The 113,194-nt window shown below is 64.7% G+C and carries 101 protein-coding genes and 1 pseudogene (1 of these 102 cut by a window edge); 58 read left to right on the top strand and 44 right to left on the bottom strand.

The window, feature by feature from the left end; all coding sequences use genetic code 11:
* Positions 1–58: 58 nt before the first annotated feature.
* The 3 genes from FLQ03_RS13705 to FLQ03_RS13715 all read left to right on the top strand — a co-directional run bounded on the left by FLQ03_RS13705 (position 59) and on the right by FLQ03_RS13715 (position 3,090).
* Entirely contained in the window at positions 59–838 is a 780-nt protein-coding gene (locus tag FLQ03_RS13705) for a substrate-binding periplasmic protein (RefSeq protein ID WP_206210979.1), read from the top strand.
* A gap of 89 nt (positions 839–927) precedes the next feature.
* Positions 928–1,710, top strand: a complete 783-nt coding sequence (locus tag FLQ03_RS13710; RefSeq protein ID WP_206210980.1) for a substrate-binding periplasmic protein — start codon at positions 928–930, stop codon at positions 1,708–1,710.
* A gap of 54 nt (positions 1,711–1,764) precedes the next feature.
* The gene (locus FLQ03_RS13715; protein ID WP_144370738.1) at positions 1,765–3,090 is read left to right on the top strand and encodes an aminotransferase-like domain-containing protein; all 1,326 of its coding nucleotides are present in this window, start codon (positions 1,765–1,767) and stop codon (positions 3,088–3,090) included.
* 25 nt (positions 3,091–3,115) lie between these two features.
* Here FLQ03_RS13715 and ccoG read toward each other — a convergent pair whose 3' ends face one another.
* From ccoG to FLQ03_RS13740, 5 genes are all read right to left on the bottom strand, one after another.
* A complete protein-coding gene (gene ccoG, locus FLQ03_RS13720; protein WP_144370739.1) occupies positions 3,116–4,471 on the bottom strand; it encodes a cytochrome c oxidase accessory protein CcoG in 1,356 nt (451 codons plus the stop codon).
* A gap of 118 nt (positions 4,472–4,589) precedes the next feature.
* Positions 4,590–6,425, bottom strand: a complete 1,836-nt coding sequence (locus FLQ03_RS13725; protein ID WP_144370740.1) for a diguanylate cyclase — start codon at positions 6,423–6,425, stop codon at positions 4,590–4,592.
* Positions 6,426–6,772: 347 nt separating this feature from the next.
* On the bottom strand, positions 6,773–7,408 hold the full coding sequence (locus FLQ03_RS13730) for a LysE family translocator (protein ID WP_240802274.1): 636 nt from the start codon (positions 7,406–7,408) through the stop codon (positions 6,773–6,775).
* Positions 7,409–7,453: 45 nt separating this feature from the next.
* Complete coding sequence (locus tag FLQ03_RS13735) at positions 7,454–7,951, bottom strand: GNAT family N-acetyltransferase (protein ID WP_144370741.1); 498 nt, start codon at positions 7,949–7,951, stop codon at positions 7,454–7,456.
* 530 nt (positions 7,952–8,481) lie between these two features.
* A complete protein-coding gene (locus tag FLQ03_RS13740; RefSeq protein WP_144370742.1) occupies positions 8,482–10,089 on the bottom strand; it encodes a response regulator in 1,608 nt (535 codons plus the stop codon).
* A gap of 153 nt (positions 10,090–10,242) precedes the next feature.
* Here FLQ03_RS13740 and FLQ03_RS13745 point away from each other — a divergent pair, with 153 nt between their 5' ends.
* A complete protein-coding gene (locus FLQ03_RS13745) occupies positions 10,243–10,593 on the top strand; it encodes a hypothetical protein (RefSeq protein WP_240802275.1) in 351 nt (116 codons plus the stop codon).
* 13 nt (positions 10,594–10,606) lie between these two features.
* Here FLQ03_RS13745 and FLQ03_RS13750 read toward each other — a convergent pair whose 3' ends face one another.
* The gene (locus tag FLQ03_RS13750; protein WP_144370744.1) at positions 10,607–10,903 is read right to left on the bottom strand and encodes a hypothetical protein; all 297 of its coding nucleotides are present in this window, start codon (positions 10,901–10,903) and stop codon (positions 10,607–10,609) included.
* A gap of 166 nt (positions 10,904–11,069) precedes the next feature.
* Positions 11,070–11,762 (bottom strand): hypothetical protein, encoded by a 693-nt coding sequence (locus tag FLQ03_RS13755; RefSeq protein WP_144370745.1) that lies wholly within the window; start codon positions 11,760–11,762, stop codon positions 11,070–11,072.
* Positions 11,763–11,972: 210 nt separating this feature from the next.
* Here FLQ03_RS13755 and FLQ03_RS13760 point away from each other — a divergent pair, with 210 nt between their 5' ends.
* Positions 11,973–12,704, top strand: coding sequence for a response regulator (locus FLQ03_RS13760; RefSeq protein WP_144370746.1), 732 nt, complete (start codon positions 11,973–11,975; stop codon positions 12,702–12,704).
* Positions 12,701–14,035 (top strand): ATP-binding protein, encoded by a 1,335-nt coding sequence (locus FLQ03_RS13765; protein ID WP_144370747.1) that lies wholly within the window; start codon positions 12,701–12,703, stop codon positions 14,033–14,035. Before FLQ03_RS13760 ends, FLQ03_RS13765 begins: the two co-directional genes overlap by 4 nt.
* Here the strand turns inward: FLQ03_RS13765 and FLQ03_RS13770 are convergent.
* The gene (locus FLQ03_RS13770; RefSeq protein WP_144370748.1) at positions 14,011–14,874 is read right to left on the bottom strand and encodes a bifunctional transcriptional activator/DNA repair enzyme AdaA; all 864 of its coding nucleotides are present in this window, start codon (positions 14,872–14,874) and stop codon (positions 14,011–14,013) included. The two genes, FLQ03_RS13765 and FLQ03_RS13770, sit on opposite strands and share 25 nt — an antisense overlap.
* 186 nt (positions 14,875–15,060) lie before the next feature.
* Positions 15,061–15,702 (bottom strand): ribosome biogenesis GTP-binding protein YihA/YsxC, encoded by a 642-nt coding sequence (gene yihA, locus FLQ03_RS13775; protein ID WP_144370749.1) that lies wholly within the window; start codon positions 15,700–15,702, stop codon positions 15,061–15,063.
* A 91-nt stretch (positions 15,703–15,793) separates the two neighbouring features.
* On the opposite strand from yihA, the gene FLQ03_RS13780 reads away from it, so the two are divergent.
* The 3 genes from FLQ03_RS13780 (at position 15,794) to ccsB (ending at position 19,640) form a co-directional block, all read left to right on the top strand.
* Positions 15,794–16,414 carry a c-type cytochrome gene (locus tag FLQ03_RS13780; protein ID WP_144370750.1) on the top strand — a complete coding sequence of 207 codons (621 nt, stop codon included), beginning with the start codon at positions 15,794–15,796 and terminating at the stop codon, positions 16,412–16,414.
* A gap of 71 nt (positions 16,415–16,485) precedes the next feature.
* Positions 16,486–18,507 carry a cytochrome c biogenesis protein ResB gene (locus tag FLQ03_RS13785; RefSeq protein ID WP_144370751.1) on the top strand — a complete coding sequence of 674 codons (2,022 nt, stop codon included), beginning with the start codon at positions 16,486–16,488 and terminating at the stop codon, positions 18,505–18,507.
* On the top strand, positions 18,504–19,640 hold the full coding sequence (gene ccsB / locus FLQ03_RS13790) for a c-type cytochrome biogenesis protein CcsB (RefSeq protein ID WP_420855662.1): 1,137 nt from the start codon (positions 18,504–18,506) through the stop codon (positions 19,638–19,640). Before FLQ03_RS13785 ends, ccsB begins: the two co-directional genes overlap by 4 nt.
* A gap of 51 nt (positions 19,641–19,691) precedes the next feature.
* Here ccsB and FLQ03_RS13795 read toward each other — a convergent pair whose 3' ends face one another.
* The gene (locus tag FLQ03_RS13795; protein WP_170252420.1) at positions 19,692–20,060 is read right to left on the bottom strand and encodes a GrlR family regulatory protein; all 369 of its coding nucleotides are present in this window, start codon (positions 20,058–20,060) and stop codon (positions 19,692–19,694) included.
* A gap of 186 nt (positions 20,061–20,246) precedes the next feature.
* Here FLQ03_RS13795 and FLQ03_RS13800 point away from each other — a divergent pair, with 186 nt between their 5' ends.
* Positions 20,247–20,468: an HP1242/YdcH family protein gene (locus FLQ03_RS13800; RefSeq protein ID WP_144370753.1), complete on the top strand. Its 222-nt coding sequence runs from the start codon at positions 20,247–20,249 to the stop codon at positions 20,466–20,468.
* A gap of 54 nt (positions 20,469–20,522) precedes the next feature.
* On the opposite strand, the gene FLQ03_RS13805 is transcribed toward FLQ03_RS13800, so the two are convergent.
* Entirely contained in the window at positions 20,523–21,674 is a 1,152-nt protein-coding gene (locus FLQ03_RS13805) for a GGDEF domain-containing protein (RefSeq protein WP_144370754.1), read from the bottom strand.
* Between the two features lie 146 nt (positions 21,675–21,820).
* Here FLQ03_RS13805 and FLQ03_RS13810 point away from each other — a divergent pair, with 146 nt between their 5' ends.
* Positions 21,821–22,525, top strand: coding sequence for a pseudouridine synthase (locus FLQ03_RS13810; RefSeq protein ID WP_144370755.1), 705 nt, complete (start codon positions 21,821–21,823; stop codon positions 22,523–22,525).
* A gap of 48 nt (positions 22,526–22,573) precedes the next feature.
* On the opposite strand, the gene FLQ03_RS13815 is transcribed toward FLQ03_RS13810, so the two are convergent.
* The 6 genes from FLQ03_RS13815 to FLQ03_RS13840 form a co-directional block, all read right to left on the bottom strand.
* Complete coding sequence (locus FLQ03_RS13815; RefSeq protein ID WP_144370756.1) at positions 22,574–22,942, bottom strand: rhodanese-like domain-containing protein; 369 nt, start codon at positions 22,940–22,942, stop codon at positions 22,574–22,576.
* Between the two features lie 2 nt (positions 22,943–22,944).
* Entirely contained in the window at positions 22,945–24,153 is a 1,209-nt protein-coding gene (locus FLQ03_RS13820) for a heme biosynthesis HemY N-terminal domain-containing protein (RefSeq protein ID WP_144370757.1), read from the bottom strand.
* A gap of 3 nt (positions 24,154–24,156) precedes the next feature.
* Positions 24,157–25,182 (bottom strand): uroporphyrinogen-III C-methyltransferase, encoded by a 1,026-nt coding sequence (locus FLQ03_RS13825; RefSeq protein ID WP_144370758.1) that lies wholly within the window; start codon positions 25,180–25,182, stop codon positions 24,157–24,159.
* Positions 25,183–25,386: 204 nt separating this feature from the next.
* Complete coding sequence (locus FLQ03_RS13830) at positions 25,387–26,115, bottom strand: uroporphyrinogen-III synthase (protein ID WP_144370759.1); 729 nt, start codon at positions 26,113–26,115, stop codon at positions 25,387–25,389.
* A gap of 3 nt (positions 26,116–26,118) precedes the next feature.
* Positions 26,119–27,054 carry a hydroxymethylbilane synthase gene (gene hemC / locus FLQ03_RS13835; protein ID WP_144370760.1) on the bottom strand — a complete coding sequence of 312 codons (936 nt, stop codon included), beginning with the start codon at positions 27,052–27,054 and terminating at the stop codon, positions 26,119–26,121.
* 139 nt (positions 27,055–27,193) lie between these two features.
* Entirely contained in the window at positions 27,194–28,087 is an 894-nt protein-coding gene (locus tag FLQ03_RS13840) for an AEC family transporter (protein ID WP_170252421.1), read from the bottom strand.
* Between the two features lie 51 nt (positions 28,088–28,138).
* On the opposite strand from FLQ03_RS13840, the gene ppc reads away from it, so the two are divergent.
* Both ppc and FLQ03_RS13850 read left to right on the top strand, forming a co-directional pair.
* Positions 28,139–30,847, top strand: coding sequence for a phosphoenolpyruvate carboxylase (gene ppc / locus FLQ03_RS13845; protein ID WP_144370762.1), 2,709 nt, complete (start codon positions 28,139–28,141; stop codon positions 30,845–30,847).
* Positions 30,848–31,008: 161 nt separating this feature from the next.
* Positions 31,009–31,599, top strand: a complete 591-nt coding sequence (locus FLQ03_RS13850) for a DUF1003 domain-containing protein (RefSeq protein ID WP_144370763.1) — start codon at positions 31,009–31,011, stop codon at positions 31,597–31,599.
* On the opposite strand, the gene FLQ03_RS13855 is transcribed toward FLQ03_RS13850, so the two are convergent.
* Together FLQ03_RS13855 and FLQ03_RS19155 are read right to left on the bottom strand one after the other, a co-directional pair.
* A complete protein-coding gene (locus tag FLQ03_RS13855; RefSeq protein ID WP_144370764.1) occupies positions 31,596–31,931 on the bottom strand; it encodes a DOPA 4,5-dioxygenase family protein in 336 nt (111 codons plus the stop codon). The genes FLQ03_RS13850 and FLQ03_RS13855 overlap by 4 nt on opposite strands.
* 52 nt (positions 31,932–31,983) lie before the next feature.
* A complete protein-coding gene (locus FLQ03_RS19155) occupies positions 31,984–32,124 on the bottom strand; it encodes a hypothetical protein (RefSeq protein WP_170252422.1) in 141 nt (46 codons plus the stop codon).
* Between the two features lie 94 nt (positions 32,125–32,218).
* Here FLQ03_RS19155 and FLQ03_RS13860 point away from each other — a divergent pair, with 94 nt between their 5' ends.
* From FLQ03_RS13860 to FLQ03_RS13870, 3 genes are all read left to right on the top strand, one after another.
* Complete coding sequence (locus tag FLQ03_RS13860) at positions 32,219–33,121, top strand: LysR family transcriptional regulator (protein ID WP_144370765.1); 903 nt, start codon at positions 32,219–32,221, stop codon at positions 33,119–33,121.
* A gap of 83 nt (positions 33,122–33,204) precedes the next feature.
* Complete coding sequence (gene rarD / locus FLQ03_RS13865) at positions 33,205–34,125, top strand: EamA family transporter RarD (protein WP_144370766.1); 921 nt, start codon at positions 33,205–33,207, stop codon at positions 34,123–34,125.
* Positions 34,122–34,640 (top strand): DUF7482 domain-containing protein, encoded by a 519-nt coding sequence (locus tag FLQ03_RS13870; RefSeq protein ID WP_144370767.1) that lies wholly within the window; start codon positions 34,122–34,124, stop codon positions 34,638–34,640. Before rarD ends, FLQ03_RS13870 begins: the two co-directional genes overlap by 4 nt.
* A gap of 49 nt (positions 34,641–34,689) precedes the next feature.
* On the opposite strand, the gene FLQ03_RS13875 is transcribed toward FLQ03_RS13870, so the two are convergent.
* From FLQ03_RS13875 to FLQ03_RS13890, 4 genes are all read right to left on the bottom strand, one after another.
* The gene (locus FLQ03_RS13875) at positions 34,690–36,864 is read right to left on the bottom strand and encodes a TonB-dependent receptor domain-containing protein (protein WP_144370768.1); all 2,175 of its coding nucleotides are present in this window, start codon (positions 36,862–36,864) and stop codon (positions 34,690–34,692) included.
* Positions 36,865–37,026: 162 nt separating this feature from the next.
* Positions 37,027–37,230: a hypothetical protein gene (locus FLQ03_RS13880; RefSeq protein WP_144370769.1), complete on the bottom strand. Its 204-nt coding sequence runs from the start codon at positions 37,228–37,230 to the stop codon at positions 37,027–37,029.
* Positions 37,231–37,276: 46 nt separating this feature from the next.
* Positions 37,277–37,468 (bottom strand): hypothetical protein, encoded by a 192-nt coding sequence (locus FLQ03_RS13885; RefSeq protein ID WP_144370770.1) that lies wholly within the window; start codon positions 37,466–37,468, stop codon positions 37,277–37,279.
* A gap of 210 nt (positions 37,469–37,678) precedes the next feature.
* Positions 37,679–38,878 (bottom strand): winged helix-turn-helix domain-containing protein, encoded by a 1,200-nt coding sequence (locus FLQ03_RS13890; protein WP_144370771.1) that lies wholly within the window; start codon positions 38,876–38,878, stop codon positions 37,679–37,681.
* Between the two features lie 277 nt (positions 38,879–39,155).
* Between FLQ03_RS13890 and FLQ03_RS13895 the strand changes: the two genes are divergently transcribed.
* Positions 39,156–41,021, top strand: a complete 1,866-nt coding sequence (locus FLQ03_RS13895; RefSeq protein WP_144370772.1) for an ABC transporter ATP-binding protein — start codon at positions 39,156–39,158, stop codon at positions 41,019–41,021.
* Positions 41,022–41,339: 318 nt separating this feature from the next.
* Entirely contained in the window at positions 41,340–43,163 is a 1,824-nt protein-coding gene (locus FLQ03_RS13900) for a phosphoenolpyruvate carboxykinase (GTP) (RefSeq protein WP_144370773.1), read from the top strand.
* A gap of 89 nt (positions 43,164–43,252) precedes the next feature.
* Here FLQ03_RS13900 and FLQ03_RS13905 read toward each other — a convergent pair whose 3' ends face one another.
* Positions 43,253–44,227, bottom strand: a complete 975-nt coding sequence (locus FLQ03_RS13905; RefSeq protein WP_144370774.1) for a quinone oxidoreductase family protein — start codon at positions 44,225–44,227, stop codon at positions 43,253–43,255.
* Between the two features lie 149 nt (positions 44,228–44,376).
* Here FLQ03_RS13905 and FLQ03_RS13910 point away from each other — a divergent pair, with 149 nt between their 5' ends.
* Complete coding sequence (locus tag FLQ03_RS13910) at positions 44,377–44,922, top strand: heme NO-binding domain-containing protein (protein ID WP_144370775.1); 546 nt, start codon at positions 44,377–44,379, stop codon at positions 44,920–44,922.
* The gene (locus FLQ03_RS13915; RefSeq protein ID WP_144370776.1) at positions 44,919–46,286 is read left to right on the top strand and encodes an ATP-binding protein; all 1,368 of its coding nucleotides are present in this window, start codon (positions 44,919–44,921) and stop codon (positions 46,284–46,286) included. Before FLQ03_RS13910 ends, FLQ03_RS13915 begins: the two co-directional genes overlap by 4 nt.
* 5 nt (positions 46,287–46,291) lie before the next feature.
* Here the strand turns inward: FLQ03_RS13915 and FLQ03_RS13920 are convergent, their stop codons facing one another.
* Together FLQ03_RS13920 and FLQ03_RS13925 are read right to left on the bottom strand one after the other, a co-directional pair.
* Positions 46,292–46,873, bottom strand: a complete 582-nt coding sequence (locus FLQ03_RS13920; protein ID WP_144370777.1) for a YqiA/YcfP family alpha/beta fold hydrolase — start codon at positions 46,871–46,873, stop codon at positions 46,292–46,294.
* Positions 46,874–46,954: 81 nt separating this feature from the next.
* Positions 46,955–47,710, bottom strand: a complete 756-nt coding sequence (locus tag FLQ03_RS13925) for a substrate-binding periplasmic protein (protein WP_144370778.1) — start codon at positions 47,708–47,710, stop codon at positions 46,955–46,957.
* Between the two features lie 125 nt (positions 47,711–47,835).
* On the opposite strand from FLQ03_RS13925, the gene metH reads away from it, so the two are divergent.
* The 10 genes from metH (at position 47,836) to gap (ending at position 62,732) form a co-directional block, all read left to right on the top strand.
* Positions 47,836–51,564, top strand: a complete 3,729-nt coding sequence (gene metH / locus FLQ03_RS13930) for a methionine synthase (RefSeq protein ID WP_144370779.1) — start codon at positions 47,836–47,838, stop codon at positions 51,562–51,564.
* 243 nt (positions 51,565–51,807) lie between these two features.
* Positions 51,808–52,443 (top strand): RlpA-like double-psi beta-barrel domain-containing protein, encoded by a 636-nt coding sequence (locus tag FLQ03_RS13935; RefSeq protein WP_144370780.1) that lies wholly within the window; start codon positions 51,808–51,810, stop codon positions 52,441–52,443.
* Positions 52,444–52,524: 81 nt separating this feature from the next.
* Complete coding sequence (locus FLQ03_RS13940; protein ID WP_144370781.1) at positions 52,525–52,917, top strand: DUF2306 domain-containing protein; 393 nt, start codon at positions 52,525–52,527, stop codon at positions 52,915–52,917.
* Between the two features lie 75 nt (positions 52,918–52,992).
* Positions 52,993–53,874 carry a drug/metabolite exporter YedA gene (gene yedA / locus FLQ03_RS13945; protein ID WP_144370782.1) on the top strand — a complete coding sequence of 294 codons (882 nt, stop codon included), beginning with the start codon at positions 52,993–52,995 and terminating at the stop codon, positions 53,872–53,874.
* Positions 53,875–54,206: 332 nt separating this feature from the next.
* Positions 54,207–54,941 (top strand): GntR family transcriptional regulator, encoded by a 735-nt coding sequence (locus FLQ03_RS13950; RefSeq protein ID WP_144370783.1) that lies wholly within the window; start codon positions 54,207–54,209, stop codon positions 54,939–54,941.
* A gap of 26 nt (positions 54,942–54,967) precedes the next feature.
* Positions 54,968–56,059, top strand: coding sequence for an N-acetylglucosamine-6-phosphate deacetylase (gene nagA / locus FLQ03_RS13955; protein WP_144370784.1), 1,092 nt, complete (start codon positions 54,968–54,970; stop codon positions 56,057–56,059).
* The gene (locus FLQ03_RS13960; protein WP_240802276.1) at positions 56,040–57,062 is read left to right on the top strand and encodes an SIS domain-containing protein; all 1,023 of its coding nucleotides are present in this window, start codon (positions 56,040–56,042) and stop codon (positions 57,060–57,062) included. The genes nagA and FLQ03_RS13960 overlap by 20 nt, the downstream gene beginning before the upstream one ends.
* A 140-nt stretch (positions 57,063–57,202) precedes the next feature.
* Positions 57,203–59,716, top strand: a complete 2,514-nt coding sequence (gene ptsP, locus FLQ03_RS13965) for a phosphoenolpyruvate--protein phosphotransferase (protein ID WP_144370785.1) — start codon at positions 57,203–57,205, stop codon at positions 59,714–59,716.
* 63 nt (positions 59,717–59,779) lie between these two features.
* Complete coding sequence (gene nagE, locus FLQ03_RS13970) at positions 59,780–61,417, top strand: N-acetylglucosamine-specific PTS transporter subunit IIBC (RefSeq protein ID WP_144370786.1); 1,638 nt, start codon at positions 59,780–59,782, stop codon at positions 61,415–61,417.
* 304 nt (positions 61,418–61,721) lie between these two features.
* Positions 61,722–62,732: a type I glyceraldehyde-3-phosphate dehydrogenase gene (gap, locus tag FLQ03_RS13975; protein WP_144370787.1), complete on the top strand. Its 1,011-nt coding sequence runs from the start codon at positions 61,722–61,724 to the stop codon at positions 62,730–62,732.
* Between the two features lie 275 nt (positions 62,733–63,007).
* On the opposite strand, the gene FLQ03_RS13980 is transcribed toward gap, so the two are convergent.
* From FLQ03_RS13980 to FLQ03_RS13990, 3 genes are all read right to left on the bottom strand, one after another.
* Positions 63,008–63,931, bottom strand: a complete 924-nt coding sequence (locus tag FLQ03_RS13980) for an alpha/beta hydrolase (RefSeq protein WP_144370788.1) — start codon at positions 63,929–63,931, stop codon at positions 63,008–63,010.
* A 220-nt stretch (positions 63,932–64,151) separates the two neighbouring features.
* Positions 64,152–64,595 (bottom strand): Lrp/AsnC family transcriptional regulator, encoded by a 444-nt coding sequence (locus FLQ03_RS13985; protein WP_144370789.1) that lies wholly within the window; start codon positions 64,593–64,595, stop codon positions 64,152–64,154.
* Between the two features lie 319 nt (positions 64,596–64,914).
* Entirely contained in the window at positions 64,915–65,343 is a 429-nt protein-coding gene (locus FLQ03_RS13990) for an Lrp/AsnC family transcriptional regulator (RefSeq protein ID WP_144370790.1), read from the bottom strand.
* 119 nt (positions 65,344–65,462) lie between these two features.
* Here FLQ03_RS13990 and ctlX point away from each other — a divergent pair, with 119 nt between their 5' ends.
* Positions 65,463–66,425 carry a citrulline utilization hydrolase CtlX gene (gene ctlX, locus FLQ03_RS13995; RefSeq protein WP_144370791.1) on the top strand — a complete coding sequence of 321 codons (963 nt, stop codon included), beginning with the start codon at positions 65,463–65,465 and terminating at the stop codon, positions 66,423–66,425.
* Here the strand turns inward: ctlX and FLQ03_RS14000 are convergent.
* Positions 66,364–68,361 (bottom strand): BCCT family transporter, encoded by a 1,998-nt coding sequence (locus tag FLQ03_RS14000; protein WP_144370792.1) that lies wholly within the window; start codon positions 68,359–68,361, stop codon positions 66,364–66,366. The two genes, ctlX and FLQ03_RS14000, sit on opposite strands and share 62 nt — an antisense overlap.
* A gap of 431 nt (positions 68,362–68,792) precedes the next feature.
* Between FLQ03_RS14000 and phoB the strand changes: the two genes are divergently transcribed.
* The 5 genes from phoB (at position 68,793) to FLQ03_RS14025 (ending at position 73,056) form a co-directional block, all read left to right on the top strand.
* Entirely contained in the window at positions 68,793–69,482 is a 690-nt protein-coding gene (gene phoB / locus FLQ03_RS14005; RefSeq protein ID WP_144370793.1) for a phosphate regulon transcriptional regulator PhoB, read from the top strand.
* Between the two features lie 3 nt (positions 69,483–69,485).
* On the top strand, positions 69,486–70,790 hold the full coding sequence (phoR, locus tag FLQ03_RS14010) for a phosphate regulon sensor histidine kinase PhoR (protein ID WP_144370794.1): 1,305 nt from the start codon (positions 69,486–69,488) through the stop codon (positions 70,788–70,790).
* Complete coding sequence (locus FLQ03_RS14015; RefSeq protein WP_144370795.1) at positions 70,783–71,088, top strand: Dabb family protein; 306 nt, start codon at positions 70,783–70,785, stop codon at positions 71,086–71,088. The genes phoR and FLQ03_RS14015 overlap by 8 nt, the downstream gene beginning before the upstream one ends.
* 245 nt (positions 71,089–71,333) lie before the next feature.
* Complete coding sequence (gene tal, locus FLQ03_RS14020; protein WP_144370796.1) at positions 71,334–72,395, top strand: transaldolase; 1,062 nt, start codon at positions 71,334–71,336, stop codon at positions 72,393–72,395.
* 133 nt (positions 72,396–72,528) lie between these two features.
* Positions 72,529–73,056, top strand: coding sequence for a porin family protein (locus tag FLQ03_RS14025; RefSeq protein ID WP_170252424.1), 528 nt, complete (start codon positions 72,529–72,531; stop codon positions 73,054–73,056).
* A 67-nt stretch (positions 73,057–73,123) separates the two neighbouring features.
* Here FLQ03_RS14025 and FLQ03_RS14030 read toward each other — a convergent pair whose 3' ends face one another.
* Complete coding sequence (locus FLQ03_RS14030) at positions 73,124–73,846, bottom strand: SDR family oxidoreductase (protein WP_144370798.1); 723 nt, start codon at positions 73,844–73,846, stop codon at positions 73,124–73,126.
* Between the two features lie 98 nt (positions 73,847–73,944).
* Here FLQ03_RS14030 and FLQ03_RS14035 point away from each other — a divergent pair, with 98 nt between their 5' ends.
* Positions 73,945–74,775, top strand: coding sequence for a LysR family transcriptional regulator (locus tag FLQ03_RS14035; protein WP_144370799.1), 831 nt, complete (start codon positions 73,945–73,947; stop codon positions 74,773–74,775).
* On the opposite strand, the gene FLQ03_RS14040 is transcribed toward FLQ03_RS14035, so the two are convergent.
* A complete protein-coding gene (locus FLQ03_RS14040) occupies positions 74,772–75,311 on the bottom strand; it encodes a hemerythrin domain-containing protein (protein ID WP_144370800.1) in 540 nt (179 codons plus the stop codon). The two genes, FLQ03_RS14035 and FLQ03_RS14040, sit on opposite strands and share 4 nt — an antisense overlap.
* A gap of 147 nt (positions 75,312–75,458) precedes the next feature.
* Here FLQ03_RS14040 and FLQ03_RS19470 point away from each other — a divergent pair.
* The 4 genes and pseudogenes from FLQ03_RS19470 to FLQ03_RS14055 form a co-directional block, all read left to right on the top strand.
* A pseudogene (locus FLQ03_RS19470) lies at positions 75,459–75,896 on the top strand (GNAT family N-acetyltransferase); the annotation flags it as partial.
* Positions 75,897–75,935: 39 nt separating this feature from the next.
* Complete coding sequence (gene ampD / locus FLQ03_RS19475; protein WP_240802279.1) at positions 75,936–76,496, top strand: 1,6-anhydro-N-acetylmuramyl-L-alanine amidase AmpD; 561 nt, start codon at positions 75,936–75,938, stop codon at positions 76,494–76,496.
* Positions 76,497–76,584: 88 nt separating this feature from the next.
* Complete coding sequence (locus FLQ03_RS14050; RefSeq protein ID WP_144370802.1) at positions 76,585–77,496, top strand: bestrophin family protein; 912 nt, start codon at positions 76,585–76,587, stop codon at positions 77,494–77,496.
* 81 nt (positions 77,497–77,577) lie between these two features.
* Positions 77,578–78,468 (top strand): DMT family transporter, encoded by an 891-nt coding sequence (locus tag FLQ03_RS14055; protein ID WP_144370803.1) that lies wholly within the window; start codon positions 77,578–77,580, stop codon positions 78,466–78,468.
* A 46-nt stretch (positions 78,469–78,514) separates the two neighbouring features.
* Here the strand turns inward: FLQ03_RS14055 and kup are convergent, their stop codons facing one another.
* Positions 78,515–80,380, bottom strand: a complete 1,866-nt coding sequence (gene kup, locus FLQ03_RS14060; protein ID WP_144370804.1) for a low affinity potassium transporter Kup — start codon at positions 80,378–80,380, stop codon at positions 78,515–78,517.
* 376 nt (positions 80,381–80,756) lie between these two features.
* On the opposite strand from kup, the gene FLQ03_RS14065 reads away from it, so the two are divergent.
* The gene (locus FLQ03_RS14065; RefSeq protein ID WP_170252425.1) at positions 80,757–81,464 is read left to right on the top strand and encodes a substrate-binding periplasmic protein; all 708 of its coding nucleotides are present in this window, start codon (positions 80,757–80,759) and stop codon (positions 81,462–81,464) included.
* Here the strand turns inward: FLQ03_RS14065 and nagK are convergent.
* The 7 genes from nagK to FLQ03_RS14100 all read right to left on the bottom strand — a co-directional run bounded on the left by nagK (position 81,451) and on the right by FLQ03_RS14100 (position 89,436).
* Positions 81,451–82,377 (bottom strand): N-acetylglucosamine kinase, encoded by a 927-nt coding sequence (gene nagK / locus FLQ03_RS14070; protein WP_144370806.1) that lies wholly within the window; start codon positions 82,375–82,377, stop codon positions 81,451–81,453. The genes FLQ03_RS14065 and nagK overlap by 14 nt on opposite strands.
* Before the next feature lie 189 nt (positions 82,378–82,566).
* Positions 82,567–83,595, bottom strand: a complete 1,029-nt coding sequence (locus FLQ03_RS14075) for a porin (protein WP_170252426.1) — start codon at positions 83,593–83,595, stop codon at positions 82,567–82,569.
* A 123-nt stretch (positions 83,596–83,718) separates the two neighbouring features.
* Entirely contained in the window at positions 83,719–84,798 is a 1,080-nt protein-coding gene (locus FLQ03_RS14080; protein WP_144370808.1) for an ABC transporter ATP-binding protein, read from the bottom strand.
* Positions 84,799–84,818: 20 nt separating this feature from the next.
* The gene (gene nagZ, locus FLQ03_RS14085) at positions 84,819–86,303 is read right to left on the bottom strand and encodes a beta-N-acetylhexosaminidase (RefSeq protein WP_144370809.1); all 1,485 of its coding nucleotides are present in this window, start codon (positions 86,301–86,303) and stop codon (positions 84,819–84,821) included.
* Complete coding sequence (locus FLQ03_RS14090; RefSeq protein WP_144370810.1) at positions 86,300–87,166, bottom strand: carbohydrate ABC transporter permease; 867 nt, start codon at positions 87,164–87,166, stop codon at positions 86,300–86,302. Before FLQ03_RS14090 ends, nagZ begins: the two co-directional genes overlap by 4 nt.
* Before the next feature lie 8 nt (positions 87,167–87,174).
* A complete protein-coding gene (locus FLQ03_RS14095; protein WP_144370811.1) occupies positions 87,175–88,044 on the bottom strand; it encodes a carbohydrate ABC transporter permease in 870 nt (289 codons plus the stop codon).
* Positions 88,045–88,182: 138 nt separating this feature from the next.
* Complete coding sequence (locus FLQ03_RS14100; protein WP_144370812.1) at positions 88,183–89,436, bottom strand: ABC transporter substrate-binding protein; 1,254 nt, start codon at positions 89,434–89,436, stop codon at positions 88,183–88,185.
* Positions 89,437–90,028: 592 nt separating this feature from the next.
* Here FLQ03_RS14100 and FLQ03_RS14105 point away from each other — a divergent pair.
* From FLQ03_RS14105 to FLQ03_RS14115, 3 genes are all read left to right on the top strand, one after another.
* A complete protein-coding gene (locus FLQ03_RS14105; protein ID WP_144370813.1) occupies positions 90,029–92,092 on the top strand; it encodes a KAP family P-loop NTPase fold protein in 2,064 nt (687 codons plus the stop codon).
* 110 nt (positions 92,093–92,202) lie between these two features.
* Entirely contained in the window at positions 92,203–93,909 is a 1,707-nt protein-coding gene (locus tag FLQ03_RS14110; RefSeq protein WP_144370814.1) for a proline--tRNA ligase, read from the top strand.
* An 8-nt stretch (positions 93,910–93,917) separates the two neighbouring features.
* Entirely contained in the window at positions 93,918–94,559 is a 642-nt protein-coding gene (locus FLQ03_RS14115) for a lytic transglycosylase domain-containing protein (RefSeq protein WP_144370815.1), read from the top strand.
* Between the two features lie 93 nt (positions 94,560–94,652).
* On the opposite strand, the gene FLQ03_RS14120 is transcribed toward FLQ03_RS14115, so the two are convergent.
* A complete protein-coding gene (locus tag FLQ03_RS14120) occupies positions 94,653–95,168 on the bottom strand; it encodes an RDD family protein (protein ID WP_144370816.1) in 516 nt (171 codons plus the stop codon).
* Between the two features lie 213 nt (positions 95,169–95,381).
* Here FLQ03_RS14120 and ilvB point away from each other — a divergent pair, with 213 nt between their 5' ends.
* Genes ilvB through ilvC form a run of 3 tightly spaced genes read left to right on the top strand, consistent with a single transcriptional unit; the run spans position 95,382 to position 98,716 of the window.
* Positions 95,382–97,148, top strand: coding sequence for a biosynthetic-type acetolactate synthase large subunit (gene ilvB, locus FLQ03_RS14125; protein ID WP_144370817.1), 1,767 nt, complete (start codon positions 95,382–95,384; stop codon positions 97,146–97,148).
* Between the two features lie 11 nt (positions 97,149–97,159).
* Positions 97,160–97,651, top strand: a complete 492-nt coding sequence (ilvN, locus tag FLQ03_RS14130; protein WP_047968082.1) for an acetolactate synthase small subunit — start codon at positions 97,160–97,162, stop codon at positions 97,649–97,651.
* 48 nt (positions 97,652–97,699) lie between these two features.
* Positions 97,700–98,716, top strand: a complete 1,017-nt coding sequence (gene ilvC, locus FLQ03_RS14135) for a ketol-acid reductoisomerase (RefSeq protein WP_144370818.1) — start codon at positions 97,700–97,702, stop codon at positions 98,714–98,716.
* A 51-nt stretch (positions 98,717–98,767) separates the two neighbouring features.
* On the opposite strand, the gene FLQ03_RS14140 is transcribed toward ilvC, so the two are convergent.
* Positions 98,768–99,631, bottom strand: a complete 864-nt coding sequence (locus FLQ03_RS14140; RefSeq protein ID WP_144370819.1) for a DMT family transporter — start codon at positions 99,629–99,631, stop codon at positions 98,768–98,770.
* A 72-nt stretch (positions 99,632–99,703) separates the two neighbouring features.
* Positions 99,704–100,507: a helix-turn-helix transcriptional regulator gene (locus FLQ03_RS14145; RefSeq protein WP_144370820.1), complete on the bottom strand. Its 804-nt coding sequence runs from the start codon at positions 100,505–100,507 to the stop codon at positions 99,704–99,706.
* A 170-nt stretch (positions 100,508–100,677) separates the two neighbouring features.
* Between FLQ03_RS14145 and pssA the strand changes: the two genes are divergently transcribed.
* Complete coding sequence (gene pssA / locus FLQ03_RS14150; protein WP_144370821.1) at positions 100,678–101,433, top strand: CDP-diacylglycerol--serine O-phosphatidyltransferase; 756 nt, start codon at positions 100,678–100,680, stop codon at positions 101,431–101,433.
* Between the two features lie 54 nt (positions 101,434–101,487).
* On the opposite strand, the gene FLQ03_RS14155 is transcribed toward pssA, so the two are convergent.
* Positions 101,488–102,372 carry a helix-turn-helix domain-containing protein gene (locus FLQ03_RS14155; protein WP_144370822.1) on the bottom strand — a complete coding sequence of 295 codons (885 nt, stop codon included), beginning with the start codon at positions 102,370–102,372 and terminating at the stop codon, positions 101,488–101,490.
* Positions 102,373–102,511: 139 nt separating this feature from the next.
* Here FLQ03_RS14155 and FLQ03_RS14160 point away from each other — a divergent pair, with 139 nt between their 5' ends.
* The 9 genes from FLQ03_RS14160 to FLQ03_RS14200 form a co-directional block, all read left to right on the top strand.
* Entirely contained in the window at positions 102,512–103,441 is a 930-nt protein-coding gene (locus FLQ03_RS14160) for an alpha/beta hydrolase (RefSeq protein WP_144370823.1), read from the top strand.
* 50 nt (positions 103,442–103,491) lie between these two features.
* On the top strand, positions 103,492–105,516 hold the full coding sequence (locus FLQ03_RS14165; RefSeq protein ID WP_144370824.1) for a TonB-dependent receptor: 2,025 nt from the start codon (positions 103,492–103,494) through the stop codon (positions 105,514–105,516).
* An 89-nt stretch (positions 105,517–105,605) separates the two neighbouring features.
* A complete protein-coding gene (locus tag FLQ03_RS14170; RefSeq protein WP_144370825.1) occupies positions 105,606–107,090 on the top strand; it encodes an enterochelin esterase domain-containing protein in 1,485 nt (494 codons plus the stop codon).
* 233 nt (positions 107,091–107,323) lie between these two features.
* Positions 107,324–109,114 carry a 2-isopropylmalate synthase gene (locus FLQ03_RS14175; protein WP_144370826.1) on the top strand — a complete coding sequence of 597 codons (1,791 nt, stop codon included), beginning with the start codon at positions 107,324–107,326 and terminating at the stop codon, positions 109,112–109,114.
* A gap of 312 nt (positions 109,115–109,426) precedes the next feature.
* A complete protein-coding gene (locus tag FLQ03_RS14180; RefSeq protein WP_144370827.1) occupies positions 109,427–110,218 on the top strand; it encodes a DUF2242 domain-containing protein in 792 nt (263 codons plus the stop codon).
* Positions 110,219–110,334: 116 nt separating this feature from the next.
* Complete coding sequence (bioD, locus tag FLQ03_RS14185; protein ID WP_144370828.1) at positions 110,335–110,961, top strand: dethiobiotin synthase; 627 nt, start codon at positions 110,335–110,337, stop codon at positions 110,959–110,961.
* A gap of 221 nt (positions 110,962–111,182) precedes the next feature.
* Positions 111,183–111,677, top strand: a complete 495-nt coding sequence (locus FLQ03_RS14190; protein ID WP_144370829.1) for a cytochrome c oxidase assembly protein — start codon at positions 111,183–111,185, stop codon at positions 111,675–111,677.
* 152 nt (positions 111,678–111,829) lie between these two features.
* Positions 111,830–112,498 (top strand): SURF1 family cytochrome oxidase biogenesis protein, encoded by a 669-nt coding sequence (locus tag FLQ03_RS14195; RefSeq protein ID WP_144370830.1) that lies wholly within the window; start codon positions 111,830–111,832, stop codon positions 112,496–112,498.
* 108 nt (positions 112,499–112,606) lie between these two features.
* A protein-coding gene (locus tag FLQ03_RS14200) for an SCO family protein (protein ID WP_144370831.1) crosses the window boundary here: on the top strand, positions 112,607–113,194 show its 5' portion. Its footprint extends 3 nt past the window's final position; 588 of the gene's 591 nt are visible here — the first part of the coding sequence; its start codon is at positions 112,607–112,609; the stop codon falls past the right edge of the window.

Here is a 113,194-nt window from a genome sequence, read left to right on the forward strand (position 1 = left end):
AGCCACGGTCAGTGCTGTACGTGCCCCACGGCGGGCCTGGCTCTATACTGCAACGATGATGACCACTCACCCCAAGCGCCTTGCCGGCCTGCTGCTTTGCCTGTGGATGTCGCCGTTGCTGGCCGTGGCGACAGACGCGCCGCTGCGCCTGCATTTTTCCAATCAGGAATACCCGCCGTTTGCCGGTAGCCGCCTGCCCGATGGCGGCATCATGACGTCGGTGGTGACCGAGGTATTCCGCCGTGCCGGCGTGCAGGTGACCTACACCTGGTACCCGAACAACCGTGCGCTGCAGCTGGCCAGAAACGGCGATGTCGATGGCAGCCTGGGGTGGACGCCCAGCGCCGAGCGCCAGCGTGACCTGTTGTTCAGCGACGAAGTGCTGCCGTTCCGCATGGTGTTTTTCCAGCGCAAGGGCGAGCAGTACCCGTGGCGCACGCTGGCCGATCTCGCACCGTGGCGTTTTGGCGTGACCTTGGGCAATTTCTATTCGCCGGCGTTTGATCGCCTGGTGCAGCAGGGTGTGCTCAAAACCGACGAGTCGCCAGACGACGTCAGCAATATGCGCAAGCTGGCCGCCCGCAGGGTCGAGCTGGTACCGATGGAGCGTGAAAGCGGCCTGTACCTGCTACGGCAGCATTTGCCGGCCCAGGCTGCACAGCTGCAGCCGCAGGACAAAGCCTACTGGCAGGCGCCGATGGGTATCGTGATCTGGCGTCATCATCCGCAGGCGACGGGCGTGATCACCCGTTTCAACCGCGAGTTGGCCGCCATGCGTCGCAGCGGTGAGTTGGCGCGTCGGCTGGCGGACGCCCGGCAACGGGTGATGGCGCAGTAACCGCGGTTCCGGTGATTTATTCGATAAAACGCTTGGTGTATGACAGCTCCCTGCCTAGGCTGAAACCATAGGCCGGTGGAGGGACGATCATGTGGCGTCTATGGGCAGGCATGGCCGTATTGCTGCTGAGCAGTACGGGGTGGGCGGCAGAGGCGCCGCTGACGGTACGCTTTTCCAACCAGGAGTACGCGCCGTACATGGGCGAGAAGCTGCCGTTCGGCGGCATCCTCAGCCGGGTGGTGAGCGAGGTGTTCCGCCGTGGCAAGGTGACCGTCAAGTACGGCTGGTACCCGAACAATCGCACCATCCAGATGGCCCGCAACGGCGATGTGGATGGCAGCCTGGGCTGGACGCCCAATGAAGACCGCCTGCGCGACCTGCTGTTCAGCGAAGAAGTGCTGCCGTTCCGCATGGTGCTGTTCCAGCGCCTGGGCGAGAACTACAACTGGAAAACGCTGGACGACCTGGCCCCCTACCGCTTTGGCATTACGGCCGGCAATTTCTACTCCGATACCTTCACCCGCCTGCAGGAAAATGGCACCCTGAAAGTGGACGTCGCCACCGACGACGTCAGCAACCTGCGCAAGTTGGCCGCCGGCCGTATCGATCTGTTTCCGATGGAGGGCGAGGCCGGCCAGCTCACCACCCGGCTGCACCTGCCGCCGTCTATGGCCGCCCGCATCGTGCCGCAGCCGCGCGAATACTGGAGCACCCCGCTGTGTGTGGTGATCTGGCGCAAGCACCCGCAGGGCGCCGAGCTGATCCGCCGCTTCAATCGCGAGCTGAAGAAAATGAAAGATACCGGCGAGCTGGAGCTGCTGATCAACCAGACCCGCCACGCCATCTTTGCCCAGATCGACAGGTCACGCTGAAGTTTGCCCGCCCCGACGGCATAATGCCGGTTTTGATCCGGCAGGCAGGACAGCGTGAGCAAATACGGCGATCTGGCGCAAGGCATCATCGACAGCATCCATCGCGGTGATTATCGCCGTGGCGACACCCTGCCCTCGCTGCGCCAGCTGGTGCAGCAATACGGTGTGGGCCTCAATACCGCGCGGCGCACCTATTACGAGCTGGAACGGCTGGGTTATGTCGAGGCCCGGCCGCGCAGCGGCTACGTGGTGGCCGCCGCCGCCGACGGTCTGGGCGAAGCCGGCGGCGCCGCGCTGGGGGCGCCGTTCATTCAGCCAGCCCTGTACGACACCCGCCCGCTGAACCATGCCTTCATTGCTGCCATGCGCCACTACGCGCAGGCGCTGGCGGAGCCGGCACTGGCCGGCCTGCCGGCGCTGCGGCGCCAGATCGTGCAACAGGCTTACAGCGAAGGCTGGGAAGTGCACGCCGACGAAGTGCTGGTGACGTGCGGCGGTATGGAGGCGCTGTCGCTGGCCATCGCGGCGGTGACGCACGGCGTGGCGCGCCCGCAGGTAGCGGTACTACTGCCGGCCTTCCCCGGTTTGCTGGGCGGGCTGGCCGAACAAGGCGTGGCGATGCTGCCGTTGGTGTTGGCCGCCGATGGCAGTGTCGACACCCGCCGCTTGCAGCAGGCGCTGGAAAGTGGCGAGGTGCAGGCGCTGGCGCTGATGAGTGCCTTCGGTCACCCGCACGGGCGCAGTTTGCCACCGGAAACGCGGCGCCAGTTGCTGGCGCTGGCGCAACAGTACGATATCGCCGTGATCGAAGACGATGCCTACCGTTGGCTGGGGTTTGACGAGCAGACGCCGCTGCCGCTGAAGGCCGACGACCGCGATGGCCGCGTGCTGCTGTGCGGTACGTTTTCCAAATCGCTGGCGCCTGGCTACCGCGTGGGCTGGCTGCTGCCCGGCCGCTATGGCGAGCGGGCACGGCGGCTGAAGCTGGCGCAGACGCTGGCCTCGCCGCTACCCAACCAATTGGCGCTGGCCGAGATGCTGGCCGGCGGCCGGCATCAGGCCGGTCTGCGCCGGCTGCGCCAGCAACTGGCGCAGCGGGTGGGCGAGCTGGAAGCGCGGTTGCGGCCAACCTTGCCGGCCGGGGTGCAGTTGCAGCCGGCCGAAGGCGGCTATTTTGTCTGGCTTAGTGGCATTCCGGCCGATTGCGTGCAGTTGGCCGCCGACGCGCAGCGGCTGGATATCCAGTTGGCGCCCGGTACCGTGTGCCAGCCGGACGAGGCCGGGCGCCACGCCCTGCGGCTGAACGCCAGTTATTTCGATGTCAGCCAGCAGCCGGCGCTGGATTGGTTGGCACGAGCGATGCGCCGCCCGGCGGACTGATGCCCGCCAGGCGGCGTGGTGAGGCTCAGGGCATCAGGATGCGCGTGGCTTCGCGGACCTGGTCATCCGGCTGGTGGCTGTCCTGCAGCGCAATCTCGATCGGGTGGCTGCCCTTGCCCAGCACTTCCGGGTCGGCCAGCACACTGATGATGAAACTCTGGTCGCCGTCACCCGGTACCGTCAGCGCCCCCTGCTGGCGCACGCCCACCACGCCTTCCCCTGCCACGTGCAGCGTGTAGCTGCGCGCGTCGCGCCGGGTATTGAACACGCGCAGCGTGTAGGTGTTTTCGATGTAGCCGTCGTGCGTCTCGCGTGCCATCACCGCCCGGTCACGCAGGATGTCCATGCGTAACGGTTCGCGCTGCCACAGGCCGACGGCCATCAACACGAATACGGTGGCGATCAGGCTGCCGTACACCACGGCGCGCGGGCGTTGCCACAGTGGTGGCGCGAGCTGGCCCTGCTCCTGGGCGTTCTGGGTGGTGAACCGGATCAGGCCGCGTGGCGCCGCCAGCTTGTCCATCACCTCGTCGCAGGCGTCGATGCAGACGCCGCAGCCAATGCACTCGTACTGCAGGCCGTGGCGGATGTCGATACCGACCGGGCACACCTGCACGCACAGGCCGCAATCCACACAGTCGCCTTGTGGCTGCGCCCCCTGTTTGCGGCGTGCACCGCGCGGCTCGCCGCGCTGGGTGTCGTAGGACACGACCAGCGTGTCGCGATCGAGCATCACACCCTGGAAGCGGGCGTACGGGCACATGTGTTTGCACACCTGTTCGCGCAGATGGCCGGCCAGCAGCCAGGTAAAACCGCCGTAGCCCAGCGCGAAGCCGGCTTCCCAGAAACCGATCTGGCCGGCCAGCAGGTTGGCCGCCAGTTCGCGCATCGGGCTGAAGTAGCCCACCAGCGTCAGGCCGGTCCACAGCGAAAACAGCACCATGCTGGTTTGGCTGGCGCCTTTACGCAGCAGCTTGTCTGCACCCCACGGCCCGGCGTCGCGTTTGCGGCGGGCGTTGGGCGGGCCTTCGAACAGGCGCTCGATCCACACCATGATTTCGGTGTACACCGTTTGCGGACAGGAAAACCCGCACCATAGCCGGCCGGCCAGCATGGTCCACAGGAACAGGCCCAGTGCGCTGGCGATCAGTGCGCCGGCCAGGTAGATCAGGTCTTGCGGTAACAAGGTCAGGCCGAACAGGTACAGCCGCATATTGCCGAAATCGAAGCGCACGGCCTGTTGCCCCTGCCATTGCAGCCAAGGGGTCAGGAAGTACAGCAGTTGGGTGACGATGACGAAGCCGGTACGCCAGTGGCTGAAGCGACCGCGGGTGAGTTTGGGATAAACCTTGCTGGAGACGAAGTGGATGGGGATGGCCATGTGCTTGCCCTTGCTGAAACGATGCCGCAGCTTAGGCAGCAGCAGGGGGCACAGACAGGCACAGATAGGGCCGATCGGCAGGGCACAGTGCCCTGCCATGGCGTGGGTTTGATCAGGATCAGCCGGCGCGCACCTGGTTGCGGCCTTCCTGCTTGGCCAGATACAGCGACGCGTCGGCGCGGGCCATCATTGGGGTGGCGGTAGCATCGCCCGGGTACAGCTCGCTGATGCCGATGCTGACGGTGAACTGTACCGGCTCACCCCCTTGCGGGTTGGCCAGCTGCAGCTCGGCCACGGCATGGCGTACGCGTTCCATGATCTGGGTGGCGGTGTAGCGGTCGGTATCGGGTAGCAGGATGGCAAATTCCTCGCCCCCTAACCTGCCGCAGACGTCTTCGATGCGCACGCTGCTCTGGCAGCAGTTGGCGAAGGTGCGCAGTACTTCGTCGCCAAAGGCGTGACCGTAGCGGTCGTTCAACAGCTTGAAGTGGTCCAGGTCGAGCATGGCCAGCGACAGCGGTCGCTCCCAGCGTTGGCCGCGGGCGATTTCTTCGGTACAGCGCTGCATGAACTGGCGGCGGTTGTACAGGCCGGTCAGCTCGTCGGTATTGGCCAACCGGATCAGGTCGGCCTGCAGTTTTTTGGCATCGCTGACGTCGTGTTTAATCGCCACCATGCGCAGCAAGCGGCCTTCGCCGGACATCACCGGTGCTACCGAGATGGTTTCGAAATACAGCTTGCCGTCGCGGTTATGGCTGGACAGCTCGCCGCGCCAGGTATCTCCGCTCATGATGCTGTGCTGCAGCTCGCTCTTGAATTGCGGGTGCTCGCCCAGCAGCAGCTCGTCCAGCTTGCGCACGCCGCAGACTTCCTTGCTGCTGTAGCCGGTCATCTGGACAAAAGCCGGGTTCACGTATTCGATGTGGCCCTTGCCGTTGGCGATGATGATGGCCTCGGCGGCGTGATCGATGGCCACGCTGCGGGTGGCCAGCGCATCGGTCAGCTCCGCGTTGCGCAGGTAGCGGCGTACGCCGATGGCCAGCAGCAGGCTGCACAGTAGCCAGCCGCCCAGCATCAGCCAGACTTTGCTGCGCCAAGGGGCCAGCAGGGTGGACTTGTCGACACCGACGCTGACCACCAGCGGCAGGCGGTCTACCTTGCGGATCGAATGCAGGCGGGTACGGTCGTCCAGCAGCGAGGTGTACTCGTAGCTGGCCTCGCTTTCGCCGCGCTGCAGCATGGCGCGTGCGTTGGCGTCATCGATGGGCGTCAGCGGCATCGGTGACAGCAGTGGCTGGCGAGCCAGTAGTTGCAGCCGGGTGTCGGCAAACGCCATCACGTCGTAATGGCCGCCGATCAGGGTGCGGTCGATCAGTTGCTGGAAGTGGCTGGTGCGGATGACGGTGCCCAGCAGGCCGACAATGCGGCCATCCACACCGCGTACGCGCTGCGTGGCCATCACCACCAGGTCGCCGCTGGCGCCACGGAAACGTTCGCTGACAAAGCGGTCTTCTTTGCTGGGCGACAACATGGCCTTGCAGTAGCTGCGCTCACGGGCATCAAAGCCGGGTGACACCTTGAACGACAGCACCAGTTGGCAGTTGCTGTCGACCAGCACCATGTCGTAAGCCTGCGGTACGCCACGCATGGCACGCACCAGCCGGCTTTCGAGTGCGGTGCGATCACCGTTGTCCTGATGCAGCTGGAAGTCTTTTTCTTCCAGCTGCTCGGCCACCATGTTCTGCAGCAACTCTACCTCGCGGAAGTCCTGGCGCATCCATTCGGCAAACAGCAGGCTTTCCATTCTGGCCTGGGTATAGCCCTGCTGCATGGTTGTCTGGTAGGACGTCCACAGTTCGGCGATGGCGCTGAGCAGCAACAACAGGCTGATCAGGCTGCCATAGGTGATGGCTTTCAGGCGGCTGGGAGGGGTCAGGTTGGCTGCTTGGGGCATGATCCGCAAGACTATCGGGGGCAACACGCCATTCTTGCACGAAGCCGCCGCTTTTGCAGGTATCGATAAGGTTTGGCGTCTGTTGACACGAGAGCAGGCCGGCGCAGTTTGCCCATTTCCGTTGCAGGGCGAGGCGTATGGCGGGCCTGCACCAGCCTGACAACACGGCTGCGGCAAGTTGTGCGGGGCTGCGCTGCGGGGCCGGTCTTCATCAAATGTGCCTGGTGTCGGGGGCTTGGCGGCTACCCGACAAACACCATGGCACCCATCATGACGTTAACCGGCCCGGCCTGCACGCTTGCGGTACGCCACCGTCACAGAACAGGCCTTTTCCATGCGATGGTGTGTCAGCGGTCCAGCATCAGCTTCAGGCCCAGCAGGGCAAAGATGCTGCCAGCAACGCGATCCAGCAGCATGCTGCGCTGACGGGAGGTATTCAGCCAGCTACCGGCATGGCCGGCAAAGTAGCCCAGCAACCCGAATACCACAGCGGCCTGGGCGGTGAACAGCAGCCCCAGTTGTGCCGTCTGCCAGGCGACGCCGCCACGGCTGCTAACGACAAATTGCGGCAGGAACGCCAGGAAAAACAGCACCACCTTGGGGTTGATGGCATTGGCGAGCAGCCCTTTGGCAAACAGCTGGCGCAAGCCTTGTTGTGCGGATGACGCGGAGCTGGCGTCCAGCGCGCTGCCACGGCTTTGCCAGGCCTGCCAACCCAGCCAGATCAGGTAAAGCCCGCCGGCCAGCTTGAGTGCGCTGAAGGCAGCAGGAGAGGCTGCCAGCAGGGCGCTGACGCCCAGTGCGGCCAACAGCGTGTGGCTGAGACAACCCAGTGCGCACCCTAAACCGAACACCATGCCTTGCCGTCGGCCGCGGGCCATGCCCAGGCTGAGCACCATCAGGTTGTCCGGGCCGGGTGACAGTGTGATCAGCACCGCAGCGGCCATGAAGCCCAGTGTTTGTTCCAGTCCCAGTAACACCATTGTCGTTTTCCTTTGGCAGGGGGTAACGGCACGCTGCCGCCCCGTTTACAGCTTGCGGCCCAGGATGATCAGGTCGCGTGCGACGCCATCCAGTTGTGCCACTTCCGGCAAATGTGCCCAGCTGGCAAAGCCAAAGCGCTGGAACAGCTTCAGGCTGGGTACGTTGTGGCCAAAGATGAAGCCCAGCAGCGTATGGACGCCAAATTGTGGCGCCGTCTCCAGAACATATTGCAGCAGCTGGCTACCCATTCCCTGGCCGCGCACCGACTCGTCCAGATAGATGCTGACCTCTGCCGTGCCGTTGTAGGCCGGGCGACCGTAAAAGTCGGACAGGCTGATCCAGGCCACGATGCGGCCATCCTGCTCGGCAACCCAGAGCGGGCGGCGTGCTGGTTGGTGTGCATGAAACCAGGGCAGGCGGCTTTCTACGCTGACCGGTTCCAGGTCGGCGGTGACCATGCGACCGGCAATGGTGCTGTTGTAGATGGCCACAATGGCTGGCAGGTCGTCCAGCGTGGCAAGGCGCAGGGCAGGATAGGTCATGGTGACTCCGTCTTTTTGTCTTGGCGGCTCATTGTGGCGGTAATGCCGTGCTTTGCAAATGGACGGCTTTTTCTGCCTGGTTGAACAGTGCTTTTTGATGGGTGCCGCTCAGGCAAGGCTGCGGGGGCACCCTGGCGGCAACGCTGTTTTGATAAAAATATAATGAATTACATGTGTTTATTACGTAATTAATCTCTAAGCAGCCGATGGCGGGTGTTCGCTCGCCGAAAAGAGGGCTGGCCGGTAACCGCGTCGAGCAAAGCCGCAGGATGGGCTGCATGCCAGCGGGCAAGTGCCGTCATGGGTTGTGGATAAGGTTATCCACAGCCAAGGTGGCTGTGCGCTGATTTTCATTGTGTGACATTAGTTTTTGTCACGCAACGCATAAGTAATTGATTGGTATTGGTTTTGTGGTGGTGTTGCGAAGGCGGGGTGGTGCGGGAGTCGTGCGGGTAAAGGCAGACGATGGTTGGCCGCAGCAGCGAAAAACGTCGGGCCCATCCGGCCGAGGCATGCGACCGGGGGGCGAGTCAGTCTGGCAGGATCTCGTCCTGCTGGCTCATATTGCGCAGGCGATGCAGTGTGGCTTGCAGGCCGTGTACCCGCTCGTGCTCGGGTGGCAGCCATTGCAGCAGCTCCTGCGCCAGCCCGATGCTGTTGGCGTCGGCCAGCTGTAGCAGCAGCGCACAGCCGTTCATGCCCAACCGCTCGTTGAGGGTGGCTTTGGCGGTGTCGTATAGCAGTTTGGCGGCATCCTGCTTGCGCTTGTCCTTGGTGAGCGACACTGCCTCGTCGTTGATGCTCTGCAAGTAACCGTAAGCGTCGTGCACGGCGCGGATCAGGCCGATGTTTTTCTTGGCCAGCGACGACAGTTGCTCGACGTCCTGATGGGTACGCACCAGACGCAGCGATAGCTGCTTGACCCAGGTGCTGCCGCTGTAGCCATCCAGATCGTCAGGCAAGCGCGCCACCGCCTCCAGAAAGCGGACGCCACTACGCCAGCTGAGGTGGGGTTGCAGCAGCAAGGCGGCTGCCTGCTTCAGCGATTCCTGCGCATCCATCCACGCCTTGCGGCCAAGCAGGGTCATGGCGCGACAGACGTGCAGCAGAAACACATTGTGTTCGCCTTTGAGCATGCCGTTCAGTTCGTTGGCCACCTGGTCCATTTTTTCGGCGTTACCGGCCTCGCTGTGCGCCTGCAGCAAGTCGATCAGCACGTCGGGCCCGAAGCCGCTGTTGTTGCGGCCGATGCGCACGGCTTTTTCCAGGTAGATGGCCGCTTTGGCCGGGTCGCCGGCGTTGAGGGCGCTTTCGCCGGTCAGGCACAGGCGGCGGAAGTTGCGAGGGGACAGCGCGACGGCTTTTTCCAGCACCGCCAACGATTCGGCAAACTGGCCGCAGCGCGCCAGGTTGTGCGCCAGTGCATCGTAGGCGTCGGTGTAGTGCGGGGCGTCGTTGATGATCTCGTTCAGCAACTCGCTGCTTTCCGCCACTTTGTCTTGTGCCTTGAAGATGCGTGCCAGGCCCATCTTGGCCCATGGAATTACCCGCATCTCCAGGATGTCGCTATAACAGCGGCCAGCTTCGCCGTAGTTTTCCATCGCCAGATGGGTTTCCGCCAGCAGGCGCAGCACGTCCAGCTTTTGTACCGGGGTGGCAGCCTGGCTGACCAGTTCTTCCATCACGCTGATGGCCAGATCTTCACGGCCATTCATCAGGTGCTGGTGGGCGGGTTTCAGGAAACGCTTGCGCGCAAAGGCCCATTGCATGCGGTCGAACAGGGCCTGGCTGGAAAACGGCTTGAGGATGTAATCGTCCGGGGCGACTTCGGCGGCGGCCACCACGCGTTCGTAGCTACGCTCGCCAGTGATCATGATCCACACCGAGGTCAGCGGATAGCTGCCGGTGGTGCGCAGCTGCTCCAGCATTTCCTGCCCGTTCATGCTTTCGCCAAGGTTGTAATCACACAGCACCACGTCAAAGCTGCGCTTTTGCAGGCGCATCAGGCCATCAGCCGCGTTGGCAGCCGTTTCGGAGCGGGTAACGCCGACATTACTGAGCATGGCGCGCAGTGACTGGCGCACGGTCAGTGAGTCATCGATGATCAGTACGGTAGTGGTGTCGCTGAAAACGTTCACGCCGGTCGTCTCGTATCGTTGTTATCCGGTCAGGATGCCGTCAATGCCATGTTGCCACAGGGGGCATATGCCGTGATGCTACTGTGGTGCGAGGTATTTTTTAATATAGTGCACTGTGTATTGCAACTAGGGTATCTATATATAAGGCTTTGCTTGAAAGTAGCAAAAGTGCTGGCAATGAGCTTAGATAAAGAACACCTGACGATAAGGGAGACGCCCATGTTGTACGAGATCGTGGAAGCAACACACTTCATCACCCTGCGCCGTACGCCGTTTCCGCACGTGCTGATCGAGCAGACCTTGCTGGAGATGGGGGGCGGCGGGCCGGAAGGCATGGCGTTCCGCAAGAAGGTGCTGGCAGCGGCAGGTTGGCCGCATGACGGGCTGGTGCCGTTTGCCAAATACCCGGATCAGGCAGCAGAGGCATTTAATCGCGTTCGCCTGGCATTGGGGGAGGGGCCGGATGCCGACACCTTGTTGGCGCGGCTGACCAAAAAAACGTAAAAGGTTTGCGCACTCAGTCGGTCTGGGCCGGCGCTGGCGGTGCATTCAGCCGGTCTTGCTTGCGGCGCCAGCGTAACCAGTCTTTCGGCGGTGGTGCCTCGTTACCTGGTGCGCTGGCCTGTCGCTTGTGCGGCGGGTGCAGGCGGATGGCATCGTGACGACGGTAAAACTGGCGTAAGCGTCGTGCCTCTTCTTCGCTGATTTCGCCGCGCACTACCGCCTCGCGCAAGCGCAACTCACGCAGTTTGAGCGCATCCGGCCGCTCCAGTGGCGGCAGGCGCGGTGGCGGGGCATCGTCGGCAACGGCCATGTGGCTGGCTGATGCCAACAGTATGCCAAGCAGTATCGATAGCAGCGGCTTCATATCGGAATTCTATCTTGCGTCGTGCCGGCCTGCCATGGCGCCGTGGGCAGGTCAAAAAGCCCGTACCGCAGGCGGCGGTACAGGCGGTGCCGGGTGTGGCAGTAACTCGGGCTTAACGGCCGTGCCACGGTGCCAGGTCGTCCGGCCAGCTGGTGCGCGGCTGGGTGCGGTCTTTGTTGTCGATCAGCGATTTGGTCAGCTTTTGCAGTTCGCTCGTGTCGGGGCGCTTGTGCGTTTCGCGCGCGCTCTGCATCAGCTTGTCGCGTTCGGCCTTGAGGGTGGCCAGCTCCTTGTCGGTCAGCGCGCCGGAAATCACCGCGTCGCGGAAGGCTTTCATGTCAGCCGGGTTGCCCATGGCGCCGTGGCGATCGCCGCGGCCGTGTCGCTCATGCTTGCCGTTACGGCCATCCGGGCCGCAGTACTCGCCCTGCCCCATTTTGCCTTTGCCGTGCATCATGGCCAGGTCAGCCGGCATCTTGTCGCGTTTCGGGCCTTTGTCGGCATTGTCGATCAGGGTCTTGGTCTTGTCGTTCAGCGCCTGCACCAGCTTGGCGGCCTGCTCGCGGTCGGCCTGGCTGAAGTCACCATCCTCGCGCAGCTTTTTGATGGCGGCCATCGTGCTCTCGCGCTCCTGTTTCAGCGTGGCCAGCTCGGCGTCGGTCAGCGCGCCGGACAACACGGCGGCGTGGAAAGCTTTATGGTCAGGGCGCGGCAGTTTGTCGCCACCGCCGAAGGCAAACGCCGATGCGGACAGAACGGTAATCAGGGACAGTACCAGCGCGGTCGGTACGAAACGGTTTTTCATCGCAAACTCCTTTGCCGTGTGGCCTTGGTTGATGATGCAACTGTAAGCGCCGGGTATTGCCAGAGTTTGTGCCGTGCCGGGTCGAGTGTTAACGGGTGTTAAGGTTGGCCGCAACCTTAAAATCTGTTCATTGCCGGGCTGACGCCAGGTCTGCTGCGCGGTAGGCTTGCCGCAAACTGGATTGCAGGGCGTCGATGCCCGGAGGACTACATGGATAACCGCAAGATTCTGGTGGTGGATGACGACGCGCGCCTGCGCGAACTGCTGCAGCGCTACCTCACCCAGCAAGGCTTTGCCGTCGAGGCGCTGCCCGATGCCCGCGACCTGGACCGCAAGCTGGCGCGTAACCGCCCCGATCTGCTGGTGCTGGACGTGATGATGCCGGGCGAAGACGGCCTGGCCGTGGTGCGGCGCTTGCGGGCGCAGGGCGAGCCGATTCCGGTGGTGATGCTAACCGCGCGCGGCGAAGACATCGACCGCATCCTGGGCCTGGAAATGGGCGCCGACGATTATCTGGCCAAGCCGTTCAACCCGCGCGAGCTGCTGGCGCGCATCAACGCGGTGTTGCGCCGCTACGAGCACACCCCGGCGGTGACGGCCAACCATGCCGAGGCCGAGGCGCTGCACTTCGGCCGCTGCACGCTGACGCCGTCGCGACGCGAGCTGACGCGGGACGGCCAGGTGGTGCCGCTGACTACCGCCGAATACGCTGTGCTGCTGGCGTTGGCGACGCACCCGCGCCGGCCGCTGACCCGCGAGCAACTGATGGAGCTGGCGATGGGCAAGGGCGGTGGCGAATCGCAGGACCGCAGTATCGACGTGCACGTATCGCGCTTGCGCAAAGTCATCGAGGCACCGGATGGCCCGCCGCGTTTCCTGCAAACGGTGTGGGGTTACGGCTACGTCTTCGTGCCCGACGGCGGCGACAAGGACGCGCGATGAGGCTGCCGGTGCTGCGCGGCACCCTGTTCATCCGTCTGGCGGCGCTGGTGGTGATGGCGGTGCTGGCCAGCCAGGTGTTTACGCTGTGGCTGGGCGTCAAGCAGAAGAACACCCTGCTGTCGGCGCAACTGTACGCGCAGGTGGTCGATACCCTCGCCGACTATGAAGGCGCGCTGGAAAGCCAGCCGCCGGCCCTGCGCGAACGCTTCCTGTTAGCCAACAACCACGCCGGCCTGCCCAGGCTGCTGCCGCTATCGCAAGCGCAAGCTGTGGATCGCCGCGTGCCGCCGATGGGGCGCGATCTGGCGCAGCAGCTCAGCGAAGCGCTGGGCGAACCCATTCACGTGCAGTTCCTGCACGGCGATCGCCAGGAGCTGTGGCTGCGGGTGCCGGTGCTGGATAGTCATTACTGGCTGGTGGTGCCGTTGACCCGCTTCCTGCCGCCGTCGTTGCGGCCAACCCTGCAGGCGGCCGGCCTGGTGGCCCTGCTGTCAGTACTGGCCGCTTTTGCGCTGGCTTGGCGTACGACGCGGCCGCTGTCGCAGCTGGTGGCCGCGACCCGCCAGCTGGAGGCCGGCCATACCCCGCCGCCGCTCACACCAAGCGGCCCGCGCGAGGTGCGGCTGCTGATCGAGCGCTTCAATGGCATGGCGCAGGCGCTGGACAAAGCCGCCAGCGAGCGCCGGCTGATGCTGGCCGGTTTGTCGCACGACCTGCGCACGCCGCTGACACGGCTGAAGCTGGCGGTGGAAATGCTGGACCCGGGGCCGGACAGCGAAGGCATGCTGGCCGATATCGACGAGTTGTCGCACATTGTCAGCCAGTTCATCGATTTTGCCCGCAGTGAAGAGCCGCGTGCGCTGGAACCGGTGGCGCTGGGCGAACTGGTGGACAGCGTGCTGTCGCGCTTTGCCCGCAGCGGCATGGCCGTGGCGTGGCAGCGTAGCGACGTCGCGTTGCCGGGCGACGCGCTGGGCCTGCAACGCTTGTTGTCCAATCTGCTGCAAAATGCGCGTCGCTACGGTCAGGCACCGTACACGCTGACGCTGGTGCAAGACGGCGCCGAGGCGGTGCTATGCGTGCTGGACAGCGGTGACGGCATTCCTCCGGCGCAGCAGGAGGCCGCGCTGGCACCATTCGAGCGGCTGGCGGCACACCGGGGCACCGACGGTGGCAGCGGTCTGGGGCTGGCCATCGTGGCGCGCATCGTGCGTCAGCACCGCGGCCAACTGCGCTTTGTGTACCCGCCAGCGGGCGGCTTTGGGGTGGAAGTCCGTTTGCCACTGAACACGGTGGCAAGCGGTGTTCAGGCCGGGTCGTCTGCGGTTTGAGCCACGCTGCGCGCCGCCTCCCAGCCCAGTAGCGCCAGTTTGCGCGTTTCACCCCAGCGGTAGCCGCCACAGGCCCCGCCGGCGCGGATGACGCGGTGGCAGGGAATCAGCCACGCCACCGGGTTGGCACCCACGGCGTTGCCCACCGCCCGTGCCGCGCCCGGCTTGCCCAGGCGGGTGGCGAGTTGGCCGTAGCTGGCCAGGCTGCCGTAGGGCAGGCTTAGCAGCGCGCGCCAGACCTGGATCTGGAAATTGCTGCCTTGCAGGTGCAGGCTGAGTGGTTGCGCCGGGCTGAGCGGCTCGAACAGCTGCCGGCGCAGCGCCAGGTGGCCGTCGCCAGCGGCGTGCAGGCGGGCCTGCGGCCAACGTGTGTGTAGCCAGGCCAGCGCCGATGCCGCATCGGGCACGAACTGCAGCGCGCACACGCCGCGTGGCGTGGTGGCCGCCAGCAGCGGGCCGAAGCGGCTGGGGCCCCAGCTCCAGTGGATGACAAGGCCGGCGCCGCCTTGGCGGTATTCGCCCGGCGTCATCGCCTCCAGCGTCACGAACAGGTCGTGCAGGCGGCTGCTGCCGGACAGTCCCAGCTCGTAGGACAGCGTTTGCAGCGGCTGCTCGCTGCCGAGCGCGGTCTTGGCGGCCTCTACTGTTAGTTGTTGCAGAAAGCGTTTGGGGCTGACGCCGGTCCACTGCGTGAACAGCCGTTGCAGGTGGTACTCGGACAGGTGCACTGCGGCGGCTACGTCGGCCAGCCTGGGCTGGTCGGCCGCGTGTTGCAGCAGGTAGCGGATGGCGTCGGCCATGCGCTGGTAGGTGCGGTCGTGTTCGTCGAAGGGCGACATAGTGCGCTCCGGCAGCAGGAATACGCCGCAGTGTAGGCGGCGTGCCGTTTGGCGGCGACCCGATTCTTGCCAAGTTGGCCGCAGGCAAGAAAAAACCCCGGTTCGCAAACCGGGGCCAATGCCTTGGCAGGCTCCCGCTCAGGGAGGTGAAGCGGGAAGGAGCGTGCTCCTGTTTGCTTTGACGCCTCAGTCCGGGAAAGTTTCATCGAAATCGTCAAATTGCTCGGCGTCCGGCAGCGGGCAGGCGGCAAACCAGTCTTCCACAATGCGCGACACCTCCTCGGTGCCGGTCTTTTTGGAGCTGGAGAACAGCTGCAAGGTGATATGCGGGTAGTCAGCCAGCTGTTTCTTGACCGAGGACAGAACCTTTTGTTGTTCCTGGCGCGACAATTTGTCGGCTTTGGATAACAGGATGTGTACTGGCCGCCCGGTGACGGTGAAGAATTCGATCATCTTCCAGTCCAGCTCTTTCAGCGGGTGGCGCGAATCCATGATCAGCAGCAGGCCGACCAGGCTGCTGCGGGTCTGCAGGTACTGACCCAGCAGCGCTACCCAGTGGGTGCGCACCGCTTCCGGCACCTCGGCGTAGCCGTAACCGGGCAAGTCCACCAGGAAGCGCTCCTGGCCCAGGTCGAAGAAGTTGATGTGCTGGGTGCGACCCGGCGTCTTCGATACGAAGGCCAGACGGGTACGATTGCACAGGGTATTGATGGCGCTGGACTTGCCGGCGTTGGAGCGGCCAACAAAGGCCACTTCGCAGCGGGTAGGGGGCAAATCCTTGAGGTGGTTTACGGTTGTGAAAAACCGTGCATTCTGAAAGATCGACATAGTAGTAAGGGCAAAGTCAATTGATATAGAATAGCAGGTTTGAAATTGCCACCTTTACAGATATTTACGCTATCTCTCATTAGGAGCGACCATGAAACGTAACATGCTGTTGGCTATCGCTGCTGCCACTTTCGCAGCCAGTGCTATGGCCTCCACCTCGGCAGCGTCCATCAAGGGCGACCCGGTCAAGGGCAAAGCCATCGTCGACCAGGTGTGTGCTGCCTGTCACGGTGCGGACGGCAACAGCGTGGCTTCTGCCAACCCGACGCTGGCCGGTCAGCACGCCAAGTACATCGAAAACCAGCTGAAGGCATTCAAGTCCGGCGAGCGCAAGAACCCCATCATGATGGGCATGGCGGCACCGCTGACCCCGGCAGACATGGCAAACGTGGCCGCTTACTTCAGCAGCCAGAAGGTGAAGCCGCGCGAAGCCGCCGACAAGAGCCAGATGCCGCTGGGCAAGAAGATCTACACCGCCGGTAACCCGGCCAACAAGGTACCGGCCTGTATGGCTTGCCACGGCCCGGCAGGCAAAGGCTACCCCGACCAGTACCCGGCGCTGGGCAGCCAGCACGCGGCCTACATCGCCAAGCAACTGGCCGACTTCAAGGCCGGCACCGACCGCAAGAACGTTGTAATGCACGATATCGCCATGCGTCTGACCGACGCCGAAATGAAAGCGGTATCCGAGTACATCTCCGGTCTGCGTTAAGCGCAACTTTTTTGCGCCGCAACGATCCAAGGGGGGCTTTGCGCCCCCTTTGTCGCGCTTGAAACCCCAAGATGAATAGCCAAAAGAAACCCGCCACATTCGGCTACCGCCTGTACGAGCTGTTCAGCTCGATGCGGTTTGCCATCGGTCTGCTGACCATCCTGTCCATCGCATCGGTCATCGGTACCGTGCTCAAGCAGAACGAGCCTTACCCCAACTACGCGTTCGAATTCGGCCCGTTCTGGTTCAAGGCCTTCGAGTACCTGGGCCTGTACGATGTGTACCACTCCGGCTGGTTCTTGCTGATTCTGGCCTTCCTGATGCTGTCCACCACGTTGTGCATTGTCCGTAATGGCCCGGTTTTCATCCGCGACATGAAGGGGTTCCGCGAGAAAGCCAATGAAAGCGCGCTGAAGGCGATGAAGCACAGCCGCCAGCTGGACGTGACGCTGGACGAGGCGCAGGCGGTGGCACTGATCCAGCAGCAGGGCATGCGTTACAAGCGCAGCGAGCGCGACGATGGCAGCGTGGTACTGGCGGCGAAAAAAGGGGCGGGCAGCAAGCTGGGCTATTTCTTTGCCCACATTGCCCTGGTGGTGATCTGTATCGGCGGCCTGCTGGACGGCAACCTGCCGCTGAAGATCGGCGAACTCACCGGCCGCATCGTGCCGGAAACGCGCGAACTGCCGCAGGGCCAGATCCCCGAGCACAGCCGGCTGGGCGCGGCCAACCTGTCGTTCCGCGGCAGCGTGACCGTGGCCGAGAACAAGAGCGCCGACGTCATTTTCATGAATAGCGGCAACGGCTATCTGGTACAGGAGCTGCCGTTCATCGTTACGCTGAAGCAATTCCACGTCGACTACTACAGCAACGGCATGCCCAAGCTGTTTGCCAGCGACATCGTGGTGACCGACAAGGCCAGCGGCAAGGAAACCGCCGCCACGGTAAAAGTGAACCACCCGCTGATCATCGACGGCGTGGCCATCTACCAGGCCAGCTTTGGCGATGGCGGCTCGCCGCTGCAGCTGAAGGCGTGGAACCTGGCACAGCCGCAGTCGGCGCCCACCGATATCAAGGGCGTGTCGCTGAATAGCCAGCCCCTGCGCGTCAACGGCCAGGACTACCAGCTGGAGTTTGGCGACCTGCGTGTGTTCAACGTGGAGAACATGGCCAAGTCCGGCGCCGACAGCAAGACGCTGCAGCAGCGCATGCACGACGTGCGCGAAGTGAAGCAGGACACCAAGAACCTGAAGAACGTCGGCCCGTCGATCACCTACAAGCTGCGTGACGGCCACGGCCAGGCGCGCGAGTACCACCACTACATGGCGCCGATCGAACAGGAAGGCGTGTTGTACCAGATTGCCGGCGTGCGCAGCGAAGTGGCGCAGCCGTTCCAGTACCTGCGCATCCCGCTGGACGACGAGCTGAAGATCGACAGCTTCATGCGCCTGCAAGCGGCGCTGAAGAACCCGGCGCTGTACGACGAGATTGCCCGCCGCACCACGGCCAAGGCAATGCAGGGGGCGGCCATCAGCCCGGCGATGGAAAAGCAGTTTGGCGATAGCGTGAAGTGGATCCTGGCGCGTTTTGGCGAAGGCGGTTTCGTGGCGCTGGAAAAATTCCTGGACGATAAAGTACCGGCCGACAAGCGCCAGGCCATCGCGCAAACCTATATCAAGATCCTGCAAGGCGCCGTCATCGACGTGATGGCGGTGGCGCAGGAAAAAGCCGGCCTGAAGCCGTGGCCGCAGGACGAAAAGCACTACCGCTTCCTGCTGGACAGCCTGGTAACGGTCAGCGCCTTCAACGACTACGGCGCGCCGCTGTACCTGGAGCTGCAAGGTTTTGAGCAGGTGCAGTCGTCCGGCCTGCAAATGACCCGTTCGCCAGGCAAGAACCTGGTGTACCTGGGTTCGCTGATGCTGGTGATCGGCATCATCCTGATGTTCTACGTGCGTGAAGTACGCTTGTGGCTGGTGTTGCGTGCTGGCAGCGTACGGGTGGCGATGAGCTCCAACCGCCACAATCGCGACCTGGACGAAGATTTCGATAAAATCGTAGCGGTACTTGAACCGCGAGCAGGAGAGGCATGATGGAACTGCTGATGCAACAACCGTTCTACAAACGGCTTAACCTGGGCGACTGGCTGTTCGCCCTGTTCATTGCCGTGGTGACCGGCTACACCTTCAGCCTGTATGGCGCGAAGATGGATATCTACGAGGACGTGATCCTGCTGGGCAGCGGTGCCGGCATTGTGGCATTGGGCTGGTTCTGGGGCAGCTGGCGCTGGTTCTTCCCGCTGGCCGGCGCCATGTCGCTGCTGGCCATCGAGCTGTACGACCACAACCTGGCGCGGGCGACCGAAAGCTTTGGCCTGAAGTACCTGTTCTCCAGCCAGTCGTCGTTCATGTGGATGTGTACGCTGTTCTTCCTGGCCACCGCCATCTACTGGGCGGGCTTGCTGTCGCGTTCGGAATTGCTCAACCGCATCGGTAGCGGCCTCACCTGGGCGGCTTCGGCGTTTGCGCTGGCCGGTCTGTTTACCCGCTGGTACGAGAGCTACCTGATCGCGCCGGACGTTGGCCGCATCCCGGTCTCCAACCTGTACGAAGTGTTCATCCTGTTCTGTCTGATCACCGCGCTGATGTACCTGTACTACGAAGCCAAGTTTGCTGCCCGCCAGATGGGCGCCTTCGTGCTGCTGGTGATCTCCGCGGCGGTGGGTTTCATCCTGTGGTACACCTTCGATCGCCAGGCGCACACCATCCAGCCGCTGATTCCGGCGCTGCAGTCGTGGTGGATGAAAATCCACGTGCCGGCCAACTTCGTCGGTTACGGCGCCTTTGCGCTGTCGGCCATGCTGGGCGTGGCGCAGCTGCTGTCGCGCCGCGGCATCCTGACCGACAAGCTGCCCAAGCCGGAAGTGCTGGACGAAGTGATGTACAAGGCCATTTCGGTCGGCTTCCTGTTCTTCACCATCGCCACCATCCTGGGGGCGATGTGGGCGGCCGATGCCTGGGGTGGCTACTGGAGCTGGGACCCGAAAGAAACCTGGGCGCTGATCGTGTGGCTGAACTACGCTGCCTGGCTGCACGTGCGGCTGGTGAAAGGCTGGCGCGGCGAGCCGCTGGCCTGGTGGGCAGTCATCGGCCTGCTGGTCACCACCTTTGCCTTCATCGGCGTCAACATGTTCCTGACCGGCCTGCATTCCTACGGCTCGCTGTAAGCTGGCCGCCGGCACGAAAAACCGCACCGTTGCCGGTGCGGTTTTTTTACGTCAGGCCGTCAGCAGATCGCCGATACGTACGGCCATCAGGTCCAGGCAGATGCCGGGTACCGCCGGCAGTACGCCGGTCAGCTGGAAGGTATCGTGCTGCGGATCGTAGTGGCCTTGTACGTCCAGCGTGTAGCTGTTGAGGCCGGGAATCACCGACAGGATGGCCGGGTTCCATTTGTGGATATGCATCTGCATGCGTACACGGATGCGGCCATCTTCCCCGCCCGACAGGCTCTCCAGCAGCTGGCCCTGGTAGGCAAAGCCATGATCGCCACCGTTGATGAAGCCGTCCCGCAGGCTGACCACGCCGGAGCCGAAGTCCTCGCCACGGTTCTGGAAGTGCAGGCCGTATAAACCATCTCTCAACATATCAGTCCATTTATCGATAAGTACAAATGAATTATGGCGGAGCCAGGCCTCGCCTGCCAGCAACAAGACACTGCCCACGGTGGGCAAGGTTTCGTGCCTTAGATCAAAGTCTGTCGCTGACGACAGGCATAGCATGGTTCTGACGCCACCCGGTTGAGGGTGGTAACCCCACCAAGGAGATAGCCCATGTTCCCGGAATTCCGCGACCTGATCAGCAAACTGAAAACCGAAGACACCCACTTCACCCGTCTGTTCGACAAGCACAACGAGCTGGATCAGCAGATCAAGAACATCGAAAACCGTATCGAGTCCGGTTCGGCTGTCGACATCGAGAACCTGAAGAAAGAAAAGCTGAAGCTGAAGGACGAGTTGTACGTGATCCTGAAAGCCAAAGCCGCCGAAGCCTGATCACCGCCAGCACCACAAAAAGTAAAACCCGCCAGTTCGGCGGGTTTTTTGTTGTCAGCCGGCCCAGACCAGCTGGTTGCGGCCGGCCGATTTGGCACGGTACAGCCGGCTGTCGGCCAGCTCGAACAGGCTCTGCCAGTCGGCGGCACCATCAGGCACCAGGCTGGCCACGCCGATACTGGCGCTGAGCGCACTGCCGGCGTCGTGCGGGTCCAGCAGGATGGTATTGATGCGCTGGCACAGCTTGCCGGCCACTTCACGGGCGCCGTCGTCGGCCGTATCCGGCAGCAGCAAGCAGAACTCCTCGCCACCGAAGCGGCCGAAGATGTCGGCAGCGCGCACGTGCTCGGTTACCAGCTCGGCCAACGCCTTCAGCGCCATGTCGCCGCGGCTGTGGCCGTAGGTATCGTTGATGCGCTTGAAGTGGTCCAGGTCCATCACCAGCAGGGCCAGTGGCCGCTGCAGGCGGGCGTGCTGGGCACAGGTCTTGCGCGCCAGCTCCTCGACGCTGCGGCGGTTGAACACCCCGGTCAGCGGGTCCAGCGTGGCCAACTGGTGCAGTTTGGCCAGCTCCTGTTCCTTGTCGATGGCCATGAAGCACAGCGACAACAGCGGCGTGGCCACCAGGACCAGCAACAGCACCGGGGTACTGATGCCGTACAGCACCATGTTCGGGTCGCCAGCGGCGACGTACAGCACGTGCAGCAACAGATAGACGGCGGCGGCGCCACACAGGCCGCCGGCCAGTTTCAGCGGAAACGGACGTTCTGCTTGCGACAGCAGCAGCCACGCCAGGCTGGCCGCATACAGCGCGCCCAGTGCCAGCGCCAGGGCCATCTGTTCGGCGTAGGCGTGCGACGGCAGCCACTGCAGCAAGGCCAGTACCGCAATCAGGAGGAGGCTGCCATTGCCGCGCAAGGCGTGCGGCGGGATGGGGCTTTGCAGCAGGCGGGCGAAGCTGCCCAGCATCAGGCAGCCTTTGCTGATGATCAGCCCGCAGGCCAGCATGGCACTTTGGCGGGACGTCAGGTATGGCGAACACAATAGCACCAGGTACAGCAGGGCACCCGCCAGGTGTGCGCCGATCCAGCGATCGTACACGCCATTGCGGCTGAAGCGGCCGCGCAGCAGCCAGACGGCGGCACCGCAGACCAGATAGATCAGCAACAGGCAAAGCTGTAGCGTAGCCGGGTGGACGGATTCCATTGCGTTCGCGATTTGTTTAAGAAACACTTACTAATCAATACGTCAAATAGTAACACGCACTGAGGGATAAATGTTGCAGTGCGTGCATGCCATGTTATTGAATTGCAAGGAAAGTCAGCGCACAGGCGCAATGTTAAAATAGCGGCATGGAACTCTATCGTTTACTGCAACAACAAGGCTTCGGCAGCCGCAAGGAATGCCGCAAGCTGATCGAATACGGCCTGGTAGACCTGAACGGGGAAACCGAGTTCGACTGGCGGCGCGAGGTTACCCCGCAAGCGGTGCAAAGCCTCTGTGTCGATGGCGAACCGTGGCCGCTGGTGTCGGACCCGTGCTACCTGATGCTGCACAAGCCGGCCAACTACGAAACCTCGCATAAGCCCATCCACCACCCCAGCGTCTACACGCTGCTGCCGTGGCAGCTGCGCAATATCGGCGTGTCCGCCGTGGGCAGGCTGGACGTGGATACCACCGGGCTGTTGCTGTTCACTACCGACGGCCAGTTCGTGCACGCGCTGACCTCGCCGAAGAAAGACGTACCCAAGCTGTACCGCGTCACCACCAAGCACCCGGTGACGGCCGAGCTGCTGGCGCGCTTGCGTGAGGGGGTGTTGCTGCACGACGAGCAGGAAACGTTGGCCGCAGACAGCGCCGAGCAGGTGGCCGAGTGCGTGCTGGACATGGCCATTACCCAAGGCAAGTACCATCAGGTAAAACGCATGGTGGCGGCGGCCGGCAATCGTGTCGAGCAGCTGCACCGGCTGGCGATGGGCAGCGTCACGCTGGGCGAACTGGCAGAAGGGCAGTGGCGCGTGCTGCGCACCGACGAGTTGGCCGCGCTGGGGTTCTGATCATCGTTACCGCTGGCCATGAAAAAACCGCCCGGTAGGGCGGTTTTCTTATTTGACGATCGGTAGCTGGCTGCTGTGGCTGGCTTCTTCCAGCCCGCCCAGGTTTTGCAGCCGGGTATAGCCCAGCTGTTGCAGCGCTTCCAGCGCCAGCGCCGAGCGGCGACCGCTGCGGCAGTACAGGCGGATCGGCGTGTGCTTGTCTGGTACCCGGGCGGCGATCTCCTGCGCGATGCGGTCTACCGGCAGCAGCAGCGCACCTTGCAGATGGCCGCTGGCGTATTCCTCCGCCGTGCGCACGTCGATCAGTACGCCCGGCTGGCTGACGGCTGCTGCCGCCTTGACGGGCGGTGTCGCCAGCACCGGCATGGCCGCCGTCAGCAGCAGGCCCAGTGCGGCGGCGTTCAGCAGCGGTTTCATGCTCAGCAGCCCTGGCTCAGCGCGATGTCCAGCGCCAGCGCCTGGTGCTGGGCGGCCTTGTCGGCTTTATCCAGCTTGCCGAACAGCTTGGATAGCTCGGCGTGGGCGCACAGCGTGGGCTGCAGCGATACGCTGGCTTCCAGATAGCTTTGCGCCTTGCCCCACAGCTGTTCGGCCAGTGCCAGCCGGCCCAGCGCCAGCAGCAGCATGTGGTCGCGCGGGCGCGATTTCAGCCAGTTTTCGGCGTCGCGCATCAGCGCCAGGCGGCGCGGGCTGTCGATGTGCTCGGCCAGCATGCCCAGTTCGCGTGCCAGCTCCGGTGTGGCCTGTTCTTCGTCCGACAGCGCGCCGGCAATCAGCTCGGCGGCCAGCGGGTAGGTGTCCAGCGCGATCAGGTGACGCGAAATGTCCACCACCAGGTCGGGGTTCTGCTTTTCCACGCCCGGGATGCGCTTCAGCCAGTCGCGCACTTCGCGCTCGCTGCCTAGCCCTACCAGCTGCTGGCGGTAGGCGGCCAGGCGGTAGCGGCGCGCCTGTTCGGCTTCCAGGGCGTCGGCCTTCAGCAGTTTTTCGGTGAGTTGCAGCACCTGCTCCGGCTGCTTCAGCAGCAGGCGGATTTTCAGCTCCAGCCGCAGGGCGGAGGTGAGGTTGCTGCTGATGGCGCGGGCGCGTTCGATGGCGGCCAGCGCTTCCAGCGGCTGCTTGGCGTCCATGCGGATCTGCGCTTCCACCATGTGGCGCGCCAGCTGGATGCGTTCCGGCATGCTTTCCAGCCGCGACAGGTAGCCGTCGCGCTTGGCGTTGTCGCCCACGCTGGCGGCGGAGCGGGCGGCGATCATCAGCGCCAGCGCGCGGTTTTCGTCGGCGTACTCGTCGTCGATGGATTTCAGCGCCTCGCGTTCGGCACGCTGGTAGCGGCCTTCAAACATGGAAATGGCGGCCTCGCGCAGCGCATGGCGGGCGGCGCGCAGCTTTTTCTGGCGCTGGAAGGCGCGCACTTCATGCGGCAGGTTGGCCGCAATGCCCAGCAGGCGCAGTACGCCGTAAGCCAGCAGGATCAGTACCACCACGGCGATGATCAGCAGGTTGAACGACACTTCCATGCGGTACGGCGGCACGAACAGGATGGCGTAGCCGGTATTCAGCGTCGACGCCAAGCCAATCAGCACCGCCAGGGCAAACAGCCCGACAATCCAGAACACGAATCTCACGGCTTACTCCACGGTGTTGCCTTGCGCGTCGCGCACGGCTTTCAGGCTGGCAGACAGGTCGGGCAGGCTCACTTCCAGACGCGCTGCGGCCAACTCGGCCAGCGTGGCCTGCCATTTCTGCGTGGCCGGGGCGTCGCGGTCGAAGTAGCGGGCGCCGTACTGGGCGGCGGCAGCCAGGTCGGCCTGGTAGGTGGCGCCGTCGCGCTGGGTCAGCGCCAGGCGCGCATCCAGCAGGCGCAGCTTGATGTTTTCACGCAGGAAGAAGGCCTGCTCCGGCGACAGCAGCAGCGCTTCCGGTTTGTCCATGCGGCGGATGCGTACCATCTCGCCCAGGCTCTGCGTCACGTCGGCTAGCAGACGTTCCCACCACGGTGCGTCGGCCGGCAGTGCCGGGCGCGCGGTGTTGGTGGCCAGGCGGTGGTGGTCGATCACCAGCGGCAGCGTTTCGGCGCCCAGCATCAGCGTGTCCAGCTTCACGGTCAGGCCCACGGTGTCGAGGTAGGGCAGGGCTTTCAGCGTTTCCAGGTCTTTGGCGACCGCCTTTTTCACCGGAATCAGCGCCGGGTTGTCGAAGCGCGACAGGCGGTTGTCCACCATTTCCAGCGCGGTGATGGCACCGCTGACGTTACCGGCCAGCTGCAGTTGCTGGCTGGCGATGGCCAGCGTGTGCTCTACCTCGGACAGCAGCCAGTCGCTGCGGTTTTTGGTGAGCTCCTGGTACATGGCGCCCAGCGTGGCGTACTGGCCGGCCGATTCGTTGACCCGTGCTTCCAGCAGCGCCAGCTTGGCTTCGGCGGCGCGGGTTGCGGCCAGCGCCTGGTCGGCCTGGGTCTGGATGGCTTTGGCGTTGCCGCCGTTTTCGGCCAGCCGCGTGGCCAGCGCCTGTTTGGCTTCGTTCAGTTGCTGGCGGCTGTCCAGGTAGTGCCAGCCGGTCACGCCCAGCGCGATCAGGGAAACAATCAGCGCGAGGTTGACGGATTTCTTGGCAGGCAGCGCGCTGCCCTTGTCGACTGGAGTGGCTTCGCTCATGGGATGTCGTGTCACCGCAAGGTTGCCGCGCAAGGCGGCAGGGTTGCTGGAGCCGGCGTCATGCGCCGTAACTTGAAAGGCATTGTAACGTCCTGTCGATAGGGCTGCCAGCCGCTTGACGCGGCTTTTCGCCTTGTCCGGCAAGGCGAGTGCCCATACGGCATGCCCCGGCAGGGATGTCCGGGTAGACCCGGCGCAGGGAGGTCAGTTCGACAGCATGGCCGCCAGCGCGCCGGCGCTGCCGTCGCACAGCGACAGGTTGGCCACGCCGTGTTGGCGCAGGCGCAGCGCGATGCGCGGGTGCAGCGTAAAGAACGGCAGGCTGCGCAGCAGCGTAGCCTGCTCGGGGCTGGCCTGGGCAAACAGCGCGTCGGCGATGTCGCTGGAAGTCACCACCAGGCCGGCCAGGCCGCCGCTGCGCAGCAGGGCAATCAGCCGCGCCCAGTCCGGCTGCCGTGGCTCACGCCGGTAGACGTCGGCGTGGCGCGGCAGGGCACCGCGCGCGGCGAGGGTTTCCCCGAGCTGGGCGCGTCCGTCGTGGCCGCGCACAATCAGGATGCGTTGGCCGGCTACCTGCTGCATCGGCGCCAGTGCCAGCAGTGCGTCGCTGTCGTTGCCATCGTCCGGGTACAGCACGCCGCGGCCGCTGACGGCTTGCAGCTTCTGGCCACTGCCGCGGCCAACGGCTGCCAGCTTGACGCCGGGGGGTAGCTTGTCGGCCAGCACCGGCCAGGCGATGTCGATGGCCGACGGGCTGACAAAGACCAGCCAGTGGCTGACGCGCGCCAGCGCCGGCAAGGCGGCCAGGCCGTCGGCGTCGGCCACGGTGTCCAGCACGCAGAACGGCTCGGACGCCACGCCCAGCGACGCCAGCGCCGCCTGCAGGCGGGCAGCCTGGGCCGGCGGGCGCAGCAGCAGCAGGGTGCCGGCCATGGTTTAGCGGTCTGCCTGCTCGGCCACCACCGCTTCGATCAGCTCGGCGGCGTTCTGGTCCAGCAGCTTCTTGGCCACGGCGCGGCCCAGCGCGTCGGCGTATTCGCGCGGTGCGCTGGCGCTGGCGGTCAGCATTTCGGAGCCATCCGGGTGGGCAACAAAGCCGCCCAGCGTGATCAGGTTGTCGGTGATGGTGGCAAAGCCGCCGATCGGAATCTGGCAGCTGCCGCCCAGCACGCGCGAGAACGCGCGTTCGGCGGTAACGCAGGCGTGGGTGTCGGCGTCGTTCAGCGGCGCCAGCAGCGTGTACAGGTCGGCGCGGTCGGCGCGGATTTCAATGCCCAGCGCGCCCTGGCCCACGGCCGGCAGGCTTTCCGACGGTGCCAGCTCCTGGCGGATGCGCTCGCCCAGGCCCAGGCGTTTCAGGCCGGCGGCGGCCAGGATGATGGCGTCGAACTCGCCGTCGTCCAGCTTGCGCAGGCGGGTTTGCACGTTGCCGCGCAGCGGCTTGATCACCAGGTGCGGAAAGCGGGCGCGCAGTTGCGATTCGCGGCGCAGGCTGGAAGTGCCCACCACGGCGCCGTGCGGCAGCTCGTGCAGGCTGGCGTAGCGGTTGGAAACCAGCGCGTCACGCGGGTCTTCGCGTTCGCAGATGGCGGCCAGGGCGAAGCCTTCCGGCAGGTTCATCGGCACGTCCTTGATGGAGTGCACGGCGATGTCGGCGCGGCCTTCTTGCAGGGCCAGTTCCAGCTCTTTCACGAACAGGCCCTTGCCGCCGATTTTGGACAGCGTTTTGTCGAGGATCTGATCGCCCTGGGTGGTCATGCCCAGGATCTCCACCGTGAGCTGCGGGTACAGCGCCTCGAGGCGGGCTTTGATGTGTTCGGCCTGCCACATGGCGAGTTTGCTTTCGCGGCTGGCGATGACGAGCTTGTTCATGAACGGGTCCTGCACGAAGAAAAGGATGGCCGGCATTCTAGCACGCACACGGCGGCCAACCTTGATGCAGGGCAGGGTGTGTGTAGCTGCAACATTACCTTGTAGTTTAACTACACGGTACGCCGCTTTTGCGGCAGGATTACAGCAATAAAACCAGCAGTAGCGGCATGGTCAGCATGGCTGCCAGCGTCGAGGTGGTGACCACCGCGGCGGCCAGTTCGCCGTCGCCCTGCATGCGCACGGCCAGGATGTAGGCCGAGGTGGCGGTGGGCAGCATGCTCATCACCAGCGCGGCCTGGCGATAAATACCGCTGACGCCCAGCAGGCCGGTGGCCAGCACGGCGATGGCCGGCAACAGCAGCAGCTTGATGGCGTTCCAGTACAGCAAGGGGCCGGCGTGGCGGCGCAACGCGGCAAAGCGCAGCCCGGCGCCCACGGTAATCAGCCCCAGCGGCAGTGCTGCTGCGGCAAGGTGGTCGATGGCGGCAAACAGCGGCCCGGGGATGGGCAGGCCGCTGAGGTTGGCCGCCAGCCCGCTGCAGATGCCCCAGATGATGGGGTTGCGCAGCAGCTCGTACAGCATGCCGCGCTCGCTGCCGTGCGCCAGCTGGCCCACGGCCATCACGTTGACTACCGGCACCATGCTGCCGCACAGCAGCGCGATGGTGGCAATGCCCGGCTCGCCGGCCAGCGTGCCCATGACGGCAAAGCCGACGTAGGTATTGAAGCGGTAGGCGCCCTGATTACCGGCGGCAAAGCTGGGCTGCGGCAGCCGGAACAGCGGTTTGGCCGCGCTGCCCAGCACAAAGGCACAGGCGGTAAACAGCAAGCCTGCGGCCAACATCGGCAGGCTGGCGGCCAGGTCCAGCTGCGCCCGCGCCAGCGCGCGGAATAGCAGTGGCGGGAACAGTACGAAGTAAACGAATTTCTCGGCCTCGCCCCAGAACGCCGGCGCCAGCCAGCCGCTGCGCCGCAGCGCGAAGCCGAACAGGATGAGCAGGAAATCGGGAATGAGGATCAGGGCGGTGTCCATGCCGGCCATCTTCGCAGTGTTTGTCACAATAAAATATTAGGGAAATAGCGTATGAGCGATCAGGACAAGGATTTACCGCTGCGTGAAGACCTGGCACGGCTTAACCGCCTGCTGGAAGCGCTGCTGCTGGAACAGGAAGGCGCCGAGGTGGTGGACGAGATCCGCGCCATCCCCAGCGGTGCCCAGCGCCACGACGCCGCCGCCGACGCGCTGGTGGAGCGGCTGTCGCCGGCCACCACCACGGCACTGGTGCGCGCCTGTGGTTTGTACTCGCAGCTGTTCAATATTGCCGAAGACCTGCACCACGCCCGCCGCCGCCGCGCCCACCAGCGTGCCGGCAGCGCGCCGCAGCGCGGCAGCCTGTCGCGTGCGCTCACCCGCCTGCACGATAGCGGCGTGGACTTTGCCAGCCTGAACGCCGCGCTGCAGGAAGCCAGCGTCAGCGCCGTGCTCACCGCCCACCCCACCGAAGTGCAGCGCCAGAGCGTGCTGGACGGCCACCGTGCGGTGCGCAAGTTCCTGCAGCAGCTGTCGTCGTCCGACATCACCCCGGAAGAGGAAGCCGAAGTCGAGGCCAAGCTGCAGCGCGTCATCCACACGCTGTGGCAAACCACTGAAATCCGCCCGTTCAAGATGACGGTAGCCGACGAGATCGAAAACGGCGTCGCCTACCACCCGCTGTCGTTCTTCCAGGCCATTCCGGCGCTGTACGAGCGCCTGGGCCGCCAGATGCGCGAGCTGTGGGGCCAGGACGCGGCGATACCGTCCTTCCTGCGCGTCGGCAGCTGGATCGGCGGCGACCGCGACGGCAACCCCAATGTGGACGCCGGCGTGCTGCGCCACGCCATTACCCGCCAGGCCGAGGTGGCGTTCAAGCACTACTTCTACGAGCTGGCCGGCCTGTACCGCGAGCTGTCGCTGTCGTCGCGCCATATCCGCGTGTCGCCCGCTGTGGCCGCGTTGGCCGCCGCCTCGCCCGATAGCGCCATCAGCCGCCGCGAAGAGCCGTACCGCCTGGCGCTGGCCACCATCGAAGGCCGGCTGTCGGCTACTGCGGCCAACCTGGGTCTGCCGCTGCGCGGCCGCTGGACTGCCGGCGACGCCTACCCCGACACCGACGCGCTGCAGGCCGACCTGGCTGCGCTGCGCGACTCGCTGGCCGCCAACGGCAGCGCCTTGCTGGTGTACGGCCGGCTGGGCAAGCTGGCGCGCGCGGTGGACGTGTTCGGCTTCTACCTGATGCCGCTGGACCTGCGCCAGCACGCCGAAAAACACGCCGCCGTGGTGGGCGAGCTGTTCGCCCACGCCAACCTGGAGCACTACGCCGCGCTGGACGAAGCCGCCCGCGTGCGCGTGCTGCTGCGCGAGCTGGCCACGCCGCGTCTGCTGTACTCGCCGTTCCTCAGCTACAGCGCCGACAGCGAAAAAGAGCTGGCCATCTTCCGCGAGGCGGCCCGCGTACAACAGCAGTTCGGCCAGGGCGCCATCGCCCAATGCATCATTTCCAACTGCGCCAGCGTGTCCGACATCCTGGCGCTGGCGCTGCTGGCCAAGGAAAGCGGCCTGCTGCGGCTGGACGGCGGCGTGCCGGCCATCAGCCTGAACCTGGTGCCGCTGTTTGAAACCATTGCCGACCTGGACGCCGCCGCCGGCATCATGCAGCAGCTGTTTGCGCTGCCGTGGTACCAGCAGCTGCTGAAGAGCCGCAACGGCGTGCAGGAAGTGATGCTGGGCTACTCCGACAGCAACAAGGACGGCGGCTACCTCACCAGCCAATGGGAGCTGTACCAGGCCGAGCAGCGTCTGGTGCGCGTGTTCGACGCCGCCGGGGTGAAGATGCGCCTGTTCCACGGCCGGGGCGGTTCGGTTGGCCGCGGCGGTGGCCCATCGTACGAAGCGATCATGGCGCAGCCGGCCGGCACCGTGGTGGGCCGCATCCGCATTACCGAGCAGGGCGAGATCATCACCGCCAAGTTTGCCGACCCTGACAACGCCACCCGCAACCTGGAAGCACTGGTGGCCGCCACGCTGGAAGCCACCCTCAGCCAGGGCAGCCAGCAGGACACCGACGAGAGCGTGCTGGCTGAGCTGTCCGGCCACGCCTACCGTACCTATCGTGCGCTGGTGGAATCGGACGGCTTCATGCAGTACTTCATGGAAGCCACGCCGATCAGCGCCATCGCCAAACTCAACATCGGCAGCCGCCCGGCCTCGCGCAAGGCGCTGGCTAGCATCAAGGACCTGCGCGCCATTCCGTGGGTGTTCTCGTGGTCGCAATCGCGGGTGATGCTACCGGGCTGGTACGGCTTTGGCAGCGCGGTGTCGGCCTTCCTGGCCGCGCACGGTAACGACGCCGGCCTGGCCCAATTGCAGGCGCTGTACCGCCAGTCGCCGTTCTTCCAGGTGATGCTGTCCAATATGGAACAGGTACTGGCCAAGGCCGACCTGCAGATCGCGCGTCGCTACGCCGCGCTGGTGGGCGACGCGGCGCTGGCCGACCGCCTGTTCGGCGGCCTGCAGGCCGAGTTCGACAAGACGCTGGCCGCGTTCTTCGCCATCACCGGCCAGGACAAGCTGCTGCAGGGCAACCCCACGCTGGCGCGCAGCCTGGATACCCGCCTGCCCTACCTGGACGCGCTGAACCTGCTGCAGGTGAAACTGCTGCAGCGCCTGCGCCAGGAGCCGGACGACGAGGCCGCGCTGTACGCCATCCACCTCACCATCAACGGCATCTCCGCCGGCCTGCGCAACAGCGGCTAAGGTTGGCCGCAGGGCAAGAGCAAGCCGGTCCGCGTGTGCGGGCCGGCTTTTTTGTTGTGCAGGTGGCAGGCTACGGCGCGTTACACGGCGTCACATTTGGCGCCTGTTGGCGGCTGGCCGGGCTGCGGATAATCGTTGCTTACACAGTGGAGGGCGCAGCGATGAGCGATCACGGCAAGGACATCCAATACCTGGCAGAACACCTGCTGCATACCGGCGTGGACGGGCTGGCCAACCGCGAATTGCAAGCCTTGATGCGCATCTCGCGCAAGCTGCAGTCGGTGCGGCCGGAGCACGCGCTGCCCGATACCGGCCCGACGCTGGGCGAGCGGCTGGCCGACCGCGTGGCCGAGTTCGGCGGCTCGTGGACCTTCATCATGATCTTCGCCGGTTTCCTGTTCTGCTGGGCGTTCATCAACAGCGAACTGCTGGGCACCAAGGCGTTCGACCCCTACCCGTACATCTTCCTGAACCTGATGCTGTCGATGCTGGCCGCCATCCAGGCGCCGATCATCATGATGTCGCAGAACCGCCAGGCCGCGCGCGACCGCATGACGATGATCCGCGACTTCGAAGTCAACCTGAAGGCCGAGGCGGCGATCGACAGCCTGCACAAGCGCATGGATCACCTGACCTGGGAAGTGCTGTCCGACCTGGACCTGATCAAGCAGGCGCAGCGCGAGCAATTGCGCCAGGCCAATGGTGCGGTGCCGGACAGCACGCCAGACCGCCCCGACGCTGGCGCCAGTTAGGCGCCGCGCAGCGTGTGCAGCTTCAGCGGCAGCGGCTCGCCCAGCCAGCGCGCGGCGCTGGTGTGACCCACCACTTCGTTGTCCAGCTCCGGGTGCAGCAGCACCGGCAGGCCGTCGCGGTATTGTTCCAGCAAGGCGGTCACCGCCGGCAGCAGCGGCTCGGCAAAGTCGATCTCGAACATCGGCCGCGTGTGCGGGCCCACTTCGCGCTCGATCAGCCGGCCCAGCCAGCAGCCGGCGGGCAGGCGCGGCACCAGCGTGGCGTGCAGGGTGGCCGCTTGCGCGGTCTGTTCGGGCAGAAAATAAACGTGGGCGTGGTAAATGGTAGTCATTGTGTGCGTGTGATGTGAGTTTGGCGCGATGTTATCGCACCTTGGCCGGCTTTTATAGCAGTGTGCGGCGCACGCGTTCGCGCGCGTCGTCCAGCAGGCGTTGCTGGCGGCAGCCCAGGCTGTCGCCGTGGCAGCACAGCGTGCGATAGACCGGGGTAAAGCAATAGGCGAATAGGCGGCGTAGCAGTTTCATGGCATGCTCATTGTTGAGTGATTGGCGATGAAGTCAGCTTAATCAGCCACTTGCTGCCGATAAACCCGTTAACGCTCACCATATTGTCAAGCCAATGAAAACAATGCCGCTGCCGGACGACGTGCTGGTGTTCGAGGCCATTGCCCGCCTGGGTAGCCTGACGGCCGCCGCCGAGGCGCTGGGCTGTACCCGCAGCCTGGTCAGCCTGCGGCTGAAGGCACTGGAAAAACAGCTGGGCGCAGTGCTGGTATTGCGCACCACGCGGCGGCTGGCGCTGACCGAGGCCGGCCAGCAGCTGCTGCCGCACGCCCGCGCCATGCGCGAGGCGCTGGAGCGCATGCAGCACGCGGTCGATAGCGCCCAGTGTGCGGTGGAAGGCCCGCTGGCGTTGTCCACCTCGGTATCGATGGCGCCGATGCTGGCGCCGTTGCTGGCCGAGCTGGGGCGGCAACAGCCCGGCTTGCAGCTGCGGCTGGACGTGACCAACCGGGTGCAGGACCCGATCGCCGACGTGCTGGATTTCTGCCTGCGCGCGCGCAAGGTGCACGACGACTCGCTGGTGGCGCGCCCCGCAGGCTGGGTGGAGGAGGGGCTGTACGCCAGCCCGGCCTTTCTGCAGCAGCAAGGTTGGCCGCAACACCCGGACGAGTTGCTGCGCTTTGGCCTGCTGAGCCACGACGATGGCGAGCAGCTGACGCTGGTGCGTGGCGACGACACCTGGGTACTGCAACCGGGCGCGGCGCGTATCCGCTCCAGTGCCTTCATCGCTTGCCTCAGCATGTGCGTGGCCGGCTACGGTATCAGCGTGCTGCCGCATTACATGGCGGCGCCGGCCTGCCGTCGTGGCGAGCTGCTGCGGGTGTTGCCGGACTGGCGCGGCGAGCGCTGGCCGGTGTTTCTGGTCTACCCCTACCGCCAGCCGATGCCGCGCAAGTACACGGTACTGATCGACTTCCTGCTGCCGCGCATCGCCGCCGCGCTGGCCGACCAGGCCTGAACCGGCGGCGCTGATGGTGGGCGGTGGCTGGCCGCAGGCTGCCATTTGCGGCACTATCACCGGGTATTCACTCGGGATTCGATATGACCACCCCTCAGGCGCCGTCCGGGCGCGGTATTGCGCTGTCGATCAGCGCGTCGCTGCTGTTTTCGCTGTTGCCGGCTTACGTTACCCAGCTGCGGCCGCTGGATGGCCTGGGCATCTTTGCCTGGCGCATCCTGTGCACGCTGCCGGGGGTGTTGCTGATCGTGCTGCTTACCGGCAAGCGCCAGGCGTTTGCCGACAGCTGGCAGCGCATGTGGCGGCAGCCGTCGTTGCTGGCCGCGGTGGCCGGCATGGCCGCGCTGATGGGCGTGCAGCTGTGGCTGTTCCTGTGGGCGCCGCTGCACGGTCAGGTGATGGCGGTGTCGATGGGTTACTTCCTGTCGCCGCTGGTGATGGTGCTGGTGGGCCGCCTGCTGTACGGCGAACGGCTGTACCGGCTGCAGGCCATTGCCGTCGCCCTCGCCATGCTGGGGGTGCTGCACGAGCTGTGGCTGACGCGGGCCATCGCCTGGCCCACGCTGCTGGTGGTGTTGGGTTACCCGCCGTACTTCGTGCTGCGGCGCAAGAGCGGGCTGGACCCGGTGTGCGGCTTTGCGCTGGAAATGGCGCTGATGTTCCCGGTGGCGCTGGCCATGCTGTTGTGGCTGGGGCCGGCCGGCTGGGGCGTACTGGACGAGGCGCGCTTCTGGTGGCTGCTGCCTGGCCTGGGCCTGCTCAGCTCGGTGGCGCTGCTGTGCAATATTGCCGCCAGCCATCTGCTGCCGATGGGGCTGTGGGGCTTGCTGGGCTATGTGGAGCCGGCGCTGCTGTTCGTGCTGGCCATCACCGTGCTGGGCGAGCCGCTGGGCGCGGACGGGCTGCTCACCTACGGGCCGATCTGGGGCGCCATCGTACTGATCGGCATCCATACCCTGCGCCAGCAACGCAAGCTGGCGCTGTCTGCCAGGAGTGAAGTATGAAACGGATTTTGCTGGCGCTGGCCACGGTGGCCACGACGTTGGCCGCCACCGCGCAAACCACGATGTCGGTACCGGTGCGCCAGGGCTGGTTTGACGGCCAGCCGGTGTGGTACCTCACCACCGACGCTTCGCGCGCCGACGCCGCCATCGACAACGCGGCCAACCTGGTGCCCCGCTTGGCCAATGCGCTGCCCTTGAGCCGGCAGGCGCCCAACCCTCGCTCGGTGCTGGACCGCATCTACAAGTTTGCCGCCCAGCCCAGCGTGTTGCCGTCGGTGCCGCAGCCTGTGGGTGCGGCCAACCGTGACCGCGCCTATTCGCCGCTGTGGGACGTGATCATGGTGCACTGGCAGCCGGGCCGTACCGTGCGCGAGTTGCGCTCGGTAGATGAGGTGCTGGCGGCAGAGGACGCTGGCGACGTGCGGCTGCAGCCGCTGGACCTGGTGGTGAACTGCCCGGTGCTGCAGGTTGGCCGCCAGGCGCTGCCGGGGGTGACGCCGCTGCCGTTGCCATGAAAAAAGCCCGGCACAAGGCCGGGCGGGTGTTGTCGGCTGGCCGCTGCGGCTAGAAGCGGTGCCCTACGCTGAGCTTGAGGTTGCGCCCCGGTGCGTACACCGCTTCGCTCATATACGGCTGGTAGCTGCGGTTGAACACGTTGTCGATGCTGAGGTCGGCAAAGTTGTCTTTCAAAGCGCCTTGCCCCTGCCAGCGCGCAAACACGCTGTGCACGCTGTAACCCAGCGAGGTGGGCAGGGCGTAGCTGGCGACCTGGTCGTTCGGCTCGCGGTCCTGCTTGCGCACGAACTTGCCCTGCCAGCCGATGGCCAGCCCCAGCGCCGGCAGCTTGCCGCCGACGGTCAGTACCGCCTTGCGCGGGCTGACGTCGCTGACCGGCTGGTTCTGGCCCCACGGGTTGCGCACCGAGCCGGTGTGCTGGCCGCGCATCCAGCTGAGCGCGGCGCTGGCAAACAGGCTGCGGCTGTCGTAATGCAGTTCCAGCTCCAGCCCTTCGGTACGGTAGCCGGGCAGGTTGCGGTAGAACGATTGCTTGCCGGGGTTGGCGGTGCCGGGTTCGTACATGACGCCAAAGCGCTTGTGGATATTGTCGTGCACGATGTTGCGGTAGGCGGTAACGGTGCCGACCAGGCTGTCGTCACGGCTGAACAGGCCTTGTTCTTCCAGTTTCAGGCCGCCACGCAGGGCGGTCAGCCGCTCTTTGCGTAGCCCGCGGCTGCTCTTCGGCGCACTGCTGGCGGCGCTTTGCACTTCGTACTGCTCGTCGATGACCGGGGCGCGCCAGGTATGGCCGGCGTCGGCAAACAGGCTGAGGTTGCGTAGCGCTTGCAGGCTCAGCGCCAGGTGCTTGCTCCAGCCGCTGTAGCTGACGGCACGGTAATCGTGGCCGGCTTGCGGGTCGTTGTAGCGCGGTGCCAGGTTGGGCACGCCTTCGTTGTCTACCTTGTCGTAGCGCAGGCCGGGGGTGACGCTAAGCGGGCCGTACTGCAGCTGGTATTCGGCGTAACCGCCCAGTGTGTCCTGGAAGCCGGACGGCATGTAGTAGGGCTGCATCCAGCCGTAGTTGTAGCTGGCGTCGGTGCTGCGGTTGCGCAGGTACATCAGCGTGTCGCGGCGCTGGCGGTGGCTTTGCACGCCGACGGCCAGTTGCTGCGGCATCGTGTCGCTGCCCAGCTGCGCGGTATTGCTCAGCTCGAACTGCTCGTCGCGGTAGGCGGTGTGGCTCTGGTGGCCCAGGCTGGCGGCAAAGTCGCTGCTGACGCTATCGGGGCGGCGGTCGTCCTGCCGGCTGGCCGAACGGCTATAGCGCAGGTTCAGCGCCAGCCACGGCAGCTCGGCCGGCGCGTACTGCCATTGTGCCACCCGCGTTTCGTCGCGCTGCTCGCGCCACAGCACCTTGCGGCGCCAGGCTTCTTCCAGGCCGTAGCGATTGATGTCGGCCTGCGTCGGCGCCGGGATGTCGTCGCGCTTGGCGGCAAACGGCGACCATTCGGCGCTGTTGCTGTCTATCATCGACAGCGTCAGCCGGCTTTCGCCCAGCGGCAGCGCCAGCTTCAGCAGCGTGGATTCGCTGTTGGTGGCGGAAAACGGGTAGGCGGTGCCGTCGGCGCGGCGCTGGTTGTTGCCGTCGCGGCGTGTCAGCGAGGCCAGCAGCTCGACCGGCAGCGCTGCTTGGCCGCGGGCAAACACGGTAGCGCTGCCCACGTGCTGGCCGTCGTTGTTGTGGCGGCCGAACTTCAGCAGGCCGCCAACGTGTTCGCCGGGGCGCAGCAGGTCGCGTGCGTCCTTGCTCTCGACGCGGATGGTGCCGCCAAAGCCGCCGTTACCGTAGCGCACCGAGTGCGCGCCCTTGTCCACGTTGATCTGTTTGATCAGCTCCGGTTCGATGAACAGCGAGCCCTGCCGGTATTTCTCGAAGCCCTTGTTGGCGCCATCCAGCTGCACCCGTACGTCTTCGGTATCGCCAAAGCCCCAGATGTTCAGCGACTGCCCGCCGGGGCGCGAATTGCCGTTCAGGTCCACGCCGGGCAGGTTGTCCAGCAGGTGCGGCACGCTGATGGCCTGCTGGCTGTCGATTTCGTCCGGGGTGATGCTGGTTTTGCCCGGCGACAGCGGCCGCACGGCGGTAACGGTGACGGTAGGGAGTGTCGTGGTCTGGCTATCTGCCAGCGAGGAAGTGGCGTGAACTGCCAGCAGGATGGGCAGGGTGTAGCGCGTGTACATGATTTGTTGTGTTTGTTTTGCAATTGATAATCATTTTTATTATAAAAGCAAAACAATCGCTTGATCAAACCATGATGCGGCCGGCATGGGCGCCAGGCACCAGGCGCAAAAAAACCCGGCACAGGGCCGGGCGGGAAGTAGAGACGAGTTGTCTACACAGGATTACTTGGCAGCGGACGCCGCTTTTTTGGCAGCGTGCTTGTGATGTTCTTGCTTGTGGGCGGCCTTTTTGGCGTGCTCGGCGTGTTTGGCCGGGGCAGATTTGGCGGCCGGGGCGCTGGCCGGGGCTTTGGCGTCGGCGGCAAAGCCGGCAGCGGAAGTGAGGGCCAGGGCGGCGGCAACGGTGATGGCAGTCAGCTTTTTCATGGTCGGTATCCTTTGCTTGCGAAGACGGTAGCGGTATCAGGCGGGCTTACTTGGCGGCAGAAGCGGCTTTTTTGCTGCTGTGCTGCTTGTGTACGGCTTTCTTGGCGTGCTCGGCCTTTTTGGCCGGAGCCGCTTTGGCAGCCGGGGCGCTGGCCGGGGTCTTGGCGTCGGCGGCAAAGCCGGCAACGGAGGTCAGGGCCAGGGTGGCAGCGACGGCCAGGGTGGTCAGTTTTTTCATCATCCATTCCTTTGCGTGGAGAGGAAGCCACACCATGCGGCGTTTCCATGAGCTGCATGGTAGGCCCGACCGCACCGGCCGTCTGTTAGCCTGCTGTTGCGTGATGTATCGGGCTGCAAGCAGACGGATACACCCTGTTACCTGCCGCGGCGTGTTTGTCATCGATAGCGGTGATGGCGGGCGGCTGCCGCAGGAAAACCGTGTAAGTTGTTACACAAGCCAGCCGTCCGGTACCCGGCCAAAGCGCAATTGCGGCGTGCCGTGCCAGTCGGCGCACTGTTGCAAGGCCTTGCCGATGTCTTGCTGCAGGCGCTTGCCCGGCTTGATGCCCGGCTCCAGGTACAGCGCCTTCACCTCGAACACGCCCTGGGCACGGTGCGCCTTGGCGTCCAGCCGCCCCACCAGTTGGCCGCGTACCAACAGCGGCAGCACGAAGTAGCCGTACTGGCGCTTGGGCGCCGGGGTATAGCACTCGATGCGGTAGTCGAAGCCGAACAGCTGGCTGGCGCGCGCGCGGTGCCACACCACCGGGTCGAACGGCGACAGCACGCTGCAGGCGCTGGCTTTCAGCTGGCCGTCTGCGGCCAACCTTAGCGCGTCTTGCAGGCTGTGGTGCACGTAGCTGTCGCCCTTCAGCCCTTCTACCTGTACCGGCAGCAGCTCGCCGCTGTCGATCAGCGGCGCCAGCTCGGCGGCGCTGACCTTGCCGCGCAAGCGGTAGTAGTCGCCCACCCAGCCCGCTTGTACCAGGCCCAGTGCACGGCAGCTGGCGCGGATCATGTCGTGGCGGGCGGCAGCCGGCGTGGGCAGATGCTGCGCGTCGTCCCAGTGCGGCAGCACGCGCTCGGCCAGGTCGTACACGCGCTGGAAGTTTTCACGTTCACGCACCATCAGCTGGCCGCTGGTGAACAGTACCTCCAGGTGACGTTTTTCCGGTTTCCAGTCCCACCAGCCATTGCCCTTGCTGCCCTGGCGCGCAAAGTCGCGCGAGCGCACCGGGCCGTGCTGGCGGATGTGCGCCAGCATCCGTTCTATCTCGGCGTGGTGCTGCTGCATCCAGCGTACCGAGTACTTCCAGCTCATGGCCGCCGGGTCCAGCATGCGGTGGCGCAGCAGGCGGTAGTCTTCCACCGGTACGAAACAGGCTTCGTGCGCCCAGTATTCGAACAGCGCGCCGTCGGCCAGCAGGCCGTCCAGCCAGGCCGGGTCGTAGTGGCCCAGGCGGCTGTACAGCACCAGGTAAGGGCTGCGTGCCACCACGCTGATGGTGTCGATCTGCAGCAGCGCCATGCGGCGGATGGCGGCCAGTACGTCGTCGCGGGTGGCCTTGCGGCGTGGCGGGGTGAGCAGGCCCTGCGCGGCGAGGTGCAGCGCGCGGGCGTCGGCAAGCGACAGGTGGGGAATGGTCATGGCAATAAAATGACAGCGTGAACAGTGTGTACAGCATAGCCGTTCGCCAGCCGGCGCGGGCTGCGGGTAGAATGCCGGCGGCCCTGTCTTCACGGGCAGTTTCCCGCATGGCATGCTTTGTGTCATGGTGCGGATGCGGCAGCTGCGTGGCTGTCGTGTCTTTGTTCTTTAGGCGACGCGGTGCCGGCGAAGGATGTCGGCGCGTGACGCAATGTGGGCCTGTGGCCCGTAAACCTGAACCGTAGCGGCCACCCCGCAACGGCAAGGAGCGATCTTTATGTTGTTTTCCTGGTTTGAACGCCGGGTAGATGCCTACCCGGATACCCCGCCCCCGCAACCCCCGAAGGGGTTTTTCCCGTTTGTCTGGTCGGCCACCGCCGGCATGCGCGGCCTGATCCTGGCCATGGCGCTGCTGACGGCGGCGATCGGTGCCTTTGAAGCGCTGCTGTTTTCCATGCTGGGCTCCATCGTGGACTGGCTCAGTCACGTGCCGCCGGCGCAGCTGTGGGACAAGGAGCGCGACAACCTGCTGCTCTTGGGCGCCATCCTGCTGGCCAGCCCGCTGCTGATCGCGCTGCAGGCCATGGCCAAGTACCAGGGCCTGTTCGGCAACTTCCCGATGCGCCTGCGCTGGCATTTTCACCGCCACCTGCTGAACCAGAGCATGGCGTTTTATCAGGACGAGTTTGCCGGCCGCGTGTCGGCCAAGGTGATGCAGACCGCGCTGGCGGTGCGCGACACGGTGCTGATCATCACCGACATCATGGTGTTCGTGGTGATCTACTTCATCACCATGGTGGCGGTGGTGGGCAGCTTCGACGCGGTGCTGCTGTGGCCGTTCCTGGCCTGGCTGGCGCTGTACGTGCTGACGCTGCGCTTCTTCGTGCCGCGCCTGGGCAAGGCTGCCAGCGAGCAGGCCGACGCGCGCAGCCTGATGACCGGGCGTATCACCGACGCCTACACCAATATCGCCACCGTCAAACTGTTCTCGCAGGGTAACCACGAGGCACGCTTTGCCAAGGGCGCGATGCAGGAGTTCATGCACACCGCCTATCGCCAGATGCGGCTGGTGAGCGGCTTCGAGATCGTCAACCACATCCTCAGCATGGGCCTGATTGCCAGTACCGCCGGCGCCACGCTGTGGCTGTGGAGCCGCGGCGAAGTGGGCGTAGGGGCAGTCGCCGCCGCCACCGCCATGGCGCTGCGCCTGAACGGCGTGTCGCACTGGATCATGTGGGAGATGTCCAGCCTGTTCGAGAATATCGGCACCGTGCAGGACGGCATTACCACGCTGTCGCGCCCGATTGCCATCCACGACGCGCCGGACGCGCGCCCGCTGCAGGTTGGCCGCGGCGAGCTGCGTTTCGACAACGTGCGCTTCAGCTACGGCGGCGAAAAAGTGGTGATCGACGGCCTGAACCTCACCATCCGCCCTGGCGAGAAAATCGGCCTGGTTGGCCGCAGCGGCGCCGGCAAGTCCACCATCGTCAACCTGCTGCTGCGGTTTTACGAGCTGGAAAGCGGCCGCATCCTGATTGATGGTCAGGACATCCGCCAGGTGACGCAGGACAGCCTGCGCGCGCAGGTGGGCATGGTGACGCAGGACACCTCGCTGCTGCACCGCTCGGTGCGCGACAACCTGTGTTACGGCCGCATGGACGCCAGCGACGCCGACATGATCGCGGCAGCGCAGAAGGCCGAGGCGCACGAGTTCATCCTGCAGCTGACCGACCCCAAGGGCCGCACCGGCTACGACGCCCACGTCGGCGAGCGCGGCGTCAAGCTGTCCGGCGGCCAGCGCCAGCGCGTGGCCATCGCCCGCGTGATGCTGAAGGACGCGCCTATCCTGCTGCTGGACGAAGCCACCAGTGCGCTGGACTCGGAAGTAGAAGCCGCCATCCAGAGCAGCCTGTACCGGCTGATGGAAGGCAAGACCGTGGTGGCCATCGCCCACCGCCTGTCCACCATCGCTGCGATGGACCGGCTGATCGTGCTGGACAAGGGCCGGGTGGTGGAAGAGGGTAGCCACGAGCAGCTGCTGGCCAGGGGCGGCCTGTACGCCCGGCTGTGGGCGCACCAGAGCGGTGGTTTCCTGGGCGAGGAGATCGACCCCGACGAAGAGGCCGCGCTGGCGGCCGGCTAAGGTTGGCCGCAGGCTGACGACAGCCCCCTTCTACGGAAGGGGGCTTTTTCTTGCGGCGGGTGTGGCGCAATAAAGTAGTGATAGCACTACGCCTTGCTATCGATCAGCCAGCCGTTTGCGATCTTTACGCAACAAAAAGGCGTGACGCATCCCTAAATTGTGATGGTGTTTGCGTTAAAACAGACAGGGTTGTACCTCATTGACTACAGCTGCGCGATAATGCCGCAGCCCCCTCAGGGCGGCCTACCAGACCCGCCCGGCCTTCGGGAAGGGGGCGGGTTTTGTCGGCTGCTCTGCCCAACTCATGACGAGGTAGACATGACCCTGCAAGCCCCAAGCTTTGTTCGCCACCAGAAACTGATCGACTGGGTAGCCGAAGTGGCCGCCCTCACCAAACCGGCTGCCATCCACTGGGTAGACGGCTCCGAAGCGGAAAACCAGCAGCTGCTGGCCAAGATGGTGGCCGCCGGCACCCTGACCGCGCTGAACCCGGAAAAACGCCCCAACTCCTACGCCGCCTTCTCCGACCCGTCCGACGTGGCCCGGGTGGAAGACCGCACCTTTGTGTGCAGCGCCCGCCGCGAAGACGCCGGCCCCAACAACAACTGGATGGACCCGGCCGAAATGCGCAGCACGCTGCACGGCCTGTTCGACGGCTGCATGGCCGGCCGCACCCTGTACGTGATTCCGTTCAGCATGGGCCCGCTGGGCTCGCCGATTGCGCATGTGGGCATCGAGCTGACCGACTCGCCGTACGTGGTGGCCTCGATGCGCATCATGACCCGCATGGGCCGCAATGTGTACGAAGTGTTGGGCGAAGACGGCCCGTTCGTGCCCTGCGTGCACTCGGTGGGTGCACCGTTGGCCGCAGGCGAGGCCGACAAGCCGTGGCCGTGCAACCCGGACACCAAGTACATCGTGCATTACCCGGAAACCCGCGAGATCTGGTCGTATGGTTCCGGTTACGGCGGCAACGCGCTGCTGGGCAAAAAGTGCTTCGCGCTGCGCATTGCCTCCACCATGGGCCGCGACCAGGGCTGGCTGGCCGAACACATGCTGATCCTGGGTGTGGAAAGCCCGCAAGGCGACAAGCGCTACGTGGCCGCCGCCTTCCCCAGCGCCTGTGGCAAGACCAACTTCGCGATGCTGATTCCGCCGAAAACCTACGACGGCTGGAAAGTCACCACCGTGGGCGACGACATCGCCTGGATCAAGCCGGGTGCCGATGGCCAGCTGTACGCCATCAACCCGGAAAACGGCTACTTCGGCGTGGCGCCGGGGACCTCGGTGAAATCCAACCCCAACGCCATGGCGATGCTGAACGAAGGCGTGATCTTCACCAATGTGGCGCTGACCGACGATGGCGACGTGTGGTGGGAAGGCATGAGCAAGGACGTCCCGGCGCACCTGACCGACTGGCAGGGCAAGGACTGGACGCCGGAGATTGCCAAGGAAACCGGCCGCAAGGCCGCGCACCCGAACGCGCGCTTTACCGTGCCGGCGGCCAAGTGCCCGTCGCTGGACCCGGCGTGGAACGACCCGGCCGGCGTGCCGATCTCGGCCTTCATCTTCGGTGGCCGTCGCTCGTCCACCGTGCCGCTGGTGTTTGAAGCCGCCAGCTGGGAAGACGGCGTGTACATGGCTGCCACCATGGGTTCGGAAACCACCGCGGCGGCGTTTGGCGCGCAGGGCGTGGTACGCCGCGACCCGTTCGCCATGCTGCCGTTCTGCGGCTACCACATGGGCGACTACTTCCAGCACTGGCTGGGCATGGCCGACAAGGTGAGCAAGCTGCCGCGCATCTTCTGCGTCAACTGGTTCCGTACCGACGCCGACGGCAAGTTCATCTGGCCGGGTTTTGGCGACAACATGCGCGTGCTGGAATGGATTGTTGGCCGCGTACAGGGCACCGCCCAGGCCGAAGACAGCCCGCTGGGCAAGGTGCCGGCCTATGCGCACCTGAACTGGACCGGTCTGGACAGCTTTACCGAGCAGCACTTCCAGCAGCTGATGGTGCTGGACGAGGCCGCCTGGCGTCAGGAACTGGCCGCCCACGACGAGTGGTTTGCCAAACTGGCCGACGCCCTGCCGGCCAGCCTGGCCGCCCGCCGCAGCAAGCTGGCGGAGGCGCTGGGGGTGTAAACCCGGTATGTGAGTAAGACAAAGCCTGCCGCATGGCAGGCTTTTTTCATGCTGCTTGCGGCCAACCTTGCCGGCTTGGCCGCATCTTATTACGGCAGCAGGATCAGCGAGCCGGTAGTGCGGCGCGCTTCCAGGTCGCGGTGCGCTTGCGCGGCGTCGGCCAGCGCGTAGCGCGCCGACGGCTGCACCTTCACCGTGCCGTTGGTCACTTGCTCGAACACCGCGCCGGCCAGCGCTTCCAGCTCGGCGCGGGTGGCAATGTAGTCGTGCAGGCGCGGGCGGGTGAAGAACAGCGAGCCTTTCTGCGCCAGCAGCAGCGGCGAAAAGTCCGGCACCGCCCCGCTGGCGTTGCCGAAGCTGACCAGCATGCCGCGCGGCGCCAGGCTGTTCAGCGACATCTCGAAGGTATCCTTGCCGACACTGTCGTACACCACCGGCACGCCAGCGCCGCCGGTCAGTTCGCGCACGCGTGCCGGCACGTCTTCTTCGCGGTAGTTGATGACGTGGGCGCAGCCCAGTGCGCGCGCCAGCACGGCTTTGTCAGCGCTGCCAACGGTGCCGATCACCGTCACACCCAGCGCCGACAGCCATTGCACGGCAATCTGGCCCACGCCGCCGGCAGCAGCGTGCCACAGCACGGTCTGGCCCGGTTGTACACGGTAGGTATGCAGGATCAGGTAGGCCACGGTCATGCCCTGCAGCATCAGGCAGGCGGCGGTGTCGTCGCTGACGCTGTCCGGCAGTTTCACCAGGTGTTGCGCCGGTATCACGCGCTGCTGGCTGTAGGCACCCAGCGGGCCACCAGCGTAGGCGACGCGGTCGCCCACGGCTACGTGGCCGACGCCTTCGCCCACCGCCAGCACCACGCCGGCGGCTTCGCTACCCAGGCCGGATGGCAGCGGTAGCGGGTACAGGCCGCTACGATGATAGGTGTCGATGAAGTTGACGCCGATGGCAGTGTGTCGCAACAGCACCTCGCCGGAGCCCGGCTGGCCCGGTTCGACATGCTCGGTTTGCAATACGTCCGGGCCGCCGCTAATGTCAAAACGTACGCGCAGGCTCATGATCTTCCTTATCGAATGTTTTGGGTTTGAATGCTGGGCTTTCTATCAAGTTGGCCGCAGGTGGCGTGTACCAACGTGGCGATAGTGCACCAAAGCATCGTCAGGCAGGATAAACAGATTGTTCAGTGCGGCGCCTGAAAGGGGGGCATATGAAGGGTGTAGTGTTTACCGAATTTCTTGGCCTGGTGGAGCAGAAGTTTTCTGCCGACATGGTGGACGACATCATCGACGATGCCGACCTGCCGCACGGCGGGGCCTATACCGCGGTGGGGACCTATCCGTTTCCGGAGATGGTCAGCCTGATCGTAGCGCTGTCCAAGCGTAGCGGTATCGAGGTGCCGGTGCTGATCCACGCCTTCGGCCAGTACCTGTTTGGCCGCTTCTTCGTGCTGTACCCCGCTTTCATCAACGCTTGCGACAGCACTATCCAGCTGGTCAGCCACATCGAGCAGGTTATCCATACCGAAGTGCGCAAGCTGTACCCGGACGCCGAGTTGCCGTCGTTCGACGTCGAGGCGCATACCGCGCAGCGCCTGGTGGTGGTGTACCGTTCGCCGCGTTGCCTGGCCGACCTGGCGGTGGGGCTGATCGATGGCGCCATTGCGCATTATGGCGAGCAAGGGCGTGTCAGCCTGCTGCGCGAGCCACTGGACGCCGATGGCAAGGTGGTGCGTTTTGTGCTGGAAAAAACATGAGCGACGAAGACATCATCCCGCGTCTGGAAAAGCGGTTGGCGCGGGAAAAGCTGGCGCGGCAGGAAGCCGAACGCCTGCTGGAAGCCAAAAGCCTGGAACTGTATACCGCCAACTGCGAGCTGGCCGACGCGGCCAGGGTGCTGGAAGACAAGGTGGCCGAGCGTACGCTGGAGCTGAGCCAGGCGCTGGCATTGGCCGAAGCCGGCGTGCGGGCCAAGACCGAGTTTCTGGCGGTGATGAGTCACGAGCTGCGCACGCCGATGAACGGGGTGATGGGCATGGCCGAACTGTTGGCCGCCACGCCGTTGTCGGCGGCCCAGCGCGACCTGCTGCACACGCTGCAGGAAAGTGCCGAAGCGCAGATGGTGCTGATCAAGGACATTCTGGACCTGTCGGCCATCGAGAACGGCAACCTTTCCCTGCGCCACGACGAGGTGGACATGCTGGCGCTGCTGGATGGCCTGGCGGCGCAATACCGTACCCGCGCCAATGCCAAGGGGCTTAGCCTGTGGCTGGACCGGCCGGAGGCGCTGCCGTGGCTGCGTGGTGACGCCGACCGCCTCCGCCAGGTGCTGGGCAACCTGTTGTCCAACGCGCTGAAGTTCACCGAGGAAGGCCAGATCAGCGTGCTGGTGTCGTTGCAGAAACAGCCGGATGGCCGGGCGAGCTGGCAGATTGCCGTGCGCGACACCGGCATCGGCATGAGCCAGCAACAGCTTGACCGCTTGTTCAAGGCCTTCGAGATGGCTGACAGCTCGCCCACCCGTCGCCATGGCGGTACCGGCGTGGGGCTGGCCATCAGCCGGCGGCTGGCGCTGGCGATGAACGGCGACATCCTGGTGGAAAGCCAGCCCGGCGACGGCAGCTGTTTTACCTTCCGCTGGCTGGCCGAGACCGTGGCGCCGCCGGTGCAGCTGCGCAGTGGTGAGCGCGAGATCGAGCTGCCGGGGCCGGCGCGCGAGTTGCGCGTGCTGGTTGCCGAAGACAACCCCATCAACCAGAAACTGATCGTGAAGATGCTGCAACGCCTGGGTTTGAACACCATTGCCGTCGCCGACGATGGCGAACAGGCGCTAGGCGTGATGCAGCAAGGCTGCATCGACTTGGTGCTGATGGACATGCAGATGCCGAACATGAGCGGCGTGGACGCCACGCTGGCGATACGTGGCCAGGATCTGCCTGCCCAGCCCGACATCGTGGCGCTGACCGCCAACGCTTTCGAGGAAGACCGCCAGACCTGCCTGGGTGCCGGCATGGACGACTTCCTCACCAAACCGATTCGACTGGACCTGCTGGCCAGCGTGCTGTGCCACGCTGCCCGTGGCGACTACGCCGTGCAGCGCGACAGCCGGCAGCCGGCCTGAGCCATTCAGGGCCGGGCCGGAACCTGGCCTGTGATCGCCAGCAGGCCGGGCAGGCATTGCGGCCAACCTTGCAGCCGGTGATCGTCGCCGTTCAATACCGTGGTGGCCGCGCCGCGGTAGTAGCGTACCGCCTGGCGCCAGTCCAGCACTTCGTCTGCCGTTCCCAGCACCAGCCAGTAGTTGGCCGCCGTCAGCCGCGGCGGCCGCAGCGCCAGCAGTTCGTCCATGTGGTGCCAGCCCAGCGTGTAGTGCTCGCCGGTGTACGGGTTGTGCAGCGGGCCGATGAAGCGCGCCAGGTCGTCTTCCGGGCGGATGGCGGGGTTGATCAGCACCGCCGGCAGGGCAAAGCGTTCTGCCAACCAGGTGGCGTAATAGCCGCCCAGCGAGCTGCCGATCAGCACCACCGGCCGCTGGAAGCCGGTCAGATACTGCGTCATCTGCGCCATGGCCTGCGCCGGGTAGGGCGATAGCTGCGGGCTGTCGAAGGTGGCCTCTGGTGCGATGGCGTGCAGGTAGGCGCGGGTTTCCTGCGCTTTCAGCGATTGCGGGCCGGACTGGAAGCCGTGCAGGTACAGGTAGTGGGTCATGGCGATGGCCTTCAAATGAAACACGCCGTCAGCATAGCGGTGCCGGACGGCGCGTCAAGGCGGGCGGGGCGGTGGCGGGGGCTAGCGGCTTTTCCAGCGGTAGCGTTGCAGGATGCGCTGGATATCGCCCTGCTTTTCCAGCCGGGCAATGGCCTGATCGAGCGCGGCAACGCTGTATTGCCCGCCCGGCGCCACGGCGCATTGGGTCTGCAGGGTGGAGACCACCCACGGCTGCATGCGCAGTGGCTTGCCGGCTTGCGGGTTCAGCTTGACCCAGGCCGCCAGCTCCAGCTCGGAGCTGATCACCGCATCCACCATGCCCAGCCCTAATGCCTTCAGGCTGGAATCCAGATGTGGATGGTTGGCCCGCTCGGCACGGTGGCTTTGCCACAACGGCTCCAGCACCGGGTAGTGATAGCCGCGGATCACGCCCAGGCGCAGGGCGGCCAGATCGTCGCTGCTGCGGATGGTGCGCGGGTGGTTTTGCAGCGTGACCACCCGTTCGATCTGCGGGTAGAAGTCGCGGGTCCAGCCGTAACGCTGGCTGTTGGCAAACCAGGCCGGGTTGGAGTTACAGACCAGGTCCACCTTGCCGGCCTGCAAAGCCGGCTCTACCCGGTTGCGCGACAGCACCACGAATTCGGCACGGGTACCCAGCGTGCGCGCCAGCCCTTCGCCCAGCTCTTTGGACAGGCCGCTGGCCAGTTCGCGTTTGGCATTCAGTACCACGATGGGGGCGGCGTCCGATTCCGAAACGCCCACCCGTAGCACCGGCGCCGCCAGCAGCGCAGGGCTGGCCAATAGCAGCAGACAGGGAATGTATCGTGTTGTGAACATATGCAGCTCCCCGGGCAATGTTATGCCCTCTTGTTCTATAGGATGCGCCGTTGAGACCGGAAGGCGATGATAAGATGGCGTTTTGCCTTCATTGCCATTCTGTTTACAGAAAAGCCACACCCACCATGCCAATGCCGATCTCCCACCCCGTTTACGACCTGCTTGCCCGCCGCATCCTGATTCTGGATGGCGGCATGGGCACCATGATTCAGCAATACAAGCTGACCGAGGCCCAGTACCGGGGGGAGCGCTTTGCCGACTGGCCGGTAGACCTGAAAGGCAATAACGACCTGCTGGTACTGACCCAGCCGCAGATCATCCGCGAGATTCACCAAGCATACCTTGATGCTGGCGCTGACATTATCGAAACCAACAGTTTCAACGCCACGGCCATCGCCATGGCCGACTACGACATGCAGTCGCTGGTGTGGGAGCTGAACTTTGCCGCCGCCAAGCTGGTAAAAGACCTGTGCGTGGCGCAGAGCGCCGCCACCCCCGACAAACCGCGCTTCTGCGCCGGCGTGCTGGGCCCCACCAGCCGCACCTGTAGTATCAGCCCGGACGTGAACGACCCCGGCTACCGCAACGTTACCTTTGACGAGCTGGTAGACACCTACACCACCGCCATCGACGGCCTGGTGCAGGGCGGCGCCGACTTCCTGCTGGTGGAAACCATTTTCGACACCCTGAACGCCAAGGCGGCGGTGTTTGCCATCCACCAGTATTTCGACATGCGGCCAACCGTGACCCGCTTGCCGATCATGATTTCCGGCACCATCACCGACCAGTCCGGCCGCACGCTGACCGGCCAGACCACCGAAGCCTTCTACAACAGCCTGTCGCACGCCGACGCGCTGAGCTTCGGCCTGAACTGTGCGCTGGGGCCGGACCTGCTGCGCCCGTACGTGGAAGAGATGTCGCGCATCGCCAACAGCTTTGTGTCGGTACACGCCAACGCCGGCCTGCCCAACCCGCTGGCGCCCACCGGCTACGACCTGTTGCCGGAAGACATGGCGCCGCAGATCCGCGAATGGGCCGAGTCGGGCCTGGTCAACATCATCGGCGGCTGTTGCGGCACCACGCCGGGCCACATCAAGGCCATCTACGAGGCGGTGAAAGACCTGCCGCCGCGCCCGCTGCCGCAGATCGAGCCCAAGTGCCGCTTGTCCGGCCTGGAGCCTTTCAACATCGGCGACAAGGACCTGTTCGTCAACGTCGGCGAGCGTACCAACGTGACCGGCTCGCGCGCGTTTGCCAAGCTCATCCTCAATGGCGACTACGCTACGGCGCTGGACGTGGCGCGCCAGCAGGTGGAAAACGGCGCCCAGGTCATCGACATCAACATGGATGAGGGCATGCTGGACGCCAAGGCGGCCATGGTGCGCTTCCTCAACTTGATCGCCGCCGAACCCGACATCGCACGGGTGCCGATCATGATCGACAGCTCGAAGTGGGACGTGATCGAAGCCGGCCTCAAGTGCATCCAGGGCAAGGGCATCGTCAACTCCATCTCGCTGAAAGAGGGCAAGGACAAGTTTGTCGAGCAGGCGCGCCTGCTGCGACGCTACGGCGCGGCAGTGATCGTGATGGCCTTCGACGAAGCCGGCCAGGCCGACACCTTCGCCCGCAAGGTGGAAATCTGCGAGAAGAGCTACCGCGTGCTGGTAGACGAAGTGGGCTACCCGCCGGAAGACATCATTTTCGACCCCAACATCTTTGCCGTGGCCACCGGTATCGAGGAACACGCCCGCTACGGCCTGGACTTCATCGAAGCCACCGGCTGGATCAAGCAGCACCTGCCGCACGCCAAGATCTCCGGCGGCGTGTCCAACGTGTCGTTCAGCTTCCGCGGCAACAACAAGGTGCGCGAGGCCATCCACGCCGTGTTCCTGTACCACGCCATCCAGCGCGGCATGACCATGGGTATCGTCAACGCCGGCGCGCTGGAGGTGTACGACGAGGTGGACCCGGTGCTGCGCGAGCGCATCGAGGACGTGGTGCTGATGCGTGGCGACGACGCGATGGCGGCCACCGAGGCGCTGATTGCACTGGCAGAAAGCTTCCGTGGCGACGCCAAGGAAGCCAAGGGTGAAGACCTGGCCTGGCGTAGCCAACCGGTAGAAAAACGGCTGGAATACGCGCTGGTGAAGGGTATTACCACCTTCATCGTCGAAGACACCGAAGAGGTGCGCCTGAAGTGCGAGCGCCCGATCCACGTGATCGAAGGCCCGCTGATGGACGGCATGAACGTGGTGGGCGACCTGTTTGGCGCCGGCAAGATGTTCCTGCCGCAGGTGGTGAAATCTGCCCGCGTGATGAAGGCTGCGGTGGCGCACCTGGAGCCGTTCATCGAGGAAGAAAAAATCCGCATGGGCCTGCAGGACGCGCCGGCCAAGGGTGTGATCATCATGGCCACGGTGAAGGGCGACGTGCACGATATCGGCAAGAACATCGTCGGCGTGGTGCTGCGCTGTAACAACTACAAGGTGATCGACCTGGGCGTGATGGTGCCGTGCCAGACCATTCTGGACGCCGCCCGCGAACACAAGGCCGACATCATCGGCCTGTCCGGCCTGATTACCCCCAGCCTGGAAGAAATGGCGCACGTGGCGAAAGAAATGCAGCGCCAGGGCTTCGACATCCCGCTGCTGATCGGTGGCGCCACCACCAGCCGCGTGCATACCGCGGTGAAGATCGCGCCGCACTACAGCGGCCCGGTGATTTACGTGCCGGACGCCAGCCGTGCGGTAGGCGTGTGTTCCAACCTGCTGTCCGATACCCTGCGCGACGGTTTCGTGCAGGAAGTGGCCGACGACTACGCCAAGGCGCGTGCCATTTTTGAAGGCCGTGGCGACGCCAAGCTGCTGCCGCTGGCCAAGGCGCGCGAGGCGCGTCACCGCATCGATTGGGCCGGCTACGTACCGCCGGCGCCGAAGTGGCAGGGTGTGCGCCGCTTCGAGCGCTACGACCTGGCCGAAATCGCCCGCTTCATCGACTGGACGCCGTTTTTCCAGAGCTGGGAGCTGGCCGGCCGCTTCCCGGCCATTCTGGACGACGAGATTGTCGGCGAATCCGCGCGCGGCCTGTGGGCCGACGCGCAGAGCATGCTGCAGCAGATCATCGACGAAAAATGGCTGCAGGCCAACGCGGTGATCGGCCTGTTCCCGGCGCGTAGCGTGGACGTGGACGATATCGAAATCCTGTCGCCGGACAACGGCGCACCGCTGATGACCTGGGTAGGCCTGCGCCAGCAGCTGGAAAAAGCCACCAAGGACGGCTCGGCGGCCAACCCCGACTGGGCGCTGGCCGATTTCATCGCCCCGGCCGACAGCGGCGTGCAGGACTACATCGGCGCCTTTGCCGTCACCGCCGGCCTGGGCATCGACCCGCACGTGGCGCGCTTCGAGGCCGCCAACGACGACTACAGCGCCATCCTGCTCAAGGCACTGGCCGACCGCCTGGCCGAGGCTTTTGCCGAGCTGATGCACCACCGCGTACGCACCGAGTTCTGGGGCTACGCCGCCGGCGAAGACCTGGACAACGAGGCGCTGATCGACGAGAAGTACGTCGGTATCCGCCCGGCGCCGGGCTACCCCGCCTGCCCGGACCACACCGTGAAGCGCGAGCTGTTCGAGCTGTTGAACGCGCCGGCCATCGGCATGACGCTGACCGAGGGCTACGCCATGCTGCCGACGGCGGCGGTGTCCGGTTTTTACTTCAGCCACCCGGATAGCCGCTACTTCGGCGTGGGCAAAATTGCCCGCGACCAGGTAGAAAGCTACGCCACCCGCCGTGGCGTCAGCGTGGCGCAGGCCGAGCGCGACCTGGCGCCCAACCTGGGTTACAACGCGTAAAGCCTGCGGCCAACGTTGGCCGCAACCGGTAAAAATCCCCTCTGTCGCTGGCGGCAGAGGGGATTTTTACTGTCAGGCTGTTTGGGCATGCAGCATGGTTTGCATTATCGAATGTGCCGCTAGCCTGATTGGTAGGCCACGATATGCAGCAAGGTTGGCCGCCTGTGCTGTATAGAAACCTGCCCGTCGTGCCATCCCGAATACAGCAGCTCCGCCGGGGCTGCCTGTTCACGGGAGCGCATCATGGACGAATTACTGGGGGTGATTTCGGCAGAAGGCTATGTCTGCAAGATCTGGCAGGACGCCAGCGACCGCGTGTACTTCATGGCCGACGCCGATATCGATGCCGATGGCGCCAACGGCCAGCACGGGTCGCTGGCGGCCTACCGTGCCGACGATCAGGGCCTGGAGTCGCTGGCCAACGGCGGCATGCGCCGCGTCAACGGCAAAGTGATCTGCCTGCACGAGTGGGCGCGCGATATCGTGATTCTGGATAACGACAACGAACCGCGGGTGTTGCCCGACGGCACCATCCCGTCGATGACCTGGTACCGCCACCCCGGCATGGCGGCGGACGACCCGGCGGCGTATGTCGATGCCGCCACCGAGCCTTACATTGTGGTGCCGCCGCTGGTGATCCAGCGCACCAAGGGCGTGGTGCGCGGTTGTCTGGCGCGGGTAACCTGGCAGGGCAAGAGCGTGGACTGCGTGGTGGCAGACCGCGGCCCGAGCAACCGGGTGGGCGAGCTGAGCGTGGCGGCGGCGATGATGCTGGGCATTCCGGCCAGCCCGCGCCACGGCGGCCTCACCAAGCCGCAGGTGCTATACGAGCTGTGGCCGGGCATTCCGGCGCCGGGCTACGTGCTGCAACCAGCGTGAGCCCTGACCGCCAGGTCAGGCAGGGCTGCCGTTTGCCGCATGATTGCGGCATGATGGCCGGCCCGACCAAGGAGCCGACCCATGCCCGACTATACGCAGCTGGCTTACCTGCATCTGGCCACCGTGCTGCCCGCTTTCCTGATTGCCACCGCTTTGCTGTTGTCGCCGCACAAAGGATCGCTGTCGCACCGGCGCTGGGGGCGTGTGTTCATGGTACTGATGTTGCTGACCGCGCTGTTGTCGCTGGCCATGCCGGCCCAGGTGGGGCCGGCCTTGTTCGGCCATCTGGGCGGCGTGCATGTGCTCAGCCTGCTGGTACTGTACAGCGTACCGCAAGCGTGGCAGGCGGCACGGCAGGGCCGTGTCGCCGCCCATCGCGCCATCATGCGCCGTTTGTACGCAGGGGGGCTGCTGTTGGCCGGCAGCCTGGCCTTGCTACCCGGGCGCATGCTGCACGGCTGGCTGTTCGGCTGAACAGGCTTTTCTGCGACTGGCCCTTGTGTTCGTCATGCGCTGCAGGCATGTTCAGGGGCCGAACAGGAACCTGCCATGACCGACCCTTCCTACCGCTTCAAGCTGCTTGCCGCCTTTTTCGCCCTGTACGTGATCTGGGGCTCCACCTACTTTGCCATCCGTATCGGCGTCGAATACTGGCCGCCGTTCATGATGGCCGGTGTGCGCTTTCTGGCCGCCGGCAGCCTGATGTACGCCTGGCTGCGCTGGCGTGGCGAGGCCAACCCCACCTGGCAGGAGCTGCGCGGCGGCGCCATCCTCGGCGTGCTGATGCCGGCCATCGGCAACGGTTTTGTCACGCTGGCCGAAAAGGACGTGTCGTCCGGCGTGGCGGCACTGGTGGTGGCCACCGTGCCACTGTTCGCCACCCTGTTTGCCCGCTTCTTCGGCCACGTACCGCGCAAGATGGAAGTGGCCGGCATCCTGCTGGGCATTGTCGGTATGGTGGTATTGAACATGGGGGCCAACCTGCAGGCGTCGCCGGCTGGCGCCGCCGCACTGCTGTTTGCCTCAGCCGGCTGGGCGTTCGGCTCGGCGTGGAGCAAGCAGCTGGTGCAACCCAAGGGCCTGATGTCCAGCGCGGTGATGATGATTTCCGGTGGCGTGGCCTTGCTGCTGGGCAGCGCCGCCACCGGCGAACAGCTGGCGGCCAACCCGCCGCTGGCCGGCTGGCTGGCGGTGGCCTACCTGGCGTTTTTCGGTTCCATGGTGGCGTATACCGCCTACTTGTTCTTGCTGAAGAACGTCAGCGCCGCAGCCGCCACCAGCTACGCCTACGTCAACCCGGTGATCGCCGTCCTGCTGGGTGTCTGGCTGCTGGACGAGCACGTCGGCCTGCACGAAATGGGGGCGATGGCCATCATTATCCTGGCGGTAGTGCTGATCGGCTGGCGCCCGAAAGCCCGTCGCGACGGCTGATACCTGTCGCGCTTATGCCAAAGCCCGCTTGTTGCGGGCTTTTTTTGTGGCCGAATTTGCAAGCCAGATTAATACCACTTTCAGGTCATAAAAATGCCACCAACTGGCATTTGCATGGCATTTTGCACTGCAACGTGAGCGCTGTTGCGTGAAAGCACGGCATATCAAGGTGTTGCATTTCTTGCATTACACCCCGTAAAGGCTAGATTGGTATTGACGTGGTGTTTTAGTGGTATTACTTTTGCGGCTGTGCAAGGCCGTGTTCCGCATCGGCAGCAAATGGGCGGGGTTCTACAATGGCGCCTTTGAATCACCATTTGCAGGGTAGCCCTATGGATAGCCGCTGGGATGCATTGAAACCGGAAGAGACTTCCACCACCCCGCTGTACTTGCAGTTTGCACGCAAGCTGGCCGAGGCGATTCACGCCGGCTGGTGGCAGGCCGACGAGGCGCTGCCTTCGGAGCGTACCTTTTCCGAAGAGCTGGGCATTTCGCGCGTTACCGCGCGCAAGGCACTGGATGTACTGCTGGAGCAAGGCCTGATTCGCCGCCGTCATGGCTCGGGAACCTTCATTACCCCGCGCCTGGAACAGCCGCTGTCGCGCCTGACCAGTTTTACCGAAATGTTGAAGATGAAGGGCTTCGAGCCGTCATCGGTATGGCTGTCGCGCACTGTGGCGGCGCCAACGCACGAAGAAGTGATCAAGCTGGGCCTGTCGCCCAATGCGCAAGTGGCGCGCCTGAAGCGCCAGCGCCTGGCCGACGGGGTGGTGATGGCTATCGAGCAGAGTTCGCTGCCGCTGGCCTACCTGCCCGACCCGCAAGCGGTAGGCGCTTCGCTGTACGCCTACCTGGACAAGGCCGGTCACCCCATCGTGCGGGCGCTGCAACACATCCGCGCCGTGAACGCCGGGCCCGAGCTGGCCGCCATTGCCGGCATCAAGCCGGGCGAGGCGATGCTGCTGATTACCCGTATCGGCTACACGGCAGAAAACGTGGCCATCGAGCTGACCGACACCTGGTGTCGCAACGATTACTACGACTTTGTCGCTGAACTGAGACGATGAACGCAACACGAGTTTTGCAAGGCCGCATGCTGACCACCGCCGGCTGGATGGACGGTGAGCTGCAGCTGGGTGACGACGGCAGGATCGCTGCCATCAGCGGCAGGTTGGCCGCCGCCGGCGACGCCGAGCGCTACATCCTGCCGGGTTTCATCGACCTGCACGTCCACGGTGGCGGCGGTGTCGACATCATGGAGGCGGGCCGCGCGGCCCAGCACGTGGCCAGTACCCACGCCCGCTTCGGTACCACCTCGCTGCTGGCCACCACCATGACGGCCCCGCGCGAGGCGCTGGAAACGGTACTGACTGCGCTGGGCGACGCCAGCCGCAGCCGGCAGCCGGGTAGCGCACGCATTCTTGGCGTGCATCTGGAAGGCCCGTACATCAACAAGGGCAAGCTGGGTGCGCAGCCGGACAACGCGGTGGAAGCCGCGATGGCAGAAATCAACCACTACCGGTCGCTCGCCCCGATCAGCCTGGTTACCCTCGCGCCCGAAGTGGCCGGTCACATGGAAGTGATCCGCGAGTTGAGCCGGCAGGGCGTACGCGTACAGCTGGGCCATACGCTGGGCAGCTACGAAGACGGTGTGACGGCGCTGGAAAACGGCGCCAGCGGGTTTACCCATTTGTTTAACGCGATGACCGGCTTGCACCACCGCGAGCCGGGCATGGTAGGGGCGGCACTGGCACACGCCGAGTACGCCGAGCTGATACCGGACCTGCTGCATGTCCACCCGGGGGCTATCCGCGCCGCGATGCGCGCCATCCCCCGCCTGTTCTGCGTCACCGACTCCACGGCTGCGGCCGGCATGCCGGACGGCCAGTACAAGCTGGGCTCGCAGACGGTCACCAAGTGCCTGGGCGGTGTGCGCCTGGCCGACGGTACGCTGGCAGGCAGCACCCTTACCATGGATCAGGCCCTGCGCAACCTAGTGCAGATCGGTGTGCCGCTGGCCACCGCCAGCAACCGCTTGTCGCTGTACCCCGCCGATTACCTGGGCGTACACGACCGCGGCCGGCTGCAGGAAGGCGCGTGGGCTGACATCGTGGTGATGGATTCAAACCTGCAGTTGCAACGCGTATTCGTAGAAGGAGAGTGTCTTGAGCTCGTTAATGCTTGATGAAGCCCTGTTTGCCGCCCAGGCGGTGTCTGCCCAGCATATGTATGCCGATGAAGGGCTGGCCGTTCTGGCGCGCGAACTGGCGAAAGCGCCGCCGCAGTTGGCTTTGACTGTGGCGCGCGGCAGCTCGGATCATGCGGCCAACTATTTCGCCTACCTGGCGATGCAGCGCACCGGCACGCCGGTGGTATCGCTGCCGATGTCGCTGCTGACGCTGCATCAAGCACCGCTCAACGTGAAGGGGCAACTGGCCGTGGCGCTGTCGCAGTCCGGCCGCAGCCCCGACCTGATCGACACCATGGCCGCCCTGGGCCAGGCCGGCGCCCGCACCGTGGCGCTGGTCAACAAACCCGACTCCCCGCTGGCAGCTGCCTGCGAATGGTCGGTACCGCTGTGTGCCGGCGAAGAAAAAAGCGTCGCCGCCACCAAGAGCTATATCGCCACCCTGTCTGCCGTAGCACGCCTGGTGGCGCACTGGCAGAACGACACCGCCCTGCTGGGCGCGCTGAACGACCTGCCCGATCACCTCACCGACGCCACCCGTCAGGACTGGAGCAGCGCGCTGGACGTGCTGGTGCCGGCCGAGCGCATCATGGTGGTGGGCCGCGGCCTCGGCTTTGCCGTAGCGCTGGAAGCGGCACTGAAATTCAAGGAAACCTGCGTCATCCAGGCCGAAGCGTTCTCCGGCGCCGAAATCAAGCACGGCCCGATGGCGCTGGTGGACGATGGCTACCCGCTGCTGATTTTTGCCCCGCGTGGCCCGGAACAAGCCGGCCTGGTGGCACTGGCCGACGAAATGCGCGGCCGCGGTGCCAACGTGCTGCTGGCAGCGCCGGCCGACGTGGCCAGCCGTAACCTCACCCTTGCTACTGCCGGCGACGAAGCGCTGGACCCGCTGCTGGCGATCCAGAGCTTCTACCTGATGGCGGCGCGCCTGTCCGAGGCGCGCGGACTCAACCCGGACACCCCGCGTCACCTGAAAAAAGAAACCCTGACTGTCTAAGTCGACCGGCCGGCGGCCACGGCTGCCGGCAGCAGACCGACCACAAAGCGATGCCGCGGCCAAGACCGACGGCACTGAAACCAGCATGACTTGAGCGCATCGCTGCGGGGCAGCGTGCGCGCTTCAGAGAAGGAAACCCGATGTCTGCAACCGTTACCCTGCACGCGCCGCTGGCCGGCGTGGTCCTGCCGCTGAGCGCGGTGCCCGACCCGGTATTTGCCGGTGGCCTGATGGGCCAGGGCCTCGCCATCGAGCCGCTGTCTTCCACCCTGCTGGCGCCGTGCGACGGCGAGATCAGCCAGGTGTCCACCACCGGCCACGCCGTCACCGTGCGTGCGGCCAACGGTGCCGAAATCCTGCTGCACATCGGTATCGACACCGTGAAGCTGGGCGGCCACGGCTTTGCCACCCGCGTACAGAAGGGCGACCGCGTGCAGCGCGGCCAACCTTTGGTGGATATCGACATCGACAGCGTGGCGCGTCGCGCGCCGTCCCTCATTACCGTCGTGGTGGTCACCAACAGCGACGACATGGCTCTCTCCCTCGACGCGTCCGGCCTTGTGGAAGCCGGCGCGCCGGGTTTTCTGACCGTGACGGCCCAGGGTGCCATCTCCCACCCTGGCGCCGTCCACGGCGCAGAATCCTCCGCCCTCACCGCCAGTGCGGTGGTGGCACACGAAGGCGGCCTGCACGCTCGGCCGTGTGCGCTGCTGCAATCGGTGGCGCGCCGCTACCCCTGCCAGATCGACATCCACTTTGCCGGCCAGCACGCCAACGCACGTAGCGTGGTGGCGGTGATGGGCCTGGGCGTCGGTGAAGGCGATAGTGTCAGCGTGCACGCCAGCGGCGAGCAGGCCGCCGAGGCACTGGCCGCCGTGGTGGCCGCGCTGCAAACCGCCAGCCACGCCGGCCACGCTGCCGTGGCCGCACCCGCGCCGGTGCAGGCCCGTGACGACGGCAAGTTGGGCGGCGTCTGCGCCGCGCCGGGCCTGGCTGTCGGCACCCTGGTCTTGCTGGCCGAACAGGAACGCGCGGTGCCGGAACGCGGCCACGGCGTAGAGCCGGAGTTGGCCGCGCTGAACGGCGCGTTGCAAAAAGTGCGCGACCGCGTGGCGGCCGACGTGGCGCAGGCCGACAAGCGCGGCGCCCACGCCGAAAGCGAAATCTTCGGCGCCCATCTGGCGCTGCTGGAAGACCCGGAGCTGGCGCAAGCCGCCGAACGTTACATCCTGGATGGCCGCAGCGCCGCCTACGCCTACCGTAGCGCCATCCGCGCGCAGAGCGAGGTGCTGTTGGGGCTGGGCAATGCGCTGCTGGCCGAGCGTGTGGCCGACCTGAAAGACCTGGAGCGCCGCGTGCTGGACGTACTGCTGGGCGGCGAAGAAGCCGCACCGCAGCTGCCGGCGCAGGCCATTGTGGTAGCCGACGACCTGACCCCGTCGCAGCTGACCCGCCTGCCGCGCGAACAGCTGGCCGGCGTGGTGCTGGCGCGCGGCGGCGCCACCAACCACGTGGCCATCCTGTGCCGTGCGCTGGCCATCCCGGCGCTGGTGGCGTGCGGCCCGGCTGCGCTGGCGCTGGCTGCCGGCGGCGAGGCACTGCTGAACGCCGGCGAAGGCTGGCTGGATGCGCACGCCGACGCCGCCACGCTGGATGCGGCCCGCCAGGACATTGCCCAGCGCGAACAGCGCCGCCGCACGCTGCGCGAGCAGTCTGCCGGCCAGGCGCGTACCCGCGACGGCGTGGCCATCGAGGTGGCGGCCAACATCGCCAACGCAGCCGAAGCGCGTGACGCGGTGCTGAACGGCGCCGACGGCGTGGGCCTGCTGCGCACCGAATTCCTGTTTATCGACCGTCACGACGCTCCTACCGAAGACGAGCAGCGCGCCGCCTGCCAGGACGTGCTGGACGCGCTGGAAGGCCGCACCGCCATCATCCGTACGCTGGACGCCGGCGGCGACAAGGACGTGCCGTACCTGTCGCTGCCGCCGGAAGACAACCCGGCGCTGGGCCTGCGCGGCATCCGCACCGGCTTTGCCATGCCGGCGGTGCTGGACGCGCAGCTGCGCGCGTTGCTGCAGCTGAAGCCGCTGTCGCGCCTGCGCATCCTGCTGCCGATGGTGGCCGACGTGGCCGACCTGCAGCGCGTGCGCCAGCGCCTGGACGAGCTGGCCGCCGAGCTGGGCGTGAGCGAACGCCCGCAGCTGGGGGTGATGATCGAGGTACCGTCCGCCGCCTTGCTGGCCGACCAGCTGGCCGAGCACGCCGACTTCCTGTCCATCGGCACCAACGACCTCACCCAGTACACGCTGGCGATGGACCGCTGCCACCCGGCGCTGGCGGCCAACCTTGACGCGCTGCACCCGTCGCTGTTGCGCCTGATCGCGCTGACCGTGCACGGCGCCGCCAAGCACGGCAAGTGGGTAGGGGTGTGCGGCGCGCTGGCGTCCGACCCGCAGGCTACGCCGGTACTGCTGGGCCTGGGTGTTACCGAGCTGTCGGTCAGCCCGCAGCTTGTGCCGGAAATCAAGGACACCGTCCGCCGTCTGGACAGCAGTGCCTGCCAGCAACTGGCGCTGGACCTGCAGTCGCTGAATTCGGCGCAACAAGTGCGGGCGCGGTTACAAGCCGACGCCGCGGCCCTGCTGCGCTGATCTGGTCAGGCCGTCGCATCCTCCCAACTGGCGGCCTGCATTAAAACGAAGAGGAGAAACACAGTGAGTACTTCAAGCAAGTTCGCCGGCGTACAGCAGCTGGGCCGTGCCCTGATGCTGCCGATCGCCGTCCTGCCGGTGGCAGGCCTGCTGTTGCGTCTGGGCCAGCCCGACCTGATGGGCATTCCGGTGATGGCGCAAGCCGGGGATGCCATCTTCGGCAACCTGGCGCTGCTGTTCGCCATCGGCGTGGCCGTGGGGTTTGCCAAGGACAACAACGGTGCGTCCGGCCTGGCCGGCGCCATCGGTTACCTGGTGCTGACCGCAGTACTGAAAGTGATCGACGCCAAGATCAACATGGGCGTGCTGGCCGGCATTACCGCCGGCATCAGCGCCGGCCTGCTGTACAACCGCTACAAGGACATCGCGCTGCCGTCCTACCTGGCCTTCTTTGGCGGCCGCCGCTTCGTGCCGATCGCCACCGGCTTTGCCATGCTGCTGGCCGGCGTGGTGCTGGGCTACATCTGGCCGCCCATCCAGCAGGGCATCGACGCCGTTGGCCACTGGGTGATCGGCGCCGGCGAGTTCGGCCTGTTCGTGTACGGCGTGCTCAACCGCATCCTGATCGTTACCGGCCTGCACCACATCATCAATACCTTTGCCTGGTTCCAGCTGGGTGACTTCACCGACGCCGCCGGCAAGCTGGTACACGGTGACCTCAGCCGCTTCTTTGCCGGCGACAAGAGCGCGGGCATGTTCATGTCCGGCTTCTTCCCGGTGATGATGTTCGGCCTGCCGGCTGCGTGCCTGGCGATGTACCGTGCCGCGCGTCCGGAAAACAAGGCCGCGGTAGGCGGTGTGCTGCTGTCGATGGGCCTGACCGCCGCGCTGACCGGCGTCACCGAGCCGGTCGAGTTCGCCTTCATGTTCCTGGCCCCGGCGCTGTACGCCATCCACGCGGTGCTGACCGGCATCTCGATGGCGCTGATGCACGCGCTGGGCGTGAAACTGGGCTTCGGTTTCTCTGCTGGCCTGTTCGACTACCTGCTGAACTTCGGCATTGCGCAAAAGCCGCTGCTGCTGATTCCGGTGGGCCTGGCCTACTTTGCCGTGTACTACGTGCTGTTCACCTTCTTCATCAAGAAATTCAACCTGATGACCATGGGTCGCGAAGAAGTGGCCGCCGGTAGCAGCGCCGCCGCCTCGCTGGGCAGCAAGGGCAGCGACCGTGCGCGTGGCTTTATCGGCGCGCTGGGCGGTGCGGCCAACCTGAAGAGCGTGGACGCGTGCACTACCCGCCTGCGCCTGCAAGTGGCTAACAACGACGCGGTAGACGAAGCTGCCCTGAAGGCACTGGGTTCGCGCGGCATGATCAAGCCGGCGGCCGGTAGCGTGCAGGTAGTACTGGGCCCCGAGGCCGAGCTGATTGCCGACGAAATCCGCGCCGCGCTGGCCAACCCGCAAGCCGCCGCTGCCGATGGTGGCGCACTGAAAGCCGCGCTGGGCGGTAGCGACAACATCCGCGCTGTGGAAGTAGTGGCCGGTAGCCGTCTGCGCGTGGAGCTGGCCGACGCCAGCCGCATCAACGAAGGCAATCTGAAAGCACTGGGCGTGAGCGGCGTGATGGCCATGCCCGGCAATCTGGTTCACCTGGTGGTGGAAGGCGGCGACCCGTCGCAGTTTGCCAGCCAGCTGAAGTAAGCGACCGGGTGTTTGCACCCTGAGGCTTTGCTCTCCTTCGACCCCGGCGTATAGCCGGGGTCTTTTTTCGGCTATATTGGAATCGATACCACTTTGTGACCACGCGGTAACCCAAGGTTGGCCGCAAGGCAAGGCTGTTTTGCCGGCGGCGCGCGCGATGGTGGGGATGTTCGCCGGAAAGTGTTGGTAATTTGCACACTACAAAGCTGTAAGGCATTGAGTACAAGCAGGATTGGGAGAACGATGTTCCCATCGCAAGCGTGCTGCTGGCACGCAAGATTCACCCGAATAAAGGAGACACAACATGGCACTGAAACTCGCCATCAACGGGTACGGCCGCATCGGCCGCATGGTATTGCGCGCCTGGCAGGAACGTTTTGCCGACAAGGATATTGAAATCGTTGCCATCAACGATCTGGGCAAGCCGGAACTGCACGAGCACCTGACCAAGTACGACTCCATCCACGGCCCGTTCCCGGGTACCGTGGCGCTGGAAGGCGACAAACTGGTGGTTAACGGCAAGCCGATCCAGCTGCTGTCGGTGCGCAACCCGGCCGAACTGCCGTGGGGCGACATGGGCGTGGACATCGTGCTGGAATGTACCGGCATTTTCACCAAGCGTGATAAGGCGGGCCTGCACCTGCAAGCCGGTGCCAAGAAAGTGCTGATCTCCGCGCCGGCCGACGACGCCGACGCCACCATCGTGTACGGCGTGAACCACGACATCCTGCGTGCCGACATGAACATCGTGTCCAACGCCAGCTGCACCACCAACTGCCTGGCCCCGCTGGTGAAACCGCTGAACGACGCCATCGGCGTGGCGCACGGCCTGATGACCACCGTGCACTCCTACACCAACGACCAGGTGCTGCTGGACACCGAGCACAGCGACCTGCGCCGTGCCCGCTCCGCCGCGCTGTCGATGATCCCGACCAAGACCGGCGCTGCTGCTGCTGTCGGCCTGGTGCTGCCGCAACTGAAAGGCAAGCTGGATGGCTTTGCCGTGCGCGTGCCCACTGCCAACGTGTCGCTGGTTGACCTCACCTTCACCGCGCAGCGCGATACCACCGTGGCCGAAGTGAACGAGCTGGTCACCGCCGCGGCCAACGGCCCGCTGAAAGGCGTGCTGGCGGTGAACACCCTGCCGCTGGTATCGATCGACTTCATGCACAACCCGGCGTCCAGCGTGTTTGACGCCACCCTGACCCGCGTCATCGAAGGCCGCCAGGTGAAAGTGCTGTCGTGGTACGACAACGAATGGGGCTTCTCCAACCGCATGCTGGATACCGCCCAGGCCTGGATGGCCGCCAAGTAATACCCCGGTGCGCGCGCTGCCATGCTTGGCGGAGCGCATGTGCCGGTGGCTGCGGCGGGTGTGCCCGCCGTGCTGATTGCCCGGTGCCCGTGTGGAGACGGGCGCCTCGTTCTTTAGGTGTATTCTGTTGCTTCTTTGTGCATAGTTCAGGCCTGCCCATACCCGGGCAGGCCGTTTTTTTGCCCGTCAGCCAACAGGGTTGGCCGCAGTCGGGCCGTGTTGATCTGCATCAGGTAAGGCGCGGCTACATCGCGCACGGCGATGTAGCCGGCGTACTACAGCGCTGGCAGATGCCGGTTGATGAAGCGGGCCATGATGCCCAGCGCCTCGTCTGCCGCCTGCAACAGGCCGGGAGTATTGGGGAACACGTGCGGCATGCCGTCCCAGACGTGTAGCGAGACATCCACCCCGGCGTCACTGGCACGCTCGGCATAGTGCAGGCTGTCGTCCAGCAGGATCTCGTCGCGGCCAACGTGCAACTGCAGCGGTGGCAGGCCGTGCAAGTCGGCATACAGCGGCGAGGCTCCGCCATCTTGCGCGGCGGTCTGGCCCAGATACATGGCGGCGCAGGCATTCACCATGGTATTGCTCAGGTACAGCTCGGCGTCGTGGCGGCTGCGGTGGCTGTCGCCCTGATTGCTCAGATCGGTCCATGGCGACATGGCGATGGCCGCTACCGGCTGTACGATGTGACCCAGCGTGTGCAGCCGTGACAGTAGCGATAGCGTCAGGCCGCCACCGGCCGAATCGCCCATCACCAGCAGCCGTTGCCGGCCGCTTGCCTGCAGGCCTTGATAGGCTGCGACCGCATCTTCTAGTGCCGCAGGGTATGGGTGTTCCGGTGCCAGCCTATAGTCGGCCACAAACACCGCCTGGCCGCTCTGGCGGGCAAAGTGGCCGGCAAAGTGGCAGTAAGCCCGCGCCGAGCCCATGACGTAGCCCCCGCCGTGCAGGAACAAGATGGCACGGTCGGTGGCGGCCTGCGCCGGCAAACACCAGTAACCGTTGACGCCGCCAACACAGTCGGCTTGATAGTGAATGCCTGCCGGCTCGGCAACGGCGTGCATGATGTCATCGTAAGGTGCTCGGCCGTCGGGGCCGAAAACGGCGCCTTTGAAAGCGGTGGTCTGTGCCCGCAGCGCCAGCATGGTGCTGGCATCGCTGGCTGATAGCGGGTGGGTTTGGGGAATGAAGGACATGGCGGGCTCCTGGGCTTGCCACCGGTTTGGTGGTTGGCCGCAGCTTAGCCAAAGGCCTGGACAAGTAGCGCTCGTGGCTGGCCGGTCATGGTTTTATGTCATCGAATGATGGCGATGATTGGTGCGTTAAAGTTATCGAACGCGTCGTATTTCTGCGACGGGCGCCGCAGTGTCTTTGCCCGGTGCGGTGTTGCCGAACCGAGGGGCGTTGCACGACGCGCTAGTCTTCTTCCGGCAACGGCGGCAGGCGGTGGCTGATGGGGGTGTCGATCACCATCGAGGTCTTGGTATCGCCGTACTGCATCAGGCGGGCGATCAGCGCCTGCAGCGTGCCCATGCTGTCCACCGCGACACGGATCATCAGCCCGCTGCTGCCGGTGATGGAGTCGCAGTGCACGATCTCCGGCATGGCTTTGAGTAGCTCCAGTACCGTGTAGTACTCCTGGTTTTTTACCGTCAGCTCGATCAGGCATTGTATCGGGCAACCCAGCGCTTCCGGGCGGATGATTGCGCGATAACCGGCTATCACGCCCGATCGTTCCAGCTTTTCCACGCGGTCGGCAACGGCGGGCGCAGACAGGTTTACGCGGCGGGCCAGTTCGGCAAAGCTCAGGCGGCCGTTTTCGTGCAGTGCAGCGATGATCTTGCGGTCAAACTTGTCCATTTTTCGATTCGAAGGTGAAAGTGGCGTAAATACATTGTATACAAAGTTCAGGCGGCAAATAAGCTTCGAATGCCTATTAATAAGCCCTGTTAACATCCGTACAATTCGCCCCGTGTTGAAGCAGCCGGGTCCGCGCCCGACGGCTTCGACTTCTGGATCCGTTATGAGGGTGCCTGAGCAATCGGCATCTTTGGAACTGTTCTGGTGATCTCTTTGTCCCTGGTCTTAAGTGTTCTTGGCCCCCATGTGCGGCCGGGAGCCGACCCTTAGTGGCCTGTCCCCAACCGGACAGGCCTTTTTTTTGTCCGTTTTTCGGGCGTCAGGCTTTATAGGTGGACAGCAGCAGGCTGGTTTCGGTGGCGGCAATGCCGGGAATCAGCCGGATACGGCCCAGCACGCGGTCGAACTGCTCCAGCGAGTCGGCGCGCAATTCGGCCACGATGTCCCAGCGGCCGTTGGTGGAGTGCAGCGCGTACACGTGCGGCTCGCCGCGTAGCGCCTGCAGTACGGCCGGCGCCCGCGGGCCTTCCACGGCCACGCTCATCCAGGCGCGGATGCGTTGCGCCTCGGCTTCCGGTTTCAGGCGCACGGTATAGCCGACGATGATGCCGGCCTGCTCCAGCTTGTCGATATGCTTCTGCACCGTGGCGCGCGATACGCGCAGTGTGGCGGCCAGCTCGGTGACCGGGGTGCGGGCGTTGTCGCGCAGCAGGGCAATCAGCTGCCGATCGGTATCGTTGAGGTGCATATTGCTGGCCATATTTATCAATATGTACAGCATAACGATAAAAATGCCCAGTGTGCCAACTGCAAAGTGTCAGCCCCGGCCGCCACACTATCCCGGCAAACCACCCACCGGGAGAAACCATGTCCACCCTTGCCACACAGGTTTTGATGGTGCGGCCCAGCCGCTTCCTTGCCAACCCGCAGACGCTGGGCAGCAACCACTTCCAGCAGCCGGTGCCGGATGCCGGCGCCCATCACACGCTGCTGGCGCAGCAGGCGTTTGATGGCTACGTGGCCGCCTTGCGCGCGGCCGGCGTGCGGGTGCAGGTGTTTGCCCAGACGCGGCCGGATACACCGGACGCCTTGTTCCCCAATAACTGGTTTTCCACCCACGCCGACGGCACGCTGGTGCTGTACCCGATGGCGGCGGCCAACCGCCGGCTGGAGCGTCGCGACGACATCGTGGCCTGGCTGCAGCAGCAGGGGGTTGGCCGCACGCTGCTGGACCTGAGCGCGCACGAGCAGCATGGGCAGTACCTGGAAGGCACTGGCGCCATCGTGTTCGATCACGCCGCGCGCCGCGCCTGGTTGTGCCGTTCCGGCCGTAGCCAGCCTGCCTTGCTGCAGCCGCTGGCGGCGCGGCTGGGCTATCGTTGCGAGGTGTTTGACGCGGTGGATGCGGCAGGCCGTGCCATCTACCACAGCAATGTGATGATGGCGATCGGGCCGGATTTTGCGGTGGTCTGTCTGCCGGCGATTGCCGACGTGGGCGAGCGCCAGCGCGTGCGCAGCCGCCTGCGCCGCGACGGCAAGACGGTGATCAGCATCAGCCAGGCGCAGATGGCCAGCTTCTGCGGCAACATCATCGCGCTGCGTGGCGGCGACGGTGGTACGGTGATTGCCATGTCCAGCCGCGCTTGGGCGGCGTTTACCTCGGCGCAGCAAGCCACGTTGGCCGCGCACGGCCGCATTGTGCACGCGCCGCTGGACATCATCGAAGACCTGGGCGGCGGCGGCGCGCGCTGCATGGTGGCCGAGGTGTTCAGCCCGGATGCGCCGGCGCACTGCTCAGCAGCTGGCCGTGCTGTTGCCATTGCAGGCTGAGGTAGCGTTCGTACTGTTTCAGCACGTCGGCGATGATCTCGCTGCGGCGCAGGTAGCGGATGTCGTAGCCCTCGCGGCCGTCGGCAAAATCGGTTTGCGCCAGGTACTGGTATACGCCGTCGTCGGCCCGCGCCGGCAGGAACGCCGGTTGCGGCTGGCCGTGGCAGTACACGCGGTAGACGAAGTCGCGGGCGCCGGGCTGGTCGATGCGCAGCAGCACGCTGCCGTCGTCGCGGCGTTGTACGCCAGCGCTGACACCGTTGTGGCTGAGCTCGTCGGCCACGGTGCGCAGCGCCGGCTGCACTTCGGTGTCGATGAACTGCTGCACGGTGGCGGCGTCCGGGCGCTGCACCAGCTGCCGCAGGCGTTGCTGCCAGTGGTGGCCGCTCCAGAACTGTGTGGCCGGCGCCGGTTGCTGCGTCTGGTGGCAATGGTCGGACTGCAGACCGCGCCACAGGCTGTAGCACAGCAACAGCATGATGGCGGTAAACGGCAGCGCGCTGACCAGCGTCATCGCCTGCAGCGCCTTCAGGCCGCCTGCGGTGAGCAGTACGCCGGCGGTGACGCCCAGCAATACCGCCCAGAACAGGCGCTGCCACAACGGTGACGCGGTATCGCCGCCGCTGGCAATGCTGTCCAGCACCATGGCGCCAGAGTCGGCCGAGGTGACGAAGAACACCGCAATCAGCAGCATGGCCACGCTGCCGCTCAGCAGCGGGAACGGTAGGTAATCGAAGAAGCGGAACAGCAGGCTGTCCACGTTGGCCGCCGCGCTGCCTAGCGCGCCGGCGGCGACGTGCATATCCAGCCAGATGGCGCTGTTACCGAACACCGTCATCCACAGGAAGTTGAACAGTGTGGGCACCAGCAGCACGCCGACAATGAATTCACGCAGCGTGCGCCCGCGCGAGATGCGGGCAATGAACAGGCCGACAAACGGCGACCACGACACCCACCACGCCCAGTACAGCAGCGTCCAGCCGGACAGCCATTGTTGCTGCGCGTCGCTGCCGTAACTGAAGGTGCGGAAGGTGAGGTCCACCATGCCGGACAAGTAGCTGCCCAGGTTGTCGCTGAACGTCATCAGCAGGTAAACGGTAGGGCCGGCACACAGCACGAACAGCAGCAATAGCAGCGCCAGGCCGAGGTTGAGTTCGCTCAGGCGGCGCACGCCTTTGTCGAGGCCGGTGGCGGCCGACAGCCCGGCCAGCCCCATCACCACCGCGATTAGCCCCAGCTTGAAGCCATCGCTGGCGGTGTCGATACCGGCCAGTTGCTGCAGGCCGGCGGCCAACTGCATCACGCCGAAACCGAGCGTGGTGGCGATGCCGAACACGGTGGAAACCAGCGCGAACACGTCCACCGCGTGGCCCCACGGCCCGTGGATGCGCTCACCCAGAATCGGGTACAAGCCGGCGCGCAGCGTCAGTGGCAGCCGGTAACGGAAGCCGAAGTAGGCCAGTACCAGCCCCACCACGCCGTAGATGGCCCACGCGTGCAGGCCCCAGTGGTGGAAGGTGAGGTTCATCGCCTGCTGCGCGGCCGCTTGCGGGTTGGCCGCGGCCAACGGTGGCGCCAGATAATGCTGCAGCGGTTCGCCGACGCCGAAGTACATCAGGCCGATGCCCATGCCGGCGGCAAACAACATGGCCAGCCACGATGGCAGGCTGAACGCCGGCGTGGCGTCATCCGGCCCCAGTTTGATGTCGCCGTAGCGGCTGACGGCAATGCCCAGCAGCGTCAGCAGGAACACGGCGACCGCCAGGATGTAAAACCAACCGAATTGCTGGCTGACGGTGCGCTGGGCGGCGCCCAACAAGGCTTCGGCGGAAGTCGGGGCCAGCGTGGCCCAGGCCAGGATCAGGCCGATCAGCAGCAGGCCGGGCACGAATACCGGCCAGCTGAGGGTAGTGCGGAAGGAACGGACGGAGGCCATGCTTTCCCTTTCTTGGTCGTCGGGTACTGCCGTCTGACGTGTGGTCGTGCCAGCGCGCTGGCAAAGCCGCCGGCGCGGGCAGGGTCTTGGGCAGCCCTGAAGGTGGGCAGGGGTTCCGGGTTGGCCGCAGGGGAGGAGGGCGGCGTGCGTTGCGCGGTGGCGGCCAGGCCGGAACGGAAAGCCGCAGTATAACGCAAAATAGTTTTGTAGAAAAATAAAACCCGTGTGAATATGGCGCAACAAGGCTGCGCCCGCTGGCAAAATGCCGCTATTGGCGTGCATTTATGCCGATTTGGCGGGCATAAACTGTCATTGCTGCTACACTGCCGGCAAATTTTGGCAAGTGCTATCGAAAGCAGCGTGAAGTGTCATATTTCTGTAACCGCTTTTTTCTATCCTTGCCATAATCGTAGATGGAAGGATTCCGCCCCATGCCCGCCAATATTCTGCTTGTTGAAGACGAACCCGCCATCCAGGAGCTGATTGCGTTCAATCTGGTCCAGGCTGGCCACCACGTACTGCGTGCCAGTACCGCCGAGGTGGCATTGACCCTGGTCAAGAACGCGCTGCCGGACCTCATCCTGCTGGACTGGATGCTGCCCGGCGCTTCCGGCGTTGAAATCGCCCGCAAGCTGCGCGCCGACGAGCGTACCCGCCAGATCCCCATCATCATGCTGACCGCCCGCTCCGAAGAGCAGGACAAGGTACAAGGCCTGGAAGCCGGTGCCGACGACTACATCACCAAGCCGTTCTCGCCGCGCGAGCTGCTGGCGCGCATCAAGGCCGTGTTGCGCCGCCGTGCGCCGCAGATGACCGACGACGCGGTGGAAGTGAAAGGCCTGCGCCTGGACCCGGTTACGCACCGCGTACAGGGCAACGGTACCAATGTGGATCTGGGGCCGACCGAATTCCGCCTGCTGCATTTCTTCATGACCCACGCCGAACGCGTACATTCGCGCACCCAGCTGCTGGACCAGGTATGGGGCGACCACGTGTTTGTGGAAGAGCGCACCGTGGACGTGCATATCCGCCGCCTGCGCAGCGCGCTGGAACCCACCGGGCACGACAGCCTGATCCAGACCGTGCGTGGTACCGGCTACCGTTTCTCTGCCCAGGGGTAGGTTTTGGCTGAATTCTTCAAGCGCACACTGGGCTGGCTGATCGCCATGACCGTGGTGTCGCTGGCCTTCGGGCTGATTTTCGGCGACATCGTCGGCCTTGGCCTGCTGCTGGCCATGCTGCTGCTGTGGCTGTCTTTCCACCTGTATCACATCGCCCTGCTGGTACGCTGGCTGAACAACCCGGTGCCCGGCCGGGTGCCGGACGGTTTTGGCGCCTGGCACGGCATTTTCATGACGCTGTACCGCCAGGCGCGCAAACAGAAGCAAAGCAAGAAACGCCTGGCCGGTGTGCTGGACCGCTTCGTCAACGCCGGCGAAGCCATGCCGGACGGCGTGGTGGTGCTGGACGAGTACGACCACATCGAGTGGATCAACCCGATGGCGGTGGAACACCTGGGCCTGAACCGCAAGACCGACATCGGCAGCCAGATCCTGAACCTGGTGCGCCAGCCGGCCTTCCACGACTACATGGCGGCGCAAAGCTACAGCCAGCCGTTGATCCTGCACGGCGGCAACAGCAAGGAGCTGGTGTTGTCCATCCAGCTGGTGCCGTTCGACACCACGCGCAAGCTGCTGCTATCGCGCGATATCACCCAGCTGGAACGGGTGCAGACCGTACACCGCGACTTTGTGGCCAACGTCTCGCACGAGCTGCGCACGCCGCTGACCGTGGTGGGCGGCTTTCTGGAAACGCTGTCCGACATGCCGCAGGTAGAAGACGCCACCCTGCGCCAGTTCCTGCCGATGATGCTGGAGCAGTCGCGCCGCATGCAGAACCTGGTAGAAGACCTGCTGACGCTGTCGCGCATCGAGAACGGCCCGCGCACCGTGCTGCAAGACCGCGTGGACATGGCCGGGCTGATGGACACGCTGGTGGTGGAAGCCGAAGGCTTGTCGCAAGGCCGGCACCGCATCGTGGTGAAGAACGCCTGCCCGCACGACCTGTGGGGCAGCGCGCAGGAACTGCACTCGGCGTTCGGCAACCTGGTGTCCAACGCCGTGCGCTACACGCCGGAAGGCGGCAGCATCTACCTGCGCTGGACGCAGGAAGACGACGGCCGCGTGGCGTTTACCGTGGCGGATACCGGCATCGGCATTCCGCGCGAGCACCTGCCGCGCCTGACCGAGCGCTTCTATCGTGTGGACCGTGGCCGCTCGCGCGGCAACGGCGGCACCGGCCTGGGCCTCGCCATCGTCAAGCACGTGCTGGCCCGCCATCACGCCAAGCTGGACATCCAGAGCGAACCCGACAAGGGCAGCGTATTCAGCGTGATCTTCAACCCCGAACAGGTAGCCAGCCGTGATTGAGCATATCGTGTTGTTCCGCTTTGCCGGGCACGCCAGCAGCGCCGATACCGACGCTGCGCTGGCGGCTTTTGCGGCGCTGCCCGCTGCCATTGCCGAGGTGCGCGATTTCCGCGGCGGTACCGACATCAGCCCGGAAAACCTGGCCCAGGGCTATACCCACGGCTGGGTGCTGCGCTTTGACGATGCCGCCGCGCTGCGCCGCTACCTCGACCACTCGGCCCATCTGGCCTTCGTGGCGCAGGTACAGCCGCTGCTGGTGCAGGCGCTGGTGTTCGATTTTGACAGCGGCCAGGCCTGATTGACGTACATGCGGATGTGCTGTGCTGAGCGTTGCTGTCGGGCAGGCTTGTGCCATTTTTTGCCATCCGGCTACTGGCTTGTGCCATTACTTTGTTCTTGATGGGTAAATTGTGTCGCGGCTGCCCCGTTTTTGCTGGCCTGTAATGGCTTTGCTACAGACCGCGGGCAAGGTAGCATGTGACGTACTACATCAGCGGCGCACCAAGCCTGTCGCCGCCCGTCAACATAACGAGCAACACACCCATGAACCGACTACAAGCCATCCGTCCTTTCGGCCAGCGCATCTGGCTGGACAACCTGTCCCGTGAACTGCTGCAAACCGGCGAGCTGGCCCGCCTGCTGGCCGACGACGGCATTGCCGGCGTCACCTCCAACCCGGCCATTTTCCATAAAGCCATCAGCACCGACCCGCGTTACCAGGACGAGTTGGCCGCGCTGAAAACCGACGCCAGCCTCAGCGCCGAGCAGCGCTACGAAACGCTGGTGATCGCCGACATCCAGGCCGCCTGCGACCTGACCCTGCCGCAGTACCAGGCCACCGCCGGCGACGACGGCTACGTGTCGCTGGAAGTGTCGCCGGCACTGTCGCGCGACGAGGCCGGCACTCTGGCCGCCGCCCGCCGCCTGTGGGCCGCCATCGACCGCCCGAACGCCATGATCAAGATTCCGGCCACGCCGGAAGGCATTGCCGCCTTTGGCCAGCTGACCGCCGAAGGCATCAACGTCAACATCACGCTGCTGTTCTCGCTGCCGCAAGTAGAAGCGGTGTGGGACGCCTACATCGCCGGCCTCACCGCGCGTCACGCTGCTGGCCAGCCGCTGCGCCACGTGAAAGCCGTGGCCAGCTTCTTCCTGTCGCGCGTGGACAGCCTGCTGGACGCGCAGCTGCCGGCCGAGCTGCAGGGCAAGGTAGCGGTGTCGCTGTCCAAAGTGGCGTACCAGCGCTACCTGGCGCGCTTCCACGGTGAGGAATTTGCCGTGCTGAAAGCTGCCGGCGCCCGCCCGCAGTTTCTGCTGTGGGCTTCCACCGGCACCAAGAACAAGGCCTACTCCGACGTGCTGTACGTGGAAAGCCTGATCGGCGACGAAACCGTCAACACCGTACCGGACGCCACGCTGGCGCTGTTCCGCGACCACGGCAACGCCGCCGCCACGCTGAACCAGGGCGCCGACGAGGCACGTGCCGTGCTGGAAGCAGCGGCTGCCGCGGGGGTGGATTTCAACGCTGCCGGCGAACAGCTGCAGCGCGACGGTCTGGTGCTGTTCGAGAAAGCCTTTGCCGAACTGCTGGTGCTGACCGCCTGATCCGTATTACCAGCAGCAACAAGAAAGCGCCCAGCCGGGCGCTTTCTTGCTTTATTAGCCAATTCGGGTATTGATTGGCATTAAATATTTTATTAACATGCGCCGCGTTTTAAACAACAACGCTTTTTGTATAATGAAAAAGTTTGCTTTTGCAGCGCTGATTGCTTCCCTGTCTTCCATCGCTTGTGCCGCTGACGTCTACGTTGGTGCAGGTTTCAACCAGTTGAACATCGATATCGATGGCGGTCAGTCCCTGAACCCGACTGCCATCAACCTTATCGTTGGTACCGAAGTCACCCCGAACTTTGCCGTTGAAGCACGCCTGTACACCAGTCTGGCTGACGATAGCATTCGTGTGAGCAATACGACTTCTGTCGATATCGGCCTGGATCACGCCGAAGGCGTTTACGCCAAAGGTATTCTGCCGATCAACGAGCAGGTATCGGCATACGGTCTGCTGGGCTACACCAATGGGGCACTGAAGGCCAGCGTTGGCAATACCAGCGTCACTTCCGACGATGACTCGGATGTCAGCTATGGTGCCGGCATGACCTTCAAAGTGAACAAGCAGGTTGGCATCAATCTGGAATACACCCGCATGTTCACTGGCTCGGATTACCATATCGACAATATTGGTGCGTCGCTGACTTACCGCTTCTGATCGATAGCAGTGAAAGTAAAAGCGCCCAGCCGGGCGCTTTTTTGTTGTTGCGGCCAACCTTGCCTGCTCAGGCCGGCTGGTGGGTGGCGGCCAGCACGATCTCGCGGATGCACACGTTTTGCGGCGCCTCGTAGGCGTAGCGGATGGCGTCGGCCACGTCTTCGGCGCGCAGCACCGGGCCCATGGTGCGCTTCCACGCTTCGTAGCCTTCACGGATGCTGGCGCTGGTGGTGTGGCCCAGCAGCTCGGTTTCCACTGCGCCCGGGGCGATGGTGATCACCCGCACGTTGTGGCTGCTCACCTCCTCGCGCAGGTTCTCGCTGATGGCGTGCACGGCAAACTTGCTGCCGCAGTAGGCCACGTGGTCGGGGAAGGTTTTGCGGCCGGCGATGGAGCTGACGTTGATGATGGTGCCGTGGCGACGCGCCATCATGCCGGCCAGCACGGCGTGGATACCGTTGAGCACGCCACGCACGTTCACGTCCAGCATGCGTTGCCATTCGGCCGGGTCCTGCTCGTGCATGCGGCCCAGCAGCATCACACCGGCGTTGTTCACCAGCGCGTCGGCGGCGCCGTACTGCGCCTCGGCTTCCGCTACCGCGGCGTGCAGCGCGGCGGCATCGGTCACGTCTACCTGGCGGCACAAGGTATGCGGCAAGGCCAGCGCTTGCAGGCGTTCGATGCGGCGAGCCAGCAGCAGCAGCGGGTAGCCCAGGGCCGACAGCTGGCGGGCGGTGGCTTCGCCGATGCCGGAACTGGCACCGGTAATGATGATCAGCGGTTTGCGCATGACAGGTCTTTCATGTGTTTGGTCGATGGCTGGCAGTGTAAGGCGCGCTTAATCGCGTGAAAAATGATAAATTTCGCTGTCTGTCATCGGAAAGTTCTATGGATTCGCGTCAGCTGAAGGCCTTCATCGCCGTGTTCGAAGAGCGCAACATCACCCGTGCCGCTGCCCGGCTGCATCTGACCCAGCCTACGCTGTCGGTGACCATCCGCCAGCTGGAGGACGAGCTGGGCACGCCCTTGTTCGGGCGCGAGGCGCGCGGCGTCAGCGTCAGCGATGCGGCCCGCCGCTTGTACCCGCAGGCGCAGCAGTTGCTGGCGCAGATGACACAGCTGAAAGCACAGTTTGCGGCGCCGCAGGGCTGCCTGCCGTTGGCGCTGGGGGTGGAAGCCGACCTCGGTGTAGCCCAGCGCCAGGCGTTGCTGGCGCATTGTCGGCAGGCGCTGCCGCAGCTGCTGTTGCAGGTGTTGCCCGGTTGTAGCGGCGAGGTGCGGCTGGCCAGCGAGGAGCTGCGTTGCGAGGACGAGCTGTTCCTGCCGTTGTGGGAAGAGGCCTTCGTGCTGGCCCTGCCGCACGCCAGCAGCGCAGCGGCCGTGACGCCGCTGCAGGCGATGGCGCTGGACTGGGTGGTGTGTCCGTCGCACCCGTCGCACCAGCGTTTGCTGGCGTGGCTGGGCGGCGGCGGGCCGGCGCTGGCCAGCGCGCACCAAGCCGGTAGCCTGGCGCTGGCGTGCGACATGGTGCAGGCCGGGCTGGGCGTGGCCTTGTTGCCGCCGGCGTTGTTGCGGCCGGGCATGGGCTGGCAGGCGCTGGAAGGGGCGGCGCCGTCGCGCCGGGTGGGGCTGTGTTATGCGGCCAACGTGGCCAGCCAGCCGGCGGTGGCGGCCTTGCTGCACAGCCTGCACGCTTGGCCGCAAGCCGGGGCGGTTTAAGCGGCGGGCTTCAGGGTGCGGCGTGCTGCCATGCGCCGGCCGGCGTCGGCCAGCTCGCTGTCGTTGATCAGCGCGGCGGCGGTGGGGAACAGCCATTGTTCCTCGCGTTGCGCGTGTTCACGGTACAAGCGGGCAAATTCGTGCACTTCGTCGGCGCTGATGTCGTCCAGTGTGGCGGCGTTGTAGGCCAGCAGGTCATCGCGGATGGCATTCCAGCGCGAATGCAGGTAGCCGTGCTCGCCCAGCAGCTGTTCGATCTTGGGGGCGGCGTCCGGCTGGCGCGCCAGGATCAGCGGAAACAGCTCGTCTTCTTCGTCCTGATGGTGCGCCGGGCCGGCCAGGTCGAAGTAACGCACGATGCCGCTAATGGTGTTGATCACCGCCTGGTTGCGGCCGTGCTCGGCTATGTAGGCCGGCAGCGCGTCCAGCTGGTCGCAGAAGCGGCGTACCTTGTCGTGACAGGCGTACAGCATGTCCAGCGGTTCGTCGAACGAGGGGGCGGCTGCCGAGGCAGTCAGGGCGTCGAGGCTAAGCATGGCCATCTCCTGGCAAAGGTGTCGCTGCAGTATGGTGCGTGATGCTGCGTTTGCACATGACATGGCTCAAGCAGCGGTCTTTTTGCCGGCTCGCAAGGCGGGCGGGCGATGCGGTAAAGTGATGCACCCCCTGTGCCGGAGTATCCCATGCCTGAGCCGTTCCGCGTTTCCCCCCTGCCGCACGATGCGGCCAACCTGGCCGCCGCGCTGGCCTTGCACGACGCTGCCCACGCGCTGGAGGTAGCCTGGCTGGACGGTTACCGTCTGCCACGGCTGTGGCGTACGGTGGACGATATCGTCAGCAGTCCGCTGCAGATTCTGGCGGCCTGGGACGAGGCGGGGACGCTGTGCGGTTTGCTGACCCTGGGGCGCTACAAGGATGGCCGCGCCGATATCGCCCGCACGCTGGTACACCCGCAGCGGCTGGGCGAGGGCTGGGCCGGCCGCCTGCTGACGGTGGCGTTGCAGCACGAGCAAGCTGCCACGGTGATGACGGCGGCGGCCAACCGTGCGGCCGTGCGTTGCTACCAGAAAGCCGGCTTTGTCGAAAGCAAGCGCTTTGCCGCGCCGGACGGCCTGCCGCTGTTGCGGCTGGCGTGGACGCGCGACGACAGCCCGCTACCGCTGAGCCTGGGCGACGATGGCTGGGTAAACGAGGCACAGCACGTGCCGTCGCCCAACTGCGACGACTACCCGGCGCCGGCCGCCACCCCGTTGCTGGTGGTGCACAATATCAGCCTGCCGCCGTACCGTTACGGTGGCAGCGGCGTGGCCGAGCTGTTCACCAATACGCTGGACCCCGCCGCGCACCCGTTTTACGCCGAGATCGCGCACCTGCGCGTGTCCTGCCACTTTTTCATCCGCCGCGACGGTAGCCTGGTTCAGTTTGTGCCGGTGCACCGCCGCGCCTGGCACGCCGGCGCCTCGCAGTGGCAGGGGCGCGAACGCTGCAACGATTTTTCGCTGGGGGTGGAGCTGGAAGGCTGCGATTTCGAGCCGTTCGCCCACGCCCAGTACCGCACCCTCGCCGCGCTGGCGCAACTGCTGCAGGCGCAGTGCGGCGTGCAGGCCATTACCGGCCACGAGCACATCGCCCCCGGCCGCAAGACCGACCCCGGCCCGTACTTCGACTGGGCACGGTTGTCGGCCACGCTGGGGCGGCCGTTGCCGGAAAATGCAGCCTGATGCTGGCGGCCGGGCCGGCCCGCATTGCCAGTGGCGGGCGGCCTTCTTATGATGGTGGCCCTGCCCATCCCGCCTGGCTGTTTTCCCCATGATCGTTTTACCCCGCTACAACTGGCTGCGCCTGCTGTTTGTCTGGCACGGCTCGGTCCTGCCGCGCATTGTGTCGCGGCTGGCCATCGTGTTTTCGCTGTCGCTGCTGTCGGCGCTGTTGGATGGCTGGTGGCTGAGCCAGCACGCCGATTCGGCGCTGAACGTCAGCATTTTTACGCTGATGGGCGTGTCGCTGGCCATCTTCCTCGGCTTTCGCAACTCGGCCAGCTACGAGCGCTTCTGGGAAGCGCGCAAACTGTGGGGCGGTCTGCTGATCGTCAGCCGTTCGCTCACCGGCAAGCTGCAGCCTGTGGCGGCGCCGCAGGTGCGGCCGATGCTGTACGCCGTCTGTGCGCTGACCTACGCGCTGAAAGGCCAGCTGCGCGACGACGACACCCACCCGCACCTGGTGCGCCTGTTGCCGGCCGAGCTGGCTGAACAGCTGCGCAGCGGCCGCAATATCCCGGCGCGGCTGCTGGCCTGGCTGCACGCGCAGAATCACCAGCTGCTGCGCGACGGCCACCTCACCGAACAGCAGTGGCTGTCGGTAGACCGCAACCTGGACACGCTGGGCGAGGTAGTGGGCGGCTGTGAACGCATCCGCAATACGCCGATTCCGTTTACCTACCGCGTGCTGCTGAACCGTACCGTTACCGGCTATTGCCTGCTGCTGCCGCTGGGCCTGGTCACCACCATTGGCTGGCTGACACCCATCATTGCCGTATTCATCGCCTATACCTACCTGGCGCTGGACAGCCTGGGCGACGAGCTGGAAGAACCATTCGGCAAGGAAGGCAACGACCTGCCGTTGTCGGCGCTGTGCTACGGCATCGAGCAGTCGGTGCGCGACATGCTGGGCGAGCCGATGCCGGTCGAGCCGCCGCCGCGGCAAGGCATTTACCAGTTCTAAGCGCCTGCTGGCGCAACAATCGGGTTGCCGCGCCCGCGGCCAAGCCGCATGCTGGAGGTCTCGTCCACACTGGGGCCTGCCATGGCACTGCCTTCCCTTCTCCGTTTGATCCTGCTGGCTGCCATCTGGGGCAGCAGCTTCCTGTTCATGCGCGTGCTGTCGCCTGTGATGGGGGCCTTGTCGGTGGCCGCCGGCCGGGTGGCGTTTGCCAGCCTGGGCCTGTGGCTGCTGCTGCGCTGGTGGCGGCTGGCCATCCCGGGCGGCCCGCGCTGGCGGGCGGCGCTGTGGCTGGGCGTGATCAGCTCCGCTATCCCTTTCCTGATGTATTCGTTGGCCGCGCACGCCTTGCCCGCCGGCTACAGCGCCATGTTCAACGCCACCACGCCGCTGATGGCGGTGGTGGTGGGCGGGCTGGCGTTTGGCGAACGGCTGGCGCCGGCGCGGCTGGGCGGGCTGCTGCTGGGCCTGGCCGGGGTGGCCGTGCTGCTGCAAACCGGGCCGGTGGCGCTGACGCCGGCGGTGTTGCTGGGCGGTGGCATGTGCCTGCTGGCCACCACCTGTTACGCGCTGTCCGGCTATTTGACGCGGCGCTGGATAGGCGAGCAGGGCGGCATGGACAGCCGGCTGGTGGCGCTGGGCAGCCAGCTGGGGGCGACCGCCGTATTGCTGCCGCTGTGGTTGCTTAGTCTGCGGTGGCAGCCGTTGCCGTTCGGCGCACTGGACGCCGGCCACTGGCTGGCCTGGCTGGCGCTGGGCCTGCTGTGTACCGCCGCCGCCTACGTGCTGTACTTCCGGCTGATCGCTGACGAAGGCCCGCTGAAGGCGATGAGCGTCACCTTTGTCATTCCGGTGTTTGGTGTGCTGTGGGGCGTGCTGTTCCTGCACGAAGCGTTAAGCGGCGCGCACCTGGCCGGCGGCGTGCTGATTGCGCTGGCGCTATGGCTGGTGGTGCGCCAACCGGCGCCGAAATGAAAAAAGGTTGGCCGCGGCCAACCTTTTTGCTGACGCGCAGCCGGCTTTACAGCTCGACCTGGGCGCCCATTTCCACCACGCGGTTGGACGGGATTTGGAAGAAGTCGGTGGCGCGCAGCGCGTTGCGGCTCATCCACACGAACAGCTTTTCGCGCCACGGCGCCAAGCCTTCGCGTTCGGTCTGGATCAGCGTCTCGCGCGACAGGAAGAACGAGGTGTCCATCAGCTCGAACTGCATGCCCTGCGCCTCGCACAGGTCCAGCACCTCCTGCACGCTCGGCGTTTCCTTGAAGCCGTAGTAGGCCATCACGCGCCAGAAGCTGTTGGACAACTGCTGGATCTCGATGCGCTGCTCGGCTTCGATGAACGGTACTTCCTCGGTACGGATGGTCATCAGCACGATGCGCTCGTGCAGCACCTTGTTGTGCTTCAGGTTATGCAGCAGCGCGTGCGGCACGCCGTGGGTGGAGTTGGTCAGGAACACGGCGGTACCCTGCACGCGGTCGGGCGAGTAGGTTTCCATGTTCTCGATAAAACCATCCAGCGGGATGGCCATTTCGTTCAGGCGGCTCATCAGCAGCGAGCGGCCCTGCTTCCAGGTGCTCATCAGGATGAAGGCCAGTACGCCGATCAGCAGCGGCAGCCAGCCGCCGGCAAAGATTTTGACCACGTTGGCCGCAAACAGCGGAATGTCTACCGCCAGCAGCGCAACCAGCAGCGGGGCCACCAGCATCGCCGACCATTTCCACTGCTTCAGCGCCACCGTGCACGCCAGAATGGAAGTAATCACCATGGTGCCGGTCACGGCAATGCCGTAGGCGCCAGCCAGCGCGCTGGAGCTCTGGAACATCACTACCACCGCAATCACGGCAAACAGCAGCCCCCAGTTCACCAGCGGGATGTAGATCTGGCCGATTTCTTTCTCGGAGGTGTGGGTGATTTCCATACGCGGCAGGAAGCCCAGTTGTACAGCCTGGCGGGTCAGCGAGAACACGCCGGAGATCACCGCTTGCGAGGCGATAACGGTAGCGGCTGTCGACAGGATCACCATCGGCAGCAGCGCCCATTGCGGCGCCAGGTGGAAGAAGGGGTTGGCGCGGGCCGCCGGGTCGGCCAGGATTTCGGCGCCCTGGCCGAAGTAGTTCAGCATCAGCGCCGGCAGCACATAGAAAAACCAGGCCAGGCGGATCGGTTTGCGGCCGAAGTGACCCATGTCGGCGTACAGCGCCTCGGCGCCGGTCAGTGCCAGCACCACCGAACCCAGTGCCAGGAAACCGACACCGCGGTGCTCCAGCATGAAGTTCAGGCCCCAGGCCGGGTTCAGCGCGGCCAGCACCGCCGGGTTACCGATAATGCCATGAATGCCCAGCGCGGCCAGCGCACCGAACCACAGCATCATCACCGGGCCGAACAGCTTGCCCACGCTGGCAGTACCGTGCTTCTGGATGACAAACAGCCCCACCAGCACCGCGATGGCAATCGGCAGCACGTACGGTTTGAAGCTGGGGGTAATCACCTCCAGGCCTTCCAGCGCCGACAGCACCGACACGGCCGGCGTAATCACCACCTCGCCGTAGAAAAAGCCGCCGCCCATCAGCCCCAGTGCCGCCAGGATGCGGCCCTTGGGGCCCACCGCACGGCGCGCCAGCGCCATCAGCGTCAGGATGCCGCCTTCACCACGGTTGTCGGCACGCAGCACGAAGGACAGGTATTTCAGCGATACCACCAGGATCAGCCCCCACACGATCAGGGACAGGATGCCCAGCACGTTGGCCTGGTTGGCGGCCAGGCCCAGGTGCGGGCTGAAGCATTCTTTCAGGGTGTAGAGCGGGCTGGTGCCGATGTCACCGTAAACCACGCCCAAGGCCGCCAGGGTCAGGCCGGCCAGTGCTTGCTTGTTATGCGCTTGCATGATGTTTGTCTTGTTGTTCGAGGGGTTTGCATGACAGTTTTGCTGCGCTGCAAAAGGTAAACCACAGGTGAGCGCGCAGATTACTCTCCTGCCCGGTAAATGACCATGCGGCCAACCCGGTATGTGCTGCTTTATGCATAGCGTGTAGATGGTTTGCCACAAAGTGTTCCGATGTGGTTTTCCTGCCAGTTGCAGGGGGCCCGGGCGGGGGGAAAAGCGATGGTTTACTACGCATTTCTATAAATTCTTATCTGCAATTCATGCAAATTCGATAACCTGCATGCATGAATAAGCGCAGGGCAACGCTCTAATGGTCAAGACTGCCATAGTCGGCACGGTGCTGCGAGTGCGCGATGGCGCAGACGGGGAGGCTTGCATGCGTGGGTACGGCAAACGATGGGGATGGCTGGTGCTGTGGCTGGCAGGCGCGGCGCAGGCGTTGCCGGTCAGCCTGCTGACGCAGCAGCAGGTGCCGTATGCGATGCAGCAGGCAGATGGCCGGCAGGAGGGGTTGGCCGTGGCGGTGGTGCAGTGCGCGTTCACCCGGCTAGGGCTAGGCAGCCGCATCCGCTTCATTGCCTGGCGCCGTGCCCAGCAGCGGGTGGCGGCCGGCGAGGCCGACGGCTACTTCCCGGCATCGCGCAATGCGCAGCGCGACGTCACAGAGCAGTGGTTCGGCCCGGTGGCGCCGCAGCAGTGGCGCTGGTACCTGCGCCGTGACAGCCGGGTAGACCCGCAAGCCAGCGGCTTTCGCGAACATGCCCGTGTGGGTGCCTACGCCGGCTCCAATATGCTGGCCTGGCTGCAGACACAGCACTATCAGGTAACGGTGTCGCCGCCCGAGCACGACCAGATGCTGGATGTCTTGCTGGCCGGCCGCGCCGATGCGGTGCTGGCGGCCAACCTGGCGATGGACAGTCTGATCGCGCAGCGCGGCGCCGCCAGCCGGGTGCGCTCGACGCTGGCGCAAGACAAACCGCTGGGCTTGTACCTGTCTCGTGCTTATCTGGCGCGGCAGGCGCCGGGCTTTGCCTTGCAGCTGCAACAGGCGCTGCAACAGTGCCGGCCGCTCAACCCGCGCTAGCGGCTGCCACGCTCAGCGGCAGGAAGGCGGCACCGCGTACGCCGCCGGCGTCACCGTGGCGGGCTTTTTCGATACGCGGCACGCGGGCGAACTTCAGCATGTAGCGCGGCAAGCGTTTGGGCAGCTCGCGGTACAGCTCGTCAAAGTTGGACAAGCCGCCACCCAGCACGATCAGCGCCGGGTCGAGGATGGCCAGGTAGCCGGCAAAACAGCAGGCCATCAGCTCGAAAAACTGCTCGACGAACACCACGGTAGCCGGGTGGCCTTCGCGGTAGCGCTGGATGATGTCCACTGCCGCCAGCCGTTCGCTGAAACGGTGGAAAAACAACTGCTCGAACCCGCGGCCGGACAGGTAGTTGTCGATGCAGCCACGTTGGCCGCAACCGCAGGCAAACACCGGCAGGTCGCCGCCAAAGGCCTGCAGTGCGTCGATCGGCAGCCGCATGTGGCCCAGTTCGCCGGCCACGTGGTTCAGGCCGTTGTGGATCTGGCCGCGGAAGATCATGCCGGCGCCGACGCCGGTGCCCAGGATCACGCCCAGTACCGAGGCCACGCCGTGGTTGGCCGCGTCCATTGCCTCGGACAGCGCAAAGCAGTTGGCGTCGTTATCGATGAACACCGGGCGGCCCAGGCGTTCTTGCAGGTCTTCCTGCAGGCGGCGGCCGTTGGCGGCGGGGACGTTGGCCGCCAGCAGGCTGCCGCTGATGCTGTCGATGATGCCGGGAATGCCCAGGCCGATGCTGCCCTGGCAGCCCAGCTCGGCATCGGCCTGCCCGATGCAGCGGCACAGCGCATCCAGCAGGGTGGGGTAATCGTTGGGGGTGGGAAAGCGCTGCTGGCGCACGCACTGCAGCGTGGCGTCAAAGGCGCCGAATGCCACTTTGGTACCGCCGATGTCGAATCCGTAATGCATGGTGAAGTCTGTCTAGAAGGCAGGCTTGGCTGCGGTGTTTATCAAGATGTCTGCAAAAAAGTGCCGTTGCCGGTGAAGGCAACGGCCAAGCTCTGCATGACCTCTCCAGAGGTCGGCAAGGCGATGATACTACCTTGCCCTCCCTGAAAACCGGGCTGGCGCCCGGGTACTACAAAAACACCTTGCTGCTTAGAAGCCGATCCACACGCCAGTCAGGAACTGGTTGGTGTCTTTCGAACCGCTGGCTTTCGGGGCCACTTTGGTCAGGCGGGCGTACCACTCGGCGCCGCCACCGATATCGCGGCCGTACTGCACCGCGTAGCGGCTGTAGTCGTCAGCCACGCCGGTGTTGTTCTGGTTCATGTAGGCGGCCTTGATGTAGCCGGCCTTGCCCATGGTGTAGGTCAGGCCCAGCGAGGTTTCGCTGCCCTTGTTGGTTTGCTTGCCGGCTTTTTCCTGCTTGTACGACTGCACCATGGCACGCAGGGTCAGGTCGTCGGTCACGCCTACCGAAGCGGCCAGGTATTGCTGGCTGTTTTCGATATCGTTGGTGACGGTGGTGGTTTCGCTTACCACGCCGGTGGTCAGGTTAGCCTTGGTTTCCTTGGTCTTGGTGGACGGCTTGCCGCCCAGCACGCCAGCGTACAGCGTGGCTTTGCCCACGGTCAGGGTAGCGGCCAGGTCGTACACGCTGTCCTTGTTGTGTTTCTCGTTGCCCCAGCCGTGCTGCGCGCTGAAGCTGAAGTTGCCGATGGCCGGCGACTGGTAGCTCAGGGTGTTCGGCAGGTACACCTTGCTGGTGACCTTGCCGGCGCCGCCTTCGGCCACCGGCCAGAAGCCTACTTGGCCAAACGGCCAGTCCAGGGTGAGGTAGCTGTTGATGAAGGCGCGGCCGGCTTTCACGGTACCAAAGTCGCCGGACAGGGTGACGTAGGCTTCACGGCTGCCGATGCCTACCTTGTTTTCCACGGTTTCACCGGTGGCGATCTTCTGCGAGATGCGGGCGCCCAGCTTGTTGCCGCCGGCGATGTCCTTGCTGGCGTCAATGTTCAGCAGCAGCGCACGGTCCAGCTCGCTGGTGGTGGTTTTGCCGTTGTCGGTGACGATGTAGTTGGCCTCGGCCGAGCCGCTCAGTTTGAAGATGTCGGTCCAGCTATCGGCAAAGGCCGGGGTGGAAACCAGGGCGGCAATGATCATGGCCAGGGTTTTGCGTTGCATGTTGGTGTTCTCCATGTGTCGTGGTGACGGTGTCGTGGTGACGTTGCAGCTCTATGCCTATGTCATTTTGTGAGGGCGTGACACGGCACTTCTCTGGTGAGCGTGGTTTTTCGCCCGTGAAAACTAGTGGCTAAGGCGGGGTAGAGCCTGGCCGTCGCTGCCGAACAGGTGGCAGTGCGCGGTCTCGAACGCCAGGAAGGTGCGCTGGCCCGGTGCCGGGGCGCGCTGGTCGCCGGCCAGCTTCACCGCCAGGCTGTCCTGGCTGCCACCACAGCGCACGTACACGATCTGCACGTCGCCCAGGTGTTCCACCAGGTCTACCGTCACCGGCAGGCCGGCGTCGGCCAGGCGCAGGTGCTCGGCGCGAATGCCCAGCGTCAGCTCGCCTTCGGCGCGGTAGCCGTCCAGCGTGATCAGCTCGCCGTCGGCCAGGCGCAGGCTGGTGCAGTTGCCGAAGGTGGCTGCGCTGACCGGCAGGAAGTTCATTTTCGGGCTGCCCAAGAAACCGGCCACGAACAGGTTGGCCGGGTGCTGGTACAGCTCCAGCGGGGTGCCCACTTGTTCGATGCGGCCGGCGTTGAACACGGCGATGCGGTCGCCCATGGTCATCGCCTCTACCTGGTCGTGGGTGACGTAGATCATGGTGCTGCCCAGGTCCTGGTGCAGGCGGGTCAGCTCGATGCGCATCTGCACGCGCAGCGCGGCGTCCAGGTTGGACAGCGGTTCGTCGAACAGGAACACGTCCGGCTTGCGTACGATGGCGCGGCCGATGGCCACGCGCTGGCGCTGGCCGCCGGACAGCGCCTTGGGTTTGCGTTCCAGCAGGTGGCCGATTTGCAGGATGTCGGACGCGCGGGTAACGGCGTCGTGAATCTCCTGCTTGCTCTTGCCGGCCAGCTTCAGGCCGAAGGCCATGTTCTCGCGCACGGTCATGTGCGGGTACAGCGCGTAGCTCTGGAACACCATCGCCACGCCGCGGCGGGCGGGCGGCACGTCGTTGGCCAGCGTGTCGCCGATCCACACTTCGCCGGCGCTGATGTCTTCCAGCCCGGCGATCATGCGCATCATGGTGGACTTGCCACAGCCGGACGGGCCGACAAACACCATGAATTCGCCATCGCGGATGTCCAGGTCCACGCCGTGGATCACGGTGGGGCCTTCGTCGTAGGTTTTCTTGATTTGCTTCAGTTTCAGTTCAGCCATGTTTCTTTCCTTGCGACGGCTCAGGCCAGTCGGGCCGGCATGCGGCCATGGGCGTCCAGGGTGCCTTGCAGCCAGTCGCTGACGGCGTGCAGGGCGGCGTCGGCAAAGCCGTAGGTCAGCAATGCCGGGGCGTTCAGGTCGGCGGCGGCGTAGGGGTTCCACAGCGCCAGGTGCAGGTCGGGCTGCCAGCTGGCGGCCTCGCGCGCGCCGTAGCGTTCGCGGGTGGTGGAGGCCAGTACGGTGTAGCGGCCATCCTGTGGCAGCGTCGCCCAGTCCAGCGCCTCGCGGCGGGCAAAGGTGACCACGTCCAGCTCGAAGGCTTCACCCAGCACGGCGATCAGCCGTTCGGCCGACAGGCCGGCTTCCGATACGCCGTCGGACGGCGCCTGTTGTTGCACCACCAGGCGCAGCTGGCGCGAGGTTGGCCGCAACGGCTGGCCATGGGCGGTGAGGGCGCGGCGCCAGGCGTCGGCAAACAGCGCCTCGTCGGCCGCGCGTTGGCTGGCGGGGTAGTCGCGGGTGCGGCTGGGGTGACGGGCCACCAGGGCGTTGACGCGCTGCTCGGCCTCGGCCAGCCGTGCGCTGCCCAGGCTGCCGTCGCGGACGGCGTCTTCCAGCGCCTGGCGGCTGGCGAGCATTTCGTCGCGGAACTGCAGCACCAGCGACAGGTCGGCGCCGGCGCGCAGCGCCTGTGCCGTACCGGCGGCCTGGCCCCAGCGCTCGCGGATGGCTTTCATGTTCATGCCGTCGGTGATGGCCACGCCCTGGTAGCCCCATTGCTGGCGCAGCAGGGTGCCGAGGATGGCCGGCGACAGCGTGGCCGGCCACGCTTCGTCCAGCTGCGGAAACAGGATGTGCGCGCTCATCAGCGACGCGCTGTGCGGCAGCAGGGCGCGGAACGGCGCCAGCTCGTAGTCGTCCAGCGCGGCGCGCGGTTTGTCCACCACCGGCAGGTCGAGATGCGAGTCGGTATGGGTGTCGCCGTGGCCGGGGAAGTGCTTGACGCAGCAGGCGATGTTTTCCTGCTGGTGGCCCTGCATCCAGGCGGCGGCCAACCTCACCGCGCTTTCCGGGTGCTCGCCAAAGCTGCGCTCGCCGATCACCGGGTTTTGCGGGTTGTTGTTCAGGTCCAGCACCGGGCCGTAGTTGAGGTTGATGCCAAGCGACGCCAGGCCGCGCGCCAGCGCAGCGCCCACGTTGCGCGCCAGCGCCTCGTCGCCCACCGCGCCCAGCGCCATGGCCGACGGCGCTTGCGGCAGGAACAGCGTGCGCATCACGGCGCCGCCTTCCTGATCGATGCCGATCAGCACGTCGTCGCCACAGGCGGCGCGCAGCTGCTCTACCAGCGCACGGGTCTGGGCCGCGTCCTGCACGTTGCGGCGGAACAGGCAGATGGCGCGGATATGGTTGTCGCGCAGGAAGGCTTGGTCGTCGGCGTCCAGCGTGGTGCCGGGCACATCCACCATCAGGGCACGGCCGGCGAGGCGGCGCAGGTCTTGGCTCATTTCACAGCTCCGTCAAAGCCGCGCAGGAAGTAGCGCTGGGTAAACAGGAAGACGATCAGGATGGGCAGCACGGTCAGCACCGCGCCGGCGGCCACCACGCGAATCTTGAAACTGAAGGCGCCGGACAGGTACAGCACGCCCACCGACAGCGGGAACTTGTCCGGGCTGGCCATCACGATGGACGGCCAGATGTACTGGTTCCACGCCGCCACCATGGTGAGGATGGTGAGCGCTGCCAGCGCCGGGCGCGCCAGCGGCAGCATGATGTGCCAGAAGATCTGCCATTCGGTGGCGCCGTCCACGCGAGCGGCGTCTACCAGGTCGTTCGGTACCGCCTCGAAAGCCTGCTTCATCAGGAAGATGCCCACCGCGCCGGCCAGACCGGGCAGCACCACGCCGCTGTAGGTATCGCCCATGCCCAGCTTGGACACGGTGATGAAGTTCACCAGGAAGTTCACCTCCGACGGCAGGATCATGGTGGCCAGGATGGCGCCGAACACGATATTGCGGCCCGGAAACTGCATGCGCGCCAGCGGGTAGGCCGCCATGCTGCACACGATCAGCGTGCCGGCCACGGTCAGCGCCGAGATGATGATGGAGTTCTTGTAGAAGGCCAGTACGTCGATGGTGTTGAACACCTCGATGAAGTTGTCCAGGCCCGGGTTTTCCGGCCACATGCGCGGCGGGTAGGTAAACACGTCGCCGCTGGTGGACAGCGCGGTCACCAGCGTCCACCAGAACGGGTACACGGTAATCACCGCCAGCAGCACCAGCACCAGGTAGTGCAGGCTGCGGTTGGCCAGCTTGGCCACATTGAGCTGGCGACGGTGCGCCGCCAGCGGCAGGGTCAGGGTCTTTTCCACGGCGGGCCTCATTTGGAACGCGGTTGCAGGTAGCGGAAGTTCAGCCACGCCAGCGCCACGCAGAACACCGACATCACCAGGCTGGCCGCCAGCGCGCGGCCGAAGTTCAGCGACTTGATGCCGAACTCGTAGGCGTAGAACAGCGCGGTGTAGGTGGACTGCATCGGGCCGCCCTTGGTCATGATCTGCACTTCTTCAAAGCACTTCACCGCCGCCAGCATCGACATCACCGAGCACAGCAGGATGGTGGGCATCAGCAGCGGCACGGTGATCTTCCAGAAGCGCTGCCAGGCGTTGGCGCCGTCCAGTACCGCCGCTTCGTACACGTCTTGCGGCACGCTTTGCAGGCCGGCCAGGTACAGCACCATGTACCAGCCCAGGCCGCGCCAGATGGTGACGAACATCACCGCAAACAGCGCGATGCGGTCGTCGCTGAGCCAGCCGATCGGTTCGTTGATCACGTGCAGCCAGCGCAGCATGGCGTTCAGCGCGCCGTCGTCGGTGTACATGAAGTTCCAGATCACGCCGATCACCGACACCGTGGTCACCACCGGCAGGTAGTAGGCGGCGCGGAACAGCTTGATGCCCGGCAGCTGGTTGTTCACCAGCACCGCCAGCAGGATGGCCAGCACCTGGATGGCAGGCACCACCAGCAGGTACAGCGCCGAGTTCTTCAGCGACGCGATGAACAGCTCGTCGGCGAACAGCTCGCGGAAGTTATCCAGACCGACCCACACCGGGGCGTCGATCAGGTTGTATTGGGTAAACGCCAGGTAGGAACCGAAGCCCACCGGCCAGAAAGAAAACGCCATCAACAACAGCAGCGCTGGCGCCAGGAACAGCCAGGCCTGCAGTGTGTTTTTCTTGGAAGCACTCATACTCACCGCACTTTGCAAACTTGATCCGATACCCGTTGGCCGCAGGCAAAGCCTGGCCACCCCTGCCTGCGCCAGGGCACAGGCAGGGCGGGGGCGTGGTGCTGCTACCGGGGTAGCAGCCCGACGGTCACACGGGCATTACAGCTTGCTGTTCCAGAAGGCTGCGGCTTCGTCCAGCGCGGCTTTCGGGTCCTTGCGGCCGGTAACGGCTTGCTCGACAGCTGCGGCCAGCTTGTTGGACAGCACTTCCGGGTCCTTCACGCCGGACAGGAAGATGGTGCGGGTGCTATCCAGGCTGGACGCAGCCACCGCTACCGCCTGTTCCACCGCGCCGCCTGGGGCCGCTACGGTCTGGAAGTGCGGGTCTTTGGCCGCTTTGCCGCTGGTCGGCAGGGTGCCGGCCAGTTTGGAGAACGCCAGCTGGTTGGCGTCGTTGGTCAGGTAGTTGGCAAACTTGCCCACTTCCGGCAGCAGCGCCTTGTCCACGTTCTTCGCTACCGCGAAGTTGAACATCCAGCCGCCGGAGGCAATGCCGGTCGGGCCCACCGGGGCAGCCGCCACGGCGGTGGACTTGTACAGCACCGGCGCTTCGTCACGGATGCGGGTCAGCGAGGTGGGGGTGGAAACCAGCATCGCCATCTTGCCGGCGTTGTAGGCCTGCATCTGCACCTGGAAGTTGTCCTGGGCGAACAGGTTGTCTTTCAGCAGCGCGCCGGCTTTGTAGGCGTCGGCCAGCTTTTTCATCATCGCCACGTGCGCCGGGCTGTTGAATACCGCCTTGCCGCCTTTCACCACGTCCAGGCCGTTCTGGATCAGGAAGCCTTCGATCTTGGTGGGGCCCAGGGTGGGTGCAAAGCCGGCCACGCCGGTTTTGGCCTTGATGGCTTTGGAGAACGACAGCTGCTCGTCAAACGTCTTCGGCGCGGCTTTCAGGCCGGCGCGGGCGAACAGGTCCTTGTTGTAGGCAATCACGTTGGCGCCGTTGTAGTGCGGGAAGGCGTAGGTCTTGCCTTCGAAGGTCACGTCAGCCAGCGCGCCTTTCACGAACTGCGACTTGTTGATGATGGCGTCTACCGGCTGGATCAGGCCGTCCTGCTTGTAGTCGTACGCCCAAGGCACGTTCAGGTTCACCAGTGCCGGCGGTTTGCCCGCGCCCACGGCGGCGGTGAACTTGGCCTGGATCACGTCCCACGGGTAATCGGTCCACTTCACTTCCACGCCCGGGTTCTGCGCGTTGTACTTGCTCACCAGGTCCTTGAAGTAGCCGTCAAATTTGGGCGACAGGCTCATGGTCCACACTTCGATCACCGGCTTGTCGGCGGCAAAGGCACCAAAAGAGGCAGTCAGGCCAACGGCCAGCAGCGTGGCGCTGGCGATAGATTTCAGTTTCATGCTGGGACTCTCGCGTAGGTTGTGTTGTGCTGGCGTGGGCGGCCGCGGCAGGGCCGGCTTGCGCCTGTGTGCTACCGGTTGGCAGCACACGCTTTCCGTGTTTGGCCGTGGCGTTGGCGGGTTGTTGTAATGCCTTGTGACCGCGGCGAAGCCAATCTAATACCAGCGAAATACCAGAGCAATACCAATGTGAAACCTTTTGCCAATGTTGCAGTGCGACTACATCAAAAATGCAACAGAAGCTTATTGGAATCGATACCAAACTGCTAAAAATCAGCATTTTAGTAACGGGCGTTATTATTTTGCCGTTTCCGATTTTCAAGCATTATTCTGGCGTTTTTTCAGTATTTTTGCGCACGTATATGCCATAAAGGCGAATGGCTAACACGTGCTCAGCTTGTGCTGCGCTGCGAAAGAAAAAGCAGGAAATGCCCGTCAGTACTGGTCTGTATTGGTATGCCAGCTGGTGTTGCACTGGTATGGCCAGCAGGCTGGCTGACGGGCAAAGGTTGGCCGCACGGCTAGCGTGGGCAGGCGAGAGTAGAGATCACGCCCATGGCATACTGGGCGCCTGCCCGATAGGTAAAACGCCATGACCGATACTGCTACTGATTTGCCCAAGCTACTAACTGACGCGCCAGCCAAAGCCGAAGAGGACCTGCTGGGCTTCCAGCCGCACGCTGACAGGTTGGCTGATCTGATCCTGAAACAGATTCCGAACAAAGCCAGCTTTGTCATCGGCATCGAAGGCGAATGGGGCGAGGGCAAGTCCAGCTTCATTAACCTGCTGAAAGACGCCTTTCCTACTGACGATACGCGGCCAACCATCGTCGATTTCAACCCGTGGTGGTTTGAAGGCTCGGACCAGTTGCTGCGGCATTTCTTTGATGAGCTATTGGGGCAGATCGACCGCTCCGGTCGCTGGACGGCACCCGCCCGCAAGTTCATGCGCGGGCTTGCCGGCCTACTGGATGGAGGGGGTAAAGCGGCTCAACTAGTATCAGATCCTGGCGTGATAGCCGCAGGTAAGACGGCCGAAAAGGCTGGAGGACTTCTGAAGAAGTTGGGCGGTGAAAAGACCAGGTCGGCCCAAGTATTGAAAGCCAGCTCTAAGCACGTGCTGGAAGCGCAACGCTTTAAAACCGTCGTCTTCATCGATGACCTCGACCGCTTGCCAGCGAGAGAGATTGTCGAGCTGTTCCGCGTCATCAAGGCGGTGGCCGACCTGCCCAATATCGTCTACGTCATCGCCTACGACCGCGCCATCGTGGCGTCGGCGCTCGATGAGATTCATCCCGGAAGAGGTGGCGAGGCATATCTGGAGAAAATCGTGCAGCTGCCGTACCGCTTGCCGAAGCCGACCGAAGAGAAACTGGAGAGTTACAACAAAAATGCCTTGTTTGGCAGTGGTGCAGTGTCTGCTGTCGTGCCAGAGAAGCTTGAAGCTGAAATGTCGTTCCGCTACATCAGCCAAGCTTTTTTGAAGCTACCGAGAGATGTAAAGCGCTTGCAGGGTAGCCTGTGCGCGTTTGGCCTTGTTCCCGAAACCATTCGCATGGATCCGCTGGATTTCATGTTTCTGGAAGCTCTAAGGATCAAAGAGCATGTGCTGTGGCTGCAATTGACAAGTGCAATGCTGGAAGCACATTCGTATATGAACGTTGCGGAGGGTACCGAGAAGCGGGATGTTGCGCGCAAGGATTGGTTGCGGAAAAGATTGCCAGCCCTTATTGGGGCCGAAGTGCCAGTTGCGGATGCAATCAGATTTTTCACGGGATGGGTACTGGACGGTAATGCTGATATCTGTCGGGATCAGTCGGCACAAAGGCTCAGTAGGTTGAGTACTACCGTGCATCTTGTTCAAGGTTCACATGATTGGCAGGTAGAAATTGATGTGCTGCTGGATATGGTTCGTGCCTATTTACAGCAACAGCAAGATAAAAAGCAGTTTAGCAATGAAAAAATCAGACGCTACTTAATGGCAGGATCTGTATCTGAGCTTGCCATGGCCCAGCCAGGTCATCTATCAGGGCGATTCCTTTATGGGGCTGAAAACTTTCTGAATCATGGACAGCTTGCTGAGTTTGATTATGAACGCCATTTACGGGTTGTGGCGATGGCCCTGGAGCAGGAAATTCATGTCAATCACCAGATGGAGCCCAGCTATTGGCTAAGGTTGCTTTACCGTCATGTGAGTTTGACGAGACACCTACCAGAAATTCAACAATTCCAACCTTTGGCATTCATCGAAAAATTGCTTGCCGGTGGTGCTCCGTTATTGATTACGTGGCTAACCTTTAGCAGTTATACAGACTGGCATGTGTACAGGGAGCGAGTGATTGCTCATCATCTGATGCATGGATTGGCAGATTTACTGATTTTGCCAGACCCAGTGGTTGTCGCTTCTGTTCTGAAAGGCATGGGTGATACAGATCAGGAAGAGCAGCAGCTGTGGAATGCGCGATTACCTTCTTGTCTTGATGAGGATGCATCCAGCGCATTGCAGAGAATATTTGAAGTGCAGGGCAGTAGAGCCATGCTAGAGAGTTGTTGGCTGACTGCTTGCCCGCCCTTTGTTGCCTTGGTCCGCCAACTCCCACGTCCTGAAAGTGGCCCGGTGCCCTGGGACGCTTTCCTGCAAAAAGCCACCGTCTAAACTGCACCAAGGGGCGGTCGCCGGCCGCCCCGTTGCGGCCAACCTTCCCCCCGCCCGCTGCTACCCGCTACAATCAACGCCATTTCGCAGAATTTCCAAGGAACCCGCTCATGCGTGCCTCGCAGTTTTTCATCTCTACCCAGAAAGAAGCCCCCGCCGACGCGGACATCGTCAGCCAGAAGCTGATGCTGCGTGCCGGCTTTATCCGCAAGGTTGCCGCCGGTGTGTACAACTGGATGCCGATGGGCCTGCGCAGCCTGAAGAAGGTGGAAAACATCGTGCGCGAAGAGATGAACCGCGCGGGTGCCATCGAGCTGGTGATGCCGGTGGTGCAGCCGGCCGGCCTGTGGCAGGAAACCGGCCGTTTCGACGGCATGGGCGCCGAGCTGCTGCGCTTTAAAGACCGCCACGACCGCGACTTCGTCATTCAGCCCACTTCCGAAGAAGTGGTGACCGACATCGCCCGCGCCGAGCTGCGCAGCTACCGCGCGCTGCCGAAAAACTTCTACCAGATCCAGACCAAGTTCCGCGACGAGCGCCGCCCGCGCTTTGGCGTGATGCGTGGCCGCGAATTCACCATGAAGGACGCGTACTCGTTTGACCGCACCGCCGAAGACGCCGGCAAGAGCTACGACAACATGTTCGCCGCCTACTGCCGCATCTTCGACCGTCTGGGCCTGACTTACCGTGCGGTGGCGGCCGATACCGGCGCCATCGGTGGCGACCGCTCGCACGAATTCCAGGTGATTGCCGAAACTGGCGAAGACGCCATCGTGTACTGCCCGGACAGCGATTACGCGGCCAACATCGAGCTGGCCGAAGCGCTGGCCCCGGCCGGCGAGCGCGCTGCTCCCGCTGCCGAGCTGGCCAAGGTACACACTCCGGGCGTGAAGACCATTGCCGACCTGGTGAGCTTCCTGAACGTGGACATCACCCGCACTGTGAAGGCGGTGGTGGTGGAAGGCGAAGAAGGCGACGCCGTGCTGATGCTGGTACGTGGCGACCACGAGCTGAACGAAGTGAAGGCCGAAAAAGTGGCCGGCATCAAGAAGCCGTTGACCATGGCCAGCCCAGCGCTGATCAAGGACGCCTTTGGCGCCAACCCGGGCTCGCTGGGCCCGGTGGGCTTCAAGGGCCGCGTGGTAGCCGACCGTACCGTGGCCAAGATGGCCGACTTCGTGATCGGCGCCAACGAAGACCACTACCACTACACCGGTGCCAACTTCGTGCGCGATTGCGCCGAGCCGGAAGTGGCCGACATCCGCAACGTGGTGGTGGGTGACCCGTCGCCGTGCGGCAAGGGCGTGCTGGCCATCCAGCGCGGTATCGAGGTGGGCCACGTGTTCTACCTGGGCACCAAGTACTCCAAGGCCATGGACGCCACCTTCCTGGACGAAGACGGCAAGCCGAAGCACTTCGAGATGGGCTGCTACGGTATCGGCGTCAGCCGCATCCTGGGCGCCGCCATCGAGCAGAACTTCGACGACAAGGGCATGATCTGGCCGGACGCCATCGCGCCGTTTACCGTGGTGGTGTGCCCGGTGGGCTACGACCGCTCCGAAGGCGTGAAAGCGGCGGCCGACGCGCTGTACGCCGGCCTGCAGGCCAAGGGCGTGGACGTGATCATCGACGACCGTGGCGAGCGCCCGGGCGCGATGTTTGCCGACTGGGAGCTGATCGGCGCGCCGCACCGCATCACCATCGGCGACCGTGGCCTGAAAGAAGGCAAGGTGGAGTACCAGCACCGTCGCGATAGCGAAGCCACTGCGGTGGCGCCGGACGCCATCCTGGACTTCGTGCTGGCCAAGCTGGCCTGATTGCGGCCATGACCCCGCTGCGACTTGCCCTGCCGCTGTTGCTGGCCGCCCTGCTGGCGGCGGCACCGGCGTGGGCGGGCGCGCAGCGCGAGGAGGCGCTGGCGGCCAACGTGGCCAGCGCCATGTCGCGCAGCATTGCCGACGTGAATGCGCCGCGGCTGGTGTTTGAAGACCCGCGCGAAGGCCCGCTGTGGCTGGCCGAGATGTCGCGCCGGCTGCAAAAGCGCATTCCCGACCAGTGGATGCGCGAGCGGCTGCTAACCGCCATCCATTACGAGGCCACCCGCGCCGGGCTGGACCCGCAGATGGTGCTGGGGCTGATCCAGGTGGAAAGCGGTTTCAAGAAATATGCCATTTCGCCGGTGGGCGCGCGCGGCCTGATGCAGGTGATGCCGTTCTGGGTGCGCAGCATCGGCACGCCAGACCACAACCTGTTCGACCTCACCACCAATCTGCGTTACGGCTGCACCATTTTGCGGCATTACCTGGATATCGAACGCGGCAACCTGTTCCGTGCGTTGGGCCGCTACAACGGCAGCCTGGGTCGCGCCGAGTACCCCAATCTGGTGGTGGGCGCCTGGAAGGCCAACTGGCAATGGCAGCCGCCCGCCGGCCTCAACCGTACCGCCTGGCAGCCTGCCCGGCGCTGAGTGGCAAATGTTGGCCGCAGTGGGCCGCTTTTGCTACTGCAAAAACAAAAACCGCCCGAGGGCGGTTTTTTCATGCGTGGCGGGTAAGGGCACTCAGGCCTTTTCGCCCTTGGCCAGCAGCAGGATGCGGGTGCCGGCCAGGCGGTCGTGCAGGAACTGCTTGTCGTTATCGATGTACACCCACAGCAGCGGCAGCAGCCACCACGCCAGCGCGGCGCCCAGCGCCAGCTTGGGGTTGCCCAGCGATGGCAGCCACGCCAGGTAAGACAGCACCGGCACGCCGACAAACAGCACCAGCGCCACCGCAAAGCGCAGCGCGGCCTGCGTCCAGTTCAGGCGGCGGCCATCGGGCATGGCCACCGTCAGCCGCCACGGCTTCATCGCCGGCGTCTGCCCGCTCTTGACCCAGCAGTAACCGAAATAGCCGAACAGCACGGCGGCCACAAACACACGGTACAGCCCCTGCAGTAGCGGTGCGTTGTCGCCCAGGGCCAGGATGGGGGTAAAGGCGGCGGCGGCCAGCAGCCACAGTGTGCCAACCAACAGCGATTCGTACAGCAGGCTGGCCAGGCGTCGGGCCAGGCCGGGGAAAGCGGTGGTGCGCGTCATGGTGAACGGATGAAAGCAGGTAACAGCCTTGCGGCCAACTAGGCATCTTACCAAAGCCCCCGTGTGCCGCCTACCCCCATAAAAGTGGCTGTTTTTGCTGGTTTTTGCCCTTTTTTTGCACCTGCACAAAAGCGCTTGACCGACTTTGGTGCTTCGGCTAAGTTCATCCGTCACGGGACAAAAAATTAATACCTGACATTAGAAGAGGCAAAGATGCAGATATCGGGCGCGGAGATCCTGGTTCGCAGCTTGCAGGAAGAAGGAGTCGAATTCGTATTCGGCTACCCCGGCGGCGCGGTCCTGGAAATTTATGATGCAATTTTCCGGCAGCAGCAGTTCAAACACGTACTGGTGCGTCACGAGCAGGCCGCCGTGCACGCGGCTGACGCCTACTCGCGTTCCAGCAACAAGGTGGGCGTGGCGCTGGTGACGTCCGGCCCGGGCGCTACCAATGCCGTGACCGGCATTGCTACTGCCTACATGGATTCCATCCCCATGGTGGTGATTTCGGGCCAGGTGCCCACCCCCGCCATCGGCATGGATGCGTTCCAGGAAGTGGACATGGTGGGCATTACCCGCCCGTGCGTGAAGCACAACTTCCTGGTGAAGGACATCAACGAGCTGGCTGCCACCATCAAGAAGGCGTTCTACATCGCCTCGTCCGGTCGTCCGGGCCCGGTGGTGGTAGACATCCCGAAAGACGTGACCCAGCGTCTGGCCGAGTTCCACTACCCGGAAAGCGTGAGCATCCGCTCCTACGTGCCGGTCACCCGCGGTCACCCGGGCCAGATCAAGAAAGCCGTCAACCTGCTGGCCGAAGCCAAGCGCCCGTTCATCTACGTGGGCGGTGGTGCGGTGCAGGGCAATGCCTCGGCCGAAGTGACCGAGCTGGTGAAAATGCTGGGCGTACCGTGTACCAACACCCTGATGGGCCTGGGCGCCTATCCGGGCGACGATCGCCAGTTCCTGGGCATGCTGGGCATGCACGGCACCTACGAAGCCAATATGGCCATGCAGTACTGTGACGTGCTGATCGCCGTGGGCGCGCGTTTTGACGACCGCGTGATCAGCGTGCCGTCGCACTTCCTGTCGCAGCCGAAAAAGATCGTGCACATCGACGTGGACCCGTCTTCCATCGCCAAGCGCGTGAAAGTGGACGTGCCCATCGTGGGCGACGTGAAGCACGTACTGCGCGACATGATCGACCTGTTCAAGCAGAGCGGCCTGCAGATGCAGCAACAGCATCTGGCCAACTGGTGGAAGCAGGTAGAAGAATGGCGCAGCTACAACAGCCTGCTGTACACCCCGTCTACCGAGTTCATCAAGCCGCAGTACGTGGTGCAGAAGCTGTACGAAATTACCGGCGGTGACGCCATCATCACCTCCGACGTGGGCCAGCACCAGATGTGGGCGGCGCAGTACTACCCGTTCAAGCGCGCGAAGCAGTGGCTGAACTCGGGTGGCCTGGGCACCATGGGCTTCGGTCTGCCGGCCGCTATCGGCGCCCAGCTGGCCAACCCGGACGCGCAGGTAGCCTGCATTACCGGTGAAGGCTCCATCCAGATGAACATCCAGGAGCTGTCCACCGCCAAGCAGTACCACACCCCGGTGAAGGTGATTGCGCTGAACAACCGCTACCTGGGCATGGTGCGCCAGTGGCAGGAGTTCTTCTACGGTACCCGCTATTCCGAGTCGTACATGGATGCGCTGCCCGACTTCGTGAAGATTGCCGAGGCCTACGGCCATATCGGTATCAAGGTGGAAAACCCGGCCGACGTGGAACCGGTGCTGCGCGAAGCGTTCAGCCCGGCGCTGAAAGAGCGTCTGGTGTTCCTGGATTTCCGTACCGATCAGTCCGAAAACGTGTTCCCGATGATCCAGAACGGCAAGGGGCTGGACCAGATGGATCTGCCGCCGCACATGCGCGACCTGCAGATTGCCCCGTTCGAGAACAACCGTGACTACGGCAACATGTGTTAAGGCCTAGCAGCATGAGACATATTCTTTCTATTTTGCTGGAAAACGAAGCGGGTGCCCTGTCACGAGTAGTGGGACTTTTCTCCGCGCGCGCATACAATATCGATTCGCTGACCGTGTCGACTACCGAAGACCCGACGCTGTCGCGGATGACCATCGTCACCCACGGGTCTGACGAAGTCATCGAGCAGATCACCAAGCAGCTCAACAAGCTGATCGAGGTGGTCAAGGTGATTGACCTCAACGAGTCCGACCATATCGAACGCGAAATGATGCTGATCAAGGTCCGTGCCACCGGCAAGGACCGCGAAGAAATGAAGCGCATGGCTGACATCTTCCGCGGCCGCATCATCGACGTGACGGAAAAGACCTACACCATCGAGCTCACCGGTACGAGCGAAAAGCTGGGCGCCTTTATCGAGGCGATCGACCGTTCAGTGATCCTGGAAACGGTGCGTACTGGTGCATCCGGAATTGGTCGCGGCGAACGTATTCTGAAGATCTGAAATCACCAGGGCGGCTACCCGCTGCCCGAGAACAACTAGGGACATAAAATGAAAGTTTTCTACGACAAAGACGCTGACCTCTCCATCATCAAGGGCAAGCAGGTCGCCATCATCGGTTACGGCTCGCAAGGCCACGCCCACGCCCAGAACCTGAAAGAGTCCGGCGTGAACGTGATTGTCGGCCTGCGCAAAGATGGCGCATCGTGGAAAAAAGCCGAAGCAGCCGGTCACCAGGTAAAAGAAGTTGCCGAAGCCGTGAAAGCGGCCGACGTGGTGATGATCCTGCTGCCGGATGAATCGCAGCCGGACGTTTACCACAAGGAAATCGCGGCCAACATCAAGCAGGGCGCTGCCCTGGCGTTCGCCCACGGCTTCAACGTGCACTACAACCAGATCGTGCCGCGTGAAGACCTGGACGTGATCATGATCGCCCCGAAAGGCCCGGGCCACACCGTGCGCTCCGAGTACGTGAAGGGCGGTGGTGTACCGACCCTGATCGCCGTGTACCAGGACAAGTCCGGCAAGGCCCGCGACATCGCCCTGTCCTACGCTGCGGCCAACGGCGGCACCAAAGGCGGCGTGATCGAAACCAACTTCCGTGAAGAAACCGAAACCGACCTGTTCGGCGAGCAAGCCGTACTGTGCGGCGGCGCTGTCGAGCTGGTAAAAGCCGGTTTCGAAACCCTGGTGGAAGCCGGTTACGCCCCGGAAATGGCCTACTTCGAATGTCTGCACGAACTGAAACTGATCGTGGACCTGATGTACGAAGGCGGTATCGCCAACATGAACTACTCCATCTCCAACAACGCGGAGTACGGTGAGTACGTGACTGGCCCGGAAGTGGTGACCTCCGCCACCAAGGAAGCCATGAAAAAGGCGCTGTACCGCATCCAGTCCGGCGAATACGCCAAGATGTTCATCCTGGAAGGCAAGACCAACTACCCGAGCATGACCGCCCGTCGTCGCCTGACCGCCGATCACCCGATCGAGAAGGTAGGTGCCGAACTGCGCGCCATGATGCCGTGGATTGCCAAGAACAAGCTGGTAGACCAATCCAAGAACTGATCATCATCTGTTCAGCACAAAGCCGGGGAAACCCGGCTTTTTTCATGCCTGTCAGGCACCCGCGGCCAACCATAGTGCCAGTAGCGTAATCAGCAGGCCCGCCACCTGTGCGCCGTGCAATTGCTCGCCAGCCAGTAGCCCGAATACCGTTGCGGCCAACGGCATCACTACCGTCAGTAATGCGGTACGCGATGCGACTACCTTCGCCGCGCCGCTATACCATAGCCAGTAACCTAGTGCCGTCGGCAGGGCTCCGTAGTAAATGCAGCCCAGTAAGGCCGAGGCTGGCCAGGCGCTGGGTTGTTCCAGGATGGCCAGTGGCAGCGAGAGCAGCAGCGCCAGCAGGCATAGCAGGGCGCTGAGGCTGAGCGACGGTATCGGTTGGCTGAGCCGGCGCTGTAGCAGGATAAATACGCCTTCACAAACCACCGCCGCCAGTACCATCGTATTGCCCAGCCAGTGGCTGGCTTGGCCGGCTGGCTGATTGCCAGGCCATTGCAAGGTGGCGGCACCGAGCGTGGCCAGCGCAATTGCCAGCCATAGTCGCCTGCCGGGGCGATGGCCCAGTAGCAACCAGGCCAGTACGGCGGTGACCGCAGGCAGGGTAGCAGTCAGGATGGCCGCATCACTGACACGAGTTTGCTGCATGCCGACGACCAGCAGGCTGGTATAGGCGACACTGCCGCAGGCTGCCTGCAAGATCAGCAGGCCCAGATCGCGGGCTGAGGGGCGTGGCCAGGCCAGACCTTGCTGGAGCATCAGTCCGTACAGCAGTGGCAGCGCCACGGCAAAGCGCAAGGCACTGGCGGTAAACGGGGGGAGACCGTGGCCGATAATCTGGCTGACCAGCGGGGTACTACCGGCCAGGATCATGGCCAGCACCAGTTGTAGTTGGGGGAACGAAGAGGGCTTCATGCTAAGGCTCCATGCTGGGGGAAGCCCAGTAAACCTTGCTGGTCTGGAGCCGGTATTGAACAAAATTGCAGGCTAGGGGCCAGTAGGGCGATAGCGGCCGGGCGGTAGCCCGTATTGCCGCTTGAAGGCGCGGTTAAGGTGGCTTTGGTCGGCAAAGCCGCATTGCAGGGCAATGTCGGCCAGCGGGGTGCTGCCGAGTAGCAGTTGCCGTGCTCGCTGCAGCCGGTATTGCACGCGGTAGGCATGAGGCGTGATGCCGTATTGTTGGCGGAACTGGCGCAGCAACTGGTACGGGCTCAGCTGGCATTGTGCCGCCAGGGTGGCTAAACGTAGTGTGGCATCATGCTGGTCGCACAGCCGCTGCCGGACTTTTTCCAGGTCGGCGTGGCCCTCGGCCTGCAGGGGTGGGTGATGGGGGAAGCGCAGCAGCTTGGCGAGTAGCTCGGTTTCCGCTTCATCCAGCGCCAAGGCTGGTGTATTTGCGTCCTGCAGCTGTCGTATCAGCAGGGTGATGGCGGCTGCCAGGTGCGGGTCTTGGCTGACGGGGGGCAGTAACGTTTGGCCAAATGGCGACAGGTTGGCCGCATCAGCGGCGAGGGTCAGCGCCTGCGCTGGGAAGTACAACATCTGCCAACGGCGCGTCTGACAATGCAGCGGCTGGCCATCGTGCATCTCGCCAGGGTTCACCATGATGACGTCGCCAGCCAGGGCATCGACCATGCCCCTGCCACTGAACGAGCGCTGCGCGCCTTCGTACAGCAGCCCTACGCCGTACTGGTCGTGACTGTGGCGCGGAAAACGCTGCGCGCCGTGTAGCGAGATCAGCTCGAAGGCGGTGTCCGGGTGGCGGAGAATGGCGGCCGGCGGGCTGGGCATGGGCATGCTCCTGGCTGGAAGACGCGCCAGGGCCGGGAAGGGCGGGCATTTTGGCGGTTTGGCCTTTTGCCGTGCTGGCTGGCGTTTTAGAATGTGCCGTTTTCTGACGGGCAAGTTTTGACCCTAACAGATCAGACTGCGGCCAACAACCTGGAGTGAAAAGCTTACCCATGCACCACGATCCGCTATCCGGCAAACCCTCGTTGCGACGCCAGGGCATTTACCTGCTGCCCAACTCGTTTACCCTGGCCGCGCTGTTTGCCGGCTTTTACGCCATCGTGCAGGCGATGAACCAGCGCTTCGAGCTGGCGGCGGTCGCCATTTTCATCGCCATGATCCTGGACGGCATGGACGGCCGCGTGGCACGCATGACGCATAGCCAGAGCGCCTTTGGCGCCGAGTTCGACAGCCTGTCGGACATGGTGAGCTTTGGTGTGGCGCCGGCGCTGGTGGCCTACGAGTGGCTGCTGAAAGACATGGGCAAGCTGGGCTGGATGGTGGCCTTCATCTACTGCGCCGGTGCGGCGCTGCGGCTGGCGCGTTTCAACACCATGGTCGGCACCGCCGACAAACGCTGGTTCACCGGCCTGCCCAGCCCGGCGGCGGCGGCGCTGGTGGCCGGTCTGGTGTGGATCTGCCACGCCTACAATTATCAGCAACTGCCCGGCCTGCACTGGCTGGCGCTGGCGTTTACCGCATTTGCCGGCATCACCATGGTGACCAATGTGAAGTACTGGAGCTTCAAGGAGGTGCATCTGCGCCGTCGCGTGCCGTTCGTGATGCTGCTGGGTCTGGTGGTGGTATTGCTGCTGCTGATGTCGGAGCCGCCGCTGGTGCTGTTCGGCTTCTTTGTCTGCTACGCGCTGTCCGGCTATGTGATGGCGCTGATGAACCTGGGGCGCAAGGCGCCGCCGCCGGCTGTCTGAGCCTGGCTGTTGACCGGATAAACCGCCCCGTAACGGGCGGTTTTTTCATGGCCGTCAGCGCAGGCAGGCGCTGGGCGGGTGGCCAAAGCGGCGGCGGAAGGCGGTGGCAAAGTTGGCCGCCGAGTTGTAGCCGGCGCTCAGCGCCACGTCGGTAATGCTGTGCTGGCCGCTCAGCAGGCGGCGGCGCGCGGCGTCCAGCCGTTGGCCGCGCAGGTAGTCCATCACGCTGCAGTCGAAGTGGCGGCGGAAGTGGCGTTGCAGCGTGCTGCTGCTCATGCAGGCCAGTTCGGCCAGCTGGTGCAGGCTGTAGTCCTCGCCCTCGCCGCTGTCGATCAGGTCTTTTACCCGCTGCAGGCGCCGGCCCAGTTGCGGCGGGGTGGCACCGTGCGCGGGGGTGTCGCCCAGCGTTTCCAGTACCTGGCCCAGCAGCAGCATCCCCAGGCCTTCGCGCTCGATCTGCGTCAGCAAAGGGTTGGCCGCCTGGTGTTGCACCATCTGTTGCGCCAGCCGGGTCAGTTGCGCGCTGGCGGTCCATTGCCGGGCGGCCAGATGCTGGCGCGCCAGCCGGGCCAGCGTGCCGTGGCCGCCGGCCTCGGCCAGGCCGTGGCGTTCCAGCCAGTCGTGCTCCAGCGCCATGCACACTTTCTGTTCCACACCGGGTTGGCCGCAGTGGCGCTGGAACAGCGCCTGTTCATTGAGGTTGACCAGCAGCACCTGTGCCTGACGCTGCGGTTGCAGGCGGAAATCCTGCTGGTCGAAGCGCAGCTGCAGCGGCCCCTGCAGTGCCACGATCAGGCGCAGGCCGGCGGCACTGGCGTTGCTGTGGCTGTGCGGGTTGGCACGGCTGCGGTTGGCGCTGATGTGCAGGCCCGGCGTGGTGTGCTGTACCCAGGCGACGTCGCCGCTGTTGCTGCGGCCGCTGGCTGGCTGCCCCTGCATGCTGTTTCCTCCTTGGTTCCTTCTGTGCCCCTGGCGCAAACGATGTTGCCCGTTACGCAAAAGCGGCGCGGCGGACAAATCCGGATACTAGCAGACTTCTTGGTAATAAGAATAATTATCAACAAGCTGGGTGGTAACCATGTGTATCCGATCCCGTCTGGGGCGCTGGCTGGCGGCGTCCTTGCTGCTGCTGGCGGCGTTGCCGGCGCCGGCCGAGCCGGTGCTGCTGGCCGACGCCAGCCAGTTTGCGCTGCGCTCGCACCATACCGGCCAGACCTACCACATTTACCTGTCGGTACCGGCGCTGCCGCCGCCGGCGGGCGGCTACCCGGTGCTGTACGCGCTGGATGGTGATGACAACTTCGCGCTGTTTCATCGCGCCAACCCGCGCCAGGCCAGCGAATTTGCCCGTCTGCGCCAGCATGGCCCGCAGGTGCCGTCGCCGGGCGTGGTGGTGGGTATCGGCTATGGTCGCCCGTTCAGCCAGACGCTGGATTTGCGCGCGCTGGATTACACGCCGCCTGCCGCGTGCCAGCCGTGCGATGCGCAATCGCCACGCCACGGTGGTGCCGACGCTTTCGCCCGCTTCCTCAATGACGAGCTGAAGCCGGAAATCGCCCGCCGCCTGCCGGTCAACCCGGCGCGGCAAAGCCTGTTCGGCCATTCCTACGGCGGCCTGTTCACCATGTACCAGCTGCTGCGCCAGCCGCAGACGTTCCAGCAATTTTTTGCCATCAGCCCGTCGCTGTGGTTTGGCGACCGCGTGTTGCAGTCGCTACCGCCGGCGGCGATGCCTGCTGGCGAGCCACGCCTGCTGGCGCTGTGGGTAGGGGGCGATGAGCAGCCGGCCACGTTCGACCCGGCTGCCAGCGCGGCGCGGCAGCAGCGCTTGCAGCAGAACCGCATGCTGGATAATGCCGCCGCCCTGGTGGCGCAGCTGACCGGTCGCGCCGGGCTGATCACCGATTACCGCGTGGTGGCCGGCCACGACCACGGCCAGATGCCCGGCTACGCCATCGACCGCGTGCTGGCCATCGCCTTTCGCAGTGGCACGTCGCCCGCGCACTGATTTCATGTGACGGGGTGGCCTGTCACCCCGCTTATTTCGGGAAAAAAGCAATGAAGCAACGCAAACACGCCAAGGCCCGCTTTGCGGCCAACCCGCTGTACGCCATCCTGTTCGGCAGCGCCATGCTGTTGCCGGCCGCCGTGCACGCCGCCGACACCGACACCGTGCTGGACAAGGTGACGGTGACCGGCGAGAAGATGAAGCGCAGCCTGGCCAAAACCACCACCGCCGTCAGTGTGCTGCAGGGTGAGCGGGTGGATACCGGCGAGGTCAGCTCGGTGAACGAGGTGGCCGCCATGGTGCCCAACATGACCCTCAACGCGGTGGGTGGCGTCAACATCCGCGGCGTGGAAGGGGCCGGCCCGGGTGTGGGCTTCTATTCGTTTGTTGGCGGCGGTCGCCCGCGCATCAGCACCAGCCTGGACGGGGTGGCCGACGTCTGGACCGGCCAGCAGTACCTGGACAGCGACGTGTGGGACGTGAAGCAGGTAGAAGTGCTGCGCGGGCCGCAATCCACCACCCAGGGCCGCAACGCGCTGGGCGGCGCGGTGCTGGTGCAGACCAACGACCCCACCTTCCAGCAGGAAGGCGCCGTGCGCCTGGGCTGGGAAGACACCGATGGCCGCGCCAACGTGGCCGGCATGCTGTCCGGCGCACTGGTGGAAGACGAGCTGGCCTACCGCCTGACCGCCAACGCGGTGAAGGGCCATGGCTTCATCAATTACACCGGCGTTACCGGTGGCCAGGACCCGTCGGCGCTGCAGCGTACCAATGTGCGCGGCAAGCTGCTGTGGAAGCCCAAGTCGATGCCGCAGCTGCAAGCGCGGCTGACCGTCGCGCACCGCGACTACCAGGGCGAATACCTGAACCTGATCACCGGCCCGGACCTGGGCGCGTACACCTACAAGGCCAGTACCAGCAGCAATGCCCGCATCCAGGACTCGCAGAACACCACCACCACGCTGGACACCGAATACGACTTCCAGAACGGCGTGACCGGCCACCTGCAGTACAGCTACAGCGACAACCATATCGGCTTCGAGCAATACCCGTCGCGAATGAGCCTGGCGCTGGACGACCAGAACCACACGCTGGAAGGCCGGCTGGTATTCCAGCGCCCGCAAAGCGCGCTCAGCGGCGTGCTGGGCGTGTACGCCTACCAGCGCGATCAAGACCTGAACGCCCATACCGCTACCGCCACCACGTTCAAAGGTACCGACAAGGTCACCACGCTGGCCACCTACGCCGACGGCGAGCTGGCGCTGAACGACAGCTGGTCGCTGCTGGCCGGCTTGCGCGCCGAACGCGAAACGCAGAACCGCGACATCGTCTACAACGGTTCGCCGATCAAGGGCGATATCGGCAAGACCGTGCTGCTGCCCAAGGTCGGCATCAGCCACCAGTGGTCGCCCAGCACGCAGATGAGCTTCACCCTGCGCCAGGGCTATAACCCGGGCGGGGTGTCGGTAGACGAAAACAACGTGGTGTTCGAGTACGGCAGCGAGAAGGTAAACGCCTACGAGTACGCGCTGAAGACGCGGCTGAACGGCGTGCTGCTGGGCGCCAACCTGTTTTACAACGACTACACCGACTACCAGATGAGCTACGCCAGCCGCCTGCGTAACGTGCCGGAAGCACACTCGGCCGGGCTGGAACTGAGCGCCGCCACCAGCATCGCCGGCGGTCTGGAAATCAACGCCGGCCTGGGCCTGCTGCGCAGCAAGGTGGACAAGGCGCCGGCGGGTGCCGGCGGCATTGCCGGCAAGGACATGACCTATGCGCCGGAGCTGACCGCCACGCTGGGGCTGAAGAAGCAGTGGGGCCGCTGGACCGCGGGGGCCAACCTGCAGTACGTGGGCGAGTACTACACCGATACCGCCAATACCAGCACCACCATGGGCGGCGACTACAACCTGCTCAACCTCAACCTGGCATACGCGCTGAACGACGACACCACGCTGCGTACCTACGTGAAGAACGCGCTGAACGAAGCCATCGTGCTGGGCAAGCGCACCACCGGCTTCTACGTCGGTGCACCGCGTACCGTGGGCGTCAACGTCGACTACCGCTTCTAGGGCGGGCGGCCCGGCGGCCAACCTTGCCCGCCGGGGCATCTTCAACCTCGCACCTGCCAGCCGGCAGGTGTTTTTCATGGAGGGTAGCCATGTCATGGTGGCGATTGGCCGGTGCGCTGTGCCTGTGGCCCGCACTGGGCGTCATGGCGCAGGGGCGCTTGCCGGCGGGCGGCAGTATCAGCGGTACGCTGGCTGCCGGGCAGGCGGTACGGCACGCACTACAGGCGGCCGACGGCGAGCTGGTGTTCGGTCAGCTGCACGGCCAGGGCTTGCGGCTGGTGGTGCTGGGGCGCGATGGCCGCGTGCAGCGCCGCTTTGCCGCCGTGGCGGGCGGGGTGCTCGATTACCAGTTCCTGTGCCGGCAAGCGCCATGCACGCTGGAAGTGCGCGCGCCGCAAGCGGCGGCCTACCAGCTGCAACGCGGCCGTGTCGGCCCCGCCGCCATCGCCGGCGATACGCTGGCCAGCCCGCTGTTGCGTGCCTGGCAGCCCGGGTTGGCCGCCGGCATGGGGAGCCAGGCATTCTGGCAGCAGGTGGCGCAGCAGGGCAGCCCGCTGCAGGAGCACGATGGCGTACAGCCGCCGCTGGCTGCCGACGAGGTATTGCTGACCTTTCTGTGGCGCGGCGCCCGCCACGGCGTCACCTTGCTGGGCGCACCGTCTGGCAGCCACGACCCGCTGCTGCGGCTGGCGGGCAGCGACGTGTGGTACCGCAGCTACCGGGTGCCGGCCAGCCTGCGCTTGAGCTACCAGTTGGCGCCGGACGCGCCGCTGGTGGCAGCCGCCTGGCGCCGCGAGGCGCTGCTGGCGGTGGCGCAGCGCGACCCGCTGAACCGGCACAGCTTTCCGCCGCAGGCGCTGGACGACTTCGATGCCCGCTCGGTGGTGACGCTGCCGGCGGCGCAGGCGGGCGAACAGTACCGCATCGACGTCTACCAGCCAGCCGGCGTCACCGCCGGGCGGCCGGAAAACGGCTTGTTGTTGCTGTTTGACGGTGAGGCGCTGCGCGAGCAGGTGGCGCCGGCGCTGGACTGGCTACAGCAACAGCCTGGCATGCGGCCAACCCTGACCGTGCTGATCGGCAATGCCAGCCCCGCCGCGCGTGGGCGCGATCTGCCGCCTAACCCGGCGTTCCGGCACTGGCTGGCGCACACGTTACAGCCTTGGCTGGCGGCCCGCCAGCTGTTGCCGCGCCGCGAACAGGTAATCATCAGCGGCGCCAGCTACGGCGGCTTGGCCGCCGCCTGGGCCGGGCTGACGCAAGACTGGATCGGCGCCGTCTACGCGCAGTCCGGCTCGTTCTGGTGGCAGCCGCAGTGGCAGCAAGGGAGCGGGGAGCCCGGCTGGCTGATGCGCGAGGCGGCGCGTGCCGCGACGGCCCGCCACGTGCGCTGGCGGCTGGAGGCCGGCATGTACGAAGGCGGCGGCAGTCACCCCATTCTGGAAAGCAGCCGCCACCTGCGCGACGTGCTGACGGCGGCCGGGGCGCAGGTGCAGTACGCCGAGTTTGCCGCCGGCCATGATCGCCTGCACTGGCTGGCCACGCTGCCGTACGGGGTGCTGGCTTTGCAGTAGACGTTTTTGTCCGATTACGGTCATCTGCTTGTGCCCGGTGCCAGCTGCAGTGGCATGCTGCTGCCGGGTGCGCTGCCTTTTCAGGCCATTTGCCAAGTAAAATTAGACTAAATGTCTAATAATTGGCTTTGGACAGCTTTTTGCAACACAGAATTGGCCTATTTTGACGGCAATGTTTGACAGATTGTCGTCAGATTTGTATCGTGAACCCATAACAAGACAGGAGCAGTAGCATGCAATTGGACATCGAACGTCTAATCGAGGATTTTGGTGGCCCCGGTACGCTCGCGGAAGCGTTGACGGCGGCCTTTCCCGATGAGCCGGTGTCCCGTGCTGCCATCTACAAATGGCGCGAGCGCGGCACTTTGCCGCTGGCACAGCTGAACAAGCTGGCCAAACTCGCCGCCGATCAGGGCAAGCGTTTCGATTTCAACGACTATCTGGCCGGGGCACAACCCGCGGCACAATGGAGATCACCAGACATGGGCGACCGTCTTTACATTTTCGATACCACCCTGCGTGACGGCGAGCAATCGCCGGGCGCGGCCATGACCAAAGAAGAAAAAGTACGTATCGCCCGCCAGCTGGAGCGCCTGGGTGTGGACGTGATCGAGGCCGGTTTTGCCGCCGCCAGCCCGGGCGACGCCGACGCCATCCGCGCCATCGCCGAGGTGATCAAGGATTCCACCGTCTGTAGCCTGGCGCGTGCCAACGAGCGCGACATTCGCGCCGCCGGCGAAGCCATCGCCCCGGCCCCGAAAAAACGCATTCACACCTTCATCGCCACCAGCCCGATCCACATGGAGAAAAAGCTGCGCATGACGCCGGATGAAGTGGTGGAAGCCGCCGTGAAGGCCGTCAAACTGGCGCGCGAATACACCGACGACGTGGAATTCTCTGCCGAAGACGCGCTGCGCTCCGATATCGATTTCCTGGCCCGCATTTTCGGTGAAGTGATCAAGGCTGGCGCCAGCACGCTGAACGTGCCGGATACCGTCGGCTACGCCGTACCGCGCGTCACCGAGGCCTTCTTCCGCGAGCTGATCGCCAAGACGCCGGGCGGCGACAAGGTGATCTGGTCGGCCCACTGCCATAACGACCTGGGCATGGCGGTGGCCAACAGCCTGGCGGCCGTACTGGGCGGTGCGCGCCAGGTAGAGTGCACCATCAACGGCCTGGGCGAACGCGCCGGCAACGCCGCGATGGAAGAGATCGTGATGGCGGTGAAAACCCGCAAGGACGTGTTCGGCGTGGAAACCGGCGTCGATGCCACCCAGATCGTGCCGGCTTCCAAGCTGGTGTCCACCATCACCGGCTACCCGGTGCAGCCGAACAAGGCGATTGTGGGCGCCAACGCGTTTGCCCACGAGTCCGGCATTCACCAGGACGGCGTGCTGAAGCACCGCGAAACCTACGAAATCATGTCGGCCGAGTCGGTAGGCTGGACCGCCAACCGCCTGACGCTGGGCAAACTGTCTGGTCGCAACGCCTTCCGTACCAAGCTGCAGGCGCTGGGCATCGTGCTGGAAAGCGAAGAAGCGTTGAACGCTGCCTTCGCCCGCTTCAAGGAGCTGGCCGACAAGAAACGCGAAATCTTCGATGAAGACCTGCACGCGCTGGTGTCCGACCAACTGGTAGCCGCCGAACAGGAAGACTTCAAATTCGTGTCGCTGAAGGTGAGCACCGAGACCGGCGAAGAACCGCAGGCGCAGATCGTGTTTGTGGAGCGCGGCAACGAGCAGCGCGCCGAATCTGGCGGTTCCGGCCCGGTGGATGCCGCCTTCAAGGCCATCGAAAGCGTGGTGAAGAGCGAAGCCGAACTGGAGCTGTACTCGGTAAACGCCATCACCAAGGGTACCGAATCGCAGGGTGAAGTGACCGTGCGCCTGGCCAAGGACGGCCGCATCGTCAACGGTCAGGGTGCCGATACCGACATCATCGTCGCCAGCGCCAAAGCGTACCTGGCGGCACTGAATAAGCTGTCCAGCAAGACCGAGCGCGTGCACGCGCAAGGCCCGGTGTAACAGCAAAGAGCGCGCACGCGTTGCGGCTGGCCACCCTACCGGGCCAGGTTGGCCGCAGCGCGAAAGATCAAAGGCTCACAAGGCCGCCCCATTTGGCCCTTGCCCCCACCACGGCAGGCGCAGACAGCCGACCCACAAGGTCGGCCTTGTCGCGTCTGCCGTTTTGCTTGCCGCACGGCCAGTGTGGCGAGCAGGCCAAAATCGCGCTAAGCGCTTGATATCGGGCAGGTCTTAAATAGCTAACTAATGAATCGATAGATTGTTTCGTGGTAATTTCATGCTTATTCAAAAACGATATGGTTCACGCAAAGCATGAATACCCTCACCCGTGTGGTTGTCCTGGCCAGCCTGACCTTGCTGGCTGCCTGTTCCGGTACCAAATACGCCTACCAGAAGGAAGCCTTCGACGCCAAAGGCCCGTTTGACCGGCATTTCGACGCGCCCAAACAGGCGGTGTACCAGGCGATGAAACGCGTGGCGCTGCGTCAGGGCTTTGCCATCGAAAAAGACGCCGAGTCCAGCAACGCGCTGGTGGTGTCCAAGCAGTATCAGCAAGACAACCTCAATACCCTGCTCACCATCTCCGGTATCGTCACCGGCGCCGGCAATTCGTCCGATGCCTGGATCGCCGCGCAGGAAGTGACGTTGAAGAGCCATGAAACCAAGCAGACCGCCTCGGTAGGTTTCCTGAGTTTGTCCATTCCCATTCCTACCGGTACCACCGCTACCCTGACCAAAGAGCGCGGCGAAACCGTGGTGGACCCGGTGTTCTACGAGCGCATGTTCGCGTCCATTGCCAAGGAAGTGCCGCTGGTACAGCAGCAACTGGCCAGCCAGAAGCAGGAAGACGATGCCCGCCTGCGCGCCGAGATCGAGCAGAAGCTGCGCATCGAGATGGAAATCAAGGCCAGGCTGGAGGCTGAGCGCGCCGCCAAGCTGGAGGCCGAGCAACTGGCCAAGCAGAAGCAGCTAGCCGAGCAGGCGGCCGCCGCACAAGCAGCGGCCCAAGCTGCTGCCCAGCCCGCCGCCCAGCCTGCGCTGGTGCCGGTGGCGGCGCCGGCGGCTGCCGTGCCGCCGGCCGTGGTGCCGACGCCGGGCAGCTGATTGCTGCTGGCGCCCCGCCCGCCAAGCCCTGCCTTGCCGTTTGCCGGCAGCGCAGGGCTTTCGTTTATCCGCCGTGGCCGCATATAGTGCCGGTGTTTTCTGTTAGGAAGAGCAGCATGAAGCAGGCGTTTTTTATTACCGGTACCGATACCGAAATCGGCAAGACCCATAGTGCAGTGAAGCTGGTGCAGCATTACCAGGCGCAAGGCCTGCGCGTCCTGGCGATGAAGCCGGTGGCCAGCGGCTGCGAGGTGTTGCCGGACGGCAGCTGGCACAACGACGACGTGGCGCGGCTGTGCGCGGCTACCGGCCAGACCGATACCGCGCTGATGAACCCGTACCGCTTTCTGCCTCCGGTGTCGCCGCATATCGCCGCGCGTGAAGCCGGGGTAAGCGTGTCACTGGCCGTGCTGGCCGAACATGCGCAACGGTTGGCCGCAGACTGTGACGTGCTGCTGGTGGAAGGGGCGGGTGGCTGGCTGGCGCCGCTGCGCGACGATTGCCTGATGCAGGACCTGGCGCGCCACTTGGGCCTGCCGGTGATTCTGGTGGTGGGCATGCGCCTGGGTTGCATCAACCACGCGCTGCTGACTGCACAAGCCATCCGTGCCGCCGGTTGCGAGCTGGCCGGCTGGGTGGCCAACCGTGTGGTGCCGCATCAGCTGGCATTTGAAGACAATCTGGCGACCCTGGTGCAGCATTTGGGCGAGCCGCTGCTGACCTTGCCGTACGAGCCTGCTTAAGACAGTTGCTGACTGTTGCGCTGCAGCAGATCGCACGCTTGTTTTTGCGGCCAATCCGGCTAAGCTGCGGGGTGAGCAGCCCGCCACAAGAGGCTGCCTCCGGGAACTCCGGCCAACACGAGCAAGCACCCGGCAGCCTGTGCCGGGTGTGGCAGGAGGGGGTGGCATGGCCACCCCCGGGCTGCTTCCCGACTGCTTAATGTTGCTTGCCCGGAGCCATCATGCCCCCCGATCGCAAACCTTCCGCCGCTGTCCTGATCCTCAAGCTGGCCTTGCTCGCCTGCGTGCTGGCGGTGCTGGTGTTGGGCGCATCGCCACTGCTGCGTGCGCTGTTGCACGCGACCGGGCTGTCGCCATTGCCGCCGCCCGCGCCCGCGACGGTGACACTGCGTTTGGTCGGCAGTGCGCCGGGCGATGCCTGGCACCTGCTGCCGCAGCAGACGACTTTGCAGGTGCAGCCTGGCCCGTTCATCCAGCTGGCGTACGACATCCGTAACGACAGCCCTTATTTTGTAGCCATGCAGGCCTTGCCCCGCTACGAGCCGGCAGTGGCCGCCACCCATATCAAGAAGCTGACATGCTTCTGCTTTGCCGAGCAGCGCTTTGCGCCGGGACAGACGCGGCGCTTTCCCGTGGTGATCGTGCTGGACAAGAACCTCCCCGCTAGCGTGCGCCAGATTACTTTGTCGTACCAGATACAGGCATTGCCAGCATGAAACTGTGTTGCCACCGCCTGCGCCGCCGCTGGCAGCTGCCCGACCTGGTGCTGCTGGCTATCGAACTGGCCGTGCTGGTGGTTTGGCTAGCCATTGTGCTGCTGGCCACCTAGTCTGATCGTCATGTCCCTCTTGTTGCCGGTTGGCCGCTAATGACCGTTACCCTTTCCCGATTCCGTCTGTCGCGCCTGCTGCTGTGGCTGGGCTTGATCTGCCTGCTGCTGGCGCTGTGGCAATGGCAGCAGGGCATTCAGGCCAGTGTCCAGCTGGCCGCCCACGCCCGTGCGGCCAACCTGCCGCCGCAGGCGCTGGCCGAAGTAGAGCAGGGCGCGCATCCGCAAGGGCAGCGGGTGTGGCTGACGGTGAGGGCGAGTGGCCACAGCGTGCGCGTTGCCAACGCCAGCCTGCAAGGGCGTGACGGCGTGCGCGAGTGGCAACCGGTGCAATTGCTGGACGGCAGCTGGGTGGTCATCGACCGCGGCTGGCTGGCGCGGCCGGCACCGCTGTTACAACTGCCATTGCCTGCCGGGCGGCTGACCGGCCGCTGGGTGGCCAGGCCGGCCCAGCCGGAAGGCATGCGGGTGCGGGTCGGGCTGTCTGGCGAGGTGGACGTGCTGGATTGGCCGGTGCTGGCCCGCCAGCTGCCAGGGCCGTTGCGCGAAGGCTTGGTGGTACTGGACCCGGCCTTGCGCCCGTACCGCAGCTGGCCGGTCCTGCCACAGCTGGACCCGGCGCTGCATCGCCAGCGAGCCGGCTGGCTGCTGGCCGTGGCGGCCGGCTGCCTGTTGCTGGCCAGGCTATTGCGGCGCCGGCCGGCCTGAGCCGGGGCGGCTTGCCGTGTGGCCGGCAAGCGCCTATGCTGCTGCACCGTGTGCGTCATGCCGTTTGCCTGTGCTGGCGCGCCTTCCTTATTGCTACGGGATGCCTCGATGAAGTCCGTGATCGCCTCTTGCTGTGCCGCTGCCCTGCTGCTGTTCGGGTTGGCCGCGTGCACGCCCGACCCCCAGCCGTTAACGCTGAAAGCCACTGACATCAGCAGCGCCGATTTCGGCCAGCCGTTCACGCTGACCGGCCAGGACGGCAAGCCGCACGCGCTGGGCGACTACCAGGGCAAGGCGGTGGCGCTGTTCTTCGGTTATACCCACTGCCCCGATATCTGCCCCACCACCATGCTGGAGTACCAGCAGGTGATGAAGCTGCTGGGCAAGGACAGCGACCGCGTGCAGGTGCTGTTTGTCAGCATCGATCCGCAACGCGATACGCCGCAGGTGCTGGCAGGTTACGTACCGTTTTTCGACAAGCGCTTCATGGGCCTGACCGGCAGTGCGGAGCAAGTGGCCAAGGTGGCTGCGCAGTACAAGATCGTGGCGCAGCGCCAGGACCGGGCCGATGGTGGCTACACCATGGACCATAGCGCCGGCAGCTATCTGTTCGATACGGCGGGCAAACTGCGCGTTTATGTGCCGTACGGCACGCCGGCGGCGGACATTGCCCATGATTTGCAGCAGCTGTTGCGC

Origin of the sequence: Vogesella urethralis, assembly GCF_007644045.2 — a bacterium.
In the GTDB taxonomy this organism is placed as follows: domain Bacteria; phylum Pseudomonadota; class Gammaproteobacteria; order Burkholderiales; family Chromobacteriaceae; genus Vogesella; species Vogesella urethralis.

Coding starts and splice junctions, on each gene's coding strand:
- FLQ03_RS13705 (WP_206210979.1), top strand. CDS start 59: ATGACCACTCACCCCAAGCGCCTTGCCGGCCTGCTGCTTTGCCTGTGG.
- FLQ03_RS13710 (WP_206210980.1), top strand. CDS start 928: ATGTGGCGTCTATGGGCAGGCATGGCCGTATTGCTGCTGAGCAGTACG.
- ccoG (WP_144370739.1), bottom strand. CDS start 4,471: ATGGCCATCCCCATCCACTTCGTCTCCAGCAAGGTTTATCCCAAACTC.
- FLQ03_RS13725 (WP_144370740.1), bottom strand. CDS start 6,425: ATGCCCCAAGCAGCCAACCTGACCCCTCCCAGCCGCCTGAAAGCCATC.
- FLQ03_RS13730 (WP_240802274.1), bottom strand. CDS start 7,408: ATGGTGTTACTGGGACTGGAACAAACACTGGGCTTCATGGCCGCTGCG.
- FLQ03_RS13735 (WP_144370741.1), bottom strand. CDS start 7,951: ATGACCTATCCTGCCCTGCGCCTTGCCACGCTGGACGACCTGCCAGCC.
- FLQ03_RS13750 (WP_144370744.1), bottom strand. CDS start 10,903: ATGGCCGTTGCCGACGATGCCCCGCCACCGCGCCTGCCGCCACTGGAG.
- FLQ03_RS13755 (WP_144370745.1), bottom strand. CDS start 11,762: ATGAAAAACCGTTTCGTACCGACCGCGCTGGTACTGTCCCTGATTACC.
- FLQ03_RS13760 (WP_144370746.1), top strand. CDS start 11,973: ATGGATAACCGCAAGATTCTGGTGGTGGATGACGACGCGCGCCTGCGC.
- FLQ03_RS13765 (WP_144370747.1), top strand. CDS start 12,701: ATGAGGCTGCCGGTGCTGCGCGGCACCCTGTTCATCCGTCTGGCGGCG.
- FLQ03_RS13770 (WP_144370748.1), bottom strand. CDS start 14,874: ATGTCGCCCTTCGACGAACACGACCGCACCTACCAGCGCATGGCCGAC.
- yihA (WP_144370749.1), bottom strand. CDS start 15,702: ATGTCGATCTTTCAGAATGCACGGTTTTTCACAACCGTAAACCACCTC.
- FLQ03_RS13780 (WP_144370750.1), top strand. CDS start 15,794: ATGAAACGTAACATGCTGTTGGCTATCGCTGCTGCCACTTTCGCAGCC.
- FLQ03_RS13785 (WP_144370751.1), top strand. CDS start 16,486: ATGAATAGCCAAAAGAAACCCGCCACATTCGGCTACCGCCTGTACGAG.
- ccsB (WP_420855662.1), top strand. CDS start 18,504: ATGATGGAACTGCTGATGCAACAACCGTTCTACAAACGGCTTAACCTG.
- FLQ03_RS13795 (WP_170252420.1), bottom strand. CDS start 20,060: ATGTTGAGAGATGGTTTATACGGCCTGCACTTCCAGAACCGTGGCGAG.
- FLQ03_RS13800 (WP_144370753.1), top strand. CDS start 20,247: ATGTTCCCGGAATTCCGCGACCTGATCAGCAAACTGAAAACCGAAGAC.
- FLQ03_RS13805 (WP_144370754.1), bottom strand. CDS start 21,674: ATGGAATCCGTCCACCCGGCTACGCTACAGCTTTGCCTGTTGCTGATC.
- FLQ03_RS13810 (WP_144370755.1), top strand. CDS start 21,821: ATGGAACTCTATCGTTTACTGCAACAACAAGGCTTCGGCAGCCGCAAG.
- FLQ03_RS13815 (WP_144370756.1), bottom strand. CDS start 22,942: ATGAAACCGCTGCTGAACGCCGCCGCACTGGGCCTGCTGCTGACGGCG.
- FLQ03_RS13825 (WP_144370758.1), bottom strand. CDS start 25,182: ATGAGCGAAGCCACTCCAGTCGACAAGGGCAGCGCGCTGCCTGCCAAG.
- FLQ03_RS13830 (WP_144370759.1), bottom strand. CDS start 26,115: ATGGCCGGCACCCTGCTGCTGCTGCGCCCGCCGGCCCAGGCTGCCCGC.
- hemC (WP_144370760.1), bottom strand. CDS start 27,054: ATGAACAAGCTCGTCATCGCCAGCCGCGAAAGCAAACTCGCCATGTGG.
- FLQ03_RS13840 (WP_170252421.1), bottom strand. CDS start 28,087: ATGGACACCGCCCTGATCCTCATTCCCGATTTCCTGCTCATCCTGTTC.
- ppc (WP_144370762.1), top strand. CDS start 28,139: ATGAGCGATCAGGACAAGGATTTACCGCTGCGTGAAGACCTGGCACGG.
- FLQ03_RS13850 (WP_144370763.1), top strand. CDS start 31,009: ATGAGCGATCACGGCAAGGACATCCAATACCTGGCAGAACACCTGCTG.
- FLQ03_RS13855 (WP_144370764.1), bottom strand. CDS start 31,931: ATGACTACCATTTACCACGCCCACGTTTATTTTCTGCCCGAACAGACC.
- FLQ03_RS19155 (WP_170252422.1), bottom strand. CDS start 32,124: ATGAAACTGCTACGCCGCCTATTCGCCTATTGCTTTACCCCGGTCTAT.
- FLQ03_RS13860 (WP_144370765.1), top strand. CDS start 32,219: ATGAAAACAATGCCGCTGCCGGACGACGTGCTGGTGTTCGAGGCCATT.
- rarD (WP_144370766.1), top strand. CDS start 33,205: ATGACCACCCCTCAGGCGCCGTCCGGGCGCGGTATTGCGCTGTCGATC.
- FLQ03_RS13870 (WP_144370767.1), top strand. CDS start 34,122: ATGAAACGGATTTTGCTGGCGCTGGCCACGGTGGCCACGACGTTGGCC.
- FLQ03_RS13875 (WP_144370768.1), bottom strand. CDS start 36,864: ATGTACACGCGCTACACCCTGCCCATCCTGCTGGCAGTTCACGCCACT.
- FLQ03_RS13880 (WP_144370769.1), bottom strand. CDS start 37,230: ATGAAAAAGCTGACTGCCATCACCGTTGCCGCCGCCCTGGCCCTCACT.
- FLQ03_RS13885 (WP_144370770.1), bottom strand. CDS start 37,468: ATGAAAAAACTGACCACCCTGGCCGTCGCTGCCACCCTGGCCCTGACC.
- FLQ03_RS13890 (WP_144370771.1), bottom strand. CDS start 38,878: ATGACCATTCCCCACCTGTCGCTTGCCGACGCCCGCGCGCTGCACCTC.
- FLQ03_RS13895 (WP_144370772.1), top strand. CDS start 39,156: ATGTTGTTTTCCTGGTTTGAACGCCGGGTAGATGCCTACCCGGATACC.
- FLQ03_RS13900 (WP_144370773.1), top strand. CDS start 41,340: ATGACCCTGCAAGCCCCAAGCTTTGTTCGCCACCAGAAACTGATCGAC.
- FLQ03_RS13905 (WP_144370774.1), bottom strand. CDS start 44,227: ATGAGCCTGCGCGTACGTTTTGACATTAGCGGCGGCCCGGACGTATTG.
- FLQ03_RS13910 (WP_144370775.1), top strand. CDS start 44,377: ATGAAGGGTGTAGTGTTTACCGAATTTCTTGGCCTGGTGGAGCAGAAG.
- FLQ03_RS13915 (WP_144370776.1), top strand. CDS start 44,919: ATGAGCGACGAAGACATCATCCCGCGTCTGGAAAAGCGGTTGGCGCGG.
- FLQ03_RS13920 (WP_144370777.1), bottom strand. CDS start 46,873: ATGACCCACTACCTGTACCTGCACGGCTTCCAGTCCGGCCCGCAATCG.
- FLQ03_RS13925 (WP_144370778.1), bottom strand. CDS start 47,710: ATGTTCACAACACGATACATTCCCTGTCTGCTGCTATTGGCCAGCCCT.
- metH (WP_144370779.1), top strand. CDS start 47,836: ATGCCAATGCCGATCTCCCACCCCGTTTACGACCTGCTTGCCCGCCGC.
- FLQ03_RS13935 (WP_144370780.1), top strand. CDS start 51,808: ATGGACGAATTACTGGGGGTGATTTCGGCAGAAGGCTATGTCTGCAAG.
- FLQ03_RS13940 (WP_144370781.1), top strand. CDS start 52,525: ATGCCCGACTATACGCAGCTGGCTTACCTGCATCTGGCCACCGTGCTG.
- yedA (WP_144370782.1), top strand. CDS start 52,993: ATGACCGACCCTTCCTACCGCTTCAAGCTGCTTGCCGCCTTTTTCGCC.
- FLQ03_RS13950 (WP_144370783.1), top strand. CDS start 54,207: ATGGATAGCCGCTGGGATGCATTGAAACCGGAAGAGACTTCCACCACC.
- nagA (WP_144370784.1), top strand. CDS start 54,968: ATGCTGACCACCGCCGGCTGGATGGACGGTGAGCTGCAGCTGGGTGAC.
- ptsP (WP_144370785.1), top strand. CDS start 57,203: ATGTCTGCAACCGTTACCCTGCACGCGCCGCTGGCCGGCGTGGTCCTG.
- gap (WP_144370787.1), top strand. CDS start 61,722: ATGGCACTGAAACTCGCCATCAACGGGTACGGCCGCATCGGCCGCATG.
- FLQ03_RS13980 (WP_144370788.1), bottom strand. CDS start 63,931: ATGTCCTTCATTCCCCAAACCCACCCGCTATCAGCCAGCGATGCCAGC.
- FLQ03_RS13985 (WP_144370789.1), bottom strand. CDS start 64,595: ATGGACAAGTTTGACCGCAAGATCATCGCTGCACTGCACGAAAACGGC.
- FLQ03_RS13990 (WP_144370790.1), bottom strand. CDS start 65,343: ATGCACCTCAACGATACCGATCGGCAGCTGATTGCCCTGCTGCGCGAC.
- ctlX (WP_144370791.1), top strand. CDS start 65,463: ATGTCCACCCTTGCCACACAGGTTTTGATGGTGCGGCCCAGCCGCTTC.
- FLQ03_RS14000 (WP_144370792.1), bottom strand. CDS start 68,361: ATGGCCTCCGTCCGTTCCTTCCGCACTACCCTCAGCTGGCCGGTATTC.
- phoB (WP_144370793.1), top strand. CDS start 68,793: ATGCCCGCCAATATTCTGCTTGTTGAAGACGAACCCGCCATCCAGGAG.
- tal (WP_144370796.1), top strand. CDS start 71,334: ATGAACCGACTACAAGCCATCCGTCCTTTCGGCCAGCGCATCTGGCTG.
- FLQ03_RS14025 (WP_170252424.1), top strand. CDS start 72,529: ATGAAAAAGTTTGCTTTTGCAGCGCTGATTGCTTCCCTGTCTTCCATC.
- FLQ03_RS14030 (WP_144370798.1), bottom strand. CDS start 73,846: ATGCGCAAACCGCTGATCATCATTACCGGTGCCAGTTCCGGCATCGGC.
- FLQ03_RS14035 (WP_144370799.1), top strand. CDS start 73,945: ATGGATTCGCGTCAGCTGAAGGCCTTCATCGCCGTGTTCGAAGAGCGC.
- FLQ03_RS14040 (WP_144370800.1), bottom strand. CDS start 75,311: ATGCTTAGCCTCGACGCCCTGACTGCCTCGGCAGCCGCCCCCTCGTTC.
- FLQ03_RS14050 (WP_144370802.1), top strand. CDS start 76,585: ATGATCGTTTTACCCCGCTACAACTGGCTGCGCCTGCTGTTTGTCTGG.
- FLQ03_RS14055 (WP_144370803.1), top strand. CDS start 77,578: ATGGCACTGCCTTCCCTTCTCCGTTTGATCCTGCTGGCTGCCATCTGG.
- kup (WP_144370804.1), bottom strand. CDS start 80,380: ATGCAAGCGCATAACAAGCAAGCACTGGCCGGCCTGACCCTGGCGGCC.
- FLQ03_RS14065 (WP_170252425.1), top strand. CDS start 80,757: ATGCGTGGGTACGGCAAACGATGGGGATGGCTGGTGCTGTGGCTGGCA.
- nagK (WP_144370806.1), bottom strand. CDS start 82,377: ATGCATTACGGATTCGACATCGGCGGTACCAAAGTGGCATTCGGCGCC.
- FLQ03_RS14075 (WP_170252426.1), bottom strand. CDS start 83,595: ATGCAACGCAAAACCCTGGCCATGATCATTGCCGCCCTGGTTTCCACC.
- FLQ03_RS14080 (WP_144370808.1), bottom strand. CDS start 84,798: ATGGCTGAACTGAAACTGAAGCAAATCAAGAAAACCTACGACGAAGGC.
- nagZ (WP_144370809.1), bottom strand. CDS start 86,303: ATGAGCCAAGACCTGCGCCGCCTCGCCGGCCGTGCCCTGATGGTGGAT.
- FLQ03_RS14095 (WP_144370811.1), bottom strand. CDS start 88,044: ATGAGTGCTTCCAAGAAAAACACACTGCAGGCCTGGCTGTTCCTGGCG.
- FLQ03_RS14100 (WP_144370812.1), bottom strand. CDS start 89,436: ATGAAACTGAAATCTATCGCCAGCGCCACGCTGCTGGCCGTTGGCCTG.
- FLQ03_RS14105 (WP_144370813.1), top strand. CDS start 90,029: ATGACCGATACTGCTACTGATTTGCCCAAGCTACTAACTGACGCGCCA.
- FLQ03_RS14110 (WP_144370814.1), top strand. CDS start 92,203: ATGCGTGCCTCGCAGTTTTTCATCTCTACCCAGAAAGAAGCCCCCGCC.
- FLQ03_RS14115 (WP_144370815.1), top strand. CDS start 93,918: ATGACCCCGCTGCGACTTGCCCTGCCGCTGTTGCTGGCCGCCCTGCTG.
- FLQ03_RS14120 (WP_144370816.1), bottom strand. CDS start 95,168: ATGACGCGCACCACCGCTTTCCCCGGCCTGGCCCGACGCCTGGCCAGC.
- ilvB (WP_144370817.1), top strand. CDS start 95,382: ATGCAGATATCGGGCGCGGAGATCCTGGTTCGCAGCTTGCAGGAAGAA.
- ilvN (WP_047968082.1), top strand. CDS start 97,160: ATGAGACATATTCTTTCTATTTTGCTGGAAAACGAAGCGGGTGCCCTG.
- ilvC (WP_144370818.1), top strand. CDS start 97,700: ATGAAAGTTTTCTACGACAAAGACGCTGACCTCTCCATCATCAAGGGC.
- FLQ03_RS14140 (WP_144370819.1), bottom strand. CDS start 99,631: ATGAAGCCCTCTTCGTTCCCCCAACTACAACTGGTGCTGGCCATGATC.
- FLQ03_RS14145 (WP_144370820.1), bottom strand. CDS start 100,507: ATGCCCAGCCCGCCGGCCGCCATTCTCCGCCACCCGGACACCGCCTTC.
- pssA (WP_144370821.1), top strand. CDS start 100,678: ATGCACCACGATCCGCTATCCGGCAAACCCTCGTTGCGACGCCAGGGC.
- FLQ03_RS14155 (WP_144370822.1), bottom strand. CDS start 102,372: ATGCAGGGGCAGCCAGCCAGCGGCCGCAGCAACAGCGGCGACGTCGCC.
- FLQ03_RS14160 (WP_144370823.1), top strand. CDS start 102,512: ATGTGTATCCGATCCCGTCTGGGGCGCTGGCTGGCGGCGTCCTTGCTG.
- FLQ03_RS14165 (WP_144370824.1), top strand. CDS start 103,492: ATGAAGCAACGCAAACACGCCAAGGCCCGCTTTGCGGCCAACCCGCTG.
- FLQ03_RS14170 (WP_144370825.1), top strand. CDS start 105,606: ATGTCATGGTGGCGATTGGCCGGTGCGCTGTGCCTGTGGCCCGCACTG.
- FLQ03_RS14175 (WP_144370826.1), top strand. CDS start 107,324: ATGCAATTGGACATCGAACGTCTAATCGAGGATTTTGGTGGCCCCGGT.
- FLQ03_RS14180 (WP_144370827.1), top strand. CDS start 109,427: ATGAATACCCTCACCCGTGTGGTTGTCCTGGCCAGCCTGACCTTGCTG.
- bioD (WP_144370828.1), top strand. CDS start 110,335: ATGAAGCAGGCGTTTTTTATTACCGGTACCGATACCGAAATCGGCAAG.
- FLQ03_RS14190 (WP_144370829.1), top strand. CDS start 111,183: ATGCCCCCCGATCGCAAACCTTCCGCCGCTGTCCTGATCCTCAAGCTG.
- FLQ03_RS14195 (WP_144370830.1), top strand. CDS start 111,830: ATGACCGTTACCCTTTCCCGATTCCGTCTGTCGCGCCTGCTGCTGTGG.